Raw genomic sequence first — 115343 nt, 5'->3', positions numbered from 1 at the left:
TCGGCATGTAGTAGCTGGTCTGCACGGCGCGGACATCCGGCCCGAAGGCCATCAGCGCCGCATTGTCGAGGACGAGGAAGATGCCGGCCGTCAGCAGCAAGGCGCTGAGCGGCTCGACCACCAGCGCGCTTTCCCGCTTGATCAGCGGCGAGATGATCAACGCCTGGACGGCGAAGCCGAGCATAAACATCGCCGGAATGTTGATGAGGGCGCTGAGATAGGGATCGAGCCCGAAAATGCTCCAGAGCCAGAAAGAAATGTAAAGCGACAGCATCAGGAACGAGCCGTGCGCGAAGTTGACGACGCGCAGCACGCCGAAGATCAGGCTGAGGCCGAGCGCCACGCCGCCATAGATGCCGCCGAGCAGAAGCCCGTTGGTTACGGCAAAAGAGAGAATGAAGAAATCCATCGGCGTTCCTGCCCTGCACCGTTGTTCGGAAAGGTGCAGCGGGTCGCGGCAAGCCCGACCCGCTGCGGATTGCGCTATGTCAGCGCTCGCTCCAGCCCGGAACCGGCCAGACCGGCTTCACGTCGGCAGACCGGCTCTGGGCCGGCCAGATCGTGCGGCGCTCGCCGCCGAGGTTCTGCGAGATGACGCCGTTGGCGAAGGTGTTCTGGCCCTGTTCGTCGAACTTGATGCCGAGATAACCGGTGATCAGCGCCGGGCCGTCCTTGATGTCGGTCTGGGCAATCGCATCGCGCAGCTTTTCGCGATCCGCACTGCCGGCCCGCTCCAGGGCATCGGCGATGACGTAGACGGAGGAGTAACCCTGGGCACCATAGGCGCTCAGCCCATATCCCAGCTCTTCCTCCATCTTCTTGTTGGCGTCGAGCATCAGCGGATCCTGGGTGGTCTTGATCTTGTCGATCTGCCAGTCTTCCTGGACGAACGCGTAATCTACAGCCGCCTGCGGCAGCGCCTTGTAGAAGGCCGGATCTTCCATGCCGCCGCCGACGGAATGGATACCGAAGGGAGCATCAAGCCGCTGTTCCATCATCTGGCGGGTGAAGAGCAGGTGGTCGGGCGTATAGAGCGCGACGATGATGGCATCGGGCGCCGCTGCACGGATCTTCAGAAGCTGGTTGGAAAAATCCACCTGGTTCGGCGGTGCCGCTTCGTCGACGACGATGTCGTAACCCCGCTCGGCGGCGATCTTCTTGACGTTGCCGGCATGCGAGCGGCCCCAGTCCGAGCCCTCGTAGAGCATGGCGATGGTCTTCGGCTTCTTGCCGCTTTCCTGGCCGAGCAGATCCATGGCGTCGATCTGTTCGCGGGCGTCGAAGGTTGCCTTGTTGTTGATGCGGAAGATATATTTGAAATTGCGTTCGGTGATCTCGTCCTTGACGGCGCCGACGACGATCCACGGCGTCTTGTAGCGTTCGGCGACCTCCGTGGCCGGGAAGGTCACGGCGCTGTTGAACGAACCGCAGATCACCGCGACGTTTTCACGGGTGATCAGGCGTTCGGTTTCGGTCACGCCGACATCGGCCTTGGATTGCGTATCGGCAAAGACGATCTCCAGCGGTGCGCCGCCCAGGGCCTTGATGCCGCCATTGGCGTTGACCTGGTTGACGGCGATCTGGGCACCGACGCGGGTCTGGTTGCCGACGGTGGCGGAGCCGCCGCTCAGCGGCAGGGCGCAGCCGATCTTTACCGGATCGGCGGCGGATGCCGGTGCCGCCAGGCCGAGCGACAGCATGGAAAACGCCGTCGCCAGCCATAGCCCTGGTTTCGTATAGAATCTGTCTCGGTGCATGCTGTTCTCCTCCAAGAGCATGGTGTCGTTGGCGTGAGTGTTGCAGGCACCTGCGCCGCCACCAAGCTGGAGGCTGGATCAAAAGGCAGACCATTTGCACTTTTCAACCTTTGGTCCTGCCGGCAAACCAGCGCACGGCTTGCCCGCCGCACGCCTTGCGCGGACAATCCGGGCAAACAGGAGAGCGCCATGCCCATCATCACCGTCAATCTGCTGGAAGGTCGCACACGGGCTCAGAAGGAGGCGCTCTTCGCCGCAGTGACGGACGCCGTCTGCGAAACGCTGTCCTGCCCGCCGGAACAGGTGCGCATCATCATCACCGACATGGAAAAAACCAACTTCGCCGTCGCCGGCAAAAGTGCGGCCGCACGGGAAGAAGCATCGCAAGGATAGAGCATTGCCCGACGCGCACGCGATCCGCTGGGCAAAAATATTTCGGATGCGCCCGGAAACGCTTTCCGAGCGCCGATGACGGCATGGGGATCTGTCGCTTTCGCGTTTACCGCAGCGAGGTCGCGATCGCACCGCCGTCCACGGTCAGCACGACGGCATTGACCTTTTCCATCTGCGCCAGATGCAGGAAGGCATCGGCGACATCCCTGGCGAACACCTCGACGCCGAGCAGGTTTCCGGACATGTAGTCGTGCGGCGTGATCCCGCGCGCCTCGGCGCGTTCGACGATCATCTGGTCGGTCATCAGGCCAGTTCGAATGCGGCCGGCATTGACGCCGTTGGCGCGGATGCCTTCCTTGCCGTGATCGAGCGCATATTGCTTCATCAACGCCATGGTGGCCGCCTTGGGAATGCCGTAGGGGCCAAAATCCTTGCCGGGGTTCACCGACTGGTTGGAGATGTTGAACAGGATCGAGCCGCCTTCGCCCTTGCGGCGGAAGAGCCGCACCGCCGCCTGGCAGGCGTTCTGGTGACCGAAGAAATTCAGCTCGAAGCTGCGGCGCAGATCCTCCATCGGCAGATCGCCGATCGGCCCCTGCTGCGCCGAGCCGGCATTCGAAACCAGAATGTCCAGCCTGCCGAAACTTGCCCCGATAGCGTCGAAGGCTTGCGAAACGGCCTCGGCATTGGTCACGTCGCAGTGGAACGTGCGGCAACCGAAGGAGCGTTCGAGGTCGCCCAGAGCGTCGTCGTTGATATCGAGCGCCGCCACGGAGGCGCCTGCCTCGCTAAAGACGCGCGCCACCTCGCGGCCGATGCCGCTCGCCGCCCCGGTCACGGCCACCACCTTGCCGGCCAGCGGATGCTCAAACCTCGACGAGGCTTCCTCCTTGACGCTGTTCATCGTCATGCCGCCTTCGCGCTTTCGAGGTCGAGGAACATTTCATAGGCCCGGTCGGCGCGCTCGCCCCTGTGCACGACGGCACCGAGCGCCTGCAGCATCGCCGTGGGGTTGCTCGACTGGAAGACGTTGCGGCCCATGTCGACGCCGGCCGCCCCCTGGTCGATGGCCTTCCAGGCCATGTCGAGCGCCTCGGCCTCCGGCAGTTTCTTGCCGCCGGCGATGACGATCGGCACCGGGCAGCCGAGCACGATGCGCTCGAAACCGCTGTCGACGTAATAGGACTTGACGAACTGTGCGCCGATCTCGGCGGCGATGCGTGTCGCCAGGCCGAAGTAGCGGGCATCCCGCACCATGTCCTTGCCGACGCCGGTGACGGCCATGGTCGGGATGCCGTAACGCGTGCCCTGATCGATGAGCTTGACGACGTTGCCGATCGACTTGTGTTCGTATTCGGCGCCGATATAGACCTGTGCCGCCATGGCGACGGCGCCGAGTCGGATGGCGTCGTCGATATCGACGGCCACCAGCTCATTGGACAGTTCGCGCAAGATGCTGTTGCCGCCGCTGCAGCGGAGCACGACGGGCTTGTTGACGTCAGGCGCGATCGTGGCGCGCAGGGCGCCGCGGGTGCACATCAAAACGTCGGCATGGGCGGCGATCGGCGCGATCGTCAGGTCCATGCGCTCCAGGCCAGTGGTCGGCCCCTGGAAATAACCGTGATCGAAGGCGAGCATCACCGTCTTGCCGCTGGCCGGGTTGAAGATGCGCGACAGCCGCGCCTTCATGCCCCAATCCTGATGGGCGCCGCCCTTCAGGAAAAACTTGCTGGTGTCGGCCGGGCGATCCTGTACCCAGTCCTTGCCGTCCTTGATGTCGTCGAGATCTGCCATGTCCTTCGTCCTTATGCTGGCAGGCTGGCCGAGCGCTCAGGCGCGCGCGGCAAAATCCTGCATGGCTTTCAAAATCAGTGAAACCGAGATCGCCCCGGGATCGGGATGACCGAGGCTGCGCTCACCGAGCGAGCGGGCCTTGCCTGTGGTCGCGACCATGCCCTTGGTGGCCTCCACGCCGGCGACGGCGGCATCGGCTGCGGCCGAAAGAACGGCATCCGCTCCTTCCGCCTCTTTTGCGCGCGCTGCGCGCGCCGCCGGAGCCAGACCGTCGATGATGGTCTTCTGGCCTTCCGTGACGCCGCCCCGTTTCAGCACCGCCTCGAGTCCGGTCTCGAGGAAGGCGGCGATGTCGGCACCGCCGATCGTCTCCTTGCCGGCGGTTACCTTGGACCCCGCCCGGAACAGGGTTCCGAAGATCGCGCCGGCGGCACCGCCGGTCTTCGACAGGATGGCGGTGCCCATCGCCTTGAAGGCGGCCTCGATATTCTCCGGCGGCGTCGCATCGAAACTTTCGAGCGTGCCTTCGAAACCGCGCTGCATGCCGATGCCATGGTCACCGTCACCAATGGCGAGATCGGCATCCGTGAGGATATCGACCTGCGCGATCAGCCGCTCCGACACATGCCGGAGCATGGCGACGACATCATCCTTTTCCAGTGTTGCTGCCATGACGCCCTCACATCCGCGAATAGCCGAGGGATTCGGCCGGCATGTCGAGATAGCGCTTCAGCTCGTCGTCCAGCTTCATCAGCGTCACCGAGAAACCGGCCATCTCCTGCACCGTCAGCCAGGTGCCGACATCGGTGCGGTGCACCTTGATGCCGCGCTCGTCGAGGATCTGGCGGATACGGCGGTTGACGATCAGCATTTCCATCATCGTCGTGGCACCGAGGTTGTTGATCAGCAGCGCCACCTCGTCACCGCTTTGGAAGGGCAGGTCGTTGAGGATCTTGTCCATCAGCTGGTCGGCGACGGCATCGGCCGGCAGCAGCTTCTGGCGCGAGACACCGGCCTCGCCATGCGCACCCATGCCGATCTCGATCTCGTCGTCGGCCAGTTCGAAGGTCGGCTTGCCGGTTTCCGGGATCGACCCCGCCGAGACCGCGACACCGATCGAGCGGACATTGTCACCGGCCTTCTCGACGACGCGGACGACATCGTCCAGCGTCTCCAGTTCCGAAGCCGCCCCGCCGGCGATCTTGATCATCAGGAGGTCGCCGGCAATGCCGCGCCGGTCGTATTTCCGTTCGGGTGGCGCAGCCGCCACGTCGTCGGCGATCCTCACCGTGCGGACCTCGATATCCTCGTCTTCCAGCAGCTCGGCGGCCATGTCGAAGTTCATCGTGTCGCCGGCATAGTTGCCGTAGAGGAAGAGTACGCCCTTGCCGCGGTGCACTGCCTTGGCGGCGGCGACGATGATGTCGGGCGAAGGGGCCGCAAACACCTGGCCGCAGGCGGCGCCATCGCCCATGTTCCTGCCGACGAAGCCGTGGAACAGCGGCTCGTGGCCGCTGCCGCCGCCGATCAGCACGGCCACCTTGCTCTCCGGCAGGTCGGTGCGCACGATGGCCGCGTGGCCCGGCACGCGGGCAATGCGGCCGTCATTGGCGAGCACCAGCCCGTCCAGCATTTCCGCCACCACCTTTTTCGGATCGTTGATGATTTTCTTAGCCGCCTTGGCCATGCGGTCCTCCTCCCAAATCTAGTTTTGCCGGTCCGGAACGTGGTCCAGCACCATGAACAGAATGACGCCGGCAAGCAGCACCGGGAAGCCCAGTACGAAAAGATCATGCGTGAACGGCTGGCAGAGCATCGCGAAACCGCCAAGGATCAGAGCGCTTGCGAAGCGGTAGAACCAGGTGAGCAATGAAACCTTCTTCATGCCCTTTCCTCCGTATGTGCCTGCGACAGCCGGTTTCCGCTCGCCGCATCGAAGAGGAAGGCGGCGCCATCGAGGATGCGGAAGGCGCAGGCATCGTTCTGCTTCATCTCGACGCCGTGCGGCAGCACCTTGCGGAAGGCGCCGTAGGCGCCGTTGATCTGCACCGCCCGCTCGAAACCCCGGTTGTCGACGGCATAGATGCGGCCTTCGCTGGTATTGGCCGTTGCCGGCGACACCACCTCGATATCCTCCGGCCAGGCGCCCACCAGAACGGTGCCGGTCCGAGGCCCAAGCCCGCCGAAATCGGCAAGCGGAATGCGCTGGCCGTTGCCGGTGATGCGGACGGCATCACCATCGACATGCGCTTCAAAAAACGCCATGGCGGGACTGCCGATCAGCTTGCCGACGAAGACATTGGCCGGTCGCGCATAGATTTCGGCAATCGTGCCGGCCTGCAGCACCACGCCGCCATCGACGATGCCGATGCGGTCGGCAACCGCGATGGCACCGTGATAGTCGTGGGTGGCGTAAAACATCGTCGAGCGGTACTGGCGATGGATCTGCCGCAACTCGGCCCGCAAGCCCTCGCGCAGCTTCAGATCAAGCGCCGACAACGGTTCGTCGAGCAGGAAGAGCTTTGGACGCCGCACCAGTGCGCGGGCAATCGCGACGCGTTGCCGCTCGCCACCGGACAGCGTATCGACATCACGGTCCAGCAGATGCGAGATGCGCAACAGTTCTGCGGTGCGGCCGATGCGCGCCTTGATCTCGTCCTCGGACTCCCGGAACGTCGGCGAGCGTAGTGCAAAGGCGATGTTGTCCTTGACGTCGAGCACCGGCAGCAGGTTGAAACCTTCGAAGACAATGGCGACATCGCGGCCGGCGGGGTCGATATCGGTGACATCGCGGCCACCGAGATGCACGCGGCCGGAGTCAAGGCTGATCAGGCCGGCGGTTGCCAGAAGCGTCGAACTCTTGCCGGCGCCGGTGGGACCCAGCAGGGCAAAGATCTCGTTGTCGGCGATGGTGAGATCCAGCCCCCTCAGGGCCGGCTTGCCGCGATAGGACTTTCGCAGTCCTTCGAGTTTGAGCATCGGGCCGGTCATGCGGAAACCTCCGGTGCGGCGCGGCGGCCGGTCTCGGTATCGAAGAACAGGAACCCTTCGGGCGCAAAACGCACCCGGCCGGTTGACCCGACCGTCTTGCGTTTGTCGACGCCCTGATGGATCTGGTCGCCAAGGTGAAAGGTGAAGAACCGTTCGCGGCCGACCGAAAACACATCGTCGACGGCGATATCCAGCGACGGTCCCTGGTGATCGTCATCCACCAGCTCGACATTCAGCGGCCGGATGCCGAGTTTCAGCGGCCGGCGGCTGTTCATCGCCCATACCGGCAGCCCGTCGCGCTCCGGCGACAGGTGCACGCCGCTCGCGCCCAGCGTGAGGCCGCCTTCCGCAGGGCGGAGATCGATCAGGTTCATGCTGGGCGAACCGATGAACTGGCCGGCGAACATATTGACGGGATTGTAGAAAATCTGGTCCGCCTCGCCGACCTGGACGATCCGGCCATCGCTCATCAGTACGATGCGGTCGGCGAGCGACATCGCCTCGCGCTGATCATGGGTGACGTAGATCGTCGTGACACCAAGCTGGCGTTGCAGGTGGCCGAGTTCCCAGCGCATCTCTTCGCGGAACTGTTCGTCGATGGCCGACAGCGGTTCGTCGAGCAGCAGTACGGCGGGATCGCGGATGACGGCGCGCGCCAGCGCCACCTTCTGCCGCGCGCCGGGCGGCAAGGCGCCGGGATAACGGTCGAGATCGTCGCCGAGCTTGAAGACCTCGGTCACCCAGTCGAGCTTTCGGGCGATCTCCGCCTTCGCCACGCCGCGTGCCTTCAGCGGGAAGACGATATTCTGGCGGATCTTCAGGTGCGGATACAGCGAGACGAACTGGAAGACCATGGCGATGTTGCGTTCGCTGGCCGACAGGTCGTTGACGCGCTTGCCGTCGAACAGGATGTCGCCGGAGGTTGCCTTTACGAGACCGGCGATGGAGCGCAGCGTCGTCGTCTTGCCGCAGCCGGAAGGGCCAAGATAGACCACGAACTCGCCGTCCTTCACGATGAGATCGACATTGTCGACCGCCTTGAACGAACCGAATTCGATGTTGAGGTTCTTGAGCTTTATTTCTGCCATGCTCTCAATACCTCTCGCCCATCTTGTTGAGGTGCCGCACCAGGATCATCGACAGGCCGATGATGATGACGAGCAGCACGACAGCGAGCGCCGAGGCCTCTCCCGTGTAAAAATAGCTGAATGCGGTCTTGGCGACGGCAAACGAGACGGTTTCCGTGCTCGATCCCGGCCCACCGCCGGTCAGCGCGAAAAACAGGTCGTATTGTTTAAAGCTGTCGATCAGCCGCAGGATGAGCGCGATGAACAGCACCGGCGCCGACATCGGCAGGGTGATGCGGAAGAAGGTGTAGGCCGGGCTTGCGCCGTCCACTTCCGCCGCCTCGTAGATCGTCTCGGGGATACCGCGGAAGGCGGCCGTCGCCAGAAGCACGATGAACGGCGTCCACATCCAGGTGTCGGCGGCAGCGGCGGCAAAGAGGGCAGCCGTCGTCTGCCCAAGCCAATCGACCTTGCCGAGGCCGATCACGGTCAGCAGGTAATTGATGACGCCCCATTCGGAATTGAACATATAGCGCCAGAGGAAACCGACCACGACCGGCGACATCATCATCGGCAGCATCAGCGCCGTGAACAGCAGGTCGCGGCCGCGAAAATTCTTCTGCAGCTGGTAGCCGATGAAGATGCCGATCAGCATCTGGGCGCTGACGCACAGCGCCACGAACTCGCCGGTGAAGACGAAGCGCTCCCACAGTTCCGGGTCGCCGAGCAGGAATTCGTAGTTGCCGAGCCCGACCGGCTTCATGCCCGCCGCCGGCCTGAGCGCCGAGAAATTGAAGAAGCTGTAATAGACCAGCGAGAAGATCGGATAGGCGACCATGAAGAGCAGGATGGCGAGCGACGGCGACAGGAAGCCGAGGATCATCAGCCGGCCGGAGGAACGCTTGCGGTTGGAGGCGTCGATTTGTGTCATGGCCTATCTCCGTCCCAGCACGCCGAAGGTCATCCCCATCAGGAGATGCTTGCGGATGAGGTAGAAGAAGATCAACACCGGGATGATCAGCACGACGCCGGCAGCGCAGATCTGCGTCCATTCGATGCCGGTGGCACCCGATGCGGCGGAAATCTTCACCGGCAGCGTCTTTGCCTTCGTGGTTGTCAGGATCGAGGCGAAGGCGAATTCGTTCCAGGCGAAGATGAAGCAGAAGCCGGCCGTGGCGGCGATGCCGCCCTTCACCATCGGCAACACCAGATGCAGGAAGGCGTACATTCTGGTATAACCGTTGACGATGGCGATCTGCTCCACCTCCTGCGGCACGCCGTCGAAGAAACCCTTCATGATCCAGGTCGCAAGCCCGATATTGGCGAAGATCGCCACCAGAATCAGGCCGAAACGCGTATCGGCGAGGCCGAGTTCGGCAAACATCAGGTGATAGAAGACCAGCACTGCCACCGGCGGCAGCATGCGGGTCGACAGCACGAAGAACATGAAATCGCCCTTGCCGGAAAAATTGAAGCGCGAGCAGACGTAACCGGCGAGCGTGCCGAGGAAGACGGCGAGCGCCGTGCCGACCGTGGAGACGATCACCGAATTGACCAGCGATTCAAAGACGCCGAAGGCCGAGGCGCTGTCCTTTGCGGACCCCACGCCGAAGACGCTCTCGTATCCGGACAGATCAGGCGTGAAAAAGATCTTCGGCGGCATGGTGAAAAGGTCCATGCGGCTTTTGAACGAGGATATCAGCAGCCAGAAGATCGGGCCGAGATTGTAGATGGTATAGAGGATCAGGAGACCGATGAAGAGCCATCGCGCGGCTAGATCGATCCCCGTGGTTCTGGAACGTGACATGGTTCATCCCCGCCGTCGCGGCTGGTCGGCAATCGGAATTTTCGGTGCCGGGATGCGCGGCTGTCATGCCGCGCATCCCGTGTCTTTCGCCGGCTGTCTTGGGAGACGAAAAATCTTGCAGGCCGGCGACAACCGCCGCGGTCAATTCACCACGACGACCTCGTCGACGCCGACCGGCGAGATCTTCTGGTCCGGCACCTCCGGCGTGCTGTCGCCACGCTTGATGTCGTAACCGGCGCGCTGCAGCGTCCGCTCGTGTTTCTCGGCAGCGTCCGAAAGCGCCTGCTGCACCGTCTTCGTGCCGGAAACGGCATTGCTGACCTCTTCCTGCAGCTGGTCCAGCAGAACCGGATATTCCGGCAGGTGCCAATAGTCGTTGAGGTAGGCGAGCGCGGTGGAGAACTGCCGGTTATAGGAGTTCAGGCCCTGCCATTCGGCGCTTTCGAGTACGGCCTTCAGGCCGGTTTGGCACACCTTGGCATACCGCGCCTGCTGTTCCGGCTGGAAGTACCATTCCATGAACTTGGTCAGCTCGGGCAGCTTCTTGGAATACTTATTGATACCCATGCCCTGGCCACCGACCGAGAACTGGCGGCGGAACTTCTTGTCGCGGCCGACGGCGCCTGGCAGCACGCCGAAAGCGGTCTTATCCGCGAACTTGCTGACCTTCGGATCGGCGTTCGAACCGTTGAAGTAGAACCATTGCATGGCCATGGCGAGCTGGCCCTGCTGGAATGCGGCGTTGACTTCGTCAAAACCCCAGTTGCCGCTGCCGGGAGGGCCGAACTTGAACATGTCGACATAGGCCTGCACGCCGTCGACCGAGGCCGGGCTGTCGAGATACCCCTTCACCTCGAAGGTTTGCGGGTTGTAGAGCTCGCCGCCGAACGACCAGAGGAACGAGTTGGAGGCCGTCGTCGCGAAATCGTATTCGCGGCCGCCCATCTGGCCCCAGCCGTAGAGGTCCTGATCGGGACGGGTGAAGAACTCGGCGATGTCGCGGGCCTGCTGGTAGGTCTGCGGCACGGCGAGGTCGTAGCCGTATTTCGCCTTGAAGGCGTCCTTTTCCTTCGGGTCCTCGAACAGGTCCTTGCGGTACATCAGGCCGTAGGCGTCCTGGTTGGCCGGCAGGCCGTAATATTCGCCGGAGCCGTCAGGATATTCGCCGTAACGCGACAGCGAGGCCGGCGGGAAGATATCCGCCTTCAGGTAGCTCGACTTGTCGAAGATCTCGTTGATCTTGACGGCATGGCCGCCGCCGGCAAATTCCGCCGTCGACTGGCTGTCCCACATCGCGAAGTCGAAGGCATCGCCCTTGATGGCGAATTCGGACGCGATCTTGTTATGCCATTCGGGACCGTAAGGCACCAGTGCCGGCACGATCTTCACGGTCTTGTCGGGGTAATCCTTGGCGATATCCATCAGCGCGTCGGCACAGGTGCCGGCATGCCAGACGAAGGTCAGCGTGGTATCGGCGCGCGCCGCCGATGAGACACCGAGGGCCGCGCAGATGGCAATCGCGGACGTCACGGCGCTCGAAAGCGTCTTCTTCAACATGGTTCTCCTCCCACAGGTTTGAAGCCAAGGGCGGCACTCCTTCTCCCACGCCGTCCCGGACGATCGAAACCTAGCTCCGTTTTCTATATATATCAATATATAATGTTAAATATCATTCAATTTTGTTAGTTTTTGTCGATTTCACTGTCAGATTTGTTAAGCTATCAATCACTGAAAACGCATGTGCGAGAGGGAATTTACGATGAAAATATGATGAAAATCGGCAAATTTCTATAATTCTTGCCCTCTCCATTTTGATAGTTTTTGCAATGCACATGTGAAATTATGATATTTTAACATTCCTATTTCCGTCGCTGAAAAACGGTGCTATGAACCCCCTAGGCAGGAAGGAACAGCGCATGGATCTGCAGGACGACGGATTGGGAAGCTCGAAGACGGAGCGGCGGCGGTCGGAGATCATGCGGCTGCTGCTCGAAACCGGCACCGCCCAGATCAAGGACCTGGCGCAGGCGATGGATGTCAGCCTGATGACCATCCACCGCGACCTGAACGACCTGCAGGACCAGGGCCTGGTGCGGCGCATCCGCGGTGCGGTCTCGGCGGAAAAGTCGATGCTGGTCGAGAGCAACTATATCTACCGCGCCCGCCAGCATGTCGATGAAAAGCGGCGGCTGGCGCGGGCGGCCGTCAATCACGTCGAGCCCGGCAACGCCGTCATCTGGGACGACAGTTCCACCACCTTCCACGTCTGCGACTTCATCGAGCAGGTGACGCCGGTGACGGTGATCACCAATGCCCTGCCGGTGATGGAGCGGCTGCGGGAGACGACGGATGTCGAACTGATCGGTCTCGGCGGCAAGTTCCACCGCCGTTACAACGGCTTCTTCGGCCTGGCCTGCGAAAACATGATCAAGACCTTCCACGTCGATGTTGCGCTCCTGTCGACCACCACCATCCAGGGCGGTTCCCTTTATACGCAGGACGAAGAAGTGGTGCGCACCAAGCAGTCGATGATGGCGATTGCCCGCAAGAAGATCCTGCTGGTCGACGAGAGCAAGTTCCATTTCTCGGCGCTGAACTATGTGGCCGACGTCGCCGCCTTCGACGTCGTGCTGATCTCGCGTAATGTCTCGCCGGAAATCCTGACGCAGATGCGCCAAGCCCGCGCGCGGCTGGAACTCGTCTGACTCCGCCGGAATTCCTATAGGATTCTTATATCTTTCCTCCTGACGCTCACTCGAACCTATATGCGGTTTGGGCGCATTCTCTGTCTCGAGATACGGCAAAAGCCGTCTCCAAGCCAGAAAGAACGAAAAGCGCCGTTTCTTCCGAACGGCACCTTTCCTCTTGTCTGACTCCAGGAAACCCAGGGAGTCAAATCAATGATGGATATCATTCTACTTGCCACGACGGCGGCATTCTTTGCGCTGTGCCTTGCCTATGCACGCCTGTGCGACCGGCTGTGAGCGGAGGCCTGCGATGATCTTCGATTATCTCCTGAGCGGAGCCGTCACCGTGCTGCTCGCCCTCTACCTGACCTATGCGCTCGTTCGCCCCGACCGTTTCTGACATCGAAACGACGGATATCGAAAGTTTGAACTCATGACCCTTAACGGATGGCTTCAGATCCTGGTTTTCTGCGGGATCGTCCTCGTGCTCGTCAAGCCGCTCGGCGCCTATATGACGCGCGTCTTTTCCGGCGAGCGCACCTTTCTGTCTCCGCTTCTCGTTCCCATCGAACGAGGACTGTATGCCGTTGCCGGCACCAGTGAACGGGAAGAGCAGCACTGGACGTCCTATGCCTTCGCGCTGCTGCTGTTCAACCTGTTCGGCATGCTTCTCCTCTATGCCCTGCTCCGGTTCCAGGACATCCTGCCACTCAATCCGGCCGGCATGGCCGCCGTCGGCCCCGAGCTTTCCTTCAACACCGCGGCAAGCTTCGTCGCCAACACCAACTGGCAGAATTACGGCGGCGAAAGCACCCTATCCTATCTCAGCCAGATGGCCGGGCTGACGGTGCAGAACTTCCTGTCTGCCGCCACCGGCATGGCGATCGCCGTGGCCCTCATCCGCGCCTTTTCGCGCGCCTCCGGCAAGGCGATCGGCAATTTCTGGGTCGACATGACCCGCGCCACGCTCTACGTGCTGCTGCCCGCCTGCATCGTGCTGACGCTGGTCTATGTCTGGCTCGGCGTGCCGCAGACGCTCAGTGCCTCTATCGAGGCGACGACGCTGGAAGGCGCCCGGCAGACGATCGCGGTCGGCCCCGTCGCCTCGCAGCTCGCCATCAAGATGCTCGGCACCAATGGCGGCGGCTTCTTCAACGCCAACTCCGCCCATCCGTTCGAAAATCCGGATGCGATCTCCAACTTGATCCAGATGGTATCGATCTTCGCCATCGGCGCAGCCTTCACCAACGTCTTCGGCCGCATGGTCGGCAACCAGCGTCAGGGCTGGGCGGTCCTCGCCGCGATGGGTTTCCTGTTCGTCGCCGGCGTCGCCGTCACCTACTGGGCGGAAGCCGCCGGCAACCCGTTGATGCATGCCTTCGGCCTCGAAGGCGGCAACATGGAAGGTAAGGAAGTCCGCTTCGGCATCTCGGCGTCGGCCCTCTTCGCCATCGTCACCACGGCTGCCTCCTGCGGCGCCGTCAACGCCATGCATGGCAGCTTCACGGCGCTCGGTGGCCTTATTCCGCTGATCAACATGCAGCTCGGCGAGGTCATCATCGGCGGCGTCGGCGCCGGTTTCTACGGCATCGTGCTGTTCATCATCGTCGCCGTCTTCGTGGCCGGCCTGATGGTCGGCCGCACACCGGAATATCTCGGCAAGAAGATCGAGGCGAAAGAGATGAAGATGGCTATCCTCGCCATCCTCTGCCTGCCGCTCGCCATGCTGATCTTCACGGCGGTTGCCACCGTGCTGCCGTCTGCGGTCGCCTCCATCGGCACCGCCGGTCCGCACGGTTTCTCCGAGATCCTCTACGCCTACACCTCGGCGGCCGCCAACAACGGCTCGGCCTTCGGTGGCCTGACCGGCAATACGCCCTGGTACAACGTCACGCTCGGCCTCGCCATGCTGATGGGTCGCTTCCTGGTCATCATCCCGGCACTCGCCATCGCCGGCTCGCTGGTCGCCAAGAAGACGGTTCCGGCCTCGGCGGGCACGTTCCCCACCGACGGTCCGCTGTTCGTCGGCCTGCTCGTCGGCACGATCCTGATCGTCGGCGGCCTCACCTTCATGCCGGCACTCGCCCTCGGCCCCGTCGTCGAGCATCTGGTGATGATCGCCGGCCAGACGTTTTGAGGTGGACCATGCGCGACAACAGGTTTCGACAGGCTCGTTCAGGCGCTCCGGGTAACCGGGGCGCAACAGCCGGCAGGCTGCATGCCTCGACCATCATCCTTCTCGCCATGGTCGCCATGCTGGCTGTCCTTGGCGCAATCAAGATCATTCTGGGCTGATCGGCCAACCGGTCGCCCTCTCTTTCACCACTGGAGCTTCTTATGAGCCAGTTAAAATCTGCGAGCATCCTGGATTCTCGCATTCTCATCCCGGCCGTGGGTGCAGCTTTCACCAAGCTCAATCCCCGCACGCTTGCCCGCAACCCCGTCATGTTCGTCGTGGCGACGGTCTCGGTCCTGACGACCGTGCTCTTCATTCGCGACCTGGTGGCCGGCAGCGGCAATCTCGGCTTCTCCCTGCAGATCAACATCTGGCTGTGGTTCACCGTACTCTTCGCCAATTTCGCCGAGGCCGTCGCTGAAGGCCGCGGCAAGGCCCAGGCGGATTCGCTGCGCAAGACACGCACCGAAACCCAGGCCAAGCTTCTGGCCGGCACGGACCGCAGCCAGTACAAGATGGTGCCGGGCACCAGCCTCAAGGTCAACGACGTCGTCCTCGTCGAGGCCGGCGAGATCATCCCCTCCGACGGCGAGGTGATCGAGGGTGTCGCCTCCGTCAACGAAGCGGCGATAACAGGTGAATCCGCCCCGGTGATCCGCGAATCCGGTGGCGACCGCTCGGCCGTCACCGGCGGTACGCAGGTGTTGTCCGACTGGATCCGCGTGCGCATCACCGCCGCAGCCGGCTCCACCTTCCTCGATCGCATGATTTCGCTCGTCGAAGGGGCGGAACGCCAGAAGACGCCGAACGAGATCGCGCTGAACATCCTGCTTGCCGGCATGACGCTGATCTTCGTGCTCGCCACGGCGACGATCCCGAGCTTTGCCGCCTATGCCGGCGGCTCGATCCCGATCATCGTGCTCGTCGCCCTGTTCGTGACGCTCATCCCGACGACGATCGGTGCGCTGCTGTCGGCCATCGGTATCGCCGGCATGGACCGCCTCGTGCGCTTCAACGTGCTCGCCATGTCCGGCCGCGCGGTGGAAGCCGCCGGCGACGTCGACACGCTGCTGCTCGACAAGACCGGCACGATCACGCTCGGCAACCGCCAGGCGACGGAATTCCGCCCGGCGCGCGGCGTGACCGCGCAGGACCTCGCCGATGCCGCCCAGCTTGCTTCGCTCGCCGACGAGACGCCGGAAGGCCGCTCCGTCGTCGTGCTGGCCAAGGAAAAATACGGCATCCGCGCCCGCGACATGCAGAGCCTGCAGGCGAGCTTCGTGCCGTTTACCGCCCAGACCCGCATGAGCGGCGTCGATCTCGATGGCTCCTCCATCCGCAAGGGCGCGGTCGATGCCATCCTCGCTTATGTCAGCGGCGACCCGATGCCCGCCGCGGGCAACGTCGCCGTGGCGCAGAAAGCCGAAACCGAAGAGATCCGCGAACTGCGCGGCATTGCCGAAGACATCGCCAAGGCCGGCGGCACGCCGCTCGCCGTCGCCCGTGACGACAAGCTGCTCGGCGTCATCCAGTTGAAGGATATCGTCAAGGGCGGCATTCGCGAACGCTTCGCCGAGTTGCGCCGCATGGGCATCCGCACCGTGATGATCACCGGCGACAACCCGATGACGGCCGCCGCCATCGCCGCCGAGGCGGGTGTCGACGATTTCCTCGCCCAGGCGACACCGGAAAACAAGCTGCAGCTGATCCGCGAGGAACAGGCCAAGGGCAAGCTCGTCGCCATGTGCGGCGACGGCACCAACGACGCGCCGGCACTCGCCCAGGCCGATGTCGGCGTCGCCATGAACACCGGCACCGTGGCCGCCCGCGAAGCCGGCAACATGGTCGACCTCGATTCGGACCCGACGAAACTCATCGAGATCGTCGAGATCGGCAAGCAACTGTTGATGACCCGCGGCGCGCTGACGACCTTTTCGATCGCCAACGACATCGCCAAATATTTCGCCATCATCCCGGCGATGTTCCTGGCCTTCTATCCGCAGCTCGGCGTGCTCAACATCATGGGTCTCGCCACGCCGGAAAGCGCCATCCTCTCGGCGATCATCTTCAACGCGCTGATCATCATCGCGCTGATCCCGCTGTCGCTCAAAGGCGTGAAATACCGGGCCGTCGGCGCCGGTGCGCTCCTGTCGCGCAACCTGCTCGTCTACGGCCTCGGCGGCATCATCGTTCCCTTCATCGGCATCAAGGCGATCGACGTCGTCATCACGACGCTCGGCCTCGCATAAGGAGTAGAAACAATGCTCAAGCAACTTCGCCCCGCCATCGTCCTGCTCCTCGCCACGACGGCGATCACCGGCCTCATCTATCCTCTGGGCATGACCGGAATCGCCCAGGCGCTTCTGCCGGCGCAGGCCAATGGCAGCCTGGTGGAAAAGGACGGGCAGGTGGTCGGCTCAAGCCTCATCGGCCAGGTCTTCACCGGCGACCGGTATTTCCACGGCCGCCCCTCGGCAGCCGGCGACGGCTACAATGCGGCCGCCTCGTCCGGTTCCAACCTCGGCCCGACCAGCCGGAAGCTGATCGACCGCGTCAGGAGCGACTACGAGGCCGCCAGGGCGAACAATCCGAATGCCACGGTTCCGGTCGACCTGGTGACGGCATCGGGCAGCGGCCTCGATCCGCATATCTCGCCGGACGCCGCCTATTTCCAGGTCGCCCGCGTCGCCAAGGCGCGGGGCATGGATGAGGCAGCGGTCCGCGCCCTTGTCGACCGGCATGTCGAGGCCCGCGAGCTCGGCTTCCTCGGCGAACCCGTGGTCAACGTGCTCGCCATCAACATGGCCCTTGACGCGCCGCGTTCGTGAACCGAAATGACCTATGGTTCCACACGGAAGCCATGGCACCCCCTCTTGTAGGCGCTTGCGATGCCTGACGACAGCAGAGAGACAAACAGCCGGCCGTCCCCCGATGCCCTTCTCGAAAACGCCGAGCGCGAAACGAGCGGCAGGCTGAAGATTTTTCTCGGCGCGGCACCGGGTGTCGGCAAGACCTACGAGATGCTGATGTCCGGCCGGGCGCGGCTGGCGGACGGCATCGACGTGGTGATCGGCGTCGTCGAAACGCACGGGCGCCGGGAAACGGAAGCGCTGACGGACGGCTTCGAGATCATCCCGCGCAAGATGATCGATTACCATGGTCATTCTCTCGACGAGATGGACCTCGACGCCATCCTGCAGCGCCGCCCGGCGCTGGTGCTGGTCGACGAACTGGCGCATACCAATGCCGCCGGCAGCCGCCATCCCAAACGGTTCATGGACGTGCAGGAAATCCTCGACCATGGGATCGACGTCTATACGACGCTGAACATCCAGCACGTCGAGAGCCTCAACGACGTCGTGGCGCAGATCACCCGCATCCGCGTGCGCGAAACGGTGCCGGATTCGATCATCGACCGCGCCGACGACGTCGAGATCATCGACATAACCCCCGACGACCTGATCAAGCGGCTTCAGGACGGCAAGGTCTACATGCCGCGGACGGCCAAGCGGGCAATCGAGAACTATTTTTCCCGCGGAAACCTGACGGCGCTCCGGGAGCTTGCCCTCCGGCGCACCGCCCAGCGGGTCGACGAGCAACTGCTCAATCACATGCAATCGCATGCCATCGCCGGGCCGTGGGCTGCCGGAGACCGGGTGCTGCTGTGCCTCGATCATGGCCCGAACGGCGCCGCGCTGGTGCGCTATGCCCGCCGGCAGGCGGATCGGCTGCGGGCGCCCTGGACCGCCCTGCACCTGGATACGCCACGCTCGCTGCAGCTCTCCGAAGCCGACAAGGACCGGCTGGCCGACAGCATGCGGCTCGCCCAGCAGCTCGGCGGCGAAACCGTGACGCTGCCGGCGCTCGACCTGACCCGCGAGATCATCACCTACGCCAACGCCAACAATTTCACCCATGTCATCATCGGGCGTCCCAGGAGATCGTGGTGGCGGCGGCTGTTGCAGCGGTCGCTGACGCATGAGCTTATCGACCATGCCGGCGATATCAGCGTCCACGTCATTTCCGGCCACAGCAAGGACCAGGATCCGCGTCAAAGCGTAAGACCGGCGGCCGGGCCGCCGCGGCAGCGTTTGCTGCCCTATCTCAAGAGCCTCGCCTTCGTCGGGCTGGCGATCGTCGCCGGTGTCGTTCTCGACCAGGCGCTCGATGTCCGCAACCTGGCGCTGGTGTTTCTCATGGCCGTGCTGGCCGCCGCCGTGCGCGGCGGACTGGGACCGGCCTTGTTCGCCTCGCTGCTCGGCGCCTTCTCCTTCAACTTCTTCTTCCTGGAGCCGCGCTACACGCTCACCGTCCGCGATGCGGAAAGCCTCGTGGCGCTGCTCTTCTACCTCGGCGTCGCACTGGTCGCTTCCAACCTGACGGCGGCGGTACAGCGGCAGGCGGCGGCGGCGCGCGCCAGGGCACGGACCACCGAAGATCTTTATCTTTTCTCGAAAAAGCTGGCCGGCACCGGCACGATGGACGACGTGTTGTGGGCGACGGCATTCCATATCGCCTCGATGCTGAAGGTCAAGGTCGTCATCCTGCTGCCGGAAGGCGATACCATCGCTGTCAAGGCCGGTTATCCGCCGGACGATACGCTTGCGAATGCCGATATCGCCGCTGCCCATTGGGCGTGGGATCACAACCGACCGGCCGGGCGCGGGGCGGACACGCTACCCGGTGCCGCTCGCCTCTATCTGCCCCTGCGCACCGGCAGCGGCGCCATCGGCGTCGTCGGGCTCTCCAACGACAAGCAGGGTCCGCTGCTGACGCCGGAACAGCAGCGCCTCTTCACGGCGCTGGCGGACCAGGCTGCCCTGGCGATCGAGCGTATCCAGCTCGTCTCCGACGTGGAAAAGGCAAAACTCACCGCCGAGACGGACCGCCTGCGCACCGCGCTTCTGACCTCGATCTCGCATGACCTGAAAACACCGCTCGCCGCCATCATGGGTTCCGCCGGCACGCTGAAGGATTTTGCCGACGACATTCCCGTCGATGCCCGCAACGACCTGCTGTCGACGATCATCGAGGAGTCCGAGCGGCTGAACCGTTTCATTTCGAACCTGCTGGACATGACGCGCATCGGCTCCGGCGCCATGGAACCGAACTATGGTCTCCACTTCGTCGGCGACATCGTCGGGACGGCACTGGCACGCGCCGCAAAAATTACCGGCGGACACCGGATGGACCTCGCCATACCCTCCGACCTGCCGATGCTGAAAGTCGATCCGGTTCTTTTCGAGCAGGTCCTGTTCAATCTCATCGACAATGCCGCCAAATATTCGCCGGCGACGACGCCGATCGGCATCCGCGTCTGGCTGCAGAGCGGCAGTGTCTTTCTCTCCGTTTCCGACGAGGGGCCGGGCATTCCGCCCGATGATCTGGAGCGGATCTTCGACAGCTTCTACCGGGTGCGCAAAACGGATCATGTGCATGCCGGCACCGGCCTCGGCCTGTCGATCTGCCGCGGCTTCGTCGAAGCCATGGGCGGATCGATCCGTGCCGGCAACCGGACGGACCATCAAGGCGCCGTCTTCACGATCCGGATGCCGGTCCCGCCGGTTCCGCCTGTGCTTGGAGATCAGGAATGACCAACTCAACCGTCCGCATTCTGATCGTCGACGACGAACCGCCGATCCGCAGGCTGCTGCGTGTCGGATTGTCGACACAGGACTACGCCGTCAGCGAAGCGATGAATGCCAAGGTGGCGATACAGCTCCTCGCAGACGACAAGCCGGACCTGGTGATCCTCGACCTCGGCCTGCCGGACATATCGGGCCACGACCTGCTCGCCAGATGGCGGGGGGAAGGCGTGACGCTGCCGATCGTCATCCTGTCCAGCCGCACCGACGAGACGGGCATCGTCAAGGCCCTGGAACTCGGCGCCGACGACTACATCACCAAACCTTTCGGCATGAACGAACTCGTCGCCCGCATCCGCGTCGCCCTCAGGCACCGGTTGCAGACGCAAGGGGAGAAGCCGGTGTTCCAGACCGGTGACCTCTCCGTCGATCTCGTCCGGCGCATCGTCAAGGTCGAAGGCAAGGAAGTGAAACTTTCGCCGAAGGAATACGACATCCTGCGTGTTCTGGTGCAGCATGCCGGCAAGGTGCTGACCCACCGCTTTCTGCTGGAGCAGGTCTGGGACGGCCTGACCGACGTGCAATATCTGCGCGTCTACGTGCGCCAGCTTCGCCAGAAGATCGAGAAGGCGCCGGACCAGCCGCGCTACATCCTGACGGAAACAGGTGTCGGCTACAGGCTGCAGGACAGCTGAAGCGGTTCGGGTTCGCCTTGAAAATAATGCAATCTTGCATTACTTGTTCGACAGCTGGAGACGAGATCATGACGACATTGACGGTCACGACAAGGGGTCAGGTCACCTTTCGAAAAGATGTGCTCAAGCACCTGGGAATTCAGCCCGGCGACAAGATCCGGCTCGACCTTCTTCCCGATGGCCGCGCCGTACTCAGGGCCGACCAGCCGCAAGGGTCCTGGCATGAGCTGCAGGGTTTCCTGAAAGGCAAGACCAATGGCGCCCAGCTCTCCATCGAGGAGATCAACGACGCGATCGCCGAGGCCGGCGCGGCGTCCGGCATGCGCGGACTTGCGGATACGTGAAGGTCAATCTCGACACCAACATCTTGCTGCGCCTGATCGTCGGCGACGACGAGGCGCAGCAGAAAAGTGCGCTCGACGTTCTCGAAGCGGCGGAAACGGTGGCGATCAGCGTTCATGCTCTCTGTGAGTTCTCATGGGTGCTGGATCGACATTACGGTGCGCCGCGCGGCGACATCGCCGCGGCGATCCGCGGCATCCTGAGCATCCGCAATGTCGTTGCCAACCGGCCGGCGATCGAGGCCGGGCTCTCCGTTCTCGAAGCGGGCGGCGACTTCGCAGACGGCGTCATCGCCTTCGACGGAAAATGGCTTGGGGCGGAAACCTTCGTCTCGTTCGACAAGAAGGCCGTCAAACGCCTGGCCGCACAAGGTTTCGACACCCTTCTTCCCTCATAGCCGCGCGCCGGCCGTTTTCTTCCGGGTGGGCTCGCCACCGGCCAAAGACGCGACATTCAAAAGGTCGCTTGACGTCATTTTAATTACGGATATTTTATATCCATAAGGATAAATGATATCCTCAATTAAAGGAGCAAAGACATGAGCCGCCGCCTCGATTATGCCGCCCAATCTCCCGACCTGTTCCAGAAGCTCGTCGACCTGTCGCTGGCGATGAAGAAGGGTTCGATCGAAAAGAGCCTGATCCCTCTGGTGGAAATCCGCGCTTCGCAGCTGAATGGCTGTGGCTTCTGCCTCGACATGCATGTCAAGCAGGCACGGCTGCAGGGCGAGCGCGAACTGCGGCTGCACCATGTCGCCGTCTGGCGGGAATCGCCTCTTTTCAGCGACCGGGAGCGGGCCGCCTTCGCCTGGACCGAGGCCTTGACGCGCATCGCGCCAGAAGGTGTCTCCGACGAGGTCTATGAGGTGGTGCGCAGCCAGTTTTCCGACAAGGAGATCGCCGACCTGACATTCGTGGTGATGACGATCAATGCCTGGAACCGCGCCGGCGTCGCCTTCCGCGCCGTTCCCGGCTCCCTCGACAAAGCCTACGGCCTCGACAAGGTGGACCTCAACTGACAGACAGGCCGGGCGGCATCGCCCGCACCGCATCGGCAGCGTCAAGGACCTGTCCAGCCACATGCCGGACGGGTCCTTGACGGTTTGCCTCGCTCTCATCCGGCGCGCTTGAGAACCCATTGCGCCGTGCTTGCCAGTTGATCGGCCGGCACATCGACCTGCAAGGTGTCGAGAAGATCGGCAAGCGTGGCAGCCGACAGGGTGTCGCGCCAGGCCTTGTCGGCCTGCCACATCACGCGGGCGACCGCGCAGGGCTTGACGTCGCAGAAATCCTTCGGCCGACAGGGATTGTTGGCCCTGATATTGTTGCAGATGAAGGTTCTTTCCTTGCCTTCCACGGCCTCGACGATCTCGAGGAAGGTGATATCGGCCGGTTTTCGCGCCAGGCGATAGCCGCCCGTCGGTCCAAGCGTGGTATGGACGAGACCGGCCTGCGACAGGGCCTGGAGCGCCTTCGAAAGATACTCCTTGGGAACGCCGTGGAATTCCGCCAGGGCCTTGGTCGACAGATATTTGTCCGCCGGCAGCGCGCACAGGATCGCGCAGCAATGAAGCGCCCATTCGACTTGGCTCTTGAGGTTCACGTCCGTCTCCGGCATTCAGGGATATCAGATATCCTTAATATGCCTCCTATAGGCGGTGCAAGCCTGAGATGGCAAGGGCGCAGCCGTCACCGTGCTACCATTTGCCGCTTCGCTTGTCCGCAAGCGACATTTCACAGGGCAAACAGGCAAGAGAATGCCGATTTTCCGGTCATGCCTTGGGATAAGGCGCGGTTAGTCCTTTAATTTCCGGTCGAATGTGTAGTAGCAAACTCGCGGAGCATTCCGTGCTGGGAGGTATGGCCGTCGCTCTTTTCATGAAGATCTCCCTCTGAAAGTGGACAAATGAAGATCGGGACACCGAAAGAACTTTACCCCGGAGAAGCGCGTGTCGCGATGACACCCGACAGCGCCGTGCAATTGCAGAAACTCGGATACGCGTGCCTCATCGAAAGCGGCGCCGGATCGGCTGCCGGTTTTTCCGATGAGGATTATCGAGCGGCAGGCGTGACGGTGGTGGAGGATCCCGCTATACTTTTCGCATCCGCCGACGTGATCGCCAAGGTCCGTCCGCCGGTGGCCGGCGAGGTCGATCGCCTGTCGCCGGAGAAAACGCTGGTCTCCTTCTTTTATCCCGCACAGAATCCCGATCTTCTGGAGCAGGCGAAAAACAGGGGCGCAACCGTCGTCGCCATGGACATGGTGCCGCGCATTTCGCGCGCCCAGAAGATGGACGCGCTGTCGTCGATGGCCAACATCGCCGGCTACCGCGCCGTCATCGAGGCCGGCAACAATTTCGGCCGCTTCTTCACCGGGCAGGTGACCGCCGCCGGCAAGGTGCCGCCGGCCAAGGTGCTGGTCATCGGCGCCGGCGTCGCCGGCCTTGCCGCCATCGGCGTCGCCACTTCGCTCGGCGCCCAGACCTATGCCTTCGACGTTCGCCCCGAGGTGGCCGAGCAGATCGAATCGATGGGCGCCGAGTTCGTCTATCTCGATTTTGACGGCGGCGTGCAGGATGGGGCCACAACCGGCGGCTATGCCGCGCCGTCCTCGCCCGAATTCCGCGAGAAGCAGCTTGCAAAATTCCGCGAGCTCGCCCCGCAAATGGACATCGTCATCACCACCGCACTGATCCCCGGCCGTGACGCGCCAAAACTCTGGCTGGCCGATATGGTCGCGGCGATGAAACCCGGATCGGTGGTGGTCGATCTCGCCGCCGAACGCGGCGGCAACTGCGACCTGACGGTACCCGACCAGCGCATCGTCTCGGAGAACGGTGTCATCGTCATCGGCTACACCGATTTCCCGAGCCGCATGGCAGCGCAGTCCTCGACGCTCTACGCCACCAACATCCGCCATATGATGACCGACCTGACGCCCGCCAAGGACGGCACGATCGTCCACAACATGGAAGACGACGTCATTCGCGGCGCCACCGTCACCCATCAGGGCGCCATCACCTATCCACCACCGCCGCCGAAGATCCAGGCGATCGCCGCCCAGAAGCGTCAGGAGAAGGTCAAGGAACCGACCGCGGCCGAAAAGCGCGCACAGGAAGTCGCCGCATTCAGGAAGCAGACCAAGAACCAGGTCCTCCTGCTCGCCATCGGCACGGCGCTGCTGCTGCTCGTCGGCGCCTATGCGCCTTCGGCCTTCATGAGCCATTTCATCGTCTTCGCGCTCGCCTGCTTCGTCGGCTTCCAGGTCATCTGGAACGTGTCGCATTCGCTGCATACGCCGCTGATGGCCGTCACCAACGCCATCTCCGGCATCGTCATCCTCGGTGCCCTGCTGCAGATCGGCTCGGGCAGTTGGCTCGTCATCGTCCTGGCCGCCCTTTCGGTGCTGATCGCAACGGTCAATATCGTCGGCGGCTTTCTCGTCACCCGGCGCATGCTTGCCATGTTCCAGAAGTCTTGATCGGGGAGGGGAAGATTCTCATGACGATCGGTATCGTTTCGGCTGCCTATATCGCGGCAGCAGTTCTTTTCATCCTTTCCCTCGGCGGTCTTTCCGGCCAGGAAAGCGCCAAGCGTGCCGTCTGGTACGGCATGACAGGTATGGCGCTTGCCGTCATCGCCACGGTGTTTGCCCCCGGCGTCGGCAACTGGTTCATCATTCTCCTGATGATCGCCGGCGGCGCGGTGCTGGGATATTACGTCGCTGCCCGCGTGCAGATGACGGAGATGCCGCAGCTCGTGGCCGCGCTGCATAGCTTCGTCGGCCTTGCCGCCGTGTTCATCGGCTTCAACGCCCATCTCGAGGCGGCGCATGTCGCCGGTCTCGACGAGGCCGGACGTTCGGCGCTCACCGGCTTTGCCGCCATCCTGGCCCACAAGGACGCGGTCGAACTGTCGATCATGAAGATCGAGGTGTTCCTCGGCGTCTTCATCGGCGCCGTCACCTTCACCGGCTCCGTCATCGCTTTCGGCAAGCTCGCCGGCAAGGTGGACGGCAAGGCGAAGAAGCTGCCCGGCGGCCATCTGCTCAATGCCGGCGCGGCCATTCTCTCGCTCGCACTGCTCATCCTGTATTTCAACGGCGCCGGCGTCTGGACGCTGGTGCTGATGACGCTTGCCGCCTTCTTCATCGGCTACCACCTGATCATGGGCATCGGCGGCGCCGACATGCCGGTGGTGGTGTCGATGCTGAATTCCTATTCCGGCTGGGCAGCCGCCGCCATCGGCTTCACGCTCGGCAACGACCTGCTGATCGTCACCGGCGCGCTGGTCGGCTCTTCGGGTGCGATCCTCTCCTACATCATGTGCAAGGCGATGAACCGTTCCTTCATCTCGGTCATCCTCGGCGGCTTCGGCACGACGACAGGGCCGGCGATGGAGATCACCGGCGAGCAGGTGGCGATCGATGCCGAAGGCGTCGCCGCCGCCCTCAACGAGGCCGACAGCGTCATCATCGTGCCGGGTTATGGCATGGCGGTGGCACAGGCGCAGCAGGCCGTCTCCGAACTGACGCGCAAGCTGCGTACCAGCGGCAAGAACGTCCGCTTCGCCATCCATCCGGTGGCCGGCCGCCTGCCGGGCCACATGAACGTGCTGCTCGCCGAGGCCAAGGTGCCCTACGACATCGTGCTGGAGATGGACGAGATCAACGACGACTTCCCCAACACCGACGTCGTCATCGTCATCGGCTCCAACGACATCGTCAACCCGGCCGCCCAGGAAGATCCCAACTCCCCGATTGCCGGTATGCCGGTGCTGGAGGTCTGGAAAGCGAAGCAGGTGTTCGTCTCCAAGCGCGGCCAGGGCACCGGTTATTCCGGTATCGAGAACCCGCTCTTCTACAAGGACAACACCCGCATGTTCTATGGAGACGCAAAGAAGTCTATCACCGATCTTCTTCCGATGATCGGCCGCTGACCGCCTCCTTCAAGCTCAACACGACAAAACACTCGCCTGGATTGCATTCCAGGCGAGCGTTCTGGTTTCTGCTCCAGGTGTTTGCGGATTCTTTTCGCCAAAATTGAAAAACCGCAAGTCATGTTCGTTTTGCCGCCCCGACCGTCTCTCAGGTAACTTGACGTTAACCACTTAAATGCACGATACCGTACGAACGATAGCGTGCATTTATCCAAAAAGGGCGGGGAAGAGCAATGGCGATGGGTGACACAGCAAGTGAGGAATTGCAGACACGACTGGACTTCATCGGCCTTGGCCCGGCCCAACGGCAGACCCTCAAAACGATCGCCCCGCGCGTCGAGCAGCATATCGGCGCGGCGCTCGGTCTGTTCTACAGGAAGGTGCGCGCCACGCCGCAGACAAGCCATTTCTTTACCGACGACCGCCATGCCGCAGTGTCCAGCCGGAAGCAGCAGGATCATTGGACGTTGATCCTCAGCGGCGAATACGCGCCGACCTATCTCGAGGCCGTCAGGACCATCGGCGCCGTTCACGCCCGCATCGGCCTTGAGCCGCAATGGTATATCGGAGGATATGCCCTTGTGCTCGACCAGCTGGTCAAGGCGATCATCCTCGGCGCCGAGGCGCCCGAAAAACGCGGCTTCTTCAACCGCGGCCAGCATGAGTACACCAGGCAAAGCCTTGCGGAGGAAATCGCGGTGCTGGTCAAGGCCGCCTTGCTCGACATGGAACTGGCGATTTCGGTCTATCTCGACCGGCTCGAAGAGCGCCGTCAGCTGGCAGAAAGGCAGCAAGCGGACTCGCTGGAGCAGGTTGCAGCCGCATTGCTGCGGCTTGCCGAAGGCGATCTGGGCGTCACGGTCGGGGCTGCGCTATCGGCGAAATCGGATCGCCTGGTGAAAAATTTCAACGGCACGGTGGAAAGCCTCCGCAGGGTCATTACTGCCGTCAACCACGCGTCCGACAATGTTCGCAACGGCGCTGCGGAAATCGCCGCAAGCTCGGCGACGGCCAGCCGGCAATGCGAAAGGCAGGCAGCCGCCCTCGAAGAAACGGTGGCGGCGATCGGAGAACTGGCAGCGGCGATCCGGATGACCACGGCGAGTGCCAAGGAGGCCGCCCGCACTGTCACGGAAATCCGCAGCCGGTCGGATGCCGGTGCGTCCCTGGCCGGCCGGACCGTTTCCGCCATCGGTGAGATCGACGTTTCCTCGCGCAAGATGGCGCAGATCATCAAGGTCATCGACGAGATCGCCTTCCAGACCAACCTGCTGGCTTTGAACGCCGGTGTCGAGGCCGCCCGCGCCGGGGAAGCCGGCAAGGGCTTTGCCGTCGTCGCCCAGGAAGTGAGGGCGCTTGCGCAGCGATCGGCGGAAGCAGCCAAGGAAATCGCGGCGTTGATCAACACAAGTTCGAACCAGGTTTCCGACGGCGTCCGACTTGTCGGGGAAACGCGCGAATGCCTCGCCGGCATCGCCACGGCCATGCACCAGATGGACGGCCTGGTGGCCGATATCGCCGGATCGACCCGCACCCAGGCCGACAGCATCGATGAAATTTCTTCGGCGGTCGACCAGATCGACCAGGCGACGCAACAGAATGCCGCCATGATCGAGCAGAACAGCACCGCCAGCGGAACCTTGGCGCAGGAAGCCGAAGCACTCGCCGCGCTGGTCGGCCGTTTCCGGATGCTGACGGGACCGTCAGGCATGCCGGAGGCGCTGGTGGCATGAGTGCGCGTGCGACAAACGGCGGACGGCCGATGACCTTGCGTGTCTCCAGCCTCCCTTTACAGGGAAGCCCGGCGGATACGGTCATAACACTCGCAGGCACGGTCGTGCAGCGTCTGACGGTCGGTGATGCGGAGCGAACCGCGATGGTAGGAGATCGCGCCAGCGTTCATCAGGTCGGTACAGATGGCGTTGACAGTTGCGCGGCGCAGCGCGAGCAGCCGAGCGATCGCCTCCTGGGTCAGGTAATAGGTGTCGCCTTCGACCCGGTCGTGCGTATGCAGCAGCCAGCGCGCGACACGCTGCTCGGCGGTATGCAGGCTGTTGCAGGCGACCGATTCCATCAGTTGCACTGTATGCGACTTGGCATAACGCAGCATGATCTCGCGCACGCACTGGAATTTGCCGAGAGCGACGTCGAGATCGGCGATGGTCACCCAGGAAGCATAGCCGGGAACCTGCACCACCGAGCGGCCAAGCGCATTGCCGCCGCCCATGATCAGGGTGAAACCGAGGAAACCCTCCGGCCCGATCGAGGATTTTTCGACGCTGCGCCCGTTTTCCATCTCGGCGATGATCGAGACGACACCTTCGTGCGGGAACACGGCATGGCTGACGAGCCCGCCGTCCTCGAAAATCACATCGCCGGTGTTCATTTTTCGCTTCTGCGCATGGGTGCGGAAGAACTCCTGGGCAGCCGGCTGGATGGAGGTCAGTATTTTGTTGCGCAAAGGCGCGCTTGCGAAATCGCATTCCATCAATTGGCCAGCCTCGAGTCTTCTCCGCCCATCACCTTTTGATAGCCGGCGATGGTAAACCAAGCCTTAACCGCAATGTAAGGCAGCGGTGTATATTAGCATAAATTAATTGATATCCTCGCTATTGGAGTTGTCAATGGAAGACATGCCGCATCCGTTGCCGGACGATGCCCGACCGCCCGGAAATCCCGGTGGCTCATCCGGCGCCGGACTGCAGCCGGCGGGGCGGGCGATCGTCGAGATGCTGCGCAAGGTTGGTCGGCCCGCGGCCGCAACCGTGGCGCCGCCCGGCGCCGATCGGGAAAGCCTGCAGCTGAAGGAATTGCTGAACGCCTATCAGACAGCGCTTGACAAGCATGCCATCGTCGCCATCACCGACCGGCGAAGCCGCATTCTCTACGTCAACAACCAGTTCTGCGCCGTCAGCGGTTATGCCGAAGACGAGTTGCTTGGCCATCCCCATAGCCTCGTCAACTCGGGGCATCATTCCAGGGATTTCTTCTCGGGCCTGTGGTCGACCATCTCAAAGGGCGAGGTCTGGCATGGCGAGATCTGCAACCGCACGAAAGGCGGCAATCTCTATTGGGTCGATACCACCATCGTGCCGATGATCGGCGCGGAAGGGCGGATCGATGCCTATGTATCGATCCGCTACGACATCACCAAACGCAAGGCCGCCGAACAGGCGCTGCAGGAAGAGGTGGTGCGGCGGCGCGAAGCGGAGGCATTGCTGACCGACGTCATCGAGACCGTGCCCGATGGCATCGCCGCATTCGACACGACCGACCGCCTGGTGTTCTATAATCAGGCCTATGCCAATCTTTATGCCCGCTCGGCCGATGCGATCAGGATCGGCGCCGATTTCGAGAGCATCCTGCGCGCCGGTTACGAAAACGGCCAATATGCCCTGCCGCGCAAGAGCGAGGAGGCCGGCAATGCCTGGCTGCGCGCGCGCCTGCGCGATCATCGCAATCCGGGAAAACGTGTGGTCCAGGAGTTGTCCGACGGCCGCTGGATCCAGATCCGGGAGCGCCGCTCTTCCTCCGGCTACGTCGTCGGTACACGCACCGATATCACCGAGCTCAAACGCTCGGAATCGGCGATCAAGTTTCTCGCCGAGCACGATCCTCTGACCGGCCTGCTCAATCGTTCTGTCCTGGAGCAGCGGTTGGCGGACGCGGTTGCTTGCAGCCGGCGCGGCAGCACTGGCGGCCTGCTGATGGTGCTGGACCTCGACGGCTTCAAACAGATCAACGACAGCATGGGCCATGCCGCCGGCGACGCGCTGCTGCTTGCCGTTGCCGGGCGACTGACCGAGGCGGTGCAGCGACAGGATACGGTGGTGCGGCTCGGCGGCGACGAATTTGCCGTGGTGATCCCGCAGATTGCCCGCAAGGAGGATTGCTGCGACATCGCCCGCCGGCTGCTGGCGGCAATCCAGCGTCCCGTCCCCATCCAGCGGCGAACGATCACCCCGAAACTCAGCCTCGGCATTGCCCGTTTCCCGCAGGACGGCCACACCCTGGAAGCCTTGCTGCGCAAGGCGGACATGGCGCTCTACCGCGCCAAGGCGGAAGGCCGGGGCACGTTCCGCATCTATTCCCGGGCGATGCGGGCGCACGCCGCCCAGCGCCGCAGGCTGTCCAATGCCCTGGCGACCGCCATCGCCACTGGTCGCATCGACGTGGCGATGCAGCCGCAATTCATGCTTTCGGACGGCGCATTCGCCGGTTTCGAGGCGCTCGCCCGCTGGACGCATGACGGACGGCAGATCGGCCCGGCCGAATTCATTCCCATCGCCGAGGAGCACGGGTTGATTGTCGAGCTCGGCAGGCTGGTGATCGACAAGACGCTGCAGGCGATGCGCAATCTCCGGCTGAAAGGGTTTGGCGTCGGCACCGTCGCCATCAACATCGCTTCGGCCCAGATCCGCCACCGGGGTTTCGTCTCCATGCTGGAAACCGCCGTACGCCGCCATGGTCTGTTCCCGCAGGACCTCGAAATCGAACTGACGGAAAACATCCTGCTGGACGACGATGGCGACGAGCTGGCGATAACCTTGCGGCAGCTTCGCGCCGCCGGCTTTTCCATCGCGCTCGATGATTTCGGCACGGGATATGCTTCGCTTTCCCATCTCGGCCGGTTTCCGATCAATCGCATCAAGATCGATCGCAGTTTTGTGTCGCGCATGGGTTACGGCCAGGAGCGTGCCATCATCCGCGCCCTGATCGGCCTTGCCCATGCGCTCGGAATGGCGGTGGTCGCCGAAGGCATCGAAACGCCGGAACAACTGCGGCAGTTGCAGACCTACGGGTGCGATTTCGGGCAGGGTTACCTCTTCTCGCCGCCGATCGCTTCGCCGCAGGTGGAGGCGTGGTGTCGGACCGATCTGGAACTGCCGGCGTCAGCGGCGTCATAGAAGGAGTTCCGCCGAAGCAACATCGCTTGCCGACCTCTTTGCTGTTGACGGGCCGGTGCCTGTTCTGTTGAAACGCCTGGCAACAGGTTTTGCGCGCGCCTTTCGCCGCCGCTGCAAGAGGAGTTGAGATGACCGCACTTGGTAAATCCGCAGCGCAGCTTTCGGTGTTGCTCCAGAGCGGCGCGCTCGATCCCCGCGCGCTTGCCGAAGAGACGCTCGATGCCATCGGCCGCCATCCGGACCAGGCGATTTTCATCAGCCTGACCCCGGAGCGGGCGCTTGCCGAAGCCGAGGCGGCGGCAAAGCGGCTTCGCGAAGGACGTTCGCTCGGGTTTCTCGACGGCGTTCCCATCGCCTGGAAGGATCTTTTCGACCTCGAAAGCCTGGTGACCACGGCAGGATCGACGGTGCTGGCGAAAAATGCGCCGGCAAGCGCCGACGCCGCTGTGGTTTCGGCGCTGAAGGCAGCGGGCATGGTGTCGGTCGGCCGCACCAATATGAGCGAGTTCGCCTTCTCCGGCATCGGCATCAATCCGCATTACGGAACGCCGCAGAACCCCGTTTCCAAGGACGGCGCCCGCATTCCAGGCGGCTCCTCGGCCGGAGCCGGGGTCGCCGTCGCCACCGGGCTGGTGCCCGTCGCCATGGGCACCGATACGGGTGGTTCGATCCGCATCCCCGCCGCCTTCAACGGCATCGTCGGCTACAAGGCGACCCGCGGCCGCTATTGCATGCATGGCGTCTTCCCGCTGGCGAAAAGCCTCGATGCGCTGGGGCCATTGTGCCGCACGGTGCAGGATGCCATCTGGGTCGATGCGGCGATGCGCGGGCAAGCGGCGCCCGCCATCGCCCGGAAAACGCTTTCGGGGCTGTCGCTGGTGGTGCCGGAAACGGTGTTTTTCGACGGCATCGAGGACGGGGTGGCCGTAGCATTCGAGGCGACGGTCCGCCGGCTGGAAAAGGCCGGTGCAAAAATCCGCCGGCAGGCCTTTCCGATCTTTGCCGAAATCTTCGACCTGATCGCAGCCAAGGGACCGCTGGTCACTGCCGAGGCCTTCGCGCTGCACCGGCAACGGCTGGCTGACGACGATGCGGCCGGCATGGACCCACGCGTCGTTGCCCGCACGCGGCTCGGCGAAAAGACGGCGATGGCCGATTATATCGACATCCTCGACACCCGCGAGCGGATGATCGCCGCGATGGCCGCCAGCGTTGCCCAAGGAGACATCCTCGTCGCACCGACGCTGCCGCATGTCGCGCCATTGACGGCGCCGCTGATCGCCGACGACGAGTTGTTCTTCAAGATGAACGGCAAGACGCTGCGCAACACGCAGATCGGCAATTTCCTCGATTGGTGCGGTGTTTCCATTCCCTGCGGCACGGGCGATGCGGCGATGCCGGTGGGATGCCTGCTGTCGGGACTGCCCCATACCGATGAACACCTGCTTTCCGTCGCGCTGGCGGCCGAAGAGGTCATCCGCGGCTGATCGCCTTCGAAACGGCGGCTTCAGCTCTCGAAGTCGCCGAACACGTCCTGCAGGCGGGTCAGCACCTGCACCCGCTCATCCACCCGCTCGCCCATCAGCACGATGATGTTGGACAGCATCAGGTCCATGACGGCGGTCATGGTGGCGGCGCCGTCCCAGAGCGGGCCGTGCGAGCCGGGCACGACAAGCGCGATATCGGACACTTCGTCGGCCCAGGGGCAGAACTCGTCGGTCAGGAGGACCACCTTGACGCCGGCGCGGCGGGCTTCTTCCGCCAGCGGCCGGGCCTTGGACGCAAAGCGGCGAACATCGTGGAGGAACAGCACCCGGCCCTCCACCGAGCCGTCGAGCACTTCGGCGTAGGTGCCGTTCAAGCCATCGACGAAAGTGACGCGCGGGCGCGTATAGGAAAGCTGGGAGGCGAAATATTGCGCGATGCCGCGAACATTCTGGTAGGCGGCGACATGGACTTCGCTTGCCGATATCAGCGCCTCGATCGCCTGCTGCCATTCCACCTTGGTGCTGAGCTCGTAGATCATTCCGAGATTGTCGATCTGCTGCTGGACGAGGCCGGCCAAAAGCTTGCCGTCCTTGATGTCCTGCTGGAAGCGGTCCATCGACCCCTTGACCTGCCAGGCGGGATTGGAGCGCCCGCGCCGGAGCACCGCCTTGAGATCGTCCAGCCCGTCGAACCCCAGCCGCCGCAGATAACGGCCGACCGTCATCTGCGAGATGTCGAGGCGGGCGGCAATCGATTTGGCGGTTTCGAAAGGCAGTTCGGCCAGGTTGCGTTCGATGTAGTTTGCAATGAGCTTGTCGGATTTCGACTTGCGCATCTCGGCGCTCTGCAGCCGAGCGAGGATTTCCTTCGCCAATTCTTTCCCCCCGAAAGCTCCGCCCGGAAACCGGGCGGAGGAAGCCGTTGGCTTTACTGCGCCGTCTTGACCTTTGTCCATGCCCGATCGAACTGGCGCAGGCCGGCGCCGAGATCTTCGAAGATCTGCAGCCGCTTCATGGTCTCGTCGGTCGGATTGATCTCCGTGCTATTCTTGATGTTGTCGGGCGTCAATTGCCGCGCCGGCACGTTGGCCGTGCCGTTCGTCTGCTGCGAGACGTTGAGCGCGGCGATTTCCGGCTTGGTGTAGAACTGCATGAATTTCAGGGCGTTGTCCTTGTTCGGCGCGCTCTTGAGGATACACATGTCCTCCTGGTACATGGTCGCACCCTCTTCCGGGATGACGTAGCCGAGATCCTTCGGGTTGCCGAAGACGTCGATCATGGCGCCGACGAAGAAATGCGCCGCGGCGATGTCGCCGGACTGCACCATCGGGCGGGAATCATATGTGAAGGCCGCGACATAAGGCTTCATGGCGATGACCGTATCGGCAGCCTGCTGCAGTTCGCCGGGATCGGTCGAGTTGACGGCGTGGCCATTCAGCATCAGGCCGACGCCCAGCACTTCGCGCATGTCGTCGAGCAGGGTGAACTTGAGGTTCTTCGCCTTCACCGTCTCGATCAGATCCTTCCAGCCGATGATGTCCTTGCCGAGCACCTTGCGGTTATAAAGAATGCCGACCGTGCCGAAGGCGTAGGGCAGGCAATATTCGCCGTTCGGGTCGCTCTTGGCGCGCAGGAACTGCGGATCGATGTTCTTGAAACCTTCATAGGTATTGATGTTGGTCTTTTCCAGGAGATCGAGCTTGGCCATGATGTCCTGCATGTGGACCGACGGAAAGACGATGTCGTAGCCGGTGGCGCCGCCCTGGATCTTGGCCAACATTTCCTCGTTCGAGGAATAGGTCGAGAGGTTGACCTTGATCTTGGTCTCCTCCTCGAACTTCTGCAGCACGGCCGGATTGATGTATTCGCCCCAGTTGTAGATGTTGAGTTCTTCGGCAAGCGCCGTGGCGGCCGGCAGGGCCATCACCGTCAGCGCAACGAGGCCGAGATGCCGGAAGGCACCTTTGAAAAGTGTCATTGTCGTTCCCCTTATCGGATTTTCGTCTCCTCCGGCTACCGGCAGAAAGGCCCTGGCCCTCGGAGCGTTGACTTGTACGAAAAAATGATATCAACATACCGAAAACGCGCAAGAGTTAAATTAATAACATTTTGGGGAACGATGATGCGTGATGCGATCGTGCGGCTGACCTCGGCCGCAAAGGCCTTCTCGACTCCGGAGGGCAGGCAAGTCAGGGCATTGGACGGCATCGATCTGGAGATCGGCCGCAATGAATTCATCACCCTCCTCGGACCCTCCGGCTGCGGCAAGACCACGCTCTTGCAGGCGATCAGCGGTTTCGTGGAGCTCGACAGCGGCCGTATCGAGATCGACGGCGAAGTGATGACGGATCGGCCGCCCTACCGGCGCCCGGTCAACACCGTCTTCCAGAATTACGCGCTGTTTCCGCATATGAATGTCGGAGACAACACCGCTTATGCGCTTGAAGTCGCTGGCGTTCCGCGGGCCGAACGCATCGAACGGGTGCGGGCCGTGTTGCGTCTCGTCGGGCTGGAAGGCATGGAAGGACGGCTGCCGCGGCAATTGTCCGGCGGCCAGCAGCAGCGTGTGGCGCTGGCGCGCGCCATCGTCGCACGGCCGAAGGTGCTGCTGCTCGACGAGCCGCTGTCGGCGCTCGACAAGAACCTGCGCGAGGCGATGCAGCTTGAACTGAAGACCCTGCAGCACGAACTCGGCATCACCTTCATCTTCGTCACCCACGACCAGCAGGAAGCGCTGACCATGTCGGACCGGGTGGCGGTGCTTGCCGACGGACGCATCCAGCAACTGGATACGCCGCGCACCATCTACGACCAGCCGGTCAGTACTTTCGTGGCGAGCTTCATCGGCGCCAGCAACCTTCTCGACGGCCGGTGCGACGGCGGAAACTTCATCGGCAGCGATGGAACCGCCTTCCGCCACAGGGAATGCGACAGCAAGGGGCCGGCGACGGCGCTGATCCGGCCGGAACAGTTCTTCCTCGCCGCCCGTGCCGCCAGCGATCCGGCTATCGAGGTCACGCTGGAGCAGATCGTCTTCGTCGGCTCGTCCTTCGAACTGTTCGGCAGGACCGGCTCCGGCCGCAGGCTGGTGGCCCAGGTTCCGGCCGGCGAGCGCCATGCCGTCGGCGCGCTGGAAGCGGGCGGCGCGGCGCGCTGGTATTACGATCCCGAAAGCGTCCATGTGATCCGCGACAGAAAGGCCGCCTGATGAGCATCGCAAGCCAAAGGCGTTGGCAGCTGTCGCTGCTGCTAGGGCCGGCCAGCCTCTTCCTGCTGGTCTTCTTCCTCATACCGCTCGGCATCATGGTGGTGACCAGCTTCCTGGCGCCCGGCCTTTACGGCGGCGTCGAATGGAGTTTTTACCCGCATAATTTCGGCCGCATCCTCGGTTTCGCCGATCCCGCCTTCGAGGAGTTCGATCCGGTCTACATCGCCATCTTCCTGCGCTCGCTGAAGATTGCGGCGCTGACGGTGGTGGCGACGCTGCTCGTCTGCTACCCGGCCGCCTTCCACATCAGCCGCCTGCCGGACAGGTGGAAGAATTTCTGCCTGTTCCTCATCACCCTGCCCTTCTTCTCCAGCCTGATCGTACGGCTGTTCGTCTGGGTGATGATCCTGCGGCCGACCGGGCTGGTCAACGAGACCTTGCTGTCCGCCGGCGTCATCGCCCGGCCGCTGGAGATGATCTATACGGACGGCGCCATCATCCTCGGCATGGTCTATGTCTTCATTCCGTTCATGTTCATGCCGGTCTATGCCAGCATCGAAAAACTCGACTGGCGGCTGGTGCAGGCCTCGCTCGATCTCGGCGCCGGGCCAGTGCGCAGCTTCTTGCGCATCATCCTGCCACTGACGGCGCCCGGAATTCTCGCCGGCTCGGTGATCGTCTTCATTCCCGCACTCGGCAATTTTGTCGTGCCGGCCATCCTCGGCGGCGCCAAGGTGATGATGCTCGGCAATCTCATCGAGGCGCAGTTCCTCTCGGCGCGCAACTGGCCGTTCGGCTCGGCGCTGGCGATGATGGTCATGGCGGTGATGCTGGTGCTGCTCGTCGCCTATGTCATCGTCTCCGGCCGGCGAAACCTCGCCGCTTCGGCCGCTTGAGGAGGGAATGATGAAAATCGCACGCACCCTTTTCCGCGCCGGCATGACGTTCTACACGGTGCTGTTCTTCGCCTTCATCTACATCCCGCTGGTGTTGATCGCCGTCTATTCGTTCAACGCCAACCCGGTGAACATGATGGTCTGGAGCGGTTTCACCACCGAATGGTATGCCCAGGTCCTCGGCTTCAAGACAAAAATCTCGGAAAGCGCCCTCTATATCGAATCGACCGACCAGCTCGTCGCCGCCGTTTTCAACAGCCTGAAGATCGCCGCTTCCACCACGGCCATCTCGACCGTATTGGGAACGGCGATCGCCATCGCCATGCATCGCTACAATTTCCTCGGCAAACGTTTCTATCAGGTATCGATGTTCATGCCGATGCTGATGCCGGACATCGTTCTCGGCATCGCGCTTTTGATCTTCTTCGTCAATGCCGGCATCCATCTCGGCATGGCGACGATCATCATCGGCCAGTGCACCTTCCTGATTTCCTACGTCTTCATCGTCGTCTCGGCGCGGCTTGCCGGCATGGACCGGACGCTGGAACATGCCTCCGCCGATCTCGGCGCCAGCGAATGGATGACCTTCCGCCGCGTGCTGCTGCCGCAGCTGATGCCGGGCATCCTGGGCGGCGCGCTGCTCGCCTTCATCATCTCGATGGACGACCTGGTGATCACCTATTTCATCGCCGGTGTCGACGTGACGACGCTGCCGATGTTCATCTTCGCCATGCTTCGCCGCGGCATCAAGCCGGAGATCAATGCGATCGCCGTGATGATGCTGACCTTCTCCTTCCTTGTGGCCTCGCTCGGCCTCTACCTCCGCTCCAGACAGAAATGACATGACACAACAGATAAACCGCCGCAAACCGCGCGGCCGCGACCTCGGCCTGCCCTTTACCGGCCGCACCGGCCACCACAACGCCATCACCGACGTTTCCGGCATCGGCGTCGGCTTCCGCACCATCATCGAGGACGAACCCCGGCCGGGCCGCCGGCGCCTCGTGCGCACCGGCGTGACGGCGATCCTGCCGCATATGGGCTCGGAGACCCCCGTCCCTGTTTACGCCGGCGTGCACCGCTTCAACGGCAACGGCGAGATGACCGGCACGCACTGGATCGAGGACGGCGGCTCGTTCCTCGGCCCGGTGGTCATCACCAATACGCATGGCGTCGGCATGGCGCATCATGCGACCGTCAAATGGATGATCGACCGCTACGCTTCGACTTATCAGACCGACGATTTCCTCTGGATCATGCCCGTGATCGCCGAGACCTACGACGGCGCCCTTAACGATATCAACGGCCTGCCGATCACCGAGACTGATGTGCGGGCAGCACTCGACAGCTTAACCGCAGGCCCGGTGCAGGAAGGCAATTGCGGCGGCGGCACCGGCATGATCACCTACGGCTTCAAGGGCGGCACCGGCACGGCCTCGCGCCTCGTGGAGTTCGGCGACCGAACCTATACGCTCGGCACGCTGGTGCAGGCCAATCACGGCCAGCGCGACTGGCTGACCATAGCGGGCGTGCCGGTCGGGCAGCATATGCAGGACGGCACGCCGCAAAGCCAGCTGCAGGAGCGCGGCTCGATCATCGTGGTGATCGCCACCGACCTGCCGCTGATGCCGCACCAGTTGAAGCGCCTCGCCCGCCGCGCCGCGATCGGTATCGGCCGCAACGGCACGCCGGGCGGCAACAATTCCGGCGATATCTTCCTCGCCTTCTCCACCGCAAACGCCCACCCGATGGCCCACCGCGCCGCAGCCCACCTGCAGGTCGAGATGGTCAACGACGAGCCGCTCGACCTGGTCTACATGGCCGCCGTCGACAGCGTCGAGGAAGCGGTGGTCAACGCCATGCTGGCGGCAGAGGATCTCGGCGGCACCGCCTATGACCGTTTCCTGATCCAGGCGATCGACCCCGAAAAGCTCTGTGATCTCCTCAGCCGTTACGGACGGCTGCAGGCCTGACAAATTCGTGAACACCCCGGCGGATCAAAGCTCCGCTGGGGTTTCTTCCTGGTTCAGGTGCGATGCCCGCCACTGGCTGGGGGGGAGGCCGGCATAGGCCTTGAAGAACCGCGAAAAATAGGCCGCATCCTTGAGGCCCAGTTCATAGGCGATGTCCTCGACCGAACGCACGGTGAAGAGCAGCAGCCGCTTCGCCTCCAGCATACGCCGCTGGTTGATGAATTCCTTCGGCGCCAGCCCGAACGTGTCCTGGCTGGCGCGGGCAAGCAGGTGTGCGGTTGTCCCCAGGTTCTCGACATAATATTCGATCCGCCGGTTCTCGCGGAACTGCCGGTCGACAAGGCCGCGGAACTGCCGCGCCAGCGTGGCAGGCCCGGCAGGCGGCGCGCGGCCAGGCGCCTCGCGGGCGAGACGGGCGATGTCGGTCAACGCCACCGCGACCAGCGCCGGCAGCGTCCTGTCCGCGCCGGGACGGCTTTCCCGATATTCGGCTTCGATCCGGCGCATGATCCCGTCAAGTCCGCTCCATCCCGGATGGCCGCTCAGGCCCGCGACCACCAGCGGCGCATCGAGCGGCAGGATGGTCTGCGCCTGGATCGCCAGCAATGCATCGTCGGCAATGGAAACCACGATGGCATCCGAGACAGCCGGCTCGACCTTGAAACCGTGCACGACGCCGCTCGGCATGAAGCTGACGGCCGGCGCCAAAAAGTCCAAGCTCCGGTCTTCGTAAAAATACCGGCCGTTTCCCCGCAGCCAATAGGTGATCTGCGAGAGGTGATCGTGCTTATGGGCCTTCACCGCGCCGAGATGCAGGCTCTGGCGCGCCATCACGGTCTCGACATGCATGAAGCCGACATCGAGTGGGCGATCTTGTTCGCCGTAGACGAAAAAACTGGGAACGGCGCCGGTCATGGTCTCATCGAAAAAAGTACAAGCGATTTTGCCATTCTGTCCATGGAGGGCCAATGTTGCAAGAGGTATTCCTGACGAAAGTCAAAGGAGGAGTTCATGAACAGCCACGTCCACAGCCCGATTTCCCGCGCAGAAGATCAGCGTGCCGACAAGAGCCGGCCGTTTACCGGCGCCGAATATCTGGCCTCGCTGCGGGACGGCCGCGAAGTCTACATCAACGGCGAACGCATCGCCGACGTCACGACCCATCCGGCCATGCGCAACTCCGTCCGCTCGCTCGCCCGCCTCTACGATGCGCTGCACGACGAAAAGACCAAAGACCGCCTGACCGCGCCGACAGACACCGGCAATGGCGGCTACACCCACAAATATTTCCGCGTTGCCCGCTCCTCCGCCGAACTGGTGGCGCAGCAGGGGGCGATTGCCGACTGGGCGCGCATGTCCTACGGCTGGATGGGCCGCACGGCGGATTACAAGGCGGCATTGATGAACACGCTCGGCGCCAATGCCGACTGGTACGGCCCGTTCAAGGACAATGCGCTCGCCTGGCACAAGCGTGCCCAGGAAAGCGTGCTGTTCATGAACCACGCCATCGTCAACCCGCCGATCGACCGCCACAAGCCGGCCGACCAGGTGAAGGATGTCTTCGTCCACATCACCAAGGAAACCGATGCCGGCATCTACGTTTCCGGCGCCAAGGTGGTGGCGACCTCTTCGGCGCTGACGCACTACAATTTTCTCGCCCAGAGCTCGGCGACTGTCACAGAAGACCCGTCGCTGTCGGTGATGTTCATCGTGCCGATGAATGCGCCGGGCATAAAAATGTTCTGCCGCGTTTCCTATGAGCAGACCGCCAACACGGTCGGTCATCCCTTCGATTATCCGCTTTCCTCACGCTTCGACGAGAACGACGCGATCCTGGTGCTCGACAACGTCTTCATTCCCTGGGAAGACGTGCTTGTGCTGCGCGATGCGCAAAAGATCCTGTCCTTCCACCCGGCCTCTGGCTTCATGCACGGCTATTGTTTCCAGGGATGCACGCGATTTGCGGTGAAGCTTGATTTCCTCGCCGGCCTGCTTGCCAAGGCGATGCGCGCCACCGGCGGCGATGCCTTCCGCGGCAACCAGGCGGCGCTTGGCGAGGTGATCGCCCTCCGGCACATGTTCTGGAGCTTTTCCAATGCCATGGCCTACAATCCGCAACCCTGGGCGAACGGCGCGGTACTGCCCAACATGGAAGCCGCCCTCTCCTATCGCACCTTCATGTCTGAGGCCTATCCGCGTGTCATCGAGACGGTGCGCAAGGTGGTTGCCTCCGGCCTGATCTACCTGCCGTCCTCCGCCAAGGATTTCGAAAATCCCGAGATCGACCGCTATCTGGCGCAATATGTCCGCGGCTCCAACGACATGGGCCACAAGGAGCGCATCAAGATCATGAAGCTGCTCTGGGATGCGACCGGCACGGAATTCGGCGGCCGCCATGCGCTCTACGAGCTCAATTATGCCGGCGCCCCGGAAGAGGTGCGGCTGCAGGTGCTGAAGGGCGCGGAACGCAACGGCCGGCTGAAGGAAATGGAAGCGCTGGTCGATACCTGCATGAGCGATTACGACGAGCACGGCTGGACCAACGATACCTGGCTGCAGCCGCTCGACCAGGCTTGAGGAGGCCGATATGGAGGAGGTCGTTTCCAAGACGGAGTTCCGTGATGCCATGGCGCGGGTCTGCGCCCCCGTCAACGTCATCACAACCAATGGTCCGGCAGGCCGTGGCGGGTTCACCGCCACGGCCATGTGCAGCGTCACCGACGAGCCGCCGACCTTGCTGGTCTGCATGAACGGCCGCTCGGCGCAGTGCGGGCTGTTTCTCGAAAACCGGCGCTTCTGCGTCAACGTGCTGACGCACGATCACACGATGCTCGCCGGCTTCTTTGCCGGCCAGCAGGCAGATATGGAGGCCCGCTACGCCGCCGCCGAGTGGATCGAGATGCCCTCGGGCAGCCTGGCGCTGGCCGATGCCATCGTCTCCTTCGATTGCCACCTGACGGAAGCACGCATGGTCGGCACCCACCACATCTTCCTCGGCCGCGTCACCGATATCCGGGCGCGGCAGGACGGCAATGCGCTGCTGTATTTCGACCGCAACTACGTCAATGTGCCGACGCAGGTGGGGAGCTTCGGGGGGTGAGGCTGGGCCTTAGAATCGAGAGAGCCGGGGGGCCGAACCTCCGGCTCCTGTTAGCTTTCGTGGCGGGAATGATCGGGCGAGATTGGGTATCACGCCACTATAACTTGGCCACTTCGCTGCGGGGGCGAGGCGCGGCTTCTGCGTCAGGCATCGTTCCCCCGAGCGCGGCAGGACGCCTTCCGGATTCGACCCGCACAAAGGTCTCCAATGCTTGACGCACAAGGGCGGCTGTTTCTTTTGTCCCAGTCCGCAGCCGCGCCCGTTCCAAAAGGTCGTCATCAAGATCTATCGTCGATAGCATACCCAGGGCCTCTCCGCTCAGGCAGCAATTTCAGCACTATTTGGCGCTGAAATCCATGCTTCACGTTAGCAAGAATGCCTCAGGCCGCCGCATCTCCGAGATATAGCTTGTGCAGATGCGCGGGATCCTTCGCGAGCGCTTCGCAGCCGCCGTCGTAGACGACCTGGCCGCGGCGCAGCACGTAAGCGCGGTTGCCGATGGCCAGCGCCAGCGCTGCGAACTGCTCCACCAGCACCACCGCCATTCCGTCGTCCGCCAGCTGGCGCACGGCGCGCATCAGGCGGCTGACGATCACCGGGGCAAGGCCGGAGGACATCTCGTCGATCATGATCACCCGCGGGCGATTGACGATCGAGCGGGCGATCACCACCATCTGCTGCTCGCCGCCCGAGAGCATACCGGCCTTGACGTCGCGGCGCTGCAGCAGCTCTGGGAAAAGGTCGTAGGCTTCCTTTAGGTCCGCGTCGGGGTGTAGCGCCACCTTGAGGTTTTCTTCCGTCGTCATTTCGGAAAAAACCGTACGGCCCTGTTCGACATGGCTCAGCCCCGCCTTGGCGCGAGCACCGGCGCGCAGTTTCAGCAATTGCCTGTCGTCGAGCGCTATCGAGCCGCTTTTCGCCGGGATGATGCCCGAGAGACTTTCAAGCATCGTTGTCTTGCCGGCCCCGTTGGAGCCGAGCACGACGCTGATCTCGCCGCTTCCGGCCTGCAGGTCGATGCCACGGATGACCGGGATGCTGGCACGGTCGACATGCAGCCCCTTGATCGAAAACGTCGTCATGCGGCAGCCTCCTCGAATTCGATGCCCATATAGGCCTTCTGCACGACAGGCATGTCGAGCACGTCGCCCGGCGCGCCGTTAGCGATCACCCGTCCGAAATCGAACACGGTGATTGCCGAACAGGCTCGCCGCACGAGATCCATGTCGTGCTCGATGAGCAGAACGGCGCTGCCGAAGGTGGCGGGGATAGCGGCGATGCGTTCGCCGAGCTTCAGCGCCTCGTCATAGGAAACACCGGCGGCCGGCTCGTCGAGCAGGATCACCGGCGCGCGAGATGCCACCGCGCCGGCGACATCCAGCAGGCGGCGCGTCCCGACATCGACGGTGCCGATCGGCGTATCTGGGCCGGGGCAGCCGAACCAGGCGAGCAGGCTTTCCAGCTCCGTGGCGCTGATCGGGCCGGCAGCGAGGCGGATATATTCGCCGACGCGCAGTTCCGGCGCGATGCGGGTCGTCTGCCAGGTGCGGCGAATGCCGATATTGGCGCGCGACGTCGCCGACAGGCCTTCGAGCGGCTTGCCATTGAGCAGGATGGAGCCGTCATAACGATAGAGGAAGCCGGCGATGGCATCGACCAGCGTCGATTTGCCGGCGCCGTTCGGGCCGACGAGGCCGACGACCGTGCCGGCCGGTACCGTCAGGTTGACTCCCGAAAGGGCGGTCACCGCGCCGTAGCGGACGGTGACGTCGCGCACTTCCAGCGCCGTGCCGGTCGGATGGGCGGTCTTTTCCGGCAATGCACCGGCAGCGACGGCGGCTTCCACCTTGCGCTTCGGGCCGAGCTTGCGGGCCAGCCGCGTCCAGGTCTCGGCGATGGTCTCGCCGCTCGACAGGGCCTGCACCGCGCCGATGGCGAAGAAGACGTTGCCGACGTCCTGCGGCAGGTTCAGCCGGCGCAGAAGCTCCGGGAAAAGCACGATCATCATGCCGCCGGCAATGGCGCCGAGGGTGAAATGCGCGCCGGCCATGGTGGAGACGGCAAATAGCGCCAGCGACTGCATCATGGAGAAGTTTTCGGAGACCAGCGTGCCGAGATAACCGGCCAGCAAACCGCCGGAAATGCCGGAGATGAAGGCGCTGATCGCAAAGGCGCTAAGCTTGGCGCGCGGGATGGAGATGCCGTTGGCGGCGGCGGCGCGTTCGGAATGGCGCACCGCCAGCCAGGAGGCCCCGAGCCGCGAGCGGCTGAGGAATTCCAGCGCCACGGCAATGATGCCGTAGACCAGCAGCACGAAGAGGAAATAGCCGCGATCGGTGGCAAACGCATCCGGGCGGGCGACCTGGGTGAAGCTGGTCTGGCCGGGGAAGGTGATGGTCGCCAGCACCGTATCGAAGGCGGCGGCGAAGCCGAGCGTGACGATGGCGAGGTTGATGCCGCGCAGGCGCAGCGCCGGCAGGCCGATGGCGACGCCGACCGGCACGGCGGCAAGCCCGCCGACCAGCATCCAGACGGCAAGGCCGCCCGGCGCCTCGATCAGGTTGAGATAGCCCGTCACCCAGGCGCCGACGCCGGCAAAGGACATCTGGCAGAGCGAGATCATGCCGGTGCGGCCGGTGACGAGGCCGAGGCTCTGCAGCGCGATGCCGACGATGAACACGGCGGTCAGCAGGAAGACCCAGTATTTCGGCAGCAAGAGCAGGATGATGGCGCCGAGAACGGCAAGCGACAGGGCGGTGGTGACCGCGGCGCGGAAACTAGCGTGCTTCATCCCAGCGGGCTCCTCTTTGCGACCACAACAGGACGGCAAGAATGACAAGGAAAGGTACGGTGCTGCGGTATTGGCTGACGGCATCGATGGCGCTGACGCCGCCTTCGAGAAGGCCGATCATCACCCCGCCGACAAGGGCTGCGCGAAAACTGGAGAAAGCGCCGATCAGGGCGGCGGCCAGCGCCGGCACGACCAGCAGGCTGAGCGACGAAAAGTCCGGCGAGCGCAGCGGCGCGATGATCATCAGCGCAAACGAGGTGACGGCGCCGGTGACCGCCCAGACGCCGAGCGCCAGCAGGCGAACGCGGATGCCGATCAGCTCGGCCGCCATCGGCCGCTGCGACAGGGCGCGAAGCTGCAGGCCGGTGCGGGTGCGGGCGAGGAACTGCTCGGTCAGCACGGTGAAGGCGACCGAGAGGATCAGCGTCGTCACCGCCGCCCAGGTGACCTCGACGCCGGCAAGCCGGAAGGCGGAGCCGGGAATGACCTCGGGAAAATAATGCGGGTGCTGGCCGCCGGTCAGGCGCAGGCCGACGGCGATGATGCCGACCAGCAGTGCTGCCGTCACCGCCGCCTTGGTCGAGGCGTTGGTGTTGGCGAACCAGGTGGTCATGACCAGGCCGATCAGCACGCCGGCCAGCGCGCCTGCGGCGACGCCGAGCAGCACGGCCGGCAGCAGCGGCATGCCGTGCTCGACAAAGGTCACCATGACGAAGGTTCCGATGGCGCCGATGGCGGCCCCGGTGAAATTCACCACGGCGACGAGCCGGTAGGTGAAGATGGCGCAGACGCCGAGTATGGCGTAAGCACCGCCGGCCGATAGCCCGGCGACGGCAGCCGTAAAGAGAGAATTCATGTCCGGAACTCCGGGGCCGATGCGCAGAAGGCGCATCCTGTCTTCGGTCGCGTCCCTTGGGCGGCCCTCCTCCGGGCGAGGCCAAGGGGTCGGAAAAATCGGCGCTGGAACGGTGCCGCAGCCGTGTTGGCCCGCCCCGCGCGCGGGGCAGGCCGTGTCAAAAGAGGTTACTCGGCCTTGGGCAGGGTGAACCAGTCCTTGGTCTTGACCGTCCACTTGCCGTCGACGAGTTGCATGACCTTGGTGGCCTGCATCGGCGAATGCGTCTTGGCGTCGCCGAAGACATAGGTGCTGCCGGCCATCGGGTACTTGAGTTCCTTGCCTTCCTTCAGCGCGGCGGTCACGGCTTCGCGGGTGACTTCGCCGTCGATGCCGGAGATGGTGTCGATCAGCACCTTGGCGGCGAGATAGCCGCCCTGCGAGAAGGCGGTCTTGGCAAGGCCGGCCGTATCCATGGTCTTGATCCAGTCGGCATTCGCCTCGCTGCCGGTCTCGGTGTAGGGTTCCCATTCGGTGCCGACATAGACCGGCTGCTTGCTGTCGGCCAGCGCCTTGGCAACGCCATCGGTATAGCCCGGAGCGAGGAACAGCCAGTTGATGCCGCTGATCTTCTGGGCATCGGCCGTCTTGACCCACTGCACGACGCCCGGCTCGACCTGGTTGGTCATGACCGCATCGCAGCCGGCGTCGCGGGCCTTGATGACGTAAGGCGTCAGGTCGCCCTGCACCGGCAGCGTCATGTCGATCAGGGCGATCTTGTTGCCGCTCATCTTTTCCCAGCGGGCGACGGCGGCGGCATAGGCTTCCTGCGTGCCGCCGATGATGACGAAGAAGGCGCAGAGCTTCTTGGCGCCGAGATCCTTGGTGGCATAGTCGAGGACGGCGGTGCTCAGCGTATAGGGGCCGACATTGACGGGGGCGACGCTCGGCGCGTTGAAGCAGAGCGGATCGACGCCGACGCCCTGGACGGCCATGACGTCGTTACGGCTGTAGGTGGCGGCGTTGACGGCGCAATCGAGCAGGCTGGCGCCGCCGGCAAGCGCCACGACGCCCTTGTTGTCGATCAGGTCGCGAGCGGCCTGGGCGGCAACCTGCGGGTCACCCTTGTCGTCGGCAATCGTGTATTCGATCTTGCAGCCGTTGATGCCGCCGGCATCGTTGAGCTGCTTGAAAACCGCACCCGTCGCCTTGGGTGCTTCGGAAAAGTCGGCGACGCCGGTGACGGTGGAGACGGCACCGATCTGGATCGGGCCGTTCGCGCAGGTCGGCGCGGCCTCAGCCGAGGCACTGGCGGCGAAGAGGCCGAGCGCCGTCGCCGCGGAGGCGAGGAAAATGTTTCTGGTGGATGTCATGCTGCTCCCTTTCCCTGTTTACCCGTCGCTGCTGCAACGGGCGCTCTCCCCTGAAGACTAGCGCCGGTAGACGGCGCGGCCTTCGAAATATGTGGTCACGACCTTGGTGGCGGCGATGCGGTTCGCCGGCACGTCGAAAACATTCTGGTCGAGGACGATGATGTCAGCCGATTTGCCGGGCTCGATAGAGCCGGTTTCCTCCGAGATACCCATGGCGATGGCCGAATTGAGCGTGAAGATGCGCAGCGCCGTGGCCAGATCGATCGCCTGCTCGGCCCACAGCGAAACGCCGGGAAAAGCGCCGGACGGGTTCTGGCGGGTCACCATGCCCTCGATGCCGGTCAGCGGATCGGGCACGGGGATGACCGGCCAGTCCGAGCCGCCGGCGAGCAATGCGCCGGTCTTTTGAAGGTCGGCAATCGGCCAGAAGCGGGTGGCGCGTTCCTCGCCCATAACTTCCTTGTGGCCTTCGAGGAAGGTCGTCGGATACCAGATCATCGGGCAGAGATCGGCGACCACGCCGAGGGGCGCGAAGCGGGCGACATCCTCCTGGCGGATGTAGCTGGCATGGGCGATGTGGTGCAGCACCTTGGTCGGGCCGTTGAAATGGCGCACCGCCTCGACGGCGTCGAGCATCTCGGTGACGGCATAATCGCCGGCGCAATGGATCTTCAGGCCCATGCCCAGTTTTTCCGACTTGTCGACATATTTGACGAGGTCGGGATAGGTGACCAGCGTTTCGCCGCGATAGCCGTGGGGATGGGCCGCATCGTCGACATAGGCGTCGTGGAAAGCGCCGGTACGCGCACCCGGCACGCCGTCGAGGAAGATCTTCGTGTAGTTCGGATGGACGTGGCGGGTGCGGTATTCGTCGCGCAGCGCCAGCAGCTCGTCGCCGGACAGGCCGAACATGAAGGACGGCTCGATCAGCGGCAGCGAGGTGACGGCCCAGGCGGTCAGCTCGCCCTTGGCGTCGAGGCCGGTGAGCGCTTTCAGGATCGGCAGCACCGAGGCGGCATCCTGGAAGGCGGTGACGCCGTAGGAATTGACGATCTCGACGGCGCGGGCGACGGCGGCTTCGCCCATCGCCTCGGTGAAGTGGTCGGCGGCGACGCGCTCGACGATGCCGGCGGCGGATTCGATCAGCAGGCCGGTCAGGCGGCCGGTCGCCGGGTCGCGGCCGAAGGCGCCGGCCGGCGGATCGGGCTGGTTGCCGGAAATGCCCGAGAGACGCATCGCTTCGCTGTTGACCCAGCGATTGTGCATGGTCTCGTCGCGCAGCAGCACCGGATGGCCGAGGCTGGCGGCGTCGAGCTTTGCCAGCGAGGCCTCGCTGTTCAGGGCCGTGATCATATCGGCGCCCCATTGGTTGGCGACGATCCACTGGCCGGGGCTTGCTGCTTCCGCCTGCTGGCGCACATGGGCGCAGATCGCATCGACCGAGGCGCCGGCGCTAATCTGTGTCTCGAACAGGTCGGCCTGGCCGCCCATCATGATGTGGTTGTGAACATCGGCAAAACCCGGCATGGCCATGCGTCCCTCGAGATCGACGACCTCGGTGCCTTCGCCCTTGTAGGCCTCGATCTCGGCGGCGCTGCCGACGGCGAGGATGCGGCCGCCGGAGATGGCGACGGCTTCGGCCCAGGAATTGTTCGGATCGACCGTGTAAATGCGGCCATGGGTGAGGATGAGATCGGCGCGTGGCGCAGTCGTCATGATGTCGTTCCCGTTATGGTTCATTATTTGAACCTATTATTCAATATTAGATTGCCGCAACTGCGGGCCGGTGTCAATATAGTTCACACGTTAAATATTTAGGGTGAAAGATGCGAAGCCCCCCTGCGGAGGAGGAAAGGCATGGCAACACCACCGGGAAGATGGCCTGCCGCCCTCCAAGGTTCGACGGAAAGGCGCGTGGAAAAGCAGGACGCATCAAGCCAGGCGAACGCCGCAAACCGCTTGAGGTCCGCCGCGCTTGACACTTGGCTGATGTCAGCTGGCCTAAGACCAGGAGCGGATCTCGAACTCCGCTTCACGGGCCGCCTCGACGAAGGCCCGGCGCGCGCTGTCCGGCGAAGCGCTGCCGCTCAGCGCCCGCTGGCAGGCCTCGCGGGCGAGGTTCAGCGCCCGCCCGTCTTTCAGCGGCCAGTAGCGGCGCAGGCAGATCTCGGCATCGCGGGTGCTTTCGACACGCAACTGGCGACCTGGCGCCTCGATGATGACGGCTTCGCTCCACAATCTGTCGTTCATGTCTGCACTCCGGTACCAGGACGTGGTTCGGTGTCGGCGATATCGCGATATTCGGCAGTGATATCGCCGAGCGTGATGATGCCTGAAAGCTGCCTTTCATTGTCGTAGACCAGCAGACGGCGCATGTTGAGTTCTTCCATCTTGCGAACCGCTTCGCGCAAGTCGTCCTCTTCCAGGCATCCCTCGATGCCGACGGACATGATTTCGGAGACCGCCGTCGTCGAGGCAAGCCCTTCGGCGACGACACGCAGCACGATATCGCGATCGGTGATCACGCCGACCAGATTGCCGACGCCCGGCACCTCGATCGGGATGGCGCCGGTCTCTGCGTCGGCCATCAGGCGGGCAACGGCCTGAACGGAATCGTTGGGGGAAGCCGTGACCACCTGTCGTGTCATGACATCGCGAACTTTCATACCATCCTCTCCTTTGCAAACGCTACAGACGGCCCGTCGACATGTCCCGGCCATTGATCGAGGCGGGGACGCAAATTTCCTGAATCGTGCTTTTCGGGTGCGGCAACTGGACGTCGTGCGGGACGATGACGTGATAGTCGGGTGCGTTGCGGCGCCTGCGCAACGGTTCGACAGAGAAATGCGTCCGGCGATAGAGATAGCGCAGCCGCCAGAGAATTCCGTTCATTTCGAGCCTCCCCTTCTGGGTTGCATCCGGCGGCTTGACGGCAGCCATCGCCCGCGCAAGCAGGTCGGAGTTCGTGTGTTTCGATAACGACGTGGAGCGCGCTTTGTTCCATCGGGCGGAAACAGCCGCAACACGGGACGAATTTAACCGAAAATCTGGAGCGACACCCTTGCTTCGACCAAGCACTGCGACATATCGATGTGTGAGTTGGGGAAGGCTGCTGAAACGATGTGTAACGTATGGTGCGAACATGAGGCGCCGGGTGCCTCCGGCAGCGCGCCGTGAGTGCGATCGATTTTGAAACCCTGTTCAGCACGGGGCCGAATGCGTATGTGCTGTTGGACCTGTCTTTCAACATCGTCACCATGAACGATGCCTACCTTCGTGCAACCATGCGCACGCGGGCGGACCTGACCGGTCGCAACATATTCGATGCCTTTCCAAGCGAACCGCAGTCCGAAAGCCATCGGCAGCTTCGTGTATCGCTGGAACGGACGATAGCCACCGGACAGGTCGATCACATCCCGCTCATCCACTACAATATCGCCCTGCCGGATGGCGAAGGCCTCGAGGAGCGCTACTGGAGCGCGACCCATACGCCGATATTCGACGCCGACGGCAAGCAGGCCTTCATTCTGCAGCACACCGTCGACGTGACGGACGTACAGCGCCTGCGCATCCTTGCCCGAAACGCCGGCGTGTCGATGCCGCTGACGGCCCGGGTGGAAACGGATATCCTGCGGCGGGCCGAGGAGATCCAGGCCCACAACAACAAGCTGGAAAAGGAGCATCGCAGCCTCCGTTCGCTGTTTGCCCAGGCACCGGGCTTCATGGCCGTGCTGAGTTTCCCCGACTACGTGTTCACCATGGCCAACGACGCTTACCGGCGCCTTGTCGGCGATCGCGACGTTACCGGCCAGCCGCTGCGGCAGGCCTTGCCGGAAATCGTCGAACAGGGGTTCATCGAACTGCTCGACCAGGTCTGCGCCGACCGGCAGCCCTTCATCGGCAGCAATGTCCGGGTTCTTTTGCAGCATTCGCGTTCCGGGGCGATGGAGGAACGCATTCTCGACTTCATCTACCAGCCGATCTTCGGCGAACAGGCCGAGGTGATCGGCGTGTTCGTGCAGGGACAGGACGTCACCGAGCAGAAGAAGGCCGAGGATGCGCTGCGCGAGAGCGAACAACGTTTCCGCTATGTCGCCGAGACCGCACCGGTGATGTTGTGGATGGCCGATACCAGCGGCAACTGCAGCTATCTCAATCAGGCGCAGCGTGAATTCTGGGGCGTGCAGTCACAGGACGTCGAAACCTTCGCATGGTCCGAAAGCATCCACCCCGACGATCGGCAGAAGGTGTTCGAGGCGACGCAACGGGGCACCGAGACGGAACACGCCTTCTGCATCGAGGCGCGATTGCAGCGCGCCGACGGGCGATTCCGGACGATCCGGACCGATGCCCGTCCACGGCGCGGGCCGGGCGGCATGTTCCTCGGCATGATCGGCGTCAATGTCGACATCACAGACCTGAAGGTCGAGCAGGAGCGGCGCCAGGCACTGCTTGCCTTGAGCGACCGTTTCCGGGATGCCGTCGAACCGGCCGATTTCGCCTTTGCCACCGGCGAGATCCTCGGCAAGGTGCTGGATCTCAGCCGCGCCGGCTACGGCACGATCGATCCGGTCGCGGAGACGATTACCCTGGAACGCGGCTGGCACGCTCCCGGCGAACGCGACTTGTCCGGAATCATCAACCTGCGCGACTACGGCACCTTCATCGACGACCTGAAACGCGGCGAGATGGTGGTTTTTTCCGACGGAAGCAAGGACCACCGCACCGCCGCCAAAGCCGACCGGCTGAAGGAGATCGGCGCGCAGGCGATCGTCAACATGCCGATCATGGAAAAGGGCAGCCTGGTGGCGATGCTCTACCTCAACAGCGCCACGACCCGCGAATGGACTGCAGAAGAACTGGCCTTCGTGCGCGACGTCGCCGAGCGGACCCGCACCGCCGTGGAGCGCCGGCGCGCCGAGCAGGACCTGCAGGCGCTGGCCAGCGCCCTGGAGACCAAGGTCGAAATGCGCACCGCCGAGCGCGACCGGGTCTGGCGCAATTCGCGCGACCTCTTGGCGATCGCCGATACGGACGGTGTCGTGCGTAGCGCCAATCCGGCCTGGAAGACGGTCCTCGGCCTGGAGCCGGAGCAGGCGATCGGCCGCAACTACCTGGAATTCGTGTGGGAGGACGACGTCCGGCAGACCCGCAGGGCCCTGGCGCAGGCCCGATGGAGCCTCAACAACTTCGAAAACCGCCTCTGCCATGTGGACGGCACTCCCCGCTGGATCTCCTGGCACACATCGGTGGAAGGCGATTTCGTCTTTGCTTACGGCCGCCACATCACGGCGGAGAAGGAACAGGCCAAGGCGCTGCGCGAGGCCGAGGAACAGCTGCGCCAGGCGCAAAAGATGGAAGCCCTCGGCCAACTCACCGGCGGTGTTGCGCACGATTTCAACAATCTGCTGCAGGTCATATCCGGCAACCTGCAATTGCTGGGCAAGGATGTCGCCGGCAACGAACGCGCCGGGCGGCGCATCGAACATGCCCTCGCCGGCGTCGACCGCGGCGCCAAGCTCGCCAGCCAGCTTCTCGCCTTCAGCCGGCGTCAGGCGCTCGAACCCAAGGTTCTGAACATCGGCCGGCTCGTCACCGGCATGGGCGACATGCTGCGGCGGACGATCGGCGAGGCGACGGACATCGAAACGATCGTCGCGCCGGATCTTTGGAATACGCTGGTCGATCCGGCGCAGATCGAAAACGCCATCCTCAACCTGGCATTGAACTCGCGCGATGCCATGGACGGCCATGGCACGCTGACGATCGAGGTCTCCAACACCGTTCTCGACGAGGCCTATGCGCGCAGCCACGCCGACGCCGTGCCCGGCGACTACGTGCTGCTCGTCGTTTCCGATACCGGCAGAGGCATGAGCCCGGAAATCGCCGCGCAGGTGTTCGAGCCATTCTTTTCGACCAAACCTCTCGGCAAGGGAACCGGGCTCGGGCTTTCCATGGTCTACGGCTTCGTGCGCCAATCGGGCGGGCACCTGCAACTGCTGTCCGAAATCGGCAAGGGCACGACGATCCGCATCTACCTGCCGCGAAGCTCCGAAGCGGAGGATACCAAGCGGGATATCACCACCGACGTTCTTGCCGGCGGCAGCGAGACCATCCTCGTGGCGGAGGACGACGAGGCCGTGCGCGCCACCGTGGTCGAAATGCTGTCGGACCTCGGTTATACCATCCTGACGGCAAGGGATGCCGCCAGCGCATTGACCGTCATCGAAAGCGGCGTGGCGATCGACCTGCTGTTTACCGACGTCGTCATGCCCGGACCGCTGAAAAGCACGCAGCTTGCCGAGCGCGCGCGGCAGCTGTTGCCGGGGATCGCCATTCTTTTTACCTCGGGCTACACGGAAAATTCGATCGTTCACGACGGCCGGCTCGATGCGGGTGTCGAATTGCTGCCGAAACCCTATTCCCGCGAGGCGCTCGCCCGCAAGATCCGCTACGTCATCGCCCGTCAGGCCGAGACGAACAGGGCGCAAGCTACCGTCAAAGCCGAAACCCCGCAGCCGTTGACGATCCTTCTGGTCGAGGACGACGCTCTCATTCGCATGGATACGGCCGATATCCTGGCCGAACTCGGCCACACGGTGATCGAGGCGGGAAGCGCCGAACAGGCCATCAAGATGATGGAGGAGCAGGCGGTCGACCTGCTGTTCACCGATATCGGTCTGCCCGGCCTTTCCGGCAGCGAACTGGCGATCCGCACGCGGGAAAGCCGGCCCGACATCGCCGTCGTCTTCGCGTCGGGCAATGACCAGGTGCCGCCTCTTGCCGGATCCGGGGCAAGTTTTTTCCTGCGCAAGCCCTATAGTATTTCGGCCGTTGCTTCCGCCCTGCGAACGATCTTCCCTAACCGGCCCGATGCGCATTGAGCGAGCGCATCATTCCAGCCCCCGCGGCTGGCAATGCCGGCATAACTTCGTTCAACCCGGCTGCATCGCCAAACACGCCATCGCTGAGCGGGACCGCCGCAAAACCGATGGGTCGAAACTTTCCTGGCCTTCCTGCGTTTCCTTGCAAAGGAGTGACCATGGCGACCGCTTATTTTCACAAGACATCAAAGGCAGAGCACCTCTCCAACGCCGAAGTGCTTGCCCTGGCGCACGATCTCGTGGCCCTGTTCCTGGAATATCTGCGCTGCGAGGACCCAGGCAGCGATATTCTCGACGTCAGCGCCCTGCCCGCCGGCAAATCATCCCTGCAGAACGCCTTCCGGCTTGTGATCGCGACGGAATCCAGGGAAGACAGCCGCATGCGCCTGATGGAGGCCGGATGCAAACTCGCACGGTTTCAGGACCATGTCGGCTCCCGCATCCGTATATCGCCTTCACCTATGGAAACCGCATGCCATGACGGCGGGATCGCCACTCCCCTGCTCGCGGAACGTGTCGATATGATCCTTACCGAAGCCGCCGATGAGGGCATTCGCCTCAAAAACCTTTTGTTGGCCTCCGCCGATATGGCGGCTCGCCGCTTCGACGGCCCTACGACGGCTCCTCGTTTTCACGAAGGCGGCTTAGTCCTGGGGCACACCCGGATCGATCCGGCTGCAGCCAGAATCAATTCTTCGTTCAGCGAATGGTGACAACGCCGCCCAGCGGTTCATCGAACTCACTCCCCAGAAGGCGGTGAGCCGCGTCGGATCTTTTTATCCATCCCCGCAGCATCTTCTCCCGACCAGGGTTGGCCGTTTCTCGTCATGACTGATGATGAGGCGCGGTCCTGCTGGAGTTTGAACGACTTGCCAGTCGCACACACATCTGGCCATCCTGATCGGGCCAGGAGGTGTGGTGCGAATCTCCCTTGAGACACGCCCATCGGCACGATACCAATCTTTCTCGGGACGCCAAATCCACAGGAAGACGGATAGAAACGTCGAGGCAGTAACATTCGAACCAGATGCCCGGCTTGGGCCAAGGTAATCAGCAAGGCAACGTTGAAAGGCAAGGGAATGCAGGGATACAAGCCCAATCCGGAATTTGTCATCACGGACGAACAGTCACTTCGAAACTTGTTCGCCGCGACCCATCCCCTGGCAATATTGAAGTGTCAGGACAGCCTCAGCGGGCATGCCCAGGATTTTATCAGTCGCTCGCCTTTCGTATGCATCGGCACGCAAAACGCGGAAGGAAAGGCCGACGTCAGTCCCCGGGGCGACCCGGTGGGTTTCGTCAAGATCCTCGACAAGCACACGCTGGCCATACCGGATCGCCCTGGAAACAACCGCCTCGATACGCTGGTCAATATCACGGCCAACCCGAATGTTGGCCTGATGTTCGTCATTCCGGGATTTGACGACACGTTGCGCGTGAACGGGCACGCCACCCTGGTCAACGACCCCGATCTTCTGGAAAGCATGAGTGTCAATGATCGCGCACCCAAACTCGCCATCGTGGTCGAGGTGCGTGAGGTTTTCATGCATTGCGCCAAGGCATTCCGGCGTTCCCGGCTGTGGAGCCCGGATCATTTCCAAAACCGCGCCGAAATGCCCTCGCTCGTCAAAATCATTCTCGATGAAACGACGGGCGCGCCAAGCGACAAGGATGAAATGCGCAAAATGGACGACGACCTGGAGGAGGACTACAAGAGGACGCTTTACTAGCGCAGTTCCAGCTTCGCTCGCCACCTTCGCAGAGACCATCGGCAAGTCGGGGCGCGGCCGGAGATGTGTGCTCTTTTCCTTGCCTGTCAGGGCCTGCGGCAACCAGAAGGCGACATGTCGGACAATCTTCAGAAAATAATTTGTGTACGAATTATTTTCGTGTCTAGCATGGGTGCCGGCATTGGGCGATCCTTGCCGTCGGTCAAGGCCATAGGACAGTGTTTGCGGGAGGCGAGATGGGTGAAATGTCAGCAGATGCCTATGCGTCCTTTCTCACGCCGACAGCCAGCCATCGCATGGCCGCCTACTGGTTCTGGTCGAGCCTGCCGAGCGATGCGGAGATCGAAAGCCAGTTGCGCGATTTCTCCGACAAGGGTTTCGGCACGGTCCTCATCCAGGCGCGGCTCTCCCTGCCGCGGCACGTTTATCTGTCCGACGCCTTTCTGGAGCGCTATCGCCGCGCGGTGGAGGAGATGCAGCGTCTCGGGCTCGTCGCCGGGCTTTACGACGATTACAACTGGACGAGCGGGCAGGCCGGCGGGCGCACCGTCGAGGGCGCGCCGCATCTGCGCGAACGCCACCTCTTCTGGGCAACCGTCGAGGTGTCGATGGGCGAGATCGACGACATCGAGGCACCGTTTGCAACCGGCATGGGAAGCGATATCGCCGGCTGGATTTATGACCGTGGCCGACCGGTCTTCGACGAATGGGAACTGGTGGCAGCACTTGCCCATCCGGCGCATCCGGCCGGCCCGTCCGATTTGCGCGACGTGGACGCGCAAATACGGCTCGTGCCGAGGGACGGCGGCTGCGGTTTCGTGTTCGACGGGACGCTGGCGCATGGCGAGAAGCTGACGGTTTTCCTTGCCGCCCGCTGCAGGACCTCGCACCTGATCAACTACCTGCTGCCCGAGGCGGGGCATCGGTTCGTCGATGTCGGCCTAAAACCCTTCGCCCGCGTGCTTGGCCGGCATATGGGCACGACGCTGTCCTTCCTGTTCTACGACCAGCCCGCACCGCAATTCTATCGTTGGCGCCAGCGCAGCGGGGCGCTCGGTAACAGCCCGCTTTATGCGCCGTCGCTGAAGCGGGCAATCGAAGCGGCGGGCGACGAGCCCTTCGCCACCGTCCTGTTTGCGCTTGTCCACGATCTCGGCGCTGCGACCGCCGGCCTTCGCCTTCGCTTCTACGAGACATACGGTCAGCTGATGGCGGAAGGCTTCTTCCTGCCGGTCCGGGATTTCTGCCGCCGGCACGGCCTGCGCTTCACCGGCCACGAGATCTTGCCGCATATCGGCAGTTTTGCGCTGAACGGCGGTTTTTCCTCCATCGATCCACGTGTCGCTCCGGCGGTCGATTTCTTCGGCATCGATGCGATGCGGGATGAAACGGCGGTGGACGTCAACAATTTCGACGCGCAACTGTCACCCAAGCTCGGCGATTCCGTCGCCCGCGCCCATGGCCGCTCCCGCACCATGGCTGAAATCTATACGACGGCGACCCGCACCGAGCGGCGCGGCGCCGGCCAGTGGGAATTGACGCCAGCGATAGTGCGTGCCCAGGCGATCCGTCTGCACATGGCCGGCGTGCGCCAGGTCATCCTGCACGCGCTGAACCAGAGTGATGGTGCGGATAACGATCCGCGGTTGTTCGTCAATCCCCGCTTCGATTTCGCTCCGGGCTTCAATTTCGAGCCCTGGTGGAGCCATCACGGCGATCTTGCCGCCGAGACCGCGCGGTTGTCCGCTTTCATCGAGGAGGCCGTACCGGAAACGCCGGTCGCCATCTTCTATCCGCTGACGACGGCCTATGTGGAAGGTCCCCGTCATGCGCATGCGGCCCATTTCGGCGCATGGTGCGAAGGCCTGTCGGCCTTGTCCATCGGACACATGATCCTCGATGAGGACAGCCTTTCGGCGGCGACCGTATCCGACGGCAGGCTGGAGGCGAACGGATTGGTTTTTCGTGCGCTGGCGCTGCCGGCGGCAGTCCATATCCGTGCACCGCAGGCGCTGGCGGTCATCGCCGACTTCGCTGCATCCGGCGGCAAGGTCTGGATCTCCGGCCCCGCGCCGGCGGCATGCGGGGAAGACCTACTGGCGCTTTGCCACCGGTGGCCAGAGCCACCCGAACATGAAGCACTCCGCAATCTCGTCGCCGGATTGCAAACGCAGGCGCCGACAATCGAAGCAAGCGACGCGGTTTTGCGCTTCGCCGGCCGCGACCGGAGTGGCGCCTGGCGCGTCGTTCTCTTCAATCAGGCTGCTACCGAGGCAGACCTGCGGATTGCGGTCGATGGTGCCTATGAAATTTGGCAGTCCGAAACGGGGGTCGTTTTGCCCTATCGCGAGGCCGGAAAGCTCGCCCTTCGCCTCGCGCCGCACGACCTGGTCTGCTTGAGACTGTTGCCCGGGCCCGGTATTTTTGCGGATGTCGATCTGACCGTGACGGACGACATTGTCGAGGTGCTGCCGCTTGGCGACGGCTGGTCGTTCCGCACCGAAGCGAATGGCGCGGCCGTGCCCGTTTCCGTCGATATCGGCTGGCAGGCGCAGGGTTTTCCCGCCTTTTCCGGAACGGGCGAATACGAATGCCGTTTCAGCCTGACGCAGGCGGGCAATGCGCGGCTCGATCTACCGGGTGTCAGCGTCGCCGTCGAAGCCGATATCGACGGGCGGGCTTGCGGAAGGCGGGCGCGTTCGCCGTTCCGGATCGATCTGGGCTGGCTTTCGGCCGGTGAGCATGCAGTGCGGCTGCGGGTCAGCAACACCGCTGCGAATCGATTTTATGCGGGAACACCCTTCGCCGGCGAACCATGGCCGGACGAAAGCGGCTTGACGGCACGACCGCAACTGATCTTGTTACGCTCGCGAGAGACTTGAGGAAAACCATGCGTGGACATTCAACCATCCCCCTGTCGAGCGCCTGGAACAGCTGGTCCACACGGCCGGCCGAGCTCGTCTACCGGCCCCTGGGTTTCAAGGTAACGCCGGTCCTTTATTCCAGCCGCCTTCGCTGGGCGAGCCTGATCGAGCCGCGCAAGGATACCGTGCGATTCGGCCGCCATTGCATCGGAAACCGCCTGATCGAGCTGGAAACAGAGCTTGCCGGCACGAAAATTTCCTTTCGCGCCGGCGCGGTCGATCCCTTCGTCATGCGCGGCAGCTGGTCTGCCTCGGCGTTCGGCGAATGGGGCACGCGCTTCTGGCTGACACTTGCCGTCTCGGCCGAAAGCGGCGAGATCGTCCGTTACGATCATGAGGCCGGCGTGGCGCTGATCGAGATCGACCGGCGATTTCTTGCCGTGGCAAGCGCGGATGCGCCGATCCAGGTGACCGCCCATGAGACGATCGAGGCGCTTTGCTCCGATTTCGAGACGAACGGTTATTTCTACACGGCAACACGCGGCGAGGCGGCGCCGGTCATTGCGCTGCGCTTCAACATGGAAATGATGCGCTCCGGCGCCTATGGGCTGGCCGTCGCCGACAGCGCGGCGCTGGCGATCGAAAAGGCCAGGGATGCCCTTGCCCGCCAGCCCGACGAAGTTCATGCCCTGCACAGCGGTCGCTTCGACGGTGCGCTGGATGCCGTGCGCGATATCGTCGGCTGGAACACCATCTGGGACCCGGTGAACAATCGGGCCTATACGGCGGTAACCCGCATCTGGAATCTCGGCGACTTCGCCGTCTGGTACAACGACCAGGCGTTTGCAGCACTTTTGTCATCCGTCTTCGATATCGATCTCGCCCGCCAGAACATGGCGGTGGCGCTGGCAGGCGCGACGCCGCAGGGCAATGTCGCCTGTATCGTCACCTCCAACGACGCCTGGGTGGATCGCAGCCAGCCGCCGACCGGCGCGCTGGTTTCCTGGCTCTGCTATCTGCGCTCGGGCGAACGGTCCGTGCTGGAGGCAAGTTACGAGGCTCTGGCCCGCAACCAGCGCTGGTGGCGCCAGAACCGTGATCCCGATGGGGTCGGGCTGATTTCCTGCGGCACCGGCGATGTCGGCGGCGGCCTCTACAAGGGCACCGTCTTCGGGGCGCGCAACGAGACCGGCATGGACAATTCCGCCACCCATGACGAAGCGGTCTACGATCCGAAGACACGCACGCTTTCGACCTTCGACCTCGGCCTCAACTGCGCGCTGGCGACCGACGCGGAAATGCTCGGCAAGATCGCCGCCGTGCTGGGAAAAGAAGCGGATGCCGCCGAATTCTCGGGCTTTGCGGCCCGCAGCCGCGAGCTGATCCGCACCGAACTCTGGGATGACGAACGCGGCATTTTCGCCAACCGCCAGCGGACCGGCGGCTTCGTCCGCTCGCTGTCGCCGACCTCGTTCTATCCGCTGGTTTGTGGTGCGGCGAGCCCGCAACAGGCGGAGCGGTTGCTCGCCCATCTGGCCGATCCCTCGACCTTCGGCGGTGCGTTCCTGCTGCCGAATGCCACCCGCGACGATCCGGCCTTCGCCGAAAACGTCTATTGGCGCGGGCGCATCTGGCCGAACGTCAATTACATGGTGTGGCTCGGCCTCAGGCGATACGGCTTCACGGCCGAGGCGACGGATCTCGCGCAAAAAAGCTACGACCTGTTCATGCAATCCTGGCGCAACGATCGCATCGCGGCGGAAAATTACAATGCCACGACCGGCGAGGCGATGGACCAGGGCGATACCGATCCGTTCTATATCTGGGCCGGGCTTTTGCCGCTGATGGCGGCGGAGGAGACCATCGGATTCGATCCGTGGCGGGGTTGGACGCTGACCAATGACGGGCAAGACGTTTCCGCCGGCCCCTTCCTGTCGCCGCGTGGGCCGGCGCAGGTGGAGATTGCCGATGGCATCCTGCGGCTATCGCAGAGCGAACGCCCCTTGCTGTCCACGGATCTGCGGGGCTCACTGAGCGCCCTCACCTTCGGGACCGGACATTTCGGCTGCGTGCTGGATCAAGGGGCGGCGGACGGCACAATGCTGTCACTGCATCACATCGGCCTCGACGACGTCATCATGGCCCGGCTGGATGATCGCCACCTGTCTGCCTTGCCGGCAGACAATGGTGTGTGTTTCGACCTGACAGGGGCGAAAAAAGGGGCAAGTCTGGCGATCTGGCATAGGTCACCGGCCTCCCAAACGCCCGCTTGACAAAGAAAGGACCGCCACCCATAATCGTTTGTATACAAATAAAATGAGTGATCTTTCCTGGCTCATCCGAGCCGTCCCGAGAGGAATGCGGGACATCGCATGGAGCGGGGAAGAGATGGTGGAACAGCCGTTTTCGTAACATTCGCCTGGAGCGGCGCAAAACGGTGTCTAAGAGGGAGCTTTCTATGAAAATCACACGTCGTCAAACACTCGGACTCCTTGGCGCCGGCGCCTTCGCCGCCACGGCTCCGCTGCCTTTCGCCATGCGCCCGGCCCGGGCGGCCACCAAGATCACCGTGCTCAACTGGCAGGGTTACGGCACCGACGAGAAGTGGGCGCTCGAAGCCTTCCAGAAAGCCACCGGCATCGAGGTCGTGCACGACTATTTCAGCTCCGAGCCGGAAATGCTGACCAAGCTGCGCACCAATCCGGGCGCCTATGACGTGGTGCTGATCAACAGCGCCCGCACCCAGCAGGCCGCCAGCGAAGGTCTGATCGAACCGATCGACTTCTCCAAGGTGGCGAATTCCGCTGGCCTTTCGCCGGAACTGCGGGATCATCCCAACATCAAGTTCGAGGACAAGACCTACGGCGTGGCATGGGTCTGGGGCATTACCTCGCTGGCGATCACGGAAGGCTCCGCCAAGCCGGATAGCTATGCCGCGCTCGCCGATCCGGCGCACAAGAACAAGGTGGCCTTGTTCGACGACGCGGTGACCTCGGTTGCCATCGGCGCGCTTCTGACCGGCCAGGACATGAACAATCCGTCCGATCTCGACGCCGTCAAGGAAAAGCTGAAAGGCTTCAAGGACAACGTCAAGCTGCTCTGGTCGAGCGAGGACCAGTGGAACAAGTCCTTCGCCGCCAAGGAGTTCGACCTGTCCGTCTACTGGTCGGGTGCGGCCGTGCGCTCCAAGCGCAACAGCAACCTGCCGGTTGAATTCGTCGTTCCCAAGGAAGGCGGCATCGGCTGGCTCGACAATTTGTGCATTCCGGTCGGCGCACCCAATGCCGATGCCGGCCTGGCCTTCATCAACTACATGATCGATCCGGATTTCTACGTCGAATGGGCGACCAAGATCGGCGCACCGGCTTCGGCCAATGCCGCCGCCATGGAAAAACTGCCGGCCGACGATCTCAACCGCAAGATCCACGACCCGAGCTACCTGAAGACCATGACGATTCAGTCGGCCCTGCCGGACGATCGCCGCGAGGCCTTCAACAATCTCTGGCAGGAAGTCAAAGCCTTCTATGCCGGCTGACGCGATCATTCGTCCCGCAGCTTCGCCGTCCGGCGCGGCTGCGGGGCACCGCCTGCCGTCCTGGTTCGCGACGGCGGCCCTGCTCATGCCGACCTATGGCTGGCTGCTGATCGCGGTGTTCCTGCCGCTTTGCACCATGCTCGTCTTCAGCTTCATGAATGCGACGCCCATGGGCCGTGCGCCGATCGTCTTCACGCTGAAACACTACAAGGCCTTCATCACCCAGCCCTATCTCGTCGGCATCGCCTGGGATTCGCTGGTCATCGGTTTCTGGACGACCTTCCTGTGCGCCGTGCTTGGCTTCTTCGCCGCGCTGGCGCTGGCGCGGGCGACGATCGGACGGGCGCGCGAGACGCTGCTGATCCTGATCCTGCTGCCTTTCTGGACCAACGGCCTGGTGCGCGTCTTTTCCTGGACCATGGTGCTGCGCGAGGGCGGCTTCCTCGATACGCTGTGGCACGCCCTGCTGCCCGAGGCCGGCTCCATCGGCTTTCTCTATACGCGGCCGGCCATCGTCCTCGGCCTGGTGCACGGCTACCTGCCCTATATGATCCTGACCTGCTACATCGCGCTGGTCACCATCGACGACGCCATCATCGAGGCGGCGCAAAGCCTCGGCGCGCGCTGGTGGACGATTTTGACGCGCGTGCTGGTGCCGCTCGCCCTGCCGGGGCTGACCACCGGCGCCATCCTGACCTTCGTGCCGGTGATCGGCTCGTTCATGGAGCCGCGCATCCTCGGCGGCCGCGTCGGCGTCACCATGGGCACCGTCATCGAGGACCAGTTCACGCAGGCGTTCAACTGGCCGCTGGGTGCTGCCCTCTCCTTCACGATGCTGGCGGTGATCCTGGCGATTTTCGCGACCTTCTCCGGCGTCTTGCGCCGCAACGCGGGAGGCGTCGCATGAAGGCGCTTGCCCGTTTCTACCTGTTGGCGATCCTCGTCTTCCTCTACCTGCCGATCATGGTGATGATGGCGATGGGGTTCAACGATTCCGCGCTCTACGAATTGCCCTTCCGCTTTACGACCCGCTGGTATGTTGCCCTTTCCGGCAACGACCAGCTGATTTCCGCCGGGATCAATTCGATCGTCATCGCGCTGATCACGGCGGTTCTCGCAACGCTTGCCGGCACCATGGCGGCCGTGGCACTCGATCGGCGCGCGGTGCGCGGTCGCACGCTGCTGCAGCTTCTGCTCCTGCCACCGATCGCCATTCCGTGGTTGATCACCGGAACGGCCATGCTGGTCTTCTTCTTCTGGACCGGTATCGGACGCGGCATGCATGCGCTGCTGATCGGCCATGTGGCGCTGGCGATCCCCTACGTCGTTCTGGTCGTGGGCACCGGCCTCAGGACGATCCGCTCCGACCTGGAAGAAGCCGCCATCAGCCTCGGCTCGACGCCGCTGCATGCTTTCTTCGCGGTGACGCTGCCGCTTCTGACGCCCAGTATTCTCGGCGCGGCGTTGTTCGCTTTCGCGGTGTCGCTCGACCAGTTCGTAATTTCCTATTTCCTGTCGACGCCCGGCTTCGCCACGCTGCCGGTGCAAATCTATTCGGCAATCCGCAAAGGCTTTACGCCGGAGATCAATGCCATCTCCACCATCCTGCTTGTCGGCTCGATGAGCGTCATCGTCGTCTTTGCGATCTTTGCCCGCCCGGGAGGCGCCCGTGACAAACGTTGATATCACTTCCGTCGCCAAGACCTACGGCCAGGTGCCGGTACTGGCCGACATCACCACGCATTTCGCCGAGGGCTCGTTCACCAGCTTGCTCGGGCCGTCCGGCTCGGGCAAGACCACCCTCTTGCGCATCGTCGCGGGCTTCATCACGCCGGACAGCGGCAAGGTCGCGATCGGCGGGGCCGACGTCACCGAGACACCCGTCTACGCCCGCAACATCGGCATGGTCTTCCAGTCCTATGCGCTGTTCCCGCACATGACGGTGGCGCAGAACGTCGCCTTCGGCCTCGCCCGGCGCGGCATTCGCGGCGCGGAAGCCAAAAAGCTGGTCGACAGGGCGCTGGACATGGTGCGGCTTCCCGGTTTCGGCGACCGCCGCCCGAAACAGTTGTCCGGTGGTCAGCAACAGCGCGTGGCGCTGGCGCGCGCCGTCGTCATCCAGCCGAGCGTGCTGCTGCTCGATGAACCGCTTTCGGCGCTCGACCGGCGCCTGCGCCAGGAAATGCAGGTGGAGCTGAAGCGCATCCAGCGCGAAACGGGCCTGACGACGATCTTCGTCACCCACGACCAGGAGGAGGCCCTGGCGCTGTCCGACAACGTCGCCATCCTCGACCGCGGGCGCATCGTCCAAATCGGTCCGCCGGCGGAGGTCTACGAGCAGCCGAAAACACGCTTTGCCGCCGAATTCCTTGGCGATACCAATTTCTTCAAGGGTGCCGTGTCAAACGGCGCTCTGCAACTCTCAGACGGCACCAGCTTGCGGACGGCCGCGGCCCTGCCCGGCAATGCCAAGGCGATGGTCGCCGTTCGGCCGGAAAAAATGCAGATCGTCGGCGACGGAACGGAGGTCGAGGGCGCCTCGAACCGGATTTCGGCGCGCATCGACCACGTCATCTATGCCGGCCCGGCCCTGACCTATGTCCTGACCGCGAAGGATGGAACGTCGCTGAAGATCTTCGCCCAGAACCGGACGGGCACCATCCATCCCGAAGGCAGCGAAGTGACGCTTGCCTGGCATCCCGCCAACACCATCCCGATGGAGGACGCCGCGTGAGCACCGGCAACGGTACAGGAAAAACGCTGCATATCGTCATCGACATGCAACGGGTGTTTGCCGAGGAAACGGTCTGGCACACGCCCTCGATCCGGGACATCCTGCCGAACGTGCTGGATCTTTGCGAGGCGTTCAAGGGCCGGACCCTGTTTGCCAAGTTCATGTTGCCGGAAACGTCGGCCCATGCGCCCGGACGCTGGCAGACCTATTACGAGCGCTGGTCGATGCTGACGACATCGCAGCTCGATCCGGCCTACCAGGATCTTGTCGCGCCGCTCGCGGCGCTGTCGCAGCCGGAAACGGAAGTCGAAAAATTCACCTACTCCATATTCAAGGCACCGGGTTTCAACGAACGCCTGAAAGCGGATGGCATTGATCAACTGATCTTCAGCGGCGTCGAAACCGATGTCTGCGTGCTCGCCAGCGTCTTCGGCGCCGTCGATGCAGGCTTCCATGTCGTCGTAGCGTCCGATGCCGTCGGCAGTTCCGAGCCGGTGGCGCATCAGGCGGTGCTCGACCACGTCTTGCCGCGCATGCCGGACCAGATCGATCTGGCCACCACGGCGCAGATCATCGCAAGGCAAGTGTGACGGGCTGACCGCTTCGGCGCCATGCCGGCACTCGGTTTTCCCGCAAGGCATTTCTGCCATCAGCCTTGTCTGCCGGCCCGGCATGACCGCCCTGCCTTCCGGGAGAGCCGGCGACTGATCTCTCGTTATTTCCGGGCTTCACGTCGCCCTTCAAAATCGGAATTGGAGACCGCGTAGGCCGGCTGTGGCTATATGCGCCTGCGCATCACCACCGTCGCGTTTGCCGTAATCCTGCCAGTCCAGACCACGCTCGCGGACCGCATTCAAGCGGCCTTTGTTGATGACAGCAGCTCGCCCTTCCATTTGTTCAGCGCCCGGACGACCTTTTCGGAGCGTTCCTTGAACTCCCCATCGAGCAGGGCCTGTGCATCCTTGGCCTTGCCGGCCAGCGCCAGTTCGAGGACCCGGGCGGCACATTCATGGAATTCTGCATGCACCCGCTTGTTGACCTTGTAGGGCATGCCCAGCTTGGTCTGCGCGTCGATTTTGGAGCCGTGCAACCATTTACCAAGGGCGCACTGGTCATCGCAACGGACAACGCTCGGTTTGAAATCGCTGGACGCGGTCGTGATCGCGGTCTTCAGCTTCATTTTCCATGTGCCATGGGCGCCGATACCAGCGGTGATTTCCTCAACGTAAAAGGATGTGCTCATTTCAATACGACTCGATTGCTATTGCGGAGCCGTTCGGCGAATGGCGGAGACCGAGCGGATGTGGAGAACATAATCGCAGTCAGTTAATAATGATTTAGAGCTACGGCGAATATATCGGACGATCAAAAAATTGATGAAATTGATATTCTACAATTTTGCGCGCGCCTAATTTTGATGATCTGAAAATCACGCTTAATACATACATATCCAGATTTAAAATCAATGTTGATCTTGGGAGGCAACGAATGTTGGCGCAACAATACGATGACTGCGACGCAATTGAATTTCCCCATGAAGAAGAGTAACTTATCGGATCGCCGACAATCGCGGCATCAGGCCGTTGATCTTGCCGGCAGGGCATTATCGTTCATTATGCTCTCTGTATGGGAGATGCCCCAAATCATCGACAACAACGGCGAAATTGATACTCGGGAAAGCATTCCGCCGCCGAGAGGACTCGAAATGCAGGTCGAGCCATCCGGCATTGCTGGCCTCGTGGACTGCGCTCCTCGTCATGGTCGCCTCAAGACCTCCCGATCCGATTGAATTCGACTCCCGTGAGTGTCTGCACCGGCGAGAAGGATCGTCGTGGCAGCATTCGCCTGCACACCACCGTCAACACCGGGTCGACGATCGGATCGATCGCCACAAGCAGAATGATCGCCACCTCTACCGGCAGGCCGAGCGGAACGAGGATCAGCGACATCATCGAAAGCGCAGCCACGCCCGGAGCACCCGCTGCGGCAAGCCCCGCGAGAACCGAGGCCACCAGAACAAAGGCCATCTGGCCCGCGTCGAGCTCGACGCCGTAAAGATTGGCAAGGAACACAGTGGCAATCGCGAAATGGAACACCGAACCCGGCGGATTGAGCGTGATGCCGAGCGGCATGACGAGATCGACCACATGGCGATCCAAACCGAGGTCGGTCTTCAATCCGCGCAGCGCCGCCGGCAGGGCGGCAAAGCTGCTCGCGGCTCCGAAGGCCACGAATGTCGCCTCGCGTAAAGCCGAAACCGGGCGCCGGAAATCGCCGCCAAGCCGCCACCAGGCAGTGAGCAGGCAGATGAGCACGAGGGCGAACCCGCCGGCATAGATCAGTAGCACGAGCTTGAGCAGGGCGCTCAGGATTGGCAAACCGATAGCCGACACTTGGCTGTAGGCGAGGCAGAAGAGCCCGGCCGGCAAGAGGTAGACGAGCCAGCCGATGATCGTCATGAGCGTCTCATAGACGCTTTCAAACAGGAAGATCGCCCGCTCGGACTTGTCGCTGTCGAGCGAGCCGAGCGCCACGCCGAACAGCAGGGCGAAGAACAGGATGGCGAGCATGTTGCCGCTGCTGAAGGCCAGGAAGATGTTGTCGGGAACGATGCCGATGGCGATATCCTGCAGGCTGGCCCCGTTTGTCGTCCCGCTCGCCGCCTCGGCGCGAAAGACGGCCTGGCCGATCACCTGCCGCGCCCCATTCTGGAGATTGGCGCCCGGCTGGCCCACTTCGCCGAGAAACAGGCCGAGACCGCCGGCAAGCAGCAATCCGGCTGCAAACAGGCCTGCGAGCCGGCCGACATATCGGCGCGCCGAACCGCTGGAAAAAAGCTTGGCGAGCCCCATGACCACTGCCGAAAACAGCAGGGGAATGACGCACATCTGCAGGAGCCGCAGGTAGAGATGCCCCATGAACTCGACAAGCGGCGTCGCGCCCGCATCGAGCCATCCGTAAAAGCCGCCTGCAATGAGGCCGGCGAAGACACTACCGGGGTGCAGCAGAACGGTGGCGAGGCGACGCCTGGCGGTTTCAATCATTGGCGAGGCCCTTGTCGGAAGAATAGAGATAGGTGTCCAGCAGAGACGGCAGGAAACCGCTCTCAGCGATCTTGCCCAGATAGAGATCGATCCAGGCTTTCAGGTCCTGGTCCTCCCGGCGCATCGCGATGGCGATCGTGTCCGGATGGCCGGCAAGATGGAAAGGCCGAAGATCGAGCGAGCCGGCCGGATCGGCGTGACGCCAGTTGCCGATCTCGATCTCGTCATACATGAGCGCGACCAGCGCACCGGCCTTCACTGCGGCGAGCATCGTGTCCCAGTCGGCGAATTCCTCCATCTTCGCCTTCGGGAAATCCTGGCTGAGGAAACCGACATAGGAGGTGCCGCTGATGACGCCGATGCGCGCGGTGGGATCGTCGAGCAGCGTTGCGACCGGAATGGCGGCACTGGCCGCCCCGCGCGCAGCGGCCAGCTTGGCGAATTCCAGCCGGTTGATCAGCATGAACTGTCGGACGCTGACATAGCTGCGGCTGAAGCTGACGCGGACCGCCCGCTCCAGCGTATCGCTGAGCAGGCTGACGGCGATGTCGGCATCTCCCGCCCGCACCTTTTCCACGACGCCGTCGAAGGTCGTCGCCGACCTGTCGAAAACCACTCGCACGCCGAGTTTGGCAGCGATGTCGCGTGCAAGGCTCGGATCGATGCCGGCGAGATTGCCGGCATCGTCCGTGTAGAAGAACGGCGGCACGTCCTCGCCGAACATCGCGACGGTCAGCACCCCCTTATCAAGGATACGCTCGATCGCGGAGTTAGAGGCCGCCACGGATGGCATCGGCCTTGAGAAAACGAGAGCGGCCAGCAAGGTGATGGCCGTTATCAAAGCGGGTCTGCGGAACATGATGGCAGAAAGGAAACAACGCTGCATGGATCTGCTCAGACCTTCGACTCTTTCGAAAAGAGAGGCCGTGGTTGTCCTGATCCAGCCTTGCGGCGACAACAGCATCCAGTCGGCCGCCGCCCATATCATGCAGCAGATCATGAAGCTCAGGGCCAACAGCGATCCTTGCATGCTTTGCTGAACCACAAGCTCGCCCCACAGGGCAGAAGCGCCGGCGAGGATGGCAGGCGCGCGGCTTACCAATACCAAATCCTTGAAGAAGGCACCGGCTCGCTCGGAGACGAGCGCATCCCGCGACACGACCGCGCAGTTCGCCGCACTGCCGAATTTTCCGACTGCGTGCAGGGCGCCCGCAGACGCGGCCAGCCATGGATTTCCCAGCATGACCAGGCCGATACCCAGGATAATCGCGCCGATGCCGGAAAGCACATCGCCCCATTGGTTGAGCCCCGGAACAGGCGGCGGACCGTGCGACCAAGCCTTCGTGTAGACGATCCCGCCCCAGAAAAATACGGCCGTGGCGACAGTCAATGCCGTGGCGGCGGGGCTTCCCGCGACATGCGCCACGGTCCGGCCCCATAGCGTTGTGTCCGCACTCCCGGAAGCCTCCATGAAGAGCGCGACAACAAGTCCAACGACAAAGCCCAGAACATTACCGAGATTGTAGAGCATGCCGGGTTCCACCGCGCGAATGCCCGCGCTGCGGAGGAAGCCAGCCGATTGCGTTTCAGCCCCGATGCTCCTTTTGACGCTATCGTTCATGGCCTCATCCCCTGTCGTCCACCACGAGGTAAATCGATCTGTTGTCTCCTCGATGGCCGATCCCGCTGATCTCCCTTATGAGCTTGCGGCGAATGGCCGTGACATAGTCGAAGGGCCGGTCCGGCACAGCCACAAACGCCCAAGGGCCGCCAATGACCATCTGCCGGAAATAATCCGCAAGATCCGACGTCACGCCTTGCTCTTCACGCGCAAGGACGATGCCGTTGATAGTGTAGCCCTTCTGGACAACGCGATCCCTGGCCTCGGCGACAGGCAATCCATCATTGTTCGTTCCGTTGGAAGACACGTCGATGATCTTGCGCGTCGCCTCACCGGGGAAGTGATCAAGCAAGAAGCCAGAGGCTTCGAGAGCAAAGGACAACGAGGTCCGCCCGCTGCCGATACGCTCTGAGCCGTCATCGGCACGGTGCATGATCTCGTCAGCGGCGATGTTCGCGTCACCGTCATCGCACAGCCGGGTCCACGGAAGCACGGTACGCGTCGAACCGACGCTGGACCATTCGATATACGTGACGGCGATGCACCCGACGAAGCCGTCCCGGATCGCGGCCTTCACCTCCGGCGAACGCAATGCCTCTGCATGGCCGATCCTCTGCATCCTGGCCTGATCCACATCGATGGACGAAGAGACATCCGCCGCCAGGACGATCGCGGCATCGACGATCATCTCCTGAGACGGAACCTCGCTGTCCGCCGCCACCAGCGGGCAGGCAACAACAAACGGCGCCAGCGTGCCGATGAGCAGGCGGAGCAGATAAGCGCCGTACCGGCATTGCCAGCGCGCCAACGCGTTGCCGGGAGATTCGTCGTGGTTCCCACCGAATGGAGCCGTCCTGTCGATCATGCGCCCCTCCCGCGCCGCGCCGACGCCTGGCCTTTTTAAAATAGCCAACAACCCTTTTCCGGAATGAGTCATTTTCTGCCCGTTCACTGGAACGACAGAGTATCTGCCAAACGAAATCGCAGAAAATCCCTTCCGCAATAACGAATACTGCAGATCGTCCAAGTCATTCTGAAAAACAGTTATATTATCTGTATCTGGACGCTAGCATTGTTGTGATTATTCAATCCAATGCCGATGCCGCATTATATTATGCAACACTACGCCGGATTCTTATGGCTGAAGCTTTATTCGCTCCGCGGCATGAGATGGCAGTCGAGAATACCCACGACGACGCGATCACCAAAGCACAGACCCTGGACCTCCGCGACCGGCCGACGACATTTGATGAGGCCGGCTCTCTCCACATCGAGATGCAGGACGCTCGAGCCGCCGTGGAAAGCGATATCGACGATCTTCCCGGTCGTGATGAAGGCGCCCGGCCAATGCGCCTTCAGCGTTTCGATGTCGTTGCGTGCACGCACCACGATCTGTTCCGGCTGTATGCAGGCGGCCACCGGAGACCCCGAAGGGCCGACCGCAGGCGCCCTGGTACTTGCCGGCAAGGGCGTATCGAGGCCTTCGATCCGCACGGCATCCTTGTCGCCGTCACGCAGATAGGCCCCATGGAAAATATTACCCCGGCCGATGAACCGTGCCGCGAACTCCGTCGCGGGCATCGAATAAAGCTGCTCGGGCGAATCGATCTGTTCAACGCGGCCCTGGTTCATGAGAACGATACGGTCGCTCATGACCAGGGCTTCTTCCTGATCATGCGTGACGAGGATGGTCGTCTGGCGGGTGCGGCGCTGAATATTGCGCATATCGGTGCGTACGTCTTCGCGCAGGCCGGCGTCGAGGTTCGACAGCGGTTCGTCCAGAAGCAGCAGGTCGGGCATGAAGGCCATGGCGCGCACCAGGGCGACACGCTGCTGCTGGCCGCCGCTGAGTTGTTCCGGCTTGCGCTCGCCCAACCCCTCCAGTCGCGCCAGCGCCAGCATCTCCCGGACCCGCGCCATGCGCCGCTCCGCAGACCAGCGCCGCATGCGAAGGCCATAACCGATATTCTCGTTCACCGTCATGTGCGGAAACAGCGAGTAGTTTTGGAAAACCAGCCCGATATTGCGCCTGTTGGGCGGCAGATGATCTATACGCTCTCCGCCGAACGATATCTCTCCGCCATGGCCGGGGAGCAGGCCGGCGATCGTCTTGAGGGCCGTCGTCTTCCCGCAACCGCTGGGGCCGAGGAACGCGACGAGTTCACCGGGCTCGACATCGAAACTCAGGTCCTGCAGGGCGGAGACCTTGCCGAAGGACTTGCTGAGATGCCGGACCTGAACCTTCTGCCCCAACCTTCCGTACAGCATACCGTCATCCTTTCCGCGACATGGTGCTGCCCGCAAGGTAGCGCGCACCGACCGTCATTGCGACCAGCGTATGGAAGGCGATCCCGATATAAACGAGGATGGCCGACATTGCGATCGCCTGCGGCAGCACGCCACGGTCGACGATATCGGTGAAAAGCCGGACGGAGATCGGCGTCGCGCGTGGGCCGGCAATGAAGAGAAGCAGTTCGAACGCGACCAGATTTTGCACGAAGATGAACAGGGCCGCGATGGCGAGGCCGGGTGCCAGAAGCGGCAGGACGACCGTCACCACCGCCGTGACGCGACTAGCGCCCATCGTTACCGCCGCCTGTTCCAATTCTTCCGGTACGCCTTCCAGCAGGGCTTCCGTAAAGCGCAGGGCCAGCGACAGGCTGGTGACGGTTAGCGCAACGACGATCCCGGCGAAGCTGTTGGAGAGCCCCAGCGGAACGAACAGGGCCAGCAGCGCGATGCCAAGGGTAATGGATGGCACGGAGTCGGGCAGAAGTACCAGTGCGCTGACGAAGCGGCGTTCACGCAGGTTTCCGCGCACGAGCCCCCAGGCCGCCGGGATTGCCACGACGAACACAAGGGCCGTCGCCAGGAAGGCGCATTCGACCGTAAACCACAAGGCGCCCCAATAATCCGGGGGAACAGCCGCATAGGCGCTCAGCGACCAGCCGTCCAGACCGGAGGTCGACTTCATCCCTCCCTGAAACGAGGCGACGACAAGGAGGCCTATGGGAAATGCCAGCAGCGCCAGCATCAAAAGGACATAGGCCATCAGCGCGAGCCGGCCGACCGGGATGCCGGCCCGAAATCCGCCGCCCGTCATCGCCGGCTCCCGAACCGCGACAGGAAAAACTGGGCGGCGGTGGTAACGCTGACGGCCAGCGCGGTAACGATGATTGCCTGCGCATAGGCAAGATGGCGCTCCTGCAGCGAATACAGATTGTTGTAGATGAGCACCGACACCATGTAGGGCGTCCGACTGTTCAGCATGACCGGGATCGCATAGGAGGTGACGACGGTCGAGAAGATCAGCGCGGCCGCAGCGACCGTACCGGGAGCCGCGAGCGGCATGCTGACGGTCAGCACGGCCTTGAGCCTACCCGCGCCTAGCGTGACGGCAGCGTCCTCCAGTTGCGGATCGACGGTCATGAAGACGCCCGTCAGGATGGCGATGGCGATGACGACGCCGGCGTAGCCGAATGCGATCGCCTGTCCGGGCCAGCCAAACAGGATGAAGACCGGCTCGCTCAGGATGCCGGCGGCGATGAGCGACTTGTTCATCACGCCCGTATAGGGCGCCAGCAACAGCACTATCGCATAACCGATGACCACAAAAGGCAGCATCCGCGGCACGCTGATGACCGGGACAAGGACGCTCCGCAGCAAAGTGTGCCGGGCCAGGACGTAAGCAACCGGAAGGGCCAGGACAATCGACACGGCTGTCACGCCGGCTGCCATGACGATGGTGGTCAGCAGGGTGCGCGCGAAGTAGGGGCTGGCGAGCGACTGTACGTAATAACGAAGCGTGGGCTCGCCTGAGCGTTGATCGACAAGGCTCCAGAACAGCAGCAGCGCAAGCGGCAGGACGGTCGTTCCCACCGCGACCGACACGGCGGGAAGGGTGAAGGCGCGGTAGAAGTGGCGATCCCTCCATCGCCGAGCATCGGCCGGTTGCAGGACAGGCTCCTGCGATGCGACAGCGATGCCGGAGCGGTGGTTGCGTCCGGCGATGGCTCTCCCATCAACAGTTTCGATTTCGCTCGGTTCGTCCACCAGTTGTCCGATCGCTATTGTTGCTGCAGGACGATACGCCGATAGGCGTCGATGAATGCTTCTTTATAGGCGGGGTCGAGCACGGAGGCCCGAAACCGGTCGATCGGCACCTGCTTCGCCTTGGCTGTGAATTCCTTCCATTCCGGCGGCGGGTCTTCGCCCGTGAGCGGGATGCGGGCCAGGTAGTTCAGCTTCCTGGATACTTGCGCAGAAAAATCCGAATGGGCGAACTTGACCCATTCGATCGCGGCCAGCGGATTCTTCGTCACCGAGGTGACGACCGGCCCCGGCTGAACCGCGGTCACGGTCCCTTCCTTCGGATAGACGATGCGCAGCGGCAAGCCGTCGCGGATTTCCTGCATCGTATTGGCCCACCACCATGCCGAGGCAAGGGCCTCGCCGCGCGCCAGCAGGGGGCGGATCGTTCCGGACCCCTGCGTCATGGTCAGCGCGTTCCCGGCCCAGTGCCGCATCAGTTCGAGGGTCGGCCGTGCGGCCGCTTCATCGAACCTGCCGTCCTTGAACCAGTCGTGCCAGTCGGAACCCTGAACGAGCGCCGCGGCGGCGACCGCGCTGTAGCCGGCGCCCACCGACATCGCGGAATCGAAGGTGAAACGGCCCTTGAGCGCATCGCCGGGAAGATCGGTCCATCCCGTCACGGCGTCCTCCGGCAGCGAAGACTGTACGGCCAGGACGATCGCCGTCATGATGAACGGTGCGGCATAACCGTCCGCGTCCAGGGCGCGCATCGCCTCGGGATCGAAACGGGTCCATTCGGCGTCGCTGTAATGCGGCCTGAGCGGTTGCAGATAGCCGCGCCTGATACCCTCGGCCATATGCTCGGCGTAGAGAAGGTAGACATCGCCCGACGGGTTCGGCCATTCCGTCTGCAGCGTCGTCCAGGCGACCGGGACGGACCTTGTGACGATATCGACCTTGACGGCTACACCGAACTTGTTTTGGGTATATTGTGCAAATGGCTCGACCAGTGCCTCAAAAAGCGCCGAGACTCCCGGAGCCGAGTAGACGACGAGTTCCCCGCCGACATCCTCGCGGGCCATTGCGCCATTGGCCATGGGCAATGCCGAAAGCAGAGCCGCGCACAACCAGGTCAACCACCGCACGCGAAGCATATGCCGCCCTTTCCTGAGTTTTATATTCGCAAATATGCTGAAAATCTCAAAATATACTTATAAATCTCGGAAAAATAACGTATATCATAGACGTAACGCAGTATTTAATATTGAAATAAATCCATAGCGACTTGACAATCGGGTCGCCGCAGAATTCAGTTTCAAATAATCATATCTCGTGTGAGGGACGGACTCCAATGCCTGTGACGCATAAGATTATGCAGGACATGACCGGCTGATGGATACGGCCTGGCTGATCGACTTTCTGGCCTTGGCGGAAACGGGCAGCTTTTCGCGTACGGCCGAGCAGCGCAATCTTACCCAGCCGGCCTTCAGCCGGCGTATCCGCGCGCTGGAGGATTGGCTGGGCGCACCGCTCTTCGACCGCAGTATCGTGCCTGTCGAGCTTACCTATCCCGGCAGAGTTTTTTTGCCCGAGGCACGCAAGCTGGTCGAAGGCATCGAGACGGCGCAACGCATCGTGCGGGCGGCGGCCCAGACGGGCTCGACCTCGCTGGCCCTGGCAACAATGGACCTTCTTGCCGCCGGCTTCGCGCCGATGCTTCTCGGACTTGCGGGCGACGGCTCCGAGGAAACCGTCGTCAACGTCTCGGTCGTTCCAGCTCGCGATGCCAAGGCGATGCTGGCGCGTGGACAATGCCAATTGCTATTGCGCCACCATCACGAGGCTTTTCCTGTTCGGATGGAAAGCGCTGATTTCGCGCAGACGAGCGTCGCTCGTGACTGGCTCGTCGCCGTGGGAAGCCCCGACATCGTCATGCAATACGGGCCAGACGAGCCGCTCCGCCGCATCCCCTTGCTGGCGCATGATGAAGGAACGCTGCTCGGAACGATCTTCGCCGACGCCATCGCCGGCCCGCTGGCGCATGTCGGCTTCGATGTCGTATTCGTCTCGCAGTCGGCGGCGCTGCTGCATGCCATGGCGCTACGCGGGAAGGGCCTGGCCTGGCTTCCGCTCAGCCTGACGCATGACGACCTGCGGGAGGGGCGACTCCGGACAATCGCGGAACCGGGCTGGCGCGAGCCGGTCGACATCGTGCTGGTCCGTAACAAGGCGCCCGGTTCAAAGGTGCTGGAAGCGTTCTGGTCGATGGCGCTTACGCTCGACGCGAGCGCGTTCGGCCTGTTTGATCCTCAGCAAGCTCAGCCATGTTCGAGATAAAATTCGAGGGAGCCTGCACGTTCTCTCCACTCGATCTGCGCCGCTAAATATCCGTTTTGATCAAGCTGGTTTTGTGGTCCATTTTTGCTGTTTATGCAGGAGTTCGTGGTATTTGGCCTTGAGATCCGGGTTGCCTGTCGTTTGGAGCAAGACCCGAGAGCCTGCCAACGGCCTTTGCATGCAACTCGCCCAGTTCCGGCATCCCGAGACCAACGCCCTCCTGTTCGAGCGCTTTGTTTCTCGCGAGCGCATCGCCTCCGTGGGCGGATCGAGAAGGACTTCGGCAGCTGGAAGCGAAACCTCGGGCAAACTGTCGAGCTTCAATCTGCCGACGTAACACTGGAATATACTTGTCGACCTTCGAAGTAGGTTTTTAATACATGTGTTCCCGCAATCTCTTCAGAAGACACGGCGTAAAGATCGCGATCGAGTACGATCATATCGGCGGACATTCCGACTTCCAGCCTGCCTGTCCGTTCGCCTAGACCGATGCCTTCAGCTGGGTTACATGTCATCAGAGGCAACGCCTGATCGAGCGTAATGGCTTCTTGCGGCGCATGCACACCTTCATATTTTCGAGAGGGATCGCGGCGCGTCAGCAGTCCGGCAAGGGCTTTCCAGGGATCGATTTCCGGAAAGATCGTTAGCCAGTCACTGCCAAGTGCCATAGTGACGCCGGCTTCGAGCATGGTTCGGATCGGCCAGACTTTGCTGTATCGCTCGGCACCAACAACCCGTTCATGTGCGAGACTGGCATGGTTGACGAACCAGAGAGGCGGATTGAGGTCGGCGATCACCCGCAACTGCTTCATTCTGCCTATGTCTTCATGGCGCAAGAACTGGCCATGCGCGATATGATGCCGGGGGCCATCGTCACCATTTTCCCGACGCACCTTCGCCACGGCATCCAGCACGCGCGCAACGGCGGCATCGCCAATGGCATGGACCTTCACCCCCACGCCCTGCCGATCAAGGGCCGCTATTTCGGCAAAGAGCTCGTCGGGCGTCAGGTACATCTCGCCGTGTCCGCCGACACCCGGATAGGGGCTTATCATGGCTGCCGTTCTCAGCGACGGCACGCCATCGAGAAAGATCTTGGCATTTTCGGCAATCATATGGGGACCGCATATCTGCTTGCGTTTCTCAAGCATTTCTTTCGCTGCTTGCGAACAAACCGTGCTGCCATGCCTTGTGGCGAGCGTGAAGCCGGACCAGGCCGACAGCTCCCCGGCATCGTCCAATGCCCGGAAAGCGCGCAGCATTGCAGGCGTGGACATGGCGTCCACGAACCCCGTCATTCCAACCGAATTGAAATATTGGACTGCCGCTCGCGCAAGGTCGATCAATTCAATGTCGGTGGGCTCCGGGATGGCGGAAGTGACCAAGGACATCGCATGTTCTTCGAGAAGCCCGGTCGCCTCCCCCTGAACGCGCACGACGCGCCCCCCTGGAGGATCGGGGGTCTCGGTATGAATTCCCGCTTCACGAAGGGCGGCGTCGTTCACGAAGGCGCCATGCTGGCTGACGTGAAACATGAGAAGCGGACGGTCGCCGCTGGCTTCGTTGAGCCGCCGTTTGGCTTCGGGTCCTGCGGATTGGATGTAGCCGAGTGCCTGCTCCCCGTAAGAACCGCCGATCAACCAGCCTTCCTCCCTGCGGCTGGCAGCCGCCTGGCGCACGCTCTCGAGGATGGTATCGAAATCGTCGCCCGCATCGATCGGGAAGGAGCGCTGGCGCAGGACTATTCCATCGATCACGTGTAGGTGAAAGTCGAAGATGCCGGGCATGACGAAACGTCCGGCGAGATCCACCTCCTGCGTTTTTCCATCGACGAACCGCTGGAGATCCCTTGCCGATCCGACCCCCAGGATGCGCCCCCCGGCGTCGACGGCAAGCGCCTCCGCGACCGGCTGCGCGGGATTCATCGTTCGTATCGCACCATTGGTGAAAAGGCTTGCGGCTTTCGTCAATTCAGATCCCCTTAAACAATCACGCGCATGCGTGGTTCTTGAGCGGCGAAATCAGTCCAGCTTGCCACCCGAGCGGATATAGCCGTCGAGCGCCGTGTCGAGGGCGTGCTTGAAACGAGCGGCAATCTGCTCGATCTGTTCCAAGGTCGAGATCAGTGGCGGCGCAAAGGCGATGGCAGTACCGAGCGAGCGGCAGACGAGACCATTTTCGAAGGCATGGTTCTGGACACCGAGCCCGAATTGCAGGTCCGGTGCAAAAGCTTCGCGCGTCTTCTTGCTGCGCACGAGTTCGACCCCCCACATGAGGCCGACACCGCGCACTTCACCGACGAGAGGATGATCGAGCAGAGGATACATGAGCCTGCCCATGTGGTCGCCAAGGGTATTGACCCCATCGATGATGCCGTCTTCCTCATAGATACGCAGTGTTTCCACGCCAACGGCGCAGGCAACGGGATGGGCGCCATAGGTATAGCCGTGGCCGAAGACGCCGATCTTTTCGCTCTGCGCCTTCATCCCTTCATAAATCCGCTCCGACAGGAGGATTGCCGAAAGCGGCATATAGGCTGATGTCAATGCCTTGGCGCAGGTGATGATATCCGGCTGCATGTCGTAGGTCTGCGTTCCCCACCAGTTGCCGGTACGCCCGAAACCGGTGATGACTTCATCGGCCACAAGAAGCACGTCGTGCTTCTTGAGAACCTTCTGGATCTTCTCGAAATAGGTCTTCGGCGGCAACACGACGCCACCGGTGCCCATGGCCGGCTCCGCGAAGAAAGCAGCCACGGTTTCCGGGCCTTCGGCGACGATCAGCGCATCCAGTTCCTCGGCAAGGCGTGTTGCAAACGCCTCCTCCGTCTCGCCCGGCAGACCGTCGCGGTAAAAATGTGGGCAGGTTACATGCAGGAACCCTTCGAGCGGCAGGTTCCAGTCGCGATGCAGGTGCGGCAGGCCGGTAATGCTGGCGGAAGCGATGGACGTGCCGTGATAGCCGCGCTTGCGCGCGATGATCTTCTTCTTTTCCGGGCGTGCCTGGGAATGGAAATAATACCAGATGAGCTTGACGGCCGTGTCATTGGCTTCCGAACCGGAGCTCTGGAAGAGGACCTTGGACATCGGCACGGGGGCCAACCGCAGCAGGCGATCCGACAGTTCGATACCCGGCTCGGTGGCGCGATGGGCAAAGTTCTGGTAATAAGGAAGCGTGTCGAGCTGACGTGTCGCGGCTTCGACAAGGCGTTTCTCGCTCATTCCGAGCGCGGCACACCAAAGGCCGGACATGCCTTCGATATATTGCTTGCCGTCGTCGTCATAGACATAGGCACCCTCGCCACGCGTCATGATCGTCGGGCCGACCTTTTCGTGCAAGGCCAGATTGGTCTGGGGATGGATCTGTACGGCAATATCGCGCGCGCGAAGCGAGTTCTGAAGCATGGGTTTCTCCTGAGAGCAGGCTTTTCCGGCCTATGATGGTGACGAGTCCGCAGCACTCAGCCCGCGGTTCTCGGTTTCGATTTCTTGACGAATTGCGCGCCGACGAGAATGACGATCGAGGCGACGACAAGGATGGAAGAGATGGCAGCGACCGTCGGATCGACCTGATCGCGGATATTGGCGAACATGCGCTTGGTCAGCGTCGAATTGGCGCCGCTCGAAACGAATATCGACACGATGACCTCATCGAACGACGTGATGAAGGCAAAGAGCATGCCGGAAAAGATCGAGACCCTGATCTGCGGCATGGTGACAGTGAAGAAGGCGCGCGCCGGGGAGGCTCCGAGACTGCGGGCTGCGCGCTCCTGATTGAGATCGAAACCCTTCAGGCCATTGGTGACCGCGATCATGACGAAAGGGATGGCCAGTGTCGTATGCGCGAGGATCAGGCCGATGAGCGTGTTGTTCATGCCGAGCTTGGCGAAGACGAAGAACACGCCGATGGCCACGAAAATCAACGGCACCATCATCGACAGGATCAGCACACTGCGGATCACGAGATTGAACGGATTGGCCGACTTGAAAAGCCCGTAGCTTGCAAGCGTCCCGAAGATCGTCGCCAGCACCGTCGTCGCGCCTGCAACCTGGAAGGAAACCACGGCCGACTGACGCCATTCCGGCGAGGAGAAAAAGGCATCGTACCAGCGCAGGCTGAGCGCCCGCGGCGGGAACTCCAGATACTGGGATTCCGAAAAGGACATCGGAATGACGATCAGACATGGCACGATCAGGAATGCCAGGATGAGGCCGACGAGAATATAGAGCCAGAGCCGGTCGCCATGGGTGATCTGGGTCGAAGTGGCCGGAGATCTCAGCATCAGGCACATCCCTTGGTAACGCTTGCCGCATTGAGCAGCGCGTTGACGATCCACAAGATTGTGCCGGTGACGATGAGCAGAACGACGCTCAGCGCGCTGGCCGCACCCCAGTTTGCGAATTTGGCGATCATGTCGGCGATCTGCGTCGACCACATCGCCACCCGGCCGCCGCCAAGCAATGCCGGCGTCAGATAATAACCGAGGCAGAGCACGAAGATCAGCGCGACGCCGGTTGCAACGCCCGGCAGAGACAGCGGCAGAAACACCTGGCGGAACGCTTGTGCCGGGGACGCACCGCAATTCGACGCCGCGCGCAGGAGAATGGGATCGATCGTTTTCATCGACGCATAGAGCGGCAGGATGAGAAAGGGCAGCATGACATGGACCATGCCGATGACCGTGCCCGTGAGATTGTTGACGAGCGGCAGCGGTTCGGAAATCACCCCGAGATTGGTAAGCCAGGTATTGATCAGCCCCTGCCTCTGCAGCAGAACCAGCCATGCATAGGTGCGCACCAGAACCGAGGTCCAGAAGGGCAGGATGATGAAGATCATCATCACCTGCGCGGCCTTTTCCGGGATCTGCGACAGGAGGTAGGCAACCGGATAACCCAGAATGACGCAAACGATCGTGACGATCGAGGCCACCTTGAAGGTCGTCAGGAAGCTGTCGACATAGGCTGGCCGCATCAGCCGCGCGTAATTTTCCGCCGAAAGCGCGCCGGACGCATCGTAAAACGACATCCAGGCCAGCCAGGTGAAGGGAACGATCAGTACCAGCATGACGAGCACGAAGGCGGGCAATGACAGGCCGACAAAGGCAAACCCGGCCCGGCGTCGAGACCGTTGCAGCACATCCGCGTTGAGTTGCGGGACGGAGAAATGCGTATCTGCCATGGTCATTGCCGCGCCCCTTCGACGATGACGCTCGCTTCCGGTGTCATCCAGAGTGCCAGCTTGTCGCCAGGGCCGGGAAGCGGTGTGTTCTCCGCCCCCGTATGCCGGATGGAGATCTCGGTGCTCTGGGGAAGCTGGAGCGATACCATGTGGCTATCGCCCAGATAGGTGACATCGATGACCTGGCCTTCGATGCGGTTGTCCCTTTCGGCCGCACCCTGCCAGCGCAGCCGTTCCGGGCGCACCATCAGATAGATATCGTCGGCAGCTTTTTGTGGCGTCGTTCCCAGCCTGAGCGGCCGGCCGCCCAGGGTAAAATCCTGGCCGCTCCTCTCGACCGGCACGAAGCGCGTATCGCCCATGAAGCCGGCGACGAACTTGCAATTCGGCGCGTCGTATACGGTCTTCGGCGTATCGAGCTGCATGATCCGCCCCCGGTCGAGCACCGCGATACGGTCCGACATGGTCAGCGCTTCCTGCTGGTCATGGGTAACATAGACAGTCGTCATGCCAAGCGTGCGATGGAGGCGCTTCAACTCGATCTGCATATGCTCGCGCAAGTTCTTGTCGAGCGCGGAAAGCGGCTCGTCCATCAAAAGCAGCTTCGGTTCGAAAACGATGGCGCGTGCGAGGGCCACACGCTGGCGCTGGCCGCCCGACAATTCGTGGGTACGGCGGCCGGCAAGATGGGCCATATGGACTGTTTCGAGTGCCATCATGACTTTCGATCTGATAGCCGAAGCATTCACTTTACGCAACTTTAACGGGTATGCCACGTTGGCGAAGACATCCATATGCGGAAACAGGGCATAGCTTTGAAACACCATGCCGAGATCGCGCTTGTGCGGTGGCCTGGTGATGAATTCGGCATTGTCGACCAGCAGGCTGCCGCTGTCTGGCCGCTCGAAGCCGGCAATGACGTTCAGGAGCGTCGTCTTTCCCGAGCCGGAGGGGCCGAGAAGCGTCAGGAACTCGCCCGCGGCGATATCCAGCGATATTCCGTCCAGCGCCGTATAGCTCCCGTAGGCCTTGTAGATCTGGCGGATCGAAACTGCACCCGATGTCATTGCCGTTCTCCGTATGCGATCGACGTCAGCGAGACATCAGCAGGCTGTAGTCCTCGCGGACGAGGGCATTGTTGTCGCGCCACCAGTTCGCGTTCAGGAAGGTCTGCTTCTTGACGTTTTCCGGCGACATGTTCGACCGGGCCAGAACGTCAGGCGTGAACGTCTTGACCTCGAAGGCGCGACTGTTGGTCGGGCCGTAATAGGGCATCATTTCCGGAATGCGCGCCTGCACTTCAGGCGAGACGACGCCGGCAATGAATTTCTGCGCTTCGGCGACATGCTGGGAGCCCTTGAGGATAGCGAGGCAACCATAGCCAAGGATCGCGTCCTGATAGGTGAACTCGACCGGCGCGCCGTCCTTGATAACATTGGCGACGCGGCTCCCCCAGATCGCCATCATATCGACTTCCCTGTCCTTGATGAGCTGGGCCGACTGCGCACCGGAAGACCACCAGACGGATACGTCGTTCTTGATCTTCTCCAGCGAGGCGAATGCCCGCTTGGTATCAAGCGGATAGAGCTTGTCCTTGTCGACGCCATCCGCCATCAGGGCGATTTCCATCATTTCCGCCGGATAGGTGCTGAGCGCCCGGCGGCCCGGAAAATTCTTGACGTCCCAGAGATCCTTCCAGCCTTGCGGCTTCTTGTCCTTGTAGACATCCGTGCGCCAGGCCAGCACGACCGAATAGGTATTGGTGGCGATCCAGTTTTCGCCGAAACCGAGCTTGTCGAAGCCGTTCGTGTCGATCACGTTGTAATCGAGCGTTTCGAACAGGCCTTCCTTGCCGCCGACTGCGCATTCATCCGCCCCTATATGGACCACATCCCAGGTCGGGGAACCGGACTGAACCTGCACGCGTACGGCAGCCAGACCGTCATGCGTCTCCTCGCGCAGTTCGACGCCGGCAGCATCCGCGGCCGGCTGCCAGATCGTCTTGCGAAGGTCCGCCTGCAGATTGCCGCCGAACCCGGCAACCGTGAGTGTTGGGCTGGCCGCAAATGCGGAGGCCGCCGAAACAAGCATGGCCGCGCCGACAAGGCAGGCCGCTTTATGCCGTAATGAAATCATGTCCGCTCCTCCAGAAAACAGATCCTGCACCATCCCGTCGCTCCCCGACAGGCCGGCACGGTCGACAAGTCGACGGCCCCATGCCAATCTGGTTGACGAAATTAACTACATTGTTCACGTTGTCAACTATTTTGCGACAACATTTTGCGGCACTCGCCGCAACGACCCGAAATCGCATATGGATGGAGGACAATGACATGCCCCGAGAGGAAACGACGGTGCGCAACCGCGATCAGTTGAATGAAAATTCCGGAGACTACTTCGACAAGCGCCACGACAAGTCGGGAAAGGAGCCGGATATCCGCGATCTGTTTTCCTTCCAACTGCAGCGACTGGCCGGCCTATCGACGCGGATTGCAGCGCTTTCCATTCGACCGAAATATGGCATCACCCCGCGGGAATGGCGCGTTCTCGCAGTGCTCAAATATCTGGGGGAAGTGCCGCTGCAGGAGCTTGCAAAGCATAGTGGCCTGCTGAAAAGCCAGATGAGCCGCACGGTTTCGGGAATGATCGATCGTGGTTATATCGCCAGGACCGCCAACCCCGAGGATGGCCGCAGCATTCTGCTGAAGCTCAGCCCGGAAGGCCTCGCGCTGTCGCGCAGCATTCTAGACGATTCTTTTGAAAGAAATGAAGAAATGCTGGCAACCCTTAGCCATGCAGAGCAGCAGATCCTTCTCGAACTCCTGCGCCGAGTGACCCGCACGAGCAGCAAATATTATCACGAATTGCGCAGCGCCGCCTCCCAATCGGACCTGAGAAGCATTGACGAGGAATAGGTCGCAAGATTTTCAGGGATAAAATAGTTGACAATGTGAACAAATAAATCCATTTCTGTCGTCAAGCCGGATGGAGGTGGGGCATGGCGAACGAAATCACAATCTGCGAATGTTTTGCGCGCGACGGGTTGCAGCACGAGTCCGCCTCGATCTCCACTGCCGAAAAAATTGCCTTGATCGGCGCGTTTTCGGATGCCAGCTTTCCGCGCATCGAGGCGACGAGTTATAGCAGCCCCGCCCATGTCCCGGTCTTCGCGGACGCCTCGCAGGTTCTGGCCGGTATAGCGAGGCGGCCGGGCACCTGTTACAAGGCGACCTGCCCCAACCCCAGGGCAGTGCAGCGTGCGCTTGACGATCTCGACGCCGGCCATGGCGCCGATGAAATCAGTCTTCTCGTCTCCGCCACCCAGTCCCACACCCAGAGGAACCTTCGCACCACCCGGGAGGCGCAATGGGACAATATCGCGGAAATGGTCAAGCTTGCGGGCGACCGGTTCCGCCTGATCGGGGTCGTCTCCATGGCTCTCGGCTGCCCCTTCGAAGGCAAGGTCGATCCGGGAAGCGTCCTGGCCGATCTCTCCCGTTTTTCGGCGCTTGGCGTGAAGCATGTCTCGGTTTGCGATACGACGGGCCACGGCACGCCGACGACCGTCAGACGTCTTTTCGAACGCATCGCTCGCGAATTGCCCGATACGGTGCCGATCGCCCATTTTCATGACAGCCGCGGCACGGGCCTCGCCAATTGTTATGCGGCCTACGAGGCGGGTTGCCGCTGGTTCGATAGCGCCATCGGCGGCGTCGGCGGCCATCCGGCGCAGATCCAATATGGCGAAGGTTTTACCGGCAATGTCGCGACCGAAGACCTCGTCAATCTGTTCGAGGCCGAAGGGATCGATACCGGCATCGATCTCGAAAAACTGCAGGATGCATCCCGCCAATGCGAAGCCGTCCTGAAGCGTGAACTCTTGAGCCGGGTCGCACGCAGCGGCTTTGGCCATCTGGCAGCATAGGATCAGGGCATGACCGAGCCATCTTCCGTTCTTTTTGTCGAGAACCGTGACGCGGTTCGCATCATCACGATGAACCGTCCCGACAAGCTGAACGCATTGAATACCGCACTCACGCAGGCGATCCACGACGCACTTCTTGCCGCCGATCGGGACGCGGACATTCGTGCCATCGTGCTTGCCGGTCACGGCCGTGCCTTCTGCGCTGGTGCCGATCTATCCGAATTCGCTGCGCTGACGCCGGCCAACCGGGAACTGGTCGAAAAGCGCGCCGACCTGACGTGCCGGACGCAGGCAATGATGCAGAGCCTGTCGAAACCGGTCGTCTCGGCTGTCCAGGGTGCAGCCGTCGGCGGCGGTGCAGGCCTCGCCATCGGCTGCGACATGATGGTGGCGGCGAGTAATCTCAAATTCGGCTATCCCGAACTCAAGCATTCCATCGTCCCCGCTCTCGTCATGACCGGCCTTCAAAGATCGCTCGGGCGCAAGGCAGCCTTCGAAATGATCAGCCTGGGGCGCTTGATCGGGGCCGAAGAAGCCCTTGCGCTCGGCCTCTGCAACCGCATTGCTGCGCCGGAAGAGGTCGTCGAAAAGGCGGTCGACATCGCGCAGGCCTGGGCAGCGGCCAATCCGCTGGCCATGGCGGCTGCGAAGACACTCTATTATCAGGTCGCGGACCTGCCTTATTCCGAAGCCATGGCCGCCGGCCGTGAACTCAATGCCAAAATGCGCAGCTTCCGCGAGGAGGCGAAATGAAACCACTCGAAGGCATCCGCATCCTCGACTTTTCGCGCGTACTCGCAGGGCCGATGGCGACACAAATCCTCGCCGAACTCGGTGCCACGGTCACCAAGGTGGAACGACCCGGCGACGGCGACGAGTCACGTATCTTCGAGCCGCGCCTTCCAGGCGGCGAAAGCGCCTATTTCTTCGCTTTCAATCGTGCCAAGCGCTCGATGACGCTGAACCTGAAGTCGCCGAAAGCGCAGAAGATCGCCGCCACGCTTGCAGCGCAACACGATGTCGTGCTGGAAAACTTCCTGCCCGGCGACATGGAGCGCTTCAACCTCGGTTTTGCAACACTTTCGGCACTCAATCCGAACCTGATCTATGTCTCCAATACCGGATTCGGCCAGACAGGGCCTTACCGGGAGCGGGCCGGTTACGACACGGTGTTTCAGGCATTGTCCGGCGTCATGCATCTGACCGGCCATGCGGATTCGCCGCCCGCCAAGGCCGGCGTGCCGATCGCCGACCTGACGGCCGGCCTCTGGATCGCCATCGCCATTCTCACCGGCCTTGTCGGACGCGGCCGCAGCGGCAAGGGATGCCATATCGATCTGGCGATGATGGATGTGCAGGCAAGCCTGCTCGCCCTGGCGGCGGCACGCCTTTTCGCACTGGACGAGGATATCGGCCGCTCCGGTACCGAACATCCCGGTCGCGTCCCGTCCGCGGCCTTCCAGTGCCGCGATGGCGGTTGGCTGCACATCAGCGGCAGTGACCAGCATTGGGGCCGGCTGTGCGACGTGCTCGGCCTTGACGCGCTCGGCGCAGACCCATCCTTCGCCAAGAATGCGGGACGATTGGCCAATCGCAAGCGGGTGATGGACGATATGCGCACTGCAATTGCTGCGCGCGAACGAAAGCCGCTGGCCGAAGCGTTGCGCGCGGTCGGCATCCCGGCAGGCGAAGTCAATACGACACGCGAAATCCTTGACGACCCGCACATGCAGTCGCGCGGTGTCGTGGGAACATTCGATCACCCCACGGAAGGCACCTTCAGGGCACTGCGCACGCCGGTCAGTTTTAATGGATTCGATTCTCCCGAGATCGGTTGTCCACCATTACTCGGCGCCGATACCGACACCATTCTCAAACACGAAATGAACCTCGACGACGCCGAAATCGCGACGCTTCGGGAAGAAGGAGTGATCGGATGAGCCTCGATGCCGTATCTGTCACACAGGAGGGGGCGATTGCGCGTGTTGTTCTCAATCGCCCGGAATCGCGCAACGCCGTCAATCTGGACATGTGTGTCGCGCTGCGCGAGACATTCGAGACACTGGATCGCGATCAGGATCTCCGCGTCATCCTTCTTGCGGCCAATGGCCCGGTTTTTTGTGCAGGCGCCGATCTGAAGGAGCGAAGCGGCAAGGACGAAGCCTGGGTGATCGCTCGCCGGCAGGCCTCGTTTGCCGCCTACGACGCGATTGGCCGATGCGGCAAACCGGTCGTCGCCCTGACACAGGGCCCGGTGGTCGGTTCCGGCGGAGAGATTGTCATGAGTTGCGATTTCGTCGTGGCCTCCGAGAAAACCACGTTTCGCTTTCCTGAGCCGCAATGGGGCACGGTTGGCGCCACGCAGCGGCTGCAGCGGGCAATCGGCCGCATGAATGCGAAGGAACTGCTTTATACCGGCCGCACCATGCAAGTGGCAGAAGCCTATCAAAGGGGTCTCGTTTCGCGGGTCGTGCCGGCCGATATGCTTGAACAGGTCGGGATGGAGATTGCCGGAAGCATTGCAGCGGCGCCGCCACTCGCCATGGCCCTGACCAAACAGGCCGTCGATCTCGGGTATGAAACCAATCTCGGCAACGGCATCCGTATCGAGATGGCGGCAATCGAGCGCAATCTCGCCGATGGCGGCTGGCGCGCCGGTATCGAGAAATTTTCCGAGGCCGTTGGCGGCAAGGGCAGCAAATGAGCGATCTCGATCTCAAGGCCATTTGCCCTCTCACCGTTTCGGCCGCCTTGAGCCGGTCGGCAGCAATCGCGCCCGATGTCGAGGCAATCGTCGCGACGGGCGGAAGATTGACCTTCCGCCAGCTGGAGAAAAAGGTCGCCCTCGCCCGGGCCGCACTCGCCGCCGCCGGTGTCAGGAAGGGCGATCATGTCGGGCTTTGCCTCGGCAATTGCACGGAGTGGATTGTCATCTTTCTGGCGATCGGCTCGCTCGGCGCAGTCACCGTGCCGGTCAACACCCGGTTCGTCGCAGCCGAAATGGCATACACCTTGAAACAGTCCCGCGTTTCGACGCTTGTGACCTGTGATCGTTTCCTGAAGATCGATTTCATCGCCATGCTGCGGGACATTTGCGCCGGTGTCGATTCGGCCCTGCCGCATGAGACCCTGCCCGATCTGCAACGGGTTCTGGTAATCGGCGACGACGTACCGGTCGCAGCGGTAAGCTGGCGCGACCTCTGCAATTCGGACCTGAAGCCGGTCGCGCCTTGCGACGAACCCGACGACGTGCTGCTGATCCAATATACATCGGGCACGACATCCTTCCCGAAAGGCGTTCTGCTGCGCCATCGCAACATACTGCCGAATGCCTTCTTCTCCGGACTTCGTATGGGCCTTCGACCAAGCGACCGGTTCCACAGCGCCCGTCCGTTCTTCCATGTTGCCGGCACGACGCTATCGATCCTTTCCTGCCTGCAGCATGCGGTCACACTGGTCAGCATGGACCGTTTCGAGCCAGGCGAGGCACTAAGGCTGATGGAGGCGGAATGCTGTACGCATTTCTCCGGCAACGACACGATGGCGCTGATGCTCCTGAACCATCCGGATCTGCCTTCCCGCCGGCTGAATTTGCGTGGCGCATGGCTGGCGGCTTCACCCACCATCGTTCGCCGCGTCATCGACGAACTCGGTGCTCGTGAATGCGTGGTCGGGTACGGACTTTCCGAGGCCTCGCCCAATGTCGCGCAATCCTGCTGGTGGGAGCCGGAAGATCTGCGGGTCAGCGCCGCCATGCGGGTGCAGACCGGCGTCGAGGTCCGCATCCGCACCGAAGATGGGCGGAGCGCCGGCCCGGACGAACCGGGTGAAATCCAGGTGCGTGGCTGGAACGTCATGAAGGGTTATTTTGACAAGCCGGCAGAAACCGCGGCCACGCTTTCTGCCGACGGCTGGCTTTCGACCGGTGATCTCGGGGCAGTCGATGCATCCGGGCGGCTGCGCTTCATGGGTCGGGCGAAGGATATCGTGCGCGTCGGCGGCGAAAACGTCTCCCCTGCCGATGTCGAGAACGTGTTGCACCAGAACCGGTTGATCCGCCAGGCTGCGGTGGTCGGTATTCCGGATGAACGGCTCGTCGAGGTCACGGCCGCATTCGTCATCCTGAACCAGGGCTGCACGACGACGCCGGCGGAAATCATCGATTGGTCCAAGCGGGAAATGGCGGGGTTCAAAGTGCCGCGCCACGTCTGGATCGTGGACGATTTCGAGGCGATCGGCATGACCGCCAGCTCGAAAATCCAGAAGAAGCAGCTTGCCGCCCATGCGCGCAAGCTCGCGGGGATCGAGGATTGATTGATCATGCGTATCGAAACGAATGTCACGAGATTGCTCGGCATCGATCTGCCGATCATTCAGGCCGGCATGTCCTGGGCCTCGTCCAATTCGGCCCTGCCGCTGGCGGTCTCCAATGCGGGCGGTCTGGGCGTCTTGGCCGCTGGCCCGATGTTTCCGCATCATCTTGAAGAAGCGATCGACGACATCAAGGCCGGAACCGACAGGCCTTTCGCCGTCAACCTGCCGCTTTACCGCAAAGGTGTCGATGCGATCATCGACATTCTGCTGGAAAAGCGCATCCCGGTCCTGATCGCATCGCAAGGCGGCCCGAAGAAATATCTCGACCGTTTCAAGGCTGCCGGCACGATCTGCCTGCATGTCGTATCCGGTGAGGTGCATGCCCGAAAGGCCGCGGACGCCGGCGTCGACGGCCTGATCGCCGTCGGCGGCGAAGCCGGCGGGCATCCTCCGCCGGAACTCGTTTCGACGCTGGTGCTCGGCCGCGCCATCGCCAAGGCGGTGCCGGATATGCCGCTGATCCTCTCCGGCGGCTTCGCGGACGGTCATGGACTGGCGGCGGCACTTTCGCTCGGCGCAGGCGCTGCGCAATTCGGTTCGCGTTTCATGATGTCGTGCGAAGCGCGGCTGCACCCGGCCTATCAGGATCTTTTGGTCAAGGCGGGTGTCAGCGATACGATGGTTGTTGGCCGGGGCTTCGGCGTTATCCGCGTCATTCGCAACCAGTTTGCCGAGGGAATGGCGAAAGCGGAAGCGGAAGGTCTTTCCGACGAAGACCGCAAGGCGCTCTTCATGGCCAGTTCGCTCAAGGCTGCGGCCTTTGACGGCAATGTCGAGGCAGGCAAGGTCGAGGCAGGCCAAAGTACCGGCCTGGTTTCCGACATCCTGCCCGCCGCCGAAATCATAGCCCGCATCGCGAAAGACTACGCGCAGGCACTCTCCGACCTGCCGAAAACCTGTTTTTGATAGCACTCTCAAGGAAGCAAATCATGCTGGATAAGCCGCTGCTGATCGACGGAACATGGCGCTCGCCTTCGGGCAGCCGGACTGCCGAGGTCAAGAACCCCGCCACCGGCCAGTTCATCGCGAAACTGCCGATCTGCGAGCGCGCCGATCTCGATGCCGCCCTCGCTGCGGCCGCCAAGGGGTTCGAGATCTGGCGCAAGATGACCGCGCTGGAGCGCTACCGCATTCTCCTGCGTGTGGCGGCGATCGTGCGTGAACGTGCAGAGGTCATTGCCCAGCACATGGTCCGCGAGCAGGGCAAGCCGCTGGCGGAAGCGCGCGGCGAGGCCAATGCCGCGCCGGAACACATCGAATGGCACGCCGAGGAAGCACGCCGCATCTATGGCCGGGTCATCCCCTCTCGCGTTCCCGGTGCCCACCAGATGGTCATCAAGGAACCGGTCGGCCCCGTCGCGGCCTTCTCCCCCTGGAATTTTCCGATCAACCAGCTTGTGCGCAAGGTCTCCGCCGCATTGGCTGCCGGCTGCTCGGTTATCGCCAAACCGCCGGAAGAAACGCCGTCCGCCTGTATCGAACTGGCCAAGGCGTTTCAGGACGCCGGTGTGCCGAACGGTGTCGTCAATATCGTCTTCGGCGTTCCGGCCGAAGTGTCGGAATATCTGATCGCCTCGCCGATCATCCAGAAGATTTCCTTTACCGGTTCGGTTCCGGTCGGCAAGGCGCTGGCTTCGCTGGCCGCCTCTCACATGAAGCGCTCGACGATGGAGCTAGGCGGCCATGCCCCCTACATCGTCGCAGACGATGCCGACGTCGCGGCCGCCGCCAAGCTCGGCGTCATGCTGAAATATCGCAATGCCGGGCAGGTCTGCGCCGCCCCCACCCGTTTCTACATTCAGGATAGCGTCTATGACAGCTTCAGGGAGAGCTTCGTCGCCGGCGCCAGGGCGCTGAAGGTCGGCGATGGTTCTGCGGAAGGGACCCAGATGGGACCGCTCGCCAATCCGCGCCGTCTCGATGCGATGGAAATGTTCGTTGAAGATGCAGTCGGCGCCGGTGCCAAGCTTGAATGCGGTGGGCGACGCATCGGCAATGCCGGCTTCTTCTTCGAGCCGACCGTCTTGTCCGACGTACCAGAAGATGCACGCATCATGAACGAGGAGCCCTTTGGCCCGGTAGCGGCGCTGGTACGCGTCGGTTCCGTCGATGAAGCGATCCAACGCAGCAATCGCCTGCCCTTCGGCCTCGCCGCCTTTGCCTTCACCCGCTCGCTGGCGACGTCGGACCGTTTTGCCTCGGAGCTTCAGGCCGGTATGGTTTCGATCAACCATTTCGGCATTGCCGCTGCCGAAACGCCCTTCGGCGGTATCAAGGACAGCGGGTATGGCAGCGAGGGCGGTGCCGAAAGCCTCGACGGTTACCTGACGACGAAATTCGTCAGCCATATCGGCGCCTGATCCCTTGCCTTCCTCGCGCCGGCTTTTCGGCGCTTGACTATTAGCGATCGTTAACGAAGGATGTTCTAAGGGATCAGGCAATTGGGGGGGAACATGCCGCTGCCGAGTTATCTCACACGCGTTTTCATGGGCCATACCATAGGGGAAAAACAGGGTTTTCGCGACTATGAATGGGACCGTTCGGTTGCGGTGGATATTGATGGCGATGGTCGCCAGGAAGTCATCGTATCGGGTTTGCAGATCGGCGTGGGGAACGCCCGGACAGAGAGCCGCCCATTGCTCGTTTTGTCTTACGACGGCAACGGGTTGGTCGATGCGACCGAGCGGTTTCTACCGGATAAACCAAGCACGATCCTGACGCGGAACTTCATCGTCGCCGACTTCAATGGCGATGGCATTCAAGATGTCTTTGTGAATAATCACGGCACCGAAGGCACCGACCCCTTTCCCGGCGAGCAAAACCGTCTTTTGCTCTCGACCGGCAATGGCACCTATAGCGATAAATCTGGAAACCTGCCGCAACTCACCGATTTCAGCCATGGATCAGTTGCGGCGGATTTCGATGGCGATGGTGATGTCGATCTCTACGTCAACAATCTCGGCGAGGATGATAACACCGGAAGTTACATCCTCCTCAACGATGGCAGCGGTCGTTTTGGTGCACCGATTTTTTATGGCCGTGACGACCATTTCTCCGACAACACCAAGACGTTTCTTTCCTCCTATCACGCGAACCTGATGGATGCGGATGCGGATGGCTTGCCCGATATCTATTTCGGGCAGACATCGTCGTGGAACAACGGTCCCGTTTTTGCCGGTTTCAGCTACCTGAAAAACGACGGCAAGGGGAATTTTACCCTGATTTTCGATGAAGAGCTTGGCAGAAATGTCCCCTCGCCGTCCTCGATCGATAACAGTTCCGAATTTACCGTTTCAGGCGATGTCGACAACGATGGCGATTTGGATTTGTTGGTGTTGTGGTCCATACACGCGCCAGCCAATGGAACGTTCATTCAATATCTGCGTAATGACGGCATTCAGGGCTACACGGATGCATCTATGGAAATCGCCGGACAGGCTGGCGGGCAGATGCTGGAAGCTCATGGCGGGCAACCCCTACTCAATCTTGTCGATCTGGAGGGTGACGGTGACCTGGATATCGTCTTCAGCAATTATAACGAAAGCTTCACAGGGCAGGTCACGTTTTGGTTCGCAAATGATGGCGCCGGCCACTTTTCACGTATTGACGAAGACCTTTTCCCTGCGACTGAATCCTATGAGTTTGCCGATGTGAATGGTGACTGGATAGCTGACGCGGTCTATGCCGTTGCCGACTGGAATCCGCCGCCGGACTTGACTATCAAGGGGCCACCGAGCGGCAACGACTATGCCGCTGTACAAATAGCAGTCATCAACGAGGCTGTATCCAGAACAGGCTGGCAGACAAACGATCGCATTGCGGGTGGGAATGGCAATGATTCCCTAACTGGTTTGGGCGGGAACGACCAGCTAAACGGTAATGGCGGCCTTGATACCGCGATCTACCGCGGAGCGCGGGAAGACTATGATGTGGGACGGTCGGCCGGGAACACGATCAGCGTTTTAGACAAGATTGCAGGTCGGGACGGTTCAGACACGTTGTTCAATTTTGAACGGGTGCATTTCTCAGATGGCACTCTCGCTTTCGATACTGCAGGGGCGGCGGGCCAAGCATATCGCATCTATCAAGCAGCTTTCGACCGTACGCCTGATACCGCCGGGCTTTCACATTGGATCAAGGCAATGGATACCGGCATGAGCTTGCAGAGCGCTGCCGATGGTTTTGTCTCCTCCGCTGAATTCCAGGCACTTTATGGGACAAACGTGTCTAACCAAGCCTTTGTCGAGCAACTGTATCAAAACGTGCTCGGTCGTGCGGGAGAACAGGCCGGCATCGATTTCTGGACCGGCCGTATGGCTGCCAACGTTTCCCGGGCGGAGGTGCTGGCGGGATTTTCAGAGAGCGCCGAAAACATTGCCGGCGTGGCCCCGGCAATTGCCGATGGCATCTGGTACGTCTGATGTTACTGGACAACTTTTCCTGAAAGGAGCAGATTTTAAAGGAGAGTGCGTTGATTTTTGTTCGTGACCGAGCCAACCTGCAGCGACTCCGCCCAGGCAACTCCTGACGTCACCCCAAACATCGCCGTCACTGCGGCTATCGATATTGCTTTCATTTTACTCCTGCTATTTTTTAAATGATTTTGCCTTAACGGGCTCCGCTGCCCTGGCGACGATACCTGCGATAGCCCGATGGAGATCGAGTGCGAGGTGGATATGGGTGCGCAGCAACACGACCGCGGCGCCGACGTCCCGATCAAGCGCCGCCTGCATGATCTGCGTGTGGGGCGCCAAGGCGAGCACGTCATGAAGCATGGCTTCGGTCTCGCCTTCGGATTTCGGCGGACGGGAAGGGCTGACGACATCGGGATGGAAGAGAAGCGCCTGATGATGCCGCTGCAATTGCTCGAATAACTGATCCTGAAAGGATTTCAGCCAAGACGACCGTGCCGCGGCCGCAAGACGCCGATGAAAACCGTCGTGTACGTCAATCCAACGCAACCTTTCCTCGACGTCATCGCTGCCGATAGGCTGCGGACAACGCGAAAGATTATAGTGGGCGGCAATAATATTTGCTTCCCATTCCATGCCTCCATGGACGATAGCGTCCTCGAGAAGGGCGCATTCGACCGCCTCGCGCGCCAACTCCAGATCCTCGAGCTCCCCGAAGGATACGGCGGCAACCCTGTAGCCACAGTTTGGGGCGGACGAGATCGTCAGGCGCGTTTCCAATGTGACGTCGGCGGCAACCCGGTCCGGCTCGCTGCCGCGCGGCAGGGTCCAGCCGGGCAAGGCAGCGGCGAGCGCGAGAAACGGGACGACGAGCGAATCCATACCCGCGAACTCATAACGTTCGTGCGTTTTATGGCATCATTTTCTCAATAAATGCACGCATTGTCTTTCGCACATTATGACTGATAATGCTCGCTTATCGGTCTTAACACTATTTTATCAAGAAATGCGTTTTAATAAAAAAGAGGAGAAGAAACCGCGCGGATTTCTTCTCCCTGTCAGCGATAAATGCAAAAATACGACTTTGGTGCACCCACAACCGGCAAGACGCGGCCGGATGTCAGCCTGCGTCTGTTGCGGCCAGAGCATGGCCGGCAGCCTTTTCGCCGAAGACGGAGAAGAATTCGGCGGCGAGCTTTTTTGCGGTGGAGTCGATCAGTCGGCTGCCGAGCTGGGCGATCTTTCCGCCGACGTCGGCCTTGACTGTATAGGTGAGGATGGTGGCCTGCGGGCCGTCGGCGGTGAGCGACACGTCGGCGCCGCCTTTGGCGAAGCCGACGAGACCACCTTTTCCTTCACCCGAAATGGTATAGGAATGCGGCGGGTCGAGGTTCGAGAGCTCGACGGCGCCTTCGAAGCGCGCCTTCACAGGCCCGATCTTCAAGACGACCGTCGCCGACATCTCGGTGTCCGACGCCTTATCCAGCCGCTCGCATCCGGGGATGCACTGGCGCAGGATCTCCGCATCGTTCAGCGCCCGCCAGACGACCTCCACCGGCGCCTCGATGCGCTCGCTGCCGTTCATATCCATGGTCATTCCTTTCCGACTGAGATTGGGGGATTTCGGCCGTCGCGCTGGCCGCGGCGGCGGATCTGGGTGATTTCCGCAAGCACAGAGAGGGCGATCTCCTCCGGCGTGATGGCGCCGAGATCGAGCCCTGCCGGCCCCTTGAAGCGATCAAGGATCTCCGCGGCGACGCCGCGGTCCACAAACGACTGACGCAGGGCGGCCATCTTCCTGCGGCTGCCGACGAAACCGCAATAATCGGCCGGGATCGACAAGGCGGTCTCGGCAGCGGCCTCGTCTCCCTTGCCCTGGGTGGCGATGACGACGTAACGGAAACCGCGTTCGGCCGGCGCCAGCGCAAAGCCATCCACCAGCACGTCGGCCTCCGGCATCTCGGCAAAGTCGCAAACGGGCGCGGCGAGGGTGACGTGGTAATCGAGCTTCCGCGCCAGGTCGGCGATGGCGGATGCCACCGGGCTGGCGCCGAGGATCAGGAGCGGCGGCCGCGGCAATACCGGCTCGATGAAGATATCCATGCTGCCCTGGCTGGGGCACATGTTGCGGGCAAACCGCACGCCGTCGCGGTTTTCCCCCGGCTTGACGCCGAGCGTCGCCAGCAGGTCCTCCGGCTGGACGGAAACGAGGCGTGTCCGGCCATCGGACAGGGCTTCCCGTGCAGCCTTCAGAACGGCGCCACGGGCGCAGCCGCCACCGATCCAGCCGGCAACGATGGTGCCGTCAGGCCGGATGACCGCCTTGGCACCGGCCTTGGCAGCCGTGACGGAAATGGTGCGGACGACGGTGGCGAGCACGAAAGGCTCTTCGGAGGATTTCAATCGGGAGGCAAGTTCGAGGACATCGACATGGGCGTTCATCCGGGCCTCCATCACAGTTTCGCAAGATAGGGTTCGAGTGCCGCCAGGCTTTGCAGCGTGTTGGCAGGCGCATGCAGGTCGACATAGGGCAAGGCTGCCCGTATGCCGCGGGCTTCGGGCGCATATCCGTCCCAGCCGGCCATCGGGTTCAGCCAGAAGATCCGCCGGCAGCGGCGGCGCAAAGCAGCCATCTCCCGGCCCAGTTGTTCGGCATCGCCGGTTTCATATCCGTCCGAGACGATCATCACACAGGTGCGCGAATGGATGACGCGGGCGGCGTGCCAGCGGTTGAAGATGGCGAGGCATTCGCCGATCTTCGTGCCGCCGCCGACACCCTGGGCCATCATCGACAGCCGGTCGAGCGCCCGCGCAGCATCACGCTCCTTCATCGCGTCGGAGACATGGGCGAGCCGCGTGTGGAACAGGAAGGCTTCCGCCTCGTGGAACGCGTCGAGCACACCATGGATGAAACGCAGGAAGACGCCGGTGTAGAGGCTCATCGAACCGGAGGCGTCGAGCAGCATCACCAGCCGCAGCGGCTTTTCCTTGCGACGACGGTGAAACAGGGCAACCGGCGCGCCGCCATGGCTGATGTTGCCGTGGATGGTGCGGCGCAGGTCCAGCCGCTCTCCCTTGCTGCGCATCTGGTCACGGCGCGTCAGGCGCGTGCGCATCACGGCTGCCAGACGCGCCGCCAAGACATGCGCCTTCTCGATATCCTCAGGCTGGTGGAGCTTGCGAAAATCCGTCGCCGCGATGTTTTCGACCACGGACGCGCCTTCCATCCGTCCTTCGCCGGCCGCGTCGTTTTCGCCGTTCTCGGCAGAGGGCAGCTGGTCTGTCGCAGCATCCGCACTGCGCGCAGCATTGTCCGGCAAGGATTTCAACGCCGGATTGCCGGAAGCCGAAGCATTGCCGCCGGACACCAGCGAGCGGGAGCGCACCCGCGTGCCGAGCCAGAAGGCGTCGAAGATGCCGTCGAAGGCCAGCCAGTCGGCCTTGCGGGCGGAAACCAGGTGTTTTAATGCCGCCCTGAGCAAGGATGGTTTCTCAGCATAGCCGGCGGCCATCAGCGCGGCAGCATCACCTGCCTCCTGCAGGCCGATGGCGAATGAGTTGTCGCGCAGGGTTTTGAGGAAGGCGGATAATTTTGCCGCCATCAGCTGCGAAACCTCATCCGCCTCGCCGGGTGTCATCGGCGCTCCGCAGCAGCTCATGCGACCCTCCCGATCAGTCGTTCGGTCACTTCGCGGGTGAAACGCGCCTTGTCCTCGCGGGTCTTGAGCAGGCACATCAGCGTCGCATGCACCGCCTCCGGCGCATCGGCGAGATCGCGAACATTAAGGCCGACGAGGGCTGCCGCCCAATCCAGTGTTTCGGCAACGCCCGGCACCTTGCGCAGATCCTCCTTGCGGATTTTTTCGACCATGCGGGCGATCTGCAGCGCCAGCGAGGCGTCGATCTTGTCGATATGGGCGAGGATGATGCGAGCCTCGCGGTCGACGTCGGGATAATCGACGTAATGATAGAGGCAGCGCCGGCGCAGGGCGTCGGACAGCTCGCGAGTGCCGTTGGACGTCAGCACCACATGCGGCACGGAGCGCGCCTTGATGGTGCCGAGTTCGGGGATGGAGATCTGGAATTCCGAGAGCAGCTCGAGCAGGAAGGCTTCGAACTCCTCGTCGGCCCGATCGATTTCGTCGATCAGCAGTACCGGCGACCTTTCCCGCCGGATCGCCGCCAGCAGCGGCCGTTCCAGCAGGAATTTTTCCGAAAAGATCTCGTCTTCGGCAAGCCCGGCCTCCCGGCCCTGCTGCGCCTGGATCGCCAGCAATTGCCGCTGGTAGTTCCATTCGTAGAGCGCCGCCGGCTGGTCCAGCCCCTCGTAGCATTGCAGGCGGATGAGCTCCGTACCGTGCACGAAGGCGAGCGCCTTGGCGACGGCGGTCTTGCCGACCCCCGCCTCCCCTTCCAGGAGCAGCGGCCGCCCCAGCATCTGCATCAGGCTGATCGCCGTCGCCAGATCGCCCTCGGCGATGTAACCGGCCTCGGCAAGCCTTACAGCGATATCGTCTGGCGAAAGACGCGCCGTCGGCGCGGCCCCCTCCCCGCATGCGGGAAGGGAAGCCGCATCGCCCGGCCCCGGATCGAAACGAGACATCGGTTTCGTCCTGGTCAGCCGAGCGCGCCGAGCGTCTTGGCCGCCTGCCAGTTCCGCCAGAAATCATGCGGCATCTGGATATGCGTCGAGCCGAGGAAAGAAAACGCGTCGTTGACGGCATTCGAAAACGCCGGGACGCCGCCGACATTGGGGCTTTCGCCGACCCCCTTGGCGCCGATCGGGTGATGCGGCGAAGGCGTGACGGTAAAATCCGTCTCCCAATGCGGCGTTTCCACCGCCGTCGGCAGGAAGAAATCCATCAGCGAACCGGTGACGACGTTGCCGTTGTCGTCGTAGCGGATCTCCTGCCCCATGGCGATGGCGAAGGCTTCCGTCAGTCCGCCATGCACCTGCCCCTCGATGATCATCGGGTTGATGCGGGTGCCGCAATCGTCGAGCGCGTAGAAGCGCCGGACCTTGTAGACCCCGGTATCGACGTCGATGTCCATGACGCAGATATAGGCGCCGAACGGATAGGTCATGTTCGGCGGATCGTAGTAGCTCACCGCCTCCAGGCCCGGCTCCATACCCGGCGGGATGGAATTATAGGCCGCCCAGCAGATCTCCTTCATCGACTTGAAACGCTCCGGCAGACCCTTGACACGGAAGCCGTCGATGTCGAATTCCAGGTCGCCCTCGTGGACTTCCAGGAGATAGGCGGCGATCATCTGAGCCTTGGCACGGATTTTTCGCGCTGCCATGGCGATGGCCGCGCCGGCGACCGGTGTCGAGCGCGAGCCATAGGTGCCGAGGCCGTAAGGGGCCGTGTCGGTGTTGCCCTCCTCGACCATGATGTCGTCGGCGGGAATGCCGAGTTCGGTGGCGATGATCTGCGCCCAGGTGGTTTCATGCCCCTGGCCCTGGCTCTTGGAGCCAACGCGGGCGATGCCCGCCCCGGTCGGATGCAGCCGGATCTCGCAGCTGTCGAACATGGCGATGCCGAGGATGTCGCAGTTCTTCGAAGGCCCGGCACCGACGATCTCGGTGAAGAAGGAGATGCCGACGCCCATGATCTCGCGGGTTTCGCCGCGCCGGAACGCTTCGCGTTTGGCCGCCTGTTCCTTGCGCAGGTCTTCATATTGCACCGTCTCCATCGCCTTGCGCATGGCGGTGTGATAGTCGCCGGAATCATATTCCCAGCCCAGCGCCGACTGGTACGGAAACTGTTCCGGCCGCACGAAGTTCTTCAGCCTGAGTTCGGCCGGGTCCATGCCGAGCTTCTGGGCCAGGATATCCATGCCCCGCTCGATGCAATAGGCCGCCTCGGTGACGCGGAAGGAGCAACGATAGGCGACGCCGCCCGGCGCCTTGTTGGTGTAGACGCCGTCGACCGCCAGATGCGCCGTCGGGAAGTCGTAGGAGCCGGTGACGATGTTGAAGAAACCGGCTGGCCATTTCGACGGGTCGGCGCAGGCATCGAAGGCGCCGTGATCGGCGAGCACATGGACGCGCAGGCCGGTGACCTTGCCCTCCTTCGTCGCGGCGATTTCCGTCGTCATGTGATAATCGCGGGCAAAGGAGGTGCTGGTCAGGTTCTCGATGCGGTCCTCGACCCATTTCACCGGCCTGCCGGTGACGATCGAGGCGACGGCGGAGCAGATGTAGCCGGGATAGGCGCCGACCTTGTTGCCGAAACCGCCGCCGATATCGGGGGCGATCACATGGATCTTGTGTTCCGGGATCTTCGAGATCAGCGCCACGACGGTGCGGATGACGTGCGGCGCCTGAAAGGTGCCCCAGATCGTCAGTTCGCCCTTGATCTTGTCGAAGGAACAGACGGACTGGCAGGTCTCCAGCGGCGACGGATGGGTGCGGTGATAGGAGATCATCTCCTTGATCGTCACCTCCGCCTTGCGGAAGGCGGCATCGGTGAGGTCCCTGTCGCCGACCGTCCATTCGAAGATGTGGTTGTGGTGCTTGCGGGGGCCGTGAGCACCGGTCATCTTGCCTTCGAGATCCTCGCGCAGCACCGGCGCATCGGCATCCATCGACTTGAACGGATCGACGAGCACCGGCAGCGGTTCGTAGTCCACCTCCACGGCGTTGACGCCGTCATCGGCGGCGTAACGGTCGGTGGCGACGACGAAGGCGACTTCCTGGTTCTGGAACAGCACCTTGCCGTCGGCAAGCACCATCTGCACGTCGCCGGCGAGCGTCGGCATCCAGGCGAGGTTGACGCCCTTCAGGTCGTCCGCCGTCAGCACCGCCAGCACACCGGGCACCTTCAGCGCCGCGTCCTTGTTGATCGAACGGATGCGCGCATGCGGGTGCGGCGAGCGCACGAAATCGCCATGCAGCATGCCGGGCAGCTTGACGTCGTCGACATAATTGCCGCGCCCCTGCGTGAAGCGGATATCCTCGACACGCTTGCGCTTGCAGCCCATGCCTTCGAGACGCGCCTCGCGTTGCTCCTTGGTCAAGGTCATGTCGTTCATTCTGCAGCCTCCCGGAATTCGACGCCGTTGATCTTGGCGCTCGCGTACTGGATCGCCTTGACGATGTTCTGGTAGCCGGTGCAGCGACAGAGGTTGCCGGCGATACCGAAGCGGATTTCCTCTTCCGTCGGGCTCGGGTTTTCCTGCAGCAGCCGGTGGGCACGCACGATCATGCCGGGGGTACAGAAGCCGCATTGCAAGCCGTGCATCTGGCGGAAACCTTCCTGCAGGGCGGACAAGGTGCCATCGGCATTGGCGATGCCTTCGATCGTGGTGATCGCCGAGCCGTTCGCCTGGACGGCGAACATGGTGCAGCTCTTCACCGACATGCCATCGATATCGACGGTGCAGGCGCCGCAATGGGTGGTTTCGCAGCCGATATGGGCACCGGTCAGCTGCAGGTTCTCGCGGATGAAATGGATGAGCAGCGTGCGCGGTTCGACGAGGCCTTCGACCTCGGCGCCGTTCACGGTCATCGTCACATGGGTTTTTGCCATTCGTTTCCTCCTCAGGCAGCGCGGGCCGCGGCACGCTTCAGCGCCCGCATGACCATGATGCCGCCGACATGTTTGCGGTATTCGACCGGCCCGCGGGCATCCGCGGCAGGCGACATGATCTCCTGGGCGCGTTCACTCGCCTTCTTGAGGGTATCGTCGTCCAGGCCGGTGCCGATCACGGCGTCTGCAGCCGCCTCGGCCAGCAGCGGCGTATCGGACAGGTTGGTGAGGCCGATGGAACAGCTCTCCACCTTGCCGTTCGCCATCGTCAGCATGACGGCCGCCGCCGCCGTGGCATAGTCGCCGACCTTGCGCTTGAGCTTCTCATAGGCATAACCATGGCCGGAAGCGGTAAAGGGAATGGTGATGGCGGTCAGCAGCTCGCCCGGTTCCAGCGCGGTGAAATAGGCGCCCTGGTAGAAATCCGAAGCGGCCACGTCGCGCACGCCATCCGGGCCTTCCAGTCGGTAGGATGCATGGAGCGTCATCATCAACGCCGGCATGTCGTTGCCGGGATCGCCATTGACGACATTGCCGCCGAGCGTGCCGCGGTAGCGCACCTGTGGATCGGCGATCAGCAGCGCCGTTTCCTTCAGAATCGGAAAGGCCGCAGAGACCTCCGGCGATGCCAGCAATTCGTGCTGCGTGGTCATTGCGCCGATCACCAGCCGGTCGGCCTCCTGGCGGATGCCCTTGAGGCTGGCGATACCGTGCAGGTCGATCAGGTGCTCCGGCGTTGCCAGCCGAAGCTTCATCATCGGAATGAGACTGTGGCCGCCGGCCAGCGGCCGCGCCTCGTCGCCGAGCGACGACAGAAGTGCGACGGCATCGGCAACCGTCGATGGACAGTGGTAGTTAAAAGCGCCGGGTATCATGGATCCTCCTCCCACCGCTCGCCGGCGTCTGGGCGGAGCGGTTCGGAAAGGTTCATCCCGCCGAGCCCGACGTTCAAGATGTGAGCCCGCAAGGCCTCACGAGGCGCGGGATTTCGCACGAAATGCGGTTTTCAGCGCACCAATTGCGTCAGGAGGGATGACCCATTTCGCGATCCGCTGTTGCTGTCGCCCCCTTGCGGGCCAGGCCGAGCCTGCTTTTCAGCTCGGCGATCTTCGCCCGGCTGACGGGAACGACATGCGGCGCCTGGCCGTCGAGCTCGACGACCGCGCCATCGCCTTCCTTGCGGATGAAGCTGATATGCGGCAGCGCGACGATGTGGCTGCGATGGACGCGCATGAAGGTCGCCGGCGACAATTGCGCCTCGGCTTCCGAGATCGACCAGGGACACATGCGGTCGCGACAGCCGTCGTGAATCAGCGTGTAATGGGCATCGGCGCGGACGCTGCGCACATCGACAGCATCGACGAAATGCGTGCCATCGGCGCCTTCGACCGGGATCTTCGCCACGGCAGGCCGCACGGTCTTTTCACGCTCGGTCGGCAGCGCTGAGACACTCCCCTCCCCTTCCCCCGCCGTCAGGGCCGGTGGCGCCATCGCCGGAAATCCGAGACCTGCCGACGGCAGGCGCGGCCTGGCCTCGGGAACGAGGAACAGGAGAAAACCCGCAGCAATGAGAAAACAGAGAAAAGCGACGATGATGGCAAGGACCTGCGACGAGGCGACCAGGCCGCCCGCCATCGCATGATGCTGCATCGGCTGGCCGCCGGCCGGCACTTCGAAGTGCATGCCGTACATGGCGGTATAATGCATGCCGGAAACGGCGATGCCGAAGGCAAGCGCGCTCAGCGCCAGACGCAATCCTCCCTGGCGCGCCAGATAGATGCGCAGCCCGCCATAGGCGGAACAGAGCGCCACGACGACGGAAAGGGCGATCATCCTGTCATCATGGACGATGACGAAATGCCCCTGGAGACCATGGATGCCGACATAATGCATCAGGATGATTCCCACGCCGAGCAGCACCGCCGAAGCCAGCACCCGCGCCGTCGACGGCTCGCCGATACTGACGAAAAACAGCGAAATCCCGACGACCAGCGCACAGATGAGGAAGGACACGAAGGTCGGCAGCACCAGATAGGCGCCGTCGAGGGGGATCGGCGCCGCCAGCATGCCGATGAAATGCATCGTCCAGATGCCGACGGCCAGAAAGGCCGCCGCCCCGGTCAGAAGCAGGCGACGGCTGGCGGTGGGTATGACGCGAATACGCGCGGCAAGGCCAAAACCCGTATAACCGCCCAGCACGGCAACGGCGACCGAAAGCGCCACCAGAAATGGGTCGTGTCCAGCAAACATCCCTATCGCAGCGCCCGGCACTCCTCTCCCAGACGCATCTCCTGCAGAAAAACTATGCGTTGCGGACGGGGTTGGCAAGCACGGCGGCTCGCGTCAGACGCCGTCCGACCTCCGGAGGAACACGGCCTCCTTGCAATGCCGCGCCGCATACACTTTTTAATGCATCGCAATATCCAAGCTCCCTTGACGCATCCGGCCTGAACTGATCTGGTGGACCAACCAGTATATAGGATGGCGTCATCTTCCAGCCAAAACAGGCGGAATGAAAAAACCGGACGCTCCACAGGCTGGCGGGACATGAAATCGGTGCGGGAGGGCGTCTGCGTTTGCGTGTTATGGTAATCGGCGCGGCTGGCATGATCGGCCGCAAACTGGTGGAAAAACTTGCCCTCGACAGCGAGGCGCTGGGGCGGGGGATCGAACAGCTGACGCTTGTCGATGTCATCGAGCCGCCGATACCGGCTGGCCTCGCATCGATCTCGCACGCTTTGGCCGCAGATCTTGCGGATGAAGGCGTTGCGGCAAGCCTCATCGCATCGCGACCGGACGTGATCTTCCATCTGGCCGCCATCGTTTCCGGCGAAGCAGAGGCCGATTTCGACAAGGGATATCGCATCAACCTCGATGGCACGCGATCGCTGTTCGATGCGATCCGCAACGAGGCGAAGCAGGAGCCCTATCGTCCCCGTCTGATCTTTGCCTCCTCCATCGCCGTATTCGGCGAACCTTTCCCGGAAAAGATCGGCGACGAATTCTTCACAACGCCGCTGACGAGTTATGGCACGCAGAAGGCGATTTCCGAACTGCTGCTTGCCGACTACAGCCGCAGGGGCATTTTCGACGGCATCGGCATTCGCCTGCCGACCATCTGCATCCGTCCCGGAAAACCCAACAAGGCCGCCTCCGGTTTCTTTTCCAACATCCTGCGCGAGCCGCTGTCCGGCCTGGAAGCGGTTCTGCCGGTGGACGACACCGTCCGCCACTGGTTCGCCAGCCCGCGCGCCGCCGTCGGTTTCTTCGTTCACGCCGCCCGGATGGACACGAGCCGGATCGGCCCGCGCCGGACATTGACCATGCCCGGCCTTTCGGCCCTCGTCGGCGAGGAGATCGAGGCGCTCGGCCGTATCGCCGGCCCCAAGGCCGTCAAGCTGATCCGCCGGGAACCGGATGCCGTCATCCGCAAGATCGTTTCCGGCTGGGCGACGGATTTCGACGCCCGGCGTGCCCGCGAACTGGGATTTGTTGCCGAGACCGACTTCGATGAGATCATCCGCATTCATATCGAAGACGAACTCGGCGGAAAGGTCTGGCATGGCTGACATGGAAAAAGGCGGCAAGGGTCGCATCGCTCTGGTAACCGGCGGCGGCACGGGCGTCGGCCGCGGCATCGCCACGGCACTGAGTGCCGAAGGATATACGGTCATCATCACCGGCCGCCGCGCCGATGTCCTGGAGGCCGCCGTCACGGAGATGAAGGCAGCCGGCGGACTGGCCCACGCCAAGATATGCGATGTCGGCGCGGCCGATCAGGTCGCAGCGCTTTTTAGCGCCATCGCCGAAGAATTCGGCCGCCTCGACCTGCTCGTCAACAATGCCGGTTCCGGCGCGCCGCCTATCCCGCTGGAGGATCTGACGGCCGAACAATGGAACAGCGTGGTCGCGGCCAATCTCACCGGCGCCTTCTTCTGCACCCAGCAGGCATTCCGTCTGATGAAATCGCAGACACCCCGCGGCGGCCGCATCATCAACAACGGGTCGATCTCGGCGACGACGCCGCGACCGAATTCGGCCCCCTATACCGCGACCAAGCACGCCATCACCGGCCTGACGAAATCGACGGCGCTCGACGGACGCAAATACGATATCGCCTGCGGCCAGATCGACATCGGCAACGCCGCCACGGAAATGACGGCAAAGATGAGTTCCGGCGTGCTGCAGGCCAATGGCGAGATCGCCAGCGAACCGACCATCGCCGTCGAGCATGTCGCCCGCGCCGTCGTCTACATGGCGAGCCTACCGCTGGATGCGAACGTGCTGACGATGACCGTCATGGCGACCAAGATGCCCCTGGTCGGCAGGGGATAAGAAGCGACCGTCACGCGGTTCCGGACAAGGCAAGGGAGAACGCCGCCGGAACGGCTGGACGACGTAAAGCGCGAGAATGGGAGGATTTTGCATGGCAGGCGTTGAGTTCGTCGATGTCAGGAAATCGTTTGGCGCCTTTCCGGTCATAAAGGGCGTCGATATCGACATCGCCGATGGCGAGTTCGTCATTCTCGTCGGCCCCTCCGGCTGCGGAAAATCGACGCTGCTCAGGATGCTCGCCGGGCTGGAGAACATTTCTGCCGGCGAAATCCGCATCGGCAGCCAGGTGGTGAACAGCCTGCCGCCGAAAGACCGCGACATCGCCATGGTGTTCCAGAACTATGCGCTTTATCCGCATATGACCGTCGCCAAGAACATGGCCTTCTCGCTGATGCTCAAGAATGCCGACAAGGCGGACATGGACCGGCGCGTGCAGGCAGCGGCCGAAATCCTCGGCCTGACCAAGCTGCTCGACCGTTATCCCCGCCAGCTGTCGGGCGGCCAGCGCCAGCGCGTCGCCATGGGCCGGGCGATCGTGCGCGATCCGCAGGTCTTCCTGTTCGACGAACCCCTGTCGAACCTCGACGCCAAGCTGCGCGTCGCCATGCGCTCGGAAATCAAGGAGCTGCACCAGCGGCTGAAGACGACGACCGTCTACGTCACCCACGACCAGATCGAGGCGATGACCATGGCCGACAAGATCGTTGTCATGCATGACGGGATCGTCGAGCAGGTCGGCGCGCCGCTGGACCTCTACGACCGGCCGACAAACCTGTTCGTCGCCGGTTTCATCGGCTCGCCGGCGATGAACATGATCAAGGGGAGGTTGGACAACGACGATCCCACCGCTTTCGTCGCAGCCGACAATACCCGCCTGCCGGTCTCTAACCCGCCAAAAGAAGCGCAGGGGAAAAACCTGGTCTACGGGCTTCGCCCCGAATACATGCGGCTGGACCCTGCCGGCCTGCCGGCGCAAGTGGCGGTGATCGAGCCGACCGGCTACGAAACGCAGATGGTGGTCCGCCTCGGCGGCACAGACGTCACCTGCGTCTTCCGCGAACGCATACAGGCGCGGCCCGGTGATATGATCCACCTCTCGATCGATGCCGGCCACGTGCATCTCTTCGATGCCGAAACGGGCCTGCGCCTGACCGGCTGACATCATGCCCGGCGGCGTGCGGCAAGGAGCAAGTGAGGAGGCTCTTTCGGACATGCCATCGGAACGGGACATCCGGCCCGCCGGAAGTCTCCATGCCGCATTCGTCGTGCGGGAGCGAATGCAGGAAAAAAGTCCCGCTTTCCAAGGAGGAGTGTGATGAGCATCAAAAGACGCAATTTTCTCGCGGCGTCGGCCGGCCTGGCCGGCATGGCCGGCCTCGGCATGCGCCCGACCTTCGCCCAGGCGGCCGAACCCACCTATACGCCGGAATCCGGCGCCAGCCTCAGGCTTCTGCGCTGGACGCCCTTCGTCAAGGGCGACGAGGACGCCTGGCTCGCCAACACCGCCAAGTTCACGCAGGCGACGGGCGTCGACGTCCGCGTCGACAAGGAAAGCTGGGAGGACATCCGCCCCAAGGCCGCGGTTGCCGCCAATGTCGGTTCCGGCCCGGACATGGTGATGTGCTGGTTCGACGATGCGCACCAGTATCCCGACAAGCTCGTCGACCTCACCGATCTCGCCAACTACCTCGGCGACAACTATGGCGGCTGGTATGACGGCGCCCGCGGTTATGCCACGCGCGACGACAAGTTTATCGCCATGCCGCTGACGGCGATCGGCAACGCCGTCGTCTATCGCGACAGCCATATGAAGGCAGCCGGTTTCAGCGAGTTCCCCAAGGATACCGCCGGCTTCCTGGAGCTCTGCAAGGCGATGAAGGCCAAGGGCACGCCGGCGGGCTTCCCGCACGGCAAGGCTGTCGGCGACGGCAACAACTATGCCCACTGGCTGCTCTGGAGCCACGGCGGCAAGATGGTCGACGAAGGCGGCAAGGTCGTCATCAACAGTCCGGAAACGCTGGCGGCGATCAACTATGCCAAGGCGCTTTACGAAACCTTCATTCCCGGCACGGAAAGCTGGCAGGATATCAACAACAACCGCGCCTTCCTGGCCGGCCAGGTATCGCTGATCGCCAACGGCGTCTCGGTCTACTACGCCGCGAAGAAGGACCCGGCGCTCGCCGAGATCGCCGCCGATATCCGCACCACCAACTTCCCGATCGGCCCCGTCGGCCAGAGCATCGAACTGCACCAGACGAGTTCTCTGCTCCTGTTCAACCACACGAAATATCCCGAGGCGGCGAAGGCCTACATCAAGTTCATGATGGAAGCCGACCAGATGAACGCCTGGATCGAGGGGGCCAGCGCCTATTGCTGCCAGCCGCTCAAGGCATTTGCCAGCAACCCGGTATGGACCGCCGATCCGATCCACGCGCCTTATGCCCGCGCTTCGGAAACACTGCGGCCGAACGGTTATGCCGGCCCGCTGGGTTACGCTTCGGCCGGCACCATGGCCGACTACGTGCTCGTCGACATGTTCGCGGTCGCCGTCACCGGCCAGATGACGCCGGAAGAGGCGATGGCGGAGGCCGAACGGCGCGCCAACCGCTATTATCGCGTCTGACATTCTCACATGGCATCGGCGGGAGAAACGCTCCCGCCGATGCAAACCCCGGATTTCAGCCCGGGGCCTGCCGCCCACCAAGCCGGAGGTGCTTATGTCAACCGTGTCCTCGTCCCGCGGGCCGATCGCATCGCTAATGCAGAACAACAACGTCGTCGGCTTGCTGTTCATGGTGCCGTCAGCGGTGTTCCTCGTCTGTTTTCTCACCTATCCGCTCGGCCTCGGCGTCTGGCTCGGTTTCACCGATACCCGCATAGGCCGGGACGGGATCTTCATCGGGCTGGAAAACTACGAGTTTCTCGCCAGGGATTCGGTCTTCTGGCTCTCCGTCTTCAACACCTTGATCTATACCTTCGTCGCCTCGGTCCTGAAATTTGCGCTCGGCCTCTGGCTGGCGCTGCTGCTGAACGAACATCTGCCGTGGAAATCCTTCTTCCGGGCGATCGTCCTGCTGCCCTGGGTGGTGCCGACCGTGCTGTCGGGCCTCGCCTTCTGGTGGATCTACGATGCGCAATTTTCCATCATTTCCTGGTCGCTGATGCAGCTCGGGCTCATCAGCCAGCCGATCAATTTTCTCGGCGACGCCGTCAATGCGCGCCTGTCGGTGATTGCCGCCAATGTCTGGCGCGGCATTCCTTTCGTCGCCATCTCGCTGCTCGCCGGGCTGCAGACCATTCCCGCCTCGTTGCAGGAGGCCGCCTCGCTCGACGGCGCCACCAACTGGCAGCGGTTCCGCCATGTAACGCTACCGATGCTGACGCCGATCATCGCCGTGGTCATGACCTTTTCGGTGCTGTTCACCTTCACCGATTTCCAGCTGATCTACGTGCTAACCAAAGGCGGACCGGTGAACGCCACCCATCTCATGGCCACGCTGTCGTTCCAGCGCGGCATTCCCGGCGGCCAGCTGGGTGAAGGCGCGGCGATTGCCGTCGCGATGATCCCCTTCCTGCTCGCCGCCATCATGTTCAGCTTTTTCGGTCTGCAGCGCCGCAAATGGCAGCAGGGCGGGCAGGATTGACATCAAGGAGGCGACGATGACCACCGCAAGAATCGAGCCCGATGTCCTCACCGACAAGACCGAGGGCATGAGTTATCTCAACCGCCTGCCGCGCAAGATCGTGCTGCTCTACCTGCCGATGGCGGTTTTTGTCTTCGTGCTGCTCTTTCCATTCTACTGGATGGCGATCACTGCCATCAAGCCCAACTCGCAGCTGACCGACTACAACAATTACAGCCCGTTCTGGGTGGTCAGTCCGACCCTCGACCACATCAAATACCTGCTGTTCGAGACGTCTTATCCGGGCTGGCTGTGGAACACGATGCTGGTCGCGGTGGGATCGACCATTCTGTCGCTCGCCACGTCGGTATTTGCCGCCTACGCCATCGAGCGGGTGCGGTTCACCGGTTCGCGGCCGGTCGGGCTGATGATCTTCCTCGCCTATCTGGTGCCGCCGTCGATCCTGTTCATTCCGCTGGCCTTCATCGTCTTCAAGCTCGGCATCTACGATTCCAAGCTGGCGCTGATCTTCACCTATCCGACCTTCCTGATCCCGTTCTGCACCTGGCTGCTGATGGGCTATTTTCGCTCCATCCCGTTCGAGCTGGAGGAAAGCGCGCTGGTGGACGGCGCCACCCGCTGGCAGATCCTGATCAAGATCATCCTGCCGCTGGCGGTGCCCGGGCTGATTTCCGCCGGCATCTTCGCCTTCACCCTGTCGTGGAACGAATTCATCTATGCCCTCACCTTCATCCAGTCGTCGGAAAACAAGACGGTGCCGGTCGGCGTGCTGACCGAACTGGTGCGCGGCGACGTGTTCGAATGGGGGGCGCTGATGGCCGGGGCGCTGTTCGGCTCGCTGCCGGTCGTCATCCTCTATTCCTTCTTCGTCGATTATTATGTGTCGTCGATGACCGGCGCGGTGAAGGAATAGGCCGCCGCCGAAGGTGATTTCAGCGAGGGTGTCGATCCGGGCACGATTGCCTGGTCCTGACGGTGGCGCAAGGTATTGCCATCTAGGCCAGGTCTCCCGTCGATCGCCAGCAACTGAACAGGATCGTCCGCCATTTCGTCGACACTCTGCCGCTGCGGGTTCGCGCGGCCGCCTGATCGCCATCAACAGGAATTGACTTCGACAACCGGCACCGACGCCCTAGATTGTCTCTCGTGTCAATCGACGGGAGGATCTTCGCTTGTTGTTTTCGCGCTTCGCCTGTGTTCTGGCGGCTCTGGTTTTTCTGTCCATTCCGCCCGTGCTCGCCCAGGAAGGGCCGCAAGACGCCCCGGAGGCTGGCGGCATTCTGACCCTGCTGCCCGACGACGTAAAGACGGAGCATGTGCTGGAAACGGCCAAAGGCAAGCTGACCTACCAGGCAACGGCCGGCACCCTGACGCTGTTCGGCCAGAACGGCAAACCCACCGCAAAAATTTTCTATACCGCCTACACCGCGAAGGATGGCGGATCGCAACGGCCGCTCACCTTCGTTTTCAACGGCGGGCCGGGCGCTGCTTCGGCCTATCTGCATCTCGGCCTCGTCGGCCCGCGGATCGTCCGGTTCGATGCCGCGGCAAAAAGCGGCACCACGCCGTCGCTTGCCGACAACCCGCAAAGCTGGCTCGATTTTACCGATCTCGTGCTGATCGATCCCGTCGGCACCGGCTGGAGCCGCGCGAGCGACAGCGAAACCGCCGGCAATTTTTACGGCGTTCGCCAGGATGCCGATAGCCTGGCCAAGGTCATTTCGCTCTATGTGCAGCGCAATGACCGCCTGGCCTCGCCCAAATATCTGCTCGGGGAAAGCTACGGCGGTTTCCGCGCCGCCAAGGTTGCGTCCGCGCTCAAGAAGGATCAGGGCATCCTGGTCGCCGGCATCGTAATGCTGTCGCCGCTCATCGAAGGCCAGCTGCTGTTCGGCGCTACCGACTATCCCCTGGGCGCGGCATTGCAGCTTCCTTCGCTTGCCGCGGCGGAACTCGAACGCCGCAATGTCTTCACTGTCGAGGCGGTGAACAATGCCGAACAATTCGCGATGGGCGAATATATGCAAAAGCTCGCCGGCCCCGAACCGAAAGGCGAGGAGGCCAGAAGCTTCTATCGTCGGCTCGCCGAACTGACCGGCATTCCCGCCGACACCATCGCCAGGACACGCGGCTTCCTCGGCGATATCTACACCAAGACATCGGTATCCGGCTCGGTGGTCAGCCCCTACGATGCCGGCCAGGCCGTTGCCGATCCTTATCCCGAATCGCTTGTCGATCACGCCGATGATCCGGTGCTCGACGGCTATACCCGCGCCTATGCCGCCGCGTTCGCCAGCTATGCCCGCCACGAGCTTGGTTTCCAGACCGAGATGACCTACAGCCTGCTCTCGGACGACGTCAATCGCCGCTGGGACTGGGCCGGTGGCCAGGGTGGCGAGACCCGCTCCACCGCCAGCGCCACCAGCGACCTGCGTGATCTGCTTGCGGTCATCCCTTCGTTCAGGCTGCTGGTCGCCCATGGCTACAGCGATGCCCTCACCCCCTATGGCAGCAGCAAATATGTGCTCGATCACCTGCCCTCGGCGCTTGCCGAAGGAAGGACTGCACTCAAGGTCTATCGCGGCGGCCACATGTTCTACACCGATCCCGCCCCGCAGCAGGCACTGACGGCGGACGCCAGGCGTTTTTATCAGGCGGGAAGCCCGAGCGAATAGACGGCGGCTATACATGCGCAACTCGGCTGGCTAGAATCAGGCACAACGTCCCAACACAGTAGTTTGCCGATGACCGATCTTCCCCGCCTGAAACCGATCCTGCGCATCGACTTCCCCCCGGGAGAGCGTCTCGGGCGCGGCAAGATGCAGCTGCTGGAGCTGATCAAGGAGACGGGTTCGATTTCCGCCGCCGGCCGCGCCATGGACATGTCCTATCGCCGTGCCTGGCTGCTGGTCGACGCCATGAACCACCTTTTCACCCTGCCGGTCGTCGAATCGCAACGGGGCGGCAAGCAGGGTGGCGGTGCGGCCGTGACCGAATTCGGCGAAGACCTGCTGAAACGCTTCCGTCATATGGAGCAGACCCTGGACCAAGCGCTGGCGGCTGATTTCGATTGGCTGCAACAACATCGCCGCGTGCCAGACGACAGCAAACCATAAAGCCTGATCATCCGGCGCGTTGCCTTGCGCCGCCATGGGCACGCAGCAGTGCCATCAGCATCGGCCCGACCGAAAACTGGCCCTGCCCGGCCCTGCGGACGAGTTCACGCAGATAACCGCCGGCAGACTGGATATGCGGCGCCCTCTCCAGCATACAGGCCATGACGGTGGCGGCATTTTCCGGCCCCAACACCTCGCACGCCTCCTGATAGGCGCTGGGGCTGACCCCCAACATCGACCGAACCGTCACGGCCGCCTGCATCAGATCACGCCATGTGCCGATCACACCCTGCTGGCCATAAGCCTCAATCTCCGGGCAGGCCTGCAGGACGATCGCAAGCGGAAATGCGCGGACAGGCCCTTCCACTGGTCTGCCGCCGCTTATTGACACCCTACTTGAACCGTCCATGGGCACGGCAGTTTCTTCCCCATCGCTGTCCACTTGATGCTCGACCAACGTTTCAGCTTCTTTTCTGAAGCTATTTTCAGATTCAGATGGGTATTGTGGGTTTGAATTATGTATCTGCCGTCCATTTTGCCGTTCATTGCCGTTCATTTTTCTGACATTCACAAGCAATTCCAGATCGTTGACGATTTCCTGCCGGAATAGCTCCAATTCATCGAGGCAATCGCGGATGGTTTGTGCCGAAGCGCGGCGAGGCAGGAGAAGGCCAATGCGCCGAAACTCCTCGAAACGCTGCTCCCAGTCCCCCACTGCACGCTCCTCCATGGCGGTCTCGATCAGTTTCGTCACGTCGCGCCGGCAGATGGAAAGCCTTTCCTTCAAACGCTGCAACGCCAGACGCTCGGCGATCACCTCTTCGGCAATCGCCTCGATCTCGTCGGCCCGTGCGAGCAACGGCGCCAGCGAGAAACCGAAGGCTTCCCTGGCTTCGCCTGCCCTGTCCTGCCGCGCATATCGCTTGCCGTTCGGACTGTCCTTTCGCAGCAGCAGACCGGCATCGACGAGGGCGGCCAGATGCCGGCGTAGCGTCGTGTCTGACATGCCATGCGCCCGTAGCGACAGCTGATTGTTGGAGGGGAAAACCACCAACCCGTGTTCTTCCGCAAGCTCCGGCCTGGGATAGAACGTCAGCAGTGCGTTCAGCACCGCCAGCGCCCGATCCGAAATACCGAGCAATGGTCGCGCCTCGCACAGTTGGCGAAACAGCTTCCACTTGTCGACCGAGCGGCCGGGTTCGATGTCTTGCACGGCAGCCTGGGCTGCAAACATGGCAAGCGACATCGAACGCGCGCCGAATGGCGTCGTTATAAAATGACCTTCCATTTCTTCTCACCTTCTGCAAGGCAAAGGAAATCGTCTCGCCGAAACCGACGCTAAAAAGTCTTGACACTGATTCGCGGAAATGGGATTCTCTAGGTGCTAGAAAGAGAAGGGCTTCCGCTTCGGGTCACCGGTCGGGAGCTTTTTTCTTTTGCGGTTCAGTCTCCTTGTCTACGTGTTGTTCGAGCGGCTGCGATAGGCCGCGTAAAGCTCGGGCAGAGACTCGCTCAAAAACTCGCCGAACCCCAAAACTTCCGCCTGCTTGCCTTTAAGGGCGAGCAGGAAATTCTTGCCGCTGGCCTTCATCTCGGCCGAGACGGAGCGATCCTGCGCCGCCCATTTTCGCTCCGCCACCATGGGCTTGGCTTTCTTCGCCGCGCTCTTCAGGCGGCCGACCAGCAAGTTGAAGCGCTCGTCGCTGCTTGCTGCACCAAACCCCTCCTCCTCGACGAGCGCCAGCGCCCGCTCCAGATTGGTCGGTTTTTCCAGAAGCAGTTTCAGTTCGTACCAGCGATCACGGCCGACCGATTTGGCAGCGCCGATCGCCGTCAGCACCGCGGCAGGAATGCCGGCGACCGACAGCATCTTCGACAGGGTCGCCCGGTCGATCGCCAGGGCGGTCATGACGACGCTGTTGTCGTTGTCGTATTGCAGGCCGGCGAGGCGGCCGGCGAATTGTGCCTTCTCGATGAAGGACAGATTGGCGCGAGCGGAATTTTCCTGGCCCTGGGCAATGACATGGTCGCGGTCCTTCAGGTCCTTGACCACCGCCCGGATCTTGCGGCCGAGCATCTTAGCCACCTTGACGCGCCGATGCCCGAACACCACCATGTAGCGGCCGGGTTTCGACGGGTGAGGGCGCACCAGCACCGGGCTGTCCTGGCCGCGTTCGCGGATCGCCTCCAGGAGATCGTTGAACTCCTCGCCGTCATCGTCGAGACGGTCGCGGACGAAGGACGCATCCAGGCTGTCCGGATCGAGTTCGATCACGGTCTCGCCTTCGAGCAGCTTGTCGGCCCGGTCGGCCAGTTCGTCGATCGAGTTGATGATCGAGCGGGAGGCTCCCTTGATGGTATAATCAAGGGCCGGACGCCCCTCTTCCGAAGTATGGTCGTCCATCAGATTGGCGAAAGGGTTTTTACGCGCCACGGCCAAAACCTCCGCATTCCGGCATTGCCTTGAAATTGCTAATGAAAACCCATGTTTTGACGGCCGTCAACATCATCGTCACAGCCGCCCCCATGCCCGATGGATCAGTCCCTGGATTTCGAAGTTGACCGCATCCATGCATTCGATCGCCCGGTCATAGGTATCCCGGTTGAAATTGGCGCGTTCCACCTCGTAGAGGCTCTGCTTGGTCAGGCCGGCATCGGAAATCGCCGTCGATTTCAGCATCGGGCTTTTCAGGATTTCTTCGGCCAGCATCGAATGCATGAAACCGAGCATCTGCGCCTGCGGCACGTCCGTCGGTTCGTAGCGGGTGATGAGATAACGCAGCCAGTCCATCTTCACGTCGGCACCGGCCCGCTTGATGGTCTTGGTGATGTTGCCGAGCATCAGCAGAAACTGGCTCATCGACATCAGGTCCAGCATCTGCGGGTGCACGGTGATCAGCACCGAGGATGCCGCCGTCAGCGCCGTCAATGTCAGGTAGCCCAGCTGCGGCGGGCAATCGATCACCACGACGTCATACTGGCTGTCGACCTCGGCGAGCGCCTTGCCGAGCCGCGTGAAGAAGCGCTTTCCTTCGCTGGAATTCTGCATCGCCAGCGGCGTGTCGTATTCGTATTCCTGCAGTTCGAGATTGGCGGGAATGATATCCAGCGACGGAAAGTTGGTCTTGAGGATGACCTCCGAGAGCGGCTTGCGCTGCTCGTCGTAACGGATCGAATCGTAAAGCGACGGGTTGCGGTCGAGTTCCGGCTGAAAGCCGTGCAGGGCGGAAAGCGAAGCCTGC

General features: G+C 62.5%; 104 protein-coding genes and 1 pseudogene (2 of these 105 cut by a window edge). 53 read left to right on the top strand and 52 right to left on the bottom strand.

Features of this window, described 5'->3' with window-relative positions:
- Together DEM27_RS21675 and DEM27_RS21670 are read right to left on the bottom strand one after the other, a co-directional pair.
- Positions 1–409 carry the beginning of a branched-chain amino acid ABC transporter permease gene (locus DEM27_RS21675; RefSeq protein ID WP_109460335.1) on the bottom strand. Its footprint begins 476 nt before the window's first position, so the window shows 409 of its 885 coding nt (coding positions 1–409); the start codon lies at positions 407–409; the stop codon falls past the left edge of the window.
- A gap of 79 nt (positions 410–488) precedes the next feature.
- Entirely contained in the window at positions 489–1757 is a 1269-nt protein-coding gene (locus tag DEM27_RS21670; RefSeq protein WP_109460334.1) for an ABC transporter substrate-binding protein, read from the bottom strand.
- 189 nt (positions 1758–1946) lie between these two features.
- On the opposite strand from DEM27_RS21670, the gene DEM27_RS21665 reads away from it, so the two are divergent.
- Complete coding sequence (locus DEM27_RS21665) at positions 1947–2150, top strand: 2-hydroxymuconate tautomerase (RefSeq protein WP_109460333.1); 204 nt, start codon at positions 1947–1949, stop codon at positions 2148–2150.
- A gap of 106 nt (positions 2151–2256) precedes the next feature.
- Here the strand turns inward: DEM27_RS21665 and DEM27_RS21660 are convergent, their stop codons facing one another.
- From DEM27_RS21660 to DEM27_RS21615, 10 genes are all read right to left on the bottom strand, one after another.
- Entirely contained in the window at positions 2257–3060 is an 804-nt protein-coding gene (locus tag DEM27_RS21660; RefSeq protein WP_109460332.1) for an SDR family oxidoreductase, read from the bottom strand.
- The gene (gene lsrF / locus DEM27_RS21655) at positions 3057–3944 is read right to left on the bottom strand and encodes a 3-hydroxy-5-phosphonooxypentane-2,4-dione thiolase (protein WP_109460331.1); all 888 of its coding nucleotides are present in this window, start codon (positions 3942–3944) and stop codon (positions 3057–3059) included. The genes DEM27_RS21660 and lsrF overlap by 4 nt, the downstream gene beginning before the upstream one ends.
- A 36-nt stretch (positions 3945–3980) precedes the next feature.
- Positions 3981–4616, bottom strand: coding sequence for a dihydroxyacetone kinase subunit DhaL (gene dhaL, locus DEM27_RS21650; RefSeq protein WP_109460330.1), 636 nt, complete (start codon positions 4614–4616; stop codon positions 3981–3983).
- 7 nt (positions 4617–4623) lie between these two features.
- Entirely contained in the window at positions 4624–5631 is a 1008-nt protein-coding gene (locus tag DEM27_RS21645) for a dihydroxyacetone kinase subunit DhaK (protein ID WP_109460329.1), read from the bottom strand.
- An 18-nt stretch (positions 5632–5649) separates the two neighbouring features.
- On the bottom strand, positions 5650–5829 hold the full coding sequence (locus tag DEM27_RS21640; RefSeq protein WP_109460328.1) for a hypothetical protein: 180 nt from the start codon (positions 5827–5829) through the stop codon (positions 5650–5652).
- Entirely contained in the window at positions 5826–6935 is a 1110-nt protein-coding gene (locus DEM27_RS21635; RefSeq protein WP_109460327.1) for an ABC transporter ATP-binding protein, read from the bottom strand. The genes DEM27_RS21640 and DEM27_RS21635 overlap by 4 nt, the downstream gene beginning before the upstream one ends.
- Entirely contained in the window at positions 6932–8023 is a 1092-nt protein-coding gene (locus DEM27_RS21630) for an ABC transporter ATP-binding protein (protein WP_109460326.1), read from the bottom strand. The genes DEM27_RS21635 and DEM27_RS21630 overlap by 4 nt, the downstream gene beginning before the upstream one ends.
- A 4-nt stretch (positions 8024–8027) precedes the next feature.
- On the bottom strand, positions 8028–8933 hold the full coding sequence (locus DEM27_RS21625; protein ID WP_109460325.1) for a carbohydrate ABC transporter permease: 906 nt from the start codon (positions 8931–8933) through the stop codon (positions 8028–8030).
- Positions 8934–8936: 3 nt separating this feature from the next.
- Entirely contained in the window at positions 8937–9809 is an 873-nt protein-coding gene (locus DEM27_RS21620) for a carbohydrate ABC transporter permease (protein ID WP_109460324.1), read from the bottom strand.
- Between the two features lie 141 nt (positions 9810–9950).
- Positions 9951–11366, bottom strand: coding sequence for an ABC transporter substrate-binding protein (locus DEM27_RS21615; RefSeq protein ID WP_109460323.1), 1416 nt, complete (start codon positions 11364–11366; stop codon positions 9951–9953).
- Between the two features lie 359 nt (positions 11367–11725).
- Between DEM27_RS21615 and DEM27_RS21610 the strand changes: the two genes are divergently transcribed.
- The 11 genes from DEM27_RS21610 to DEM27_RS21565 all read left to right on the top strand — a co-directional run bounded on the left by DEM27_RS21610 (position 11726) and on the right by DEM27_RS21565 (position 22312).
- Positions 11726–12514, top strand: a complete 789-nt coding sequence (locus tag DEM27_RS21610) for a DeoR/GlpR family DNA-binding transcription regulator (RefSeq protein ID WP_165823524.1) — start codon at positions 11726–11728, stop codon at positions 12512–12514.
- 292 nt (positions 12515–12806) lie between these two features.
- On the top strand, positions 12807–12896 hold the full coding sequence (kdpF, locus tag DEM27_RS21605) for a K(+)-transporting ATPase subunit F (protein ID WP_109460321.1): 90 nt from the start codon (positions 12807–12809) through the stop codon (positions 12894–12896).
- 33 nt (positions 12897–12929) lie between these two features.
- The gene (gene kdpA / locus DEM27_RS21600; protein WP_109460320.1) at positions 12930–14633 is read left to right on the top strand and encodes a potassium-transporting ATPase subunit KdpA; all 1704 of its coding nucleotides are present in this window, start codon (positions 12930–12932) and stop codon (positions 14631–14633) included.
- An 8-nt stretch (positions 14634–14641) separates the two neighbouring features.
- Positions 14642–14791, top strand: coding sequence for a hypothetical protein (locus DEM27_RS34090; RefSeq protein WP_165823523.1), 150 nt, complete (start codon positions 14642–14644; stop codon positions 14789–14791).
- A gap of 42 nt (positions 14792–14833) precedes the next feature.
- Positions 14834–16921: a potassium-transporting ATPase subunit KdpB gene (kdpB, locus tag DEM27_RS21595; RefSeq protein ID WP_109460319.1), complete on the top strand. Its 2088-nt coding sequence runs from the start codon at positions 14834–14836 to the stop codon at positions 16919–16921.
- Positions 16922–16933: 12 nt separating this feature from the next.
- Positions 16934–17500, top strand: a complete 567-nt coding sequence (gene kdpC / locus DEM27_RS21590; protein ID WP_109460318.1) for a potassium-transporting ATPase subunit KdpC — start codon at positions 16934–16936, stop codon at positions 17498–17500.
- Between the two features lie 60 nt (positions 17501–17560).
- Complete coding sequence (locus DEM27_RS21585; RefSeq protein WP_109460317.1) at positions 17561–20266, top strand: sensor histidine kinase; 2706 nt, start codon at positions 17561–17563, stop codon at positions 20264–20266.
- Positions 20263–20952: a response regulator transcription factor gene (locus DEM27_RS21580; RefSeq protein WP_109460316.1), complete on the top strand. Its 690-nt coding sequence runs from the start codon at positions 20263–20265 to the stop codon at positions 20950–20952. The genes DEM27_RS21585 and DEM27_RS21580 overlap by 4 nt, the downstream gene beginning before the upstream one ends.
- A gap of 68 nt (positions 20953–21020) precedes the next feature.
- Complete coding sequence (locus DEM27_RS21575) at positions 21021–21296, top strand: AbrB/MazE/SpoVT family DNA-binding domain-containing protein (RefSeq protein WP_109460315.1); 276 nt, start codon at positions 21021–21023, stop codon at positions 21294–21296.
- Positions 21293–21691, top strand: a complete 399-nt coding sequence (locus DEM27_RS21570) for a type II toxin-antitoxin system VapC family toxin (protein ID WP_109460314.1) — start codon at positions 21293–21295, stop codon at positions 21689–21691. The genes DEM27_RS21575 and DEM27_RS21570 overlap by 4 nt, the downstream gene beginning before the upstream one ends.
- A 141-nt stretch (positions 21692–21832) precedes the next feature.
- Complete coding sequence (locus DEM27_RS21565; RefSeq protein ID WP_109460313.1) at positions 21833–22312, top strand: carboxymuconolactone decarboxylase family protein; 480 nt, start codon at positions 21833–21835, stop codon at positions 22310–22312.
- Between the two features lie 95 nt (positions 22313–22407).
- Here DEM27_RS21565 and DEM27_RS21560 read toward each other — a convergent pair whose 3' ends face one another.
- Entirely contained in the window at positions 22408–22896 is a 489-nt protein-coding gene (locus DEM27_RS21560) for an RrF2 family transcriptional regulator (protein WP_109460385.1), read from the bottom strand.
- A gap of 303 nt (positions 22897–23199) precedes the next feature.
- On the opposite strand from DEM27_RS21560, the gene DEM27_RS21555 reads away from it, so the two are divergent.
- The 3 genes from DEM27_RS21555 (at position 23200) to DEM27_RS21545 (ending at position 27964) form a co-directional block, all read left to right on the top strand.
- Positions 23200–24774 (top strand): Re/Si-specific NAD(P)(+) transhydrogenase subunit alpha, encoded by a 1575-nt coding sequence (locus DEM27_RS21555; protein WP_109460312.1) that lies wholly within the window; start codon positions 23200–23202, stop codon positions 24772–24774.
- 20 nt (positions 24775–24794) lie between these two features.
- Complete coding sequence (locus DEM27_RS21550) at positions 24795–26231, top strand: NAD(P)(+) transhydrogenase (Re/Si-specific) subunit beta (protein ID WP_109460311.1); 1437 nt, start codon at positions 24795–24797, stop codon at positions 26229–26231.
- A gap of 239 nt (positions 26232–26470) precedes the next feature.
- The gene (locus DEM27_RS21545; protein ID WP_165823522.1) at positions 26471–27964 is read left to right on the top strand and encodes a globin-coupled sensor protein; all 1494 of its coding nucleotides are present in this window, start codon (positions 26471–26473) and stop codon (positions 27962–27964) included.
- Between the two features lie 56 nt (positions 27965–28020).
- Here the strand turns inward: DEM27_RS21545 and DEM27_RS21540 are convergent, their stop codons facing one another.
- A complete protein-coding gene (locus DEM27_RS21540) occupies positions 28021–28692 on the bottom strand; it encodes a Crp/Fnr family transcriptional regulator (RefSeq protein ID WP_245446002.1) in 672 nt (223 codons plus the stop codon).
- Positions 28693–28855: 163 nt separating this feature from the next.
- Between DEM27_RS21540 and DEM27_RS21535 the strand changes: the two genes are divergently transcribed.
- Positions 28856–31138 carry a sensor domain-containing protein gene (locus DEM27_RS21535; RefSeq protein ID WP_109460308.1) on the top strand — a complete coding sequence of 761 codons (2283 nt, stop codon included), beginning with the start codon at positions 28856–28858 and terminating at the stop codon, positions 31136–31138.
- A 128-nt stretch (positions 31139–31266) separates the two neighbouring features.
- Positions 31267–32625 carry an amidase gene (locus tag DEM27_RS21530; RefSeq protein ID WP_109460307.1) on the top strand — a complete coding sequence of 453 codons (1359 nt, stop codon included), beginning with the start codon at positions 31267–31269 and terminating at the stop codon, positions 32623–32625.
- Positions 32626–32645: 20 nt separating this feature from the next.
- Here the strand turns inward: DEM27_RS21530 and DEM27_RS21525 are convergent, their stop codons facing one another.
- Positions 32646–33500 carry a MurR/RpiR family transcriptional regulator gene (locus DEM27_RS21525; RefSeq protein WP_109460306.1) on the bottom strand — a complete coding sequence of 285 codons (855 nt, stop codon included), beginning with the start codon at positions 33498–33500 and terminating at the stop codon, positions 32646–32648.
- A gap of 53 nt (positions 33501–33553) precedes the next feature.
- Positions 33554–34603, bottom strand: coding sequence for a polyamine ABC transporter substrate-binding protein (locus DEM27_RS21520; RefSeq protein ID WP_109460305.1), 1050 nt, complete (start codon positions 34601–34603; stop codon positions 33554–33556).
- A 144-nt stretch (positions 34604–34747) separates the two neighbouring features.
- On the opposite strand from DEM27_RS21520, the gene DEM27_RS21515 reads away from it, so the two are divergent.
- Genes DEM27_RS21515 through DEM27_RS21500 form a run of 4 tightly spaced genes read left to right on the top strand, consistent with a single transcriptional unit; the run spans position 34748 to position 38702 of the window.
- Positions 34748–35833 carry an ABC transporter ATP-binding protein gene (locus tag DEM27_RS21515; protein ID WP_109460384.1) on the top strand — a complete coding sequence of 362 codons (1086 nt, stop codon included), beginning with the start codon at positions 34748–34750 and terminating at the stop codon, positions 35831–35833.
- On the top strand, positions 35833–36729 hold the full coding sequence (locus DEM27_RS21510) for an ABC transporter permease (protein ID WP_109460304.1): 897 nt from the start codon (positions 35833–35835) through the stop codon (positions 36727–36729). Before DEM27_RS21515 ends, DEM27_RS21510 begins: the two co-directional genes overlap by 1 nt.
- 10 nt (positions 36730–36739) lie before the next feature.
- Complete coding sequence (locus tag DEM27_RS21505) at positions 36740–37570, top strand: ABC transporter permease (RefSeq protein ID WP_109460383.1); 831 nt, start codon at positions 36740–36742, stop codon at positions 37568–37570.
- 1 nt (position 37571) lies between these two features.
- On the top strand, positions 37572–38702 hold the full coding sequence (locus DEM27_RS21500; protein ID WP_109460303.1) for a DmpA family aminopeptidase: 1131 nt from the start codon (positions 37572–37574) through the stop codon (positions 38700–38702).
- A gap of 24 nt (positions 38703–38726) precedes the next feature.
- On the opposite strand, the gene DEM27_RS21495 is transcribed toward DEM27_RS21500, so the two are convergent.
- Positions 38727–39617 carry a helix-turn-helix domain-containing protein gene (locus tag DEM27_RS21495; protein ID WP_109460302.1) on the bottom strand — a complete coding sequence of 297 codons (891 nt, stop codon included), beginning with the start codon at positions 39615–39617 and terminating at the stop codon, positions 38727–38729.
- A 96-nt stretch (positions 39618–39713) separates the two neighbouring features.
- Here DEM27_RS21495 and DEM27_RS21490 point away from each other — a divergent pair, with 96 nt between their 5' ends.
- Positions 39714–41279: a 4-hydroxyphenylacetate 3-hydroxylase N-terminal domain-containing protein gene (locus DEM27_RS21490; protein WP_109460301.1), complete on the top strand. Its 1566-nt coding sequence runs from the start codon at positions 39714–39716 to the stop codon at positions 41277–41279.
- Between the two features lie 10 nt (positions 41280–41289).
- Entirely contained in the window at positions 41290–41802 is a 513-nt protein-coding gene (locus tag DEM27_RS21485) for a flavin reductase (RefSeq protein WP_109460300.1), read from the top strand.
- A gap of 97 nt (positions 41803–41899) precedes the next feature.
- Here DEM27_RS21485 and DEM27_RS21480 read toward each other — a convergent pair whose 3' ends face one another.
- The 9 genes from DEM27_RS21480 to DEM27_RS21440 form a co-directional block, all read right to left on the bottom strand.
- Positions 41900–42103: a type II toxin-antitoxin system VapB family antitoxin gene (locus DEM27_RS21480; protein ID WP_109460299.1), complete on the bottom strand. Its 204-nt coding sequence runs from the start codon at positions 42101–42103 to the stop codon at positions 41900–41902.
- A 79-nt stretch (positions 42104–42182) separates the two neighbouring features.
- On the bottom strand, positions 42183–42884 hold the full coding sequence (locus DEM27_RS21475; protein ID WP_109460298.1) for an ABC transporter ATP-binding protein: 702 nt from the start codon (positions 42882–42884) through the stop codon (positions 42183–42185).
- Positions 42881–44593, bottom strand: a complete 1713-nt coding sequence (locus DEM27_RS21470) for a branched-chain amino acid ABC transporter ATP-binding protein/permease (RefSeq protein WP_109460297.1) — start codon at positions 44591–44593, stop codon at positions 42881–42883. Before DEM27_RS21470 ends, DEM27_RS21475 begins: the two co-directional genes overlap by 4 nt.
- Entirely contained in the window at positions 44580–45449 is an 870-nt protein-coding gene (locus DEM27_RS21465) for a branched-chain amino acid ABC transporter permease (protein WP_109460382.1), read from the bottom strand. The genes DEM27_RS21470 and DEM27_RS21465 overlap by 14 nt, the downstream gene beginning before the upstream one ends.
- A gap of 167 nt (positions 45450–45616) precedes the next feature.
- Entirely contained in the window at positions 45617–46801 is a 1185-nt protein-coding gene (locus tag DEM27_RS21460; protein ID WP_109460296.1) for an ABC transporter substrate-binding protein, read from the bottom strand.
- A gap of 57 nt (positions 46802–46858) precedes the next feature.
- On the bottom strand, positions 46859–48517 hold the full coding sequence (locus tag DEM27_RS21455; protein ID WP_109460381.1) for an amidohydrolase: 1659 nt from the start codon (positions 48515–48517) through the stop codon (positions 46859–46861).
- 285 nt (positions 48518–48802) lie between these two features.
- Positions 48803–49051, bottom strand: coding sequence for a DUF982 domain-containing protein (locus tag DEM27_RS21450; protein ID WP_109460295.1), 249 nt, complete (start codon positions 49049–49051; stop codon positions 48803–48805).
- Positions 49048–49467 carry a CBS domain-containing protein gene (locus tag DEM27_RS21445; RefSeq protein WP_165823521.1) on the bottom strand — a complete coding sequence of 140 codons (420 nt, stop codon included), beginning with the start codon at positions 49465–49467 and terminating at the stop codon, positions 49048–49050. Before DEM27_RS21445 ends, DEM27_RS21450 begins: the two co-directional genes overlap by 4 nt.
- A 22-nt stretch (positions 49468–49489) precedes the next feature.
- Entirely contained in the window at positions 49490–49693 is a 204-nt protein-coding gene (locus DEM27_RS21440; RefSeq protein ID WP_165823520.1) for a hypothetical protein, read from the bottom strand.
- Between the two features lie 281 nt (positions 49694–49974).
- Between DEM27_RS21440 and DEM27_RS35220 the strand changes: the two genes are divergently transcribed.
- From DEM27_RS35220 to DEM27_RS21390, 11 genes and pseudogenes are all read left to right on the top strand, one after another.
- A complete protein-coding gene (locus DEM27_RS35220) occupies positions 49975–53685 on the top strand; it encodes a PAS domain S-box protein (protein WP_109460292.1) in 3711 nt (1236 codons plus the stop codon).
- 158 nt (positions 53686–53843) lie between these two features.
- Positions 53844–54398 carry a hypothetical protein gene (locus DEM27_RS21430; protein WP_109460291.1) on the top strand — a complete coding sequence of 185 codons (555 nt, stop codon included), beginning with the start codon at positions 53844–53846 and terminating at the stop codon, positions 54396–54398.
- Positions 54399–54437: 39 nt separating this feature from the next.
- Positions 54438–54530, top strand: a pseudogene (locus DEM27_RS35215) (alpha/beta hydrolase); the annotation flags it as partial.
- A 234-nt stretch (positions 54531–54764) separates the two neighbouring features.
- Entirely contained in the window at positions 54765–55415 is a 651-nt protein-coding gene (locus DEM27_RS21425; RefSeq protein WP_109460290.1) for a pyridoxamine 5'-phosphate oxidase family protein, read from the top strand.
- A gap of 236 nt (positions 55416–55651) precedes the next feature.
- The gene (locus DEM27_RS21420; RefSeq protein ID WP_109460289.1) at positions 55652–58297 is read left to right on the top strand and encodes a carbohydrate-binding protein; all 2646 of its coding nucleotides are present in this window, start codon (positions 55652–55654) and stop codon (positions 58295–58297) included.
- 8 nt (positions 58298–58305) lie between these two features.
- A complete protein-coding gene (locus tag DEM27_RS21415) occupies positions 58306–60552 on the top strand; it encodes an MGH1-like glycoside hydrolase domain-containing protein (RefSeq protein ID WP_109460288.1) in 2247 nt (748 codons plus the stop codon).
- Positions 60553–60737: 185 nt separating this feature from the next.
- Positions 60738–61814 (top strand): ABC transporter substrate-binding protein, encoded by a 1077-nt coding sequence (locus DEM27_RS21410; protein ID WP_109460287.1) that lies wholly within the window; start codon positions 60738–60740, stop codon positions 61812–61814.
- An 85-nt stretch (positions 61815–61899) separates the two neighbouring features.
- Positions 61900–62721: an ABC transporter permease gene (locus tag DEM27_RS21405; protein ID WP_245446020.1), complete on the top strand. Its 822-nt coding sequence runs from the start codon at positions 61900–61902 to the stop codon at positions 62719–62721.
- Positions 62718–63497 (top strand): ABC transporter permease, encoded by a 780-nt coding sequence (locus tag DEM27_RS21400; protein WP_109460285.1) that lies wholly within the window; start codon positions 62718–62720, stop codon positions 63495–63497. The genes DEM27_RS21405 and DEM27_RS21400 overlap by 4 nt, the downstream gene beginning before the upstream one ends.
- Positions 63484–64548: an ABC transporter ATP-binding protein gene (locus tag DEM27_RS21395; protein WP_109460284.1), complete on the top strand. Its 1065-nt coding sequence runs from the start codon at positions 63484–63486 to the stop codon at positions 64546–64548. Before DEM27_RS21400 ends, DEM27_RS21395 begins: the two co-directional genes overlap by 14 nt.
- The gene (locus DEM27_RS21390) at positions 64545–65138 is read left to right on the top strand and encodes a cysteine hydrolase family protein (protein WP_245446001.1); all 594 of its coding nucleotides are present in this window, start codon (positions 64545–64547) and stop codon (positions 65136–65138) included. Before DEM27_RS21395 ends, DEM27_RS21390 begins: the two co-directional genes overlap by 4 nt.
- 263 nt (positions 65139–65401) lie before the next feature.
- On the opposite strand, the gene DEM27_RS21385 is transcribed toward DEM27_RS21390, so the two are convergent.
- Complete coding sequence (locus DEM27_RS21385; RefSeq protein ID WP_109460283.1) at positions 65402–65791, bottom strand: CZB domain-containing protein; 390 nt, start codon at positions 65789–65791, stop codon at positions 65402–65404.
- A 264-nt stretch (positions 65792–66055) separates the two neighbouring features.
- Here DEM27_RS21385 and DEM27_RS33635 point away from each other — a divergent pair, with 264 nt between their 5' ends.
- Positions 66056–66337 carry a hypothetical protein gene (locus tag DEM27_RS33635; protein ID WP_128755544.1) on the top strand — a complete coding sequence of 94 codons (282 nt, stop codon included), beginning with the start codon at positions 66056–66058 and terminating at the stop codon, positions 66335–66337.
- On the opposite strand, the gene DEM27_RS21380 is transcribed toward DEM27_RS33635, so the two are convergent.
- From DEM27_RS21380 to DEM27_RS21350, 7 genes are all read right to left on the bottom strand, one after another.
- Complete coding sequence (locus DEM27_RS21380) at positions 66315–67592, bottom strand: dicarboxylate/amino acid:cation symporter (protein ID WP_109460282.1); 1278 nt, start codon at positions 67590–67592, stop codon at positions 66315–66317. The two genes, DEM27_RS33635 and DEM27_RS21380, sit on opposite strands and share 23 nt — an antisense overlap.
- Positions 67585–69213, bottom strand: a complete 1629-nt coding sequence (locus tag DEM27_RS21375) for a substrate-binding periplasmic protein (RefSeq protein ID WP_109460281.1) — start codon at positions 69211–69213, stop codon at positions 67585–67587. The genes DEM27_RS21380 and DEM27_RS21375 overlap by 8 nt, the downstream gene beginning before the upstream one ends.
- 4 nt (positions 69214–69217) lie before the next feature.
- Positions 69218–70078, bottom strand: a complete 861-nt coding sequence (locus tag DEM27_RS21370; RefSeq protein WP_245446000.1) for a DUF1194 domain-containing protein — start codon at positions 70076–70078, stop codon at positions 69218–69220.
- A gap of 284 nt (positions 70079–70362) precedes the next feature.
- A complete protein-coding gene (locus DEM27_RS21365) occupies positions 70363–71481 on the bottom strand; it encodes an ABC transporter ATP-binding protein (RefSeq protein WP_109460280.1) in 1119 nt (372 codons plus the stop codon).
- Between the two features lie 4 nt (positions 71482–71485).
- Positions 71486–72316: an ABC transporter permease gene (locus DEM27_RS21360; protein WP_109460279.1), complete on the bottom strand. Its 831-nt coding sequence runs from the start codon at positions 72314–72316 to the stop codon at positions 71486–71488.
- Positions 72313–73266, bottom strand: coding sequence for an ABC transporter permease (locus DEM27_RS21355; protein ID WP_109460278.1), 954 nt, complete (start codon positions 73264–73266; stop codon positions 72313–72315). The genes DEM27_RS21360 and DEM27_RS21355 overlap by 4 nt, the downstream gene beginning before the upstream one ends.
- A gap of 14 nt (positions 73267–73280) precedes the next feature.
- A complete protein-coding gene (locus tag DEM27_RS21350) occupies positions 73281–74342 on the bottom strand; it encodes an ABC transporter substrate-binding protein (protein WP_165823519.1) in 1062 nt (353 codons plus the stop codon).
- A gap of 295 nt (positions 74343–74637) precedes the next feature.
- On the opposite strand from DEM27_RS21350, the gene DEM27_RS21345 reads away from it, so the two are divergent.
- Entirely contained in the window at positions 74638–75582 is a 945-nt protein-coding gene (locus tag DEM27_RS21345; protein WP_109460276.1) for a LysR family transcriptional regulator, read from the top strand.
- Positions 75583–75902: 320 nt separating this feature from the next.
- Here DEM27_RS21345 and DEM27_RS21340 read toward each other — a convergent pair whose 3' ends face one another.
- From DEM27_RS21340 to DEM27_RS21315, 6 genes are read right to left on the bottom strand one after another with little or no spacing between them, the layout of a single operon-like run.
- Positions 75903–77552 carry an amidohydrolase gene (locus tag DEM27_RS21340; protein ID WP_128755543.1) on the bottom strand — a complete coding sequence of 550 codons (1650 nt, stop codon included), beginning with the start codon at positions 77550–77552 and terminating at the stop codon, positions 75903–75905.
- Positions 77553–77603: 51 nt separating this feature from the next.
- The gene (locus tag DEM27_RS21335) at positions 77604–78986 is read right to left on the bottom strand and encodes an aminotransferase (RefSeq protein ID WP_109460274.1); all 1383 of its coding nucleotides are present in this window, start codon (positions 78984–78986) and stop codon (positions 77604–77606) included.
- Between the two features lie 56 nt (positions 78987–79042).
- Positions 79043–79864, bottom strand: coding sequence for an ABC transporter permease (locus DEM27_RS21330; protein ID WP_245445998.1), 822 nt, complete (start codon positions 79862–79864; stop codon positions 79043–79045).
- On the bottom strand, positions 79864–80766 hold the full coding sequence (locus tag DEM27_RS21325) for an ABC transporter permease (RefSeq protein WP_109460272.1): 903 nt from the start codon (positions 80764–80766) through the stop codon (positions 79864–79866). The genes DEM27_RS21330 and DEM27_RS21325 overlap by 1 nt, the downstream gene beginning before the upstream one ends.
- A complete protein-coding gene (locus DEM27_RS21320) occupies positions 80763–81827 on the bottom strand; it encodes an ABC transporter ATP-binding protein (RefSeq protein WP_109460271.1) in 1065 nt (354 codons plus the stop codon). The genes DEM27_RS21325 and DEM27_RS21320 overlap by 4 nt, the downstream gene beginning before the upstream one ends.
- Before the next feature lie 25 nt (positions 81828–81852).
- A complete protein-coding gene (locus DEM27_RS21315) occupies positions 81853–82896 on the bottom strand; it encodes an ABC transporter substrate-binding protein (protein ID WP_165823518.1) in 1044 nt (347 codons plus the stop codon).
- 218 nt (positions 82897–83114) lie between these two features.
- Between DEM27_RS21315 and DEM27_RS21310 the strand changes: the two genes are divergently transcribed.
- The 9 genes from DEM27_RS21310 (at position 83115) to DEM27_RS21270 (ending at position 93480) form a co-directional block, all read left to right on the top strand.
- Positions 83115–83675 (top strand): MarR family winged helix-turn-helix transcriptional regulator, encoded by a 561-nt coding sequence (locus tag DEM27_RS21310; RefSeq protein ID WP_165823517.1) that lies wholly within the window; start codon positions 83115–83117, stop codon positions 83673–83675.
- Between the two features lie 83 nt (positions 83676–83758).
- Entirely contained in the window at positions 83759–84685 is a 927-nt protein-coding gene (locus DEM27_RS21305; RefSeq protein WP_109460269.1) for a hydroxymethylglutaryl-CoA lyase, read from the top strand.
- Positions 84686–84694: 9 nt separating this feature from the next.
- Positions 84695–85438 carry an enoyl-CoA hydratase/isomerase family protein gene (locus DEM27_RS21300; RefSeq protein WP_109460268.1) on the top strand — a complete coding sequence of 248 codons (744 nt, stop codon included), beginning with the start codon at positions 84695–84697 and terminating at the stop codon, positions 85436–85438.
- A complete protein-coding gene (locus DEM27_RS21295) occupies positions 85435–86625 on the top strand; it encodes a CaiB/BaiF CoA transferase family protein (RefSeq protein ID WP_109460267.1) in 1191 nt (396 codons plus the stop codon). The genes DEM27_RS21300 and DEM27_RS21295 overlap by 4 nt, the downstream gene beginning before the upstream one ends.
- A complete protein-coding gene (locus DEM27_RS21290) occupies positions 86622–87389 on the top strand; it encodes an enoyl-CoA hydratase/isomerase family protein (protein WP_109460266.1) in 768 nt (255 codons plus the stop codon). Before DEM27_RS21295 ends, DEM27_RS21290 begins: the two co-directional genes overlap by 4 nt.
- Positions 87386–88999: an AMP-binding protein gene (locus tag DEM27_RS21285; RefSeq protein ID WP_109460265.1), complete on the top strand. Its 1614-nt coding sequence runs from the start codon at positions 87386–87388 to the stop codon at positions 88997–88999. The genes DEM27_RS21290 and DEM27_RS21285 overlap by 4 nt, the downstream gene beginning before the upstream one ends.
- A gap of 6 nt (positions 89000–89005) precedes the next feature.
- Positions 89006–89965 (top strand): NAD(P)H-dependent flavin oxidoreductase, encoded by a 960-nt coding sequence (locus DEM27_RS21280; protein ID WP_109460377.1) that lies wholly within the window; start codon positions 89006–89008, stop codon positions 89963–89965.
- Positions 89966–89988: 23 nt separating this feature from the next.
- Positions 89989–91419 carry an NAD-dependent succinate-semialdehyde dehydrogenase gene (locus DEM27_RS21275; RefSeq protein WP_109460264.1) on the top strand — a complete coding sequence of 477 codons (1431 nt, stop codon included), beginning with the start codon at positions 89989–89991 and terminating at the stop codon, positions 91417–91419.
- A 93-nt stretch (positions 91420–91512) separates the two neighbouring features.
- Positions 91513–93480, top strand: coding sequence for a DUF4214 domain-containing protein (locus tag DEM27_RS21270; protein WP_109460263.1), 1968 nt, complete (start codon positions 91513–91515; stop codon positions 93478–93480).
- Positions 93481–93645: 165 nt separating this feature from the next.
- On the opposite strand, the gene DEM27_RS21265 is transcribed toward DEM27_RS21270, so the two are convergent.
- The 9 genes from DEM27_RS21265 to DEM27_RS21225 all read right to left on the bottom strand — a co-directional run bounded on the left by DEM27_RS21265 (position 93646) and on the right by DEM27_RS21225 (position 103256).
- Complete coding sequence (locus DEM27_RS21265) at positions 93646–94353, bottom strand: FCD domain-containing protein (protein WP_109460262.1); 708 nt, start codon at positions 94351–94353, stop codon at positions 93646–93648.
- 238 nt (positions 94354–94591) lie between these two features.
- Positions 94592–95068: an SRPBCC family protein gene (locus DEM27_RS21260; RefSeq protein WP_109460261.1), complete on the bottom strand. Its 477-nt coding sequence runs from the start codon at positions 95066–95068 to the stop codon at positions 94592–94594.
- The gene (locus DEM27_RS21255) at positions 95065–95913 is read right to left on the bottom strand and encodes an XdhC family protein (protein WP_109460376.1); all 849 of its coding nucleotides are present in this window, start codon (positions 95911–95913) and stop codon (positions 95065–95067) included. Before DEM27_RS21255 ends, DEM27_RS21260 begins: the two co-directional genes overlap by 4 nt.
- 11 nt (positions 95914–95924) lie before the next feature.
- Complete coding sequence (locus DEM27_RS21250) at positions 95925–97130, bottom strand: vWA domain-containing protein (protein WP_109460260.1); 1206 nt, start codon at positions 97128–97130, stop codon at positions 95925–95927.
- The gene (locus DEM27_RS21245; protein WP_109460259.1) at positions 97127–98074 is read right to left on the bottom strand and encodes an AAA family ATPase; all 948 of its coding nucleotides are present in this window, start codon (positions 98072–98074) and stop codon (positions 97127–97129) included. The genes DEM27_RS21250 and DEM27_RS21245 overlap by 4 nt, the downstream gene beginning before the upstream one ends.
- Positions 98075–98088: 14 nt before the next feature.
- Complete coding sequence (locus tag DEM27_RS21240; RefSeq protein WP_109460258.1) at positions 98089–100509, bottom strand: aerobic carbon-monoxide dehydrogenase large subunit; 2421 nt, start codon at positions 100507–100509, stop codon at positions 98089–98091.
- Complete coding sequence (locus DEM27_RS21235) at positions 100506–101006, bottom strand: (2Fe-2S)-binding protein (RefSeq protein ID WP_109460257.1); 501 nt, start codon at positions 101004–101006, stop codon at positions 100506–100508. Before DEM27_RS21235 ends, DEM27_RS21240 begins: the two co-directional genes overlap by 4 nt.
- An 11-nt stretch (positions 101007–101017) precedes the next feature.
- Positions 101018–101881, bottom strand: coding sequence for an FAD binding domain-containing protein (locus DEM27_RS21230; protein ID WP_109460256.1), 864 nt, complete (start codon positions 101879–101881; stop codon positions 101018–101020).
- 148 nt (positions 101882–102029) lie between these two features.
- Positions 102030–103256 (bottom strand): MHYT domain-containing protein, encoded by a 1227-nt coding sequence (locus DEM27_RS21225; protein WP_109460255.1) that lies wholly within the window; start codon positions 103254–103256, stop codon positions 102030–102032.
- Positions 103257–103582: 326 nt separating this feature from the next.
- Here DEM27_RS21225 and denD point away from each other — a divergent pair, with 326 nt between their 5' ends.
- The 8 genes from denD to DEM27_RS21185 all read left to right on the top strand — a co-directional run bounded on the left by denD (position 103583) and on the right by DEM27_RS21185 (position 112101).
- Entirely contained in the window at positions 103583–104575 is a 993-nt protein-coding gene (gene denD, locus DEM27_RS21220) for a D-erythronate dehydrogenase (protein ID WP_109460254.1), read from the top strand.
- Positions 104568–105341 carry an SDR family oxidoreductase gene (locus DEM27_RS21215; RefSeq protein WP_109460253.1) on the top strand — a complete coding sequence of 258 codons (774 nt, stop codon included), beginning with the start codon at positions 104568–104570 and terminating at the stop codon, positions 105339–105341. The genes denD and DEM27_RS21215 overlap by 8 nt, the downstream gene beginning before the upstream one ends.
- A 91-nt stretch (positions 105342–105432) precedes the next feature.
- Positions 105433–106500: an ABC transporter ATP-binding protein gene (locus DEM27_RS21210; RefSeq protein ID WP_109460252.1), complete on the top strand. Its 1068-nt coding sequence runs from the start codon at positions 105433–105435 to the stop codon at positions 106498–106500.
- Positions 106501–106656: 156 nt separating this feature from the next.
- A complete protein-coding gene (locus DEM27_RS21205; RefSeq protein WP_109460251.1) occupies positions 106657–107964 on the top strand; it encodes an ABC transporter substrate-binding protein in 1308 nt (435 codons plus the stop codon).
- A 94-nt stretch (positions 107965–108058) separates the two neighbouring features.
- The gene (locus DEM27_RS21200) at positions 108059–108985 is read left to right on the top strand and encodes a carbohydrate ABC transporter permease (protein WP_109460250.1); all 927 of its coding nucleotides are present in this window, start codon (positions 108059–108061) and stop codon (positions 108983–108985) included.
- A 16-nt stretch (positions 108986–109001) separates the two neighbouring features.
- A complete protein-coding gene (locus tag DEM27_RS21195) occupies positions 109002–109898 on the top strand; it encodes a carbohydrate ABC transporter permease (RefSeq protein WP_109460249.1) in 897 nt (298 codons plus the stop codon).
- Between the two features lie 259 nt (positions 109899–110157).
- Complete coding sequence (locus DEM27_RS21190) at positions 110158–111660, top strand: S10 family peptidase (RefSeq protein WP_109460248.1); 1503 nt, start codon at positions 110158–110160, stop codon at positions 111658–111660.
- Between the two features lie 69 nt (positions 111661–111729).
- Positions 111730–112101, top strand: a complete 372-nt coding sequence (locus tag DEM27_RS21185; RefSeq protein ID WP_109460247.1) for a winged helix-turn-helix domain-containing protein — start codon at positions 111730–111732, stop codon at positions 112099–112101.
- Between the two features lie 7 nt (positions 112102–112108).
- Here the strand turns inward: DEM27_RS21185 and repC are convergent, their stop codons facing one another.
- The 3 genes from repC to repA form a co-directional block, all read right to left on the bottom strand.
- Positions 112109–113389 carry a plasmid replication protein RepC gene (repC, locus tag DEM27_RS21180; RefSeq protein ID WP_109460246.1) on the bottom strand — a complete coding sequence of 427 codons (1281 nt, stop codon included), beginning with the start codon at positions 113387–113389 and terminating at the stop codon, positions 112109–112111.
- A gap of 168 nt (positions 113390–113557) precedes the next feature.
- On the bottom strand, positions 113558–114535 hold the full coding sequence (gene repB, locus DEM27_RS21175) for a plasmid partitioning protein RepB (RefSeq protein ID WP_109460375.1): 978 nt from the start codon (positions 114533–114535) through the stop codon (positions 113558–113560).
- Positions 114536–114613: 78 nt separating this feature from the next.
- Positions 114614–115343 carry the 3' portion of a plasmid partitioning protein RepA gene (repA, locus tag DEM27_RS21170; protein ID WP_109460374.1) on the bottom strand. Its footprint extends 467 nt past the window's final position, so 730 of the gene's 1197 nt are visible here — the last part of the coding sequence; its start codon lies beyond the right edge, outside the window; the stop codon is at positions 114614–114616.

Source organism: Rhizobium album, assembly GCF_003122325.1.
In the GTDB taxonomy this organism is placed as follows: Bacteria; Pseudomonadota; Alphaproteobacteria; order Rhizobiales; family Rhizobiaceae; genus Metarhizobium; species Metarhizobium album.
The sequence above is the reverse complement of the archived record's forward strand: the minus strand, read 5'-3'. Positions and strand labels throughout refer to the sequence as shown.

What these genes read in the sequence shown, in the direction of transcription:
- DEM27_RS21250 (WP_109460260.1), bottom strand. Translation starts at nt 97,130, where the DNA reads ATGAGCTGCTGCGGAGCGCCGATGACACCCGGCGAGGCGGATGAGGTT.
- DEM27_RS21315 (WP_165823518.1), bottom strand. Translation starts at nt 82,896, where the DNA reads ATGATTTCATTACGGCATAAAGCGGCCTGCCTTGTCGGCGCGGCCATG.
- DEM27_RS21370 (WP_245446000.1), bottom strand. Translation starts at nt 70,078, where the DNA reads ATGATCGACAGGACGGCTCCATTCGGTGGGAACCACGACGAATCTCCC.
- DEM27_RS21405 (WP_245446020.1), top strand. Translation starts at nt 61,900, where the DNA reads ATGCCGACCTATGGCTGGCTGCTGATCGCGGTGTTCCTGCCGCTTTGC.
- DEM27_RS21245 (WP_109460259.1), bottom strand. Translation starts at nt 98,074, where the DNA reads ATGTCTCGTTTCGATCCGGGGCCGGGCGATGCGGCTTCCCTTCCCGCA.
- repC (WP_109460246.1), bottom strand. Translation starts at nt 113,389, where the DNA reads ATGGAAGGTCATTTTATAACGACGCCATTCGGCGCGCGTTCGATGTCG.
- DEM27_RS21255 (WP_109460376.1), bottom strand. Translation starts at nt 95,913, where the DNA reads ATGAACGCCCATGTCGATGTCCTCGAACTTGCCTCCCGATTGAAATCC.
- DEM27_RS21345 (WP_109460276.1), top strand. Translation starts at nt 74,638, where the DNA reads ATGGATACGGCCTGGCTGATCGACTTTCTGGCCTTGGCGGAAACGGGC.
- DEM27_RS21545 (WP_165823522.1), top strand. Translation starts at nt 26,471, where the DNA reads ATGGGTGACACAGCAAGTGAGGAATTGCAGACACGACTGGACTTCATC.
- DEM27_RS21580 (WP_109460316.1), top strand. Translation starts at nt 20,263, where the DNA reads ATGACCAACTCAACCGTCCGCATTCTGATCGTCGACGACGAACCGCCG.
- DEM27_RS21550 (WP_109460311.1), top strand. Translation starts at nt 24,795, where the DNA reads ATGACGATCGGTATCGTTTCGGCTGCCTATATCGCGGCAGCAGTTCTT.
- DEM27_RS21635 (WP_109460327.1), bottom strand. Translation starts at nt 6,935, where the DNA reads ATGACCGGCCCGATGCTCAAACTCGAAGGACTGCGAAAGTCCTATCGC.
- DEM27_RS21320 (WP_109460271.1), bottom strand. Translation starts at nt 81,827, where the DNA reads ATGACATCGGGTGCAGTTTCGATCCGCCAGATCTACAAGGCCTACGGG.
- DEM27_RS21530 (WP_109460307.1), top strand. Translation starts at nt 31,267, where the DNA reads ATGACCGCACTTGGTAAATCCGCAGCGCAGCTTTCGGTGTTGCTCCAG.
- DEM27_RS21240 (WP_109460258.1), bottom strand. Translation starts at nt 100,509, where the DNA reads ATGAACGACATGACCTTGACCAAGGAGCAACGCGAGGCGCGTCTCGAA.
- DEM27_RS21280 (WP_109460377.1), top strand. Translation starts at nt 89,006, where the DNA reads ATGCGTATCGAAACGAATGTCACGAGATTGCTCGGCATCGATCTGCCG.
- DEM27_RS21610 (WP_165823524.1), top strand. Translation starts at nt 11,726, where the DNA reads ATGGATCTGCAGGACGACGGATTGGGAAGCTCGAAGACGGAGCGGCGG.
- DEM27_RS21440 (WP_165823520.1), bottom strand. Translation starts at nt 49,693, where the DNA reads ATGAACGGAATTCTCTGGCGGCTGCGCTATCTCTATCGCCGGACGCAT.
- DEM27_RS21430 (WP_109460291.1), top strand. Translation starts at nt 53,844, where the DNA reads ATGGCGACCGCTTATTTTCACAAGACATCAAAGGCAGAGCACCTCTCC.
- DEM27_RS21665 (WP_109460333.1), top strand. Translation starts at nt 1,947, where the DNA reads ATGCCCATCATCACCGTCAATCTGCTGGAAGGTCGCACACGGGCTCAG.
- DEM27_RS21555 (WP_109460312.1), top strand. Translation starts at nt 23,200, where the DNA reads ATGAAGATCGGGACACCGAAAGAACTTTACCCCGGAGAAGCGCGTGTC.
- DEM27_RS21300 (WP_109460268.1), top strand. Translation starts at nt 84,695, where the DNA reads ATGACCGAGCCATCTTCCGTTCTTTTTGTCGAGAACCGTGACGCGGTT.
- DEM27_RS33635 (WP_128755544.1), top strand. Translation starts at nt 66,056, where the DNA reads ATGACTGCGACGCAATTGAATTTCCCCATGAAGAAGAGTAACTTATCG.
- DEM27_RS21520 (WP_109460305.1), bottom strand. Translation starts at nt 34,603, where the DNA reads ATGACACTTTTCAAAGGTGCCTTCCGGCATCTCGGCCTCGTTGCGCTG.
- kdpA (WP_109460320.1), top strand. Translation starts at nt 12,930, where the DNA reads ATGACCCTTAACGGATGGCTTCAGATCCTGGTTTTCTGCGGGATCGTC.
- kdpF (WP_109460321.1), top strand. Translation starts at nt 12,807, where the DNA reads ATGATCTTCGATTATCTCCTGAGCGGAGCCGTCACCGTGCTGCTCGCC.
- DEM27_RS21385 (WP_109460283.1), bottom strand. Translation starts at nt 65,791, where the DNA reads ATGAGCACATCCTTTTACGTTGAGGAAATCACCGCTGGTATCGGCGCC.
- DEM27_RS21470 (WP_109460297.1), bottom strand. Translation starts at nt 44,593, where the DNA reads ATGAAGCACGCTAGTTTCCGCGCCGCGGTCACCACCGCCCTGTCGCTT.
- DEM27_RS21415 (WP_109460288.1), top strand. Translation starts at nt 58,306, where the DNA reads ATGCGTGGACATTCAACCATCCCCCTGTCGAGCGCCTGGAACAGCTGG.
- DEM27_RS21215 (WP_109460253.1), top strand. Translation starts at nt 104,568, where the DNA reads ATGGCTGACATGGAAAAAGGCGGCAAGGGTCGCATCGCTCTGGTAACC.
- dhaL (WP_109460330.1), bottom strand. Translation starts at nt 4,616, where the DNA reads ATGGCAGCAACACTGGAAAAGGATGATGTCGTCGCCATGCTCCGGCAT.
- DEM27_RS21185 (WP_109460247.1), top strand. Translation starts at nt 111,730, where the DNA reads ATGACCGATCTTCCCCGCCTGAAACCGATCCTGCGCATCGACTTCCCC.
- DEM27_RS21515 (WP_109460384.1), top strand. Translation starts at nt 34,748, where the DNA reads ATGCGTGATGCGATCGTGCGGCTGACCTCGGCCGCAAAGGCCTTCTCG.
- DEM27_RS21225 (WP_109460255.1), bottom strand. Translation starts at nt 103,256, where the DNA reads ATGTTTGCTGGACACGACCCATTTCTGGTGGCGCTTTCGGTCGCCGTT.
- DEM27_RS21575 (WP_109460315.1), top strand. Translation starts at nt 21,021, where the DNA reads ATGACGACATTGACGGTCACGACAAGGGGTCAGGTCACCTTTCGAAAA.
- DEM27_RS21270 (WP_109460263.1), top strand. Translation starts at nt 91,513, where the DNA reads ATGCCGCTGCCGAGTTATCTCACACGCGTTTTCATGGGCCATACCATA.
- DEM27_RS21420 (WP_109460289.1), top strand. Translation starts at nt 55,652, where the DNA reads ATGGGTGAAATGTCAGCAGATGCCTATGCGTCCTTTCTCACGCCGACA.
- DEM27_RS21535 (WP_109460308.1), top strand. Translation starts at nt 28,856, where the DNA reads ATGGAAGACATGCCGCATCCGTTGCCGGACGATGCCCGACCGCCCGGA.
- DEM27_RS21670 (WP_109460334.1), bottom strand. Translation starts at nt 1,757, where the DNA reads ATGCACCGAGACAGATTCTATACGAAACCAGGGCTATGGCTGGCGACG.
- DEM27_RS21195 (WP_109460249.1), top strand. Translation starts at nt 109,002, where the DNA reads ATGACCACCGCAAGAATCGAGCCCGATGTCCTCACCGACAAGACCGAG.
- DEM27_RS21630 (WP_109460326.1), bottom strand. Translation starts at nt 8,023, where the DNA reads ATGGCAGAAATAAAGCTCAAGAACCTCAACATCGAATTCGGTTCGTTC.
- DEM27_RS21625 (WP_109460325.1), bottom strand. Translation starts at nt 8,933, where the DNA reads ATGACACAAATCGACGCCTCCAACCGCAAGCGTTCCTCCGGCCGGCTG.
- DEM27_RS21475 (WP_109460298.1), bottom strand. Translation starts at nt 42,884, where the DNA reads ATGACGACGTTTTCGATCAAGGGGCTGCATGTCGACCGTGCCAGCATC.
- DEM27_RS21490 (WP_109460301.1), top strand. Translation starts at nt 39,714, where the DNA reads ATGAACAGCCACGTCCACAGCCCGATTTCCCGCGCAGAAGATCAGCGT.
- DEM27_RS21410 (WP_109460287.1), top strand. Translation starts at nt 60,738, where the DNA reads ATGAAAATCACACGTCGTCAAACACTCGGACTCCTTGGCGCCGGCGCC.
- DEM27_RS21640 (WP_109460328.1), bottom strand. Translation starts at nt 5,829, where the DNA reads ATGAAGAAGGTTTCATTGCTCACCTGGTTCTACCGCTTCGCAAGCGCT.
- lsrF (WP_109460331.1), bottom strand. Translation starts at nt 3,944, where the DNA reads ATGGCAGATCTCGACGACATCAAGGACGGCAAGGACTGGGTACAGGAT.
- DEM27_RS21565 (WP_109460313.1), top strand. Translation starts at nt 21,833, where the DNA reads ATGAGCCGCCGCCTCGATTATGCCGCCCAATCTCCCGACCTGTTCCAG.
- kdpB (WP_109460319.1), top strand. Translation starts at nt 14,834, where the DNA reads ATGAGCCAGTTAAAATCTGCGAGCATCCTGGATTCTCGCATTCTCATC.
- DEM27_RS21330 (WP_245445998.1), bottom strand. Translation starts at nt 79,864, where the DNA reads ATGCTGAGATCTCCGGCCACTTCGACCCAGATCACCCATGGCGACCGG.
- DEM27_RS21365 (WP_109460280.1), bottom strand. Translation starts at nt 71,481, where the DNA reads ATGCTGTACGGAAGGTTGGGGCAGAAGGTTCAGGTCCGGCATCTCAGC.
- DEM27_RS21660 (WP_109460332.1), bottom strand. Translation starts at nt 3,060, where the DNA reads ATGACGATGAACAGCGTCAAGGAGGAAGCCTCGTCGAGGTTTGAGCAT.
- DEM27_RS21335 (WP_109460274.1), bottom strand. Translation starts at nt 78,986, where the DNA reads ATGCTTCAGAACTCGCTTCGCGCGCGCGATATTGCCGTACAGATCCAT.
- DEM27_RS21260 (WP_109460261.1), bottom strand. Translation starts at nt 95,068, where the DNA reads ATGACCATGGATATGAACGGCAGCGAGCGCATCGAGGCGCCGGTGGAG.
- DEM27_RS21505 (WP_109460383.1), top strand. Translation starts at nt 36,740, where the DNA reads ATGAAAATCGCACGCACCCTTTTCCGCGCCGGCATGACGTTCTACACG.
- DEM27_RS21450 (WP_109460295.1), bottom strand. Translation starts at nt 49,051, where the DNA reads ATGAACGACAGATTGTGGAGCGAAGCCGTCATCATCGAGGCGCCAGGT.
- DEM27_RS21485 (WP_109460300.1), top strand. Translation starts at nt 41,290, where the DNA reads ATGGAGGAGGTCGTTTCCAAGACGGAGTTCCGTGATGCCATGGCGCGG.
- DEM27_RS21285 (WP_109460265.1), top strand. Translation starts at nt 87,386, where the DNA reads ATGAGCGATCTCGATCTCAAGGCCATTTGCCCTCTCACCGTTTCGGCC.
- DEM27_RS21510 (WP_109460304.1), top strand. Translation starts at nt 35,833, where the DNA reads ATGAGCATCGCAAGCCAAAGGCGTTGGCAGCTGTCGCTGCTGCTAGGG.
- DEM27_RS21380 (WP_109460282.1), bottom strand. Translation starts at nt 67,592, where the DNA reads ATGATTGAAACCGCCAGGCGTCGCCTCGCCACCGTTCTGCTGCACCCC.
- DEM27_RS21275 (WP_109460264.1), top strand. Translation starts at nt 89,989, where the DNA reads ATGCTGGATAAGCCGCTGCTGATCGACGGAACATGGCGCTCGCCTTCG.
- DEM27_RS21465 (WP_109460382.1), bottom strand. Translation starts at nt 45,449, where the DNA reads ATGAATTCTCTCTTTACGGCTGCCGTCGCCGGGCTATCGGCCGGCGGT.
- kdpC (WP_109460318.1), top strand. Translation starts at nt 16,934, where the DNA reads ATGCTCAAGCAACTTCGCCCCGCCATCGTCCTGCTCCTCGCCACGACG.
- DEM27_RS21290 (WP_109460266.1), top strand. Translation starts at nt 86,622, where the DNA reads ATGAGCCTCGATGCCGTATCTGTCACACAGGAGGGGGCGATTGCGCGT.
- DEM27_RS21425 (WP_109460290.1), top strand. Translation starts at nt 54,765, where the DNA reads ATGCAGGGATACAAGCCCAATCCGGAATTTGTCATCACGGACGAACAG.
- DEM27_RS21375 (WP_109460281.1), bottom strand. Translation starts at nt 69,213, where the DNA reads ATGAACGATAGCGTCAAAAGGAGCATCGGGGCTGAAACGCAATCGGCT.
- DEM27_RS34090 (WP_165823523.1), top strand. Translation starts at nt 14,642, where the DNA reads ATGCGCGACAACAGGTTTCGACAGGCTCGTTCAGGCGCTCCGGGTAAC.
- DEM27_RS21620 (WP_109460324.1), bottom strand. Translation starts at nt 9,809, where the DNA reads ATGTCACGTTCCAGAACCACGGGGATCGATCTAGCCGCGCGATGGCTC.
- DEM27_RS21350 (WP_165823519.1), bottom strand. Translation starts at nt 74,342, where the DNA reads ATGGCCAATGGCGCAATGGCCCGCGAGGATGTCGGCGGGGAACTCGTC.
- DEM27_RS21615 (WP_109460323.1), bottom strand. Translation starts at nt 11,366, where the DNA reads ATGTTGAAGAAGACGCTTTCGAGCGCCGTGACGTCCGCGATTGCCATC.
- DEM27_RS21205 (WP_109460251.1), top strand. Translation starts at nt 106,657, where the DNA reads ATGAGCATCAAAAGACGCAATTTTCTCGCGGCGTCGGCCGGCCTGGCC.
- DEM27_RS21455 (WP_109460381.1), bottom strand. Translation starts at nt 48,517, where the DNA reads ATGACGACTGCGCCACGCGCCGATCTCATCCTCACCCATGGCCGCATT.
- DEM27_RS21210 (WP_109460252.1), top strand. Translation starts at nt 105,433, where the DNA reads ATGGCAGGCGTTGAGTTCGTCGATGTCAGGAAATCGTTTGGCGCCTTT.
- DEM27_RS21400 (WP_109460285.1), top strand. Translation starts at nt 62,718, where the DNA reads ATGAAGGCGCTTGCCCGTTTCTACCTGTTGGCGATCCTCGTCTTCCTC.
- DEM27_RS21445 (WP_165823521.1), bottom strand. Translation starts at nt 49,467, where the DNA reads ATGAAAGTTCGCGATGTCATGACACGACAGGTGGTCACGGCTTCCCCC.
- DEM27_RS21325 (WP_109460272.1), bottom strand. Translation starts at nt 80,766, where the DNA reads ATGACCATGGCAGATACGCATTTCTCCGTCCCGCAACTCAACGCGGAT.
- DEM27_RS21230 (WP_109460256.1), bottom strand. Translation starts at nt 101,881, where the DNA reads ATGATACCCGGCGCTTTTAACTACCACTGTCCATCGACGGTTGCCGAT.
- DEM27_RS21460 (WP_109460296.1), bottom strand. Translation starts at nt 46,801, where the DNA reads ATGACATCCACCAGAAACATTTTCCTCGCCTCCGCGGCGACGGCGCTC.
- DEM27_RS21295 (WP_109460267.1), top strand. Translation starts at nt 85,435, where the DNA reads ATGAAACCACTCGAAGGCATCCGCATCCTCGACTTTTCGCGCGTACTC.
- DEM27_RS21645 (WP_109460329.1), bottom strand. Translation starts at nt 5,631, where the DNA reads ATGGCCAAGGCGGCTAAGAAAATCATCAACGATCCGAAAAAGGTGGTG.
- DEM27_RS21305 (WP_109460269.1), top strand. Translation starts at nt 83,759, where the DNA reads ATGGCGAACGAAATCACAATCTGCGAATGTTTTGCGCGCGACGGGTTG.
- DEM27_RS21265 (WP_109460262.1), bottom strand. Translation starts at nt 94,353, where the DNA reads ATGGATTCGCTCGTCGTCCCGTTTCTCGCGCTCGCCGCTGCCTTGCCC.
- DEM27_RS21235 (WP_109460257.1), bottom strand. Translation starts at nt 101,006, where the DNA reads ATGGCAAAAACCCATGTGACGATGACCGTGAACGGCGCCGAGGTCGAA.
- DEM27_RS21495 (WP_109460302.1), bottom strand. Translation starts at nt 39,617, where the DNA reads ATGACCGGCGCCGTTCCCAGTTTTTTCGTCTACGGCGAACAAGATCGC.
- DEM27_RS21500 (WP_109460303.1), top strand. Translation starts at nt 37,572, where the DNA reads ATGACACAACAGATAAACCGCCGCAAACCGCGCGGCCGCGACCTCGGC.
- DEM27_RS21480 (WP_109460299.1), bottom strand. Translation starts at nt 42,103, where the DNA reads ATGCTATCGACGATAGATCTTGATGACGACCTTTTGGAACGGGCGCGG.
- DEM27_RS21360 (WP_109460279.1), bottom strand. Translation starts at nt 72,316, where the DNA reads ATGACGGGCGGCGGATTTCGGGCCGGCATCCCGGTCGGCCGGCTCGCG.
- DEM27_RS21200 (WP_109460250.1), top strand. Translation starts at nt 108,059, where the DNA reads ATGTCAACCGTGTCCTCGTCCCGCGGGCCGATCGCATCGCTAATGCAG.
- DEM27_RS21585 (WP_109460317.1), top strand. Translation starts at nt 17,561, where the DNA reads ATGCCTGACGACAGCAGAGAGACAAACAGCCGGCCGTCCCCCGATGCC.